The 112994-nt window shown below is 61.1% G+C and carries 114 protein-coding genes, 1 tRNA gene and 1 pseudogene (1 of these 116 running past the window's edge); 85 read left to right on the top strand and 31 right to left on the bottom strand.

The genetic code is table 11. The features are described from left to right. From FF124_RS15180 to FF124_RS15165, 4 genes are all read left to right on the top strand, one after another. A protein-coding gene (locus tag FF124_RS15180) for a caspase family protein (RefSeq protein ID WP_138749336.1) crosses the window boundary here: on the top strand, window positions 1–648 show its final stretch. 1536 nt of this gene lie to the left of the window's left edge; only the last 648 of its 2184 coding nucleotides appear in the window; the start codon falls outside the window, past its left edge; the stop codon is at window positions 646–648. After that, the gene (locus FF124_RS15175) at window positions 645–2744 is read left to right on the top strand and encodes a mechanosensitive ion channel family protein (RefSeq protein WP_138749335.1); all 2100 of its coding nucleotides are present in this window, start codon (window positions 645–647) and stop codon (window positions 2742–2744) included. The genes FF124_RS15180 and FF124_RS15175 overlap by 4 nt, the downstream gene beginning before the upstream one ends. A gap of 97 nt (window positions 2745–2841) precedes the next feature. Further along, window positions 2842–7698, top strand: coding sequence for a CHAT domain-containing protein (locus FF124_RS15170; protein ID WP_138749334.1), 4857 nt, complete (start codon window positions 2842–2844; stop codon window positions 7696–7698). A 50-nt stretch (window positions 7699–7748) separates the two neighbouring features. Then, window positions 7749–8423 (top strand): peptidoglycan-binding domain-containing protein, encoded by a 675-nt coding sequence (locus tag FF124_RS15165; RefSeq protein ID WP_187326965.1) that lies wholly within the window; start codon window positions 7749–7751, stop codon window positions 8421–8423. A gap of 3 nt (window positions 8424–8426) precedes the next feature. Here FF124_RS15165 and FF124_RS15160 read toward each other — a convergent pair whose 3' ends face one another. After that, on the bottom strand, window positions 8427–9158 hold the full coding sequence (locus FF124_RS15160) for a DUF4396 domain-containing protein (RefSeq protein ID WP_138749332.1): 732 nt from the start codon (window positions 9156–9158) through the stop codon (window positions 8427–8429). 192 nt (window positions 9159–9350) lie between these two features. On the opposite strand from FF124_RS15160, the gene FF124_RS15155 reads away from it, so the two are divergent. Beyond that, complete coding sequence (locus FF124_RS15155) at window positions 9351–9842, top strand: BON domain-containing protein (RefSeq protein ID WP_187326964.1); 492 nt, start codon at window positions 9351–9353, stop codon at window positions 9840–9842. 113 nt (window positions 9843–9955) lie between these two features. Here FF124_RS15155 and FF124_RS15150 read toward each other — a convergent pair whose 3' ends face one another. Further along, window positions 9956–10207, bottom strand: a complete 252-nt coding sequence (locus tag FF124_RS15150; protein WP_138749330.1) for a glycine zipper domain-containing protein — start codon at window positions 10205–10207, stop codon at window positions 9956–9958. A 580-nt stretch (window positions 10208–10787) separates the two neighbouring features. On the opposite strand from FF124_RS15150, the gene FF124_RS15145 reads away from it, so the two are divergent. Further along, window positions 10788–12089 carry a Gfo/Idh/MocA family protein gene (locus FF124_RS15145; protein WP_138749329.1) on the top strand — a complete coding sequence of 434 codons (1302 nt, stop codon included), beginning with the start codon at window positions 10788–10790 and terminating at the stop codon, window positions 12087–12089. Window positions 12090–12128: 39 nt separating this feature from the next. Here FF124_RS15145 and FF124_RS15140 read toward each other — a convergent pair whose 3' ends face one another. Together FF124_RS15140 and murB are read right to left on the bottom strand one after the other, a co-directional pair. Continuing rightward, on the bottom strand, window positions 12129–16655 hold the full coding sequence (locus tag FF124_RS15140) for a PAS domain-containing protein (protein ID WP_187326963.1): 4527 nt from the start codon (window positions 16653–16655) through the stop codon (window positions 12129–12131). 253 nt (window positions 16656–16908) lie between these two features. Further along, window positions 16909–18009, bottom strand: coding sequence for a UDP-N-acetylmuramate dehydrogenase (gene murB, locus FF124_RS15135; protein ID WP_210237480.1), 1101 nt, complete (start codon window positions 18007–18009; stop codon window positions 16909–16911). A gap of 153 nt (window positions 18010–18162) precedes the next feature. Between murB and FF124_RS15130 the strand changes: the two genes are divergently transcribed. Further along, the gene (locus FF124_RS15130) at window positions 18163–18528 is read left to right on the top strand and encodes a hypothetical protein (protein ID WP_138749327.1); all 366 of its coding nucleotides are present in this window, start codon (window positions 18163–18165) and stop codon (window positions 18526–18528) included. Further along, window positions 18458–19157 (top strand): annotated as a pseudogene (locus FF124_RS20830) (ABC transporter ATP-binding protein). The gene FF124_RS15130 and the pseudogene FF124_RS20830 overlap by 71 nt, the downstream one beginning before the upstream one ends. Window positions 19158–19359: 202 nt before the next feature. Here FF124_RS20830 and FF124_RS15120 read toward each other — a convergent pair. Beyond that, window positions 19360–20154 (bottom strand): TIM barrel protein, encoded by a 795-nt coding sequence (locus FF124_RS15120; RefSeq protein ID WP_138749325.1) that lies wholly within the window; start codon window positions 20152–20154, stop codon window positions 19360–19362. Between the two features lie 9 nt (window positions 20155–20163). After that, complete coding sequence (locus tag FF124_RS15115) at window positions 20164–21354, bottom strand: TIGR03032 family protein (RefSeq protein ID WP_138749324.1); 1191 nt, start codon at window positions 21352–21354, stop codon at window positions 20164–20166. A 1025-nt stretch (window positions 21355–22379) separates the two neighbouring features. Here FF124_RS15115 and pflB point away from each other — a divergent pair. From pflB to FF124_RS15090, 5 genes are all read left to right on the top strand, one after another. Continuing rightward, window positions 22380–24650, top strand: coding sequence for a formate C-acetyltransferase (pflB, locus tag FF124_RS15110; protein WP_138749323.1), 2271 nt, complete (start codon window positions 22380–22382; stop codon window positions 24648–24650). Between the two features lie 12 nt (window positions 24651–24662). Further along, on the top strand, window positions 24663–25445 hold the full coding sequence (gene pflA, locus FF124_RS15105) for a pyruvate formate-lyase-activating protein (protein ID WP_138749322.1): 783 nt from the start codon (window positions 24663–24665) through the stop codon (window positions 25443–25445). Between the two features lie 153 nt (window positions 25446–25598). Then, on the top strand, window positions 25599–26603 hold the full coding sequence (locus FF124_RS15100) for an ArsR/SmtB family transcription factor (protein WP_138749321.1): 1005 nt from the start codon (window positions 25599–25601) through the stop codon (window positions 26601–26603). 3 nt (window positions 26604–26606) lie between these two features. After that, on the top strand, window positions 26607–27530 hold the full coding sequence (gene metF / locus FF124_RS15095) for a methylenetetrahydrofolate reductase [NAD(P)H] (protein WP_138749320.1): 924 nt from the start codon (window positions 26607–26609) through the stop codon (window positions 27528–27530). A 131-nt stretch (window positions 27531–27661) separates the two neighbouring features. Beyond that, entirely contained in the window at window positions 27662–28960 is a 1299-nt protein-coding gene (locus tag FF124_RS15090; RefSeq protein ID WP_138749319.1) for a tetratricopeptide repeat protein, read from the top strand. A 44-nt stretch (window positions 28961–29004) separates the two neighbouring features. On the opposite strand, the gene FF124_RS15085 is transcribed toward FF124_RS15090, so the two are convergent. Further along, window positions 29005–30888, bottom strand: coding sequence for an ABC-F family ATP-binding cassette domain-containing protein (locus FF124_RS15085; RefSeq protein WP_138749318.1), 1884 nt, complete (start codon window positions 30886–30888; stop codon window positions 29005–29007). A 170-nt stretch (window positions 30889–31058) separates the two neighbouring features. On the opposite strand from FF124_RS15085, the gene FF124_RS15080 reads away from it, so the two are divergent. From FF124_RS15080 to FF124_RS15070, 3 genes are all read left to right on the top strand, one after another. Further along, window positions 31059–31343 carry an ArsR/SmtB family transcription factor gene (locus FF124_RS15080; protein ID WP_210237486.1) on the top strand — a complete coding sequence of 95 codons (285 nt, stop codon included), beginning with the start codon at window positions 31059–31061 and terminating at the stop codon, window positions 31341–31343. Next, window positions 31340–32398, top strand: a complete 1059-nt coding sequence (locus FF124_RS15075) for a permease (protein WP_138749316.1) — start codon at window positions 31340–31342, stop codon at window positions 32396–32398. Before FF124_RS15080 ends, FF124_RS15075 begins: the two co-directional genes overlap by 4 nt. Window positions 32399–32515: 117 nt before the next feature. Beyond that, complete coding sequence (locus FF124_RS15070) at window positions 32516–32752, top strand: thioredoxin family protein (RefSeq protein WP_138749315.1); 237 nt, start codon at window positions 32516–32518, stop codon at window positions 32750–32752. 21 nt (window positions 32753–32773) lie between these two features. On the opposite strand, the gene FF124_RS15065 is transcribed toward FF124_RS15070, so the two are convergent. The 3 genes from FF124_RS15065 to FF124_RS15055 form a co-directional block, all read right to left on the bottom strand. Then, window positions 32774–33286 (bottom strand): DinB family protein, encoded by a 513-nt coding sequence (locus FF124_RS15065; protein ID WP_138749314.1) that lies wholly within the window; start codon window positions 33284–33286, stop codon window positions 32774–32776. A 111-nt stretch (window positions 33287–33397) separates the two neighbouring features. Next, window positions 33398–33751, bottom strand: coding sequence for a ribbon-helix-helix domain-containing protein (locus FF124_RS15060; RefSeq protein ID WP_138749313.1), 354 nt, complete (start codon window positions 33749–33751; stop codon window positions 33398–33400). 78 nt (window positions 33752–33829) lie between these two features. Continuing rightward, window positions 33830–34399: a DJ-1/PfpI family protein gene (locus tag FF124_RS15055; RefSeq protein ID WP_138749312.1), complete on the bottom strand. Its 570-nt coding sequence runs from the start codon at window positions 34397–34399 to the stop codon at window positions 33830–33832. Between the two features lie 155 nt (window positions 34400–34554). On the opposite strand from FF124_RS15055, the gene FF124_RS15050 reads away from it, so the two are divergent. Next, a complete protein-coding gene (locus FF124_RS15050; RefSeq protein ID WP_138749311.1) occupies window positions 34555–35223 on the top strand; it encodes a glutathione S-transferase family protein in 669 nt (222 codons plus the stop codon). A gap of 113 nt (window positions 35224–35336) precedes the next feature. Beyond that, window positions 35337–35759 (top strand): nucleoside-diphosphate kinase, encoded by a 423-nt coding sequence (gene ndk, locus FF124_RS15045; protein WP_024709581.1) that lies wholly within the window; start codon window positions 35337–35339, stop codon window positions 35757–35759. Between the two features lie 329 nt (window positions 35760–36088). On the opposite strand, the gene tyrS is transcribed toward ndk, so the two are convergent. Together tyrS and FF124_RS15035 are read right to left on the bottom strand one after the other, a co-directional pair. Then, complete coding sequence (gene tyrS, locus FF124_RS15040; protein ID WP_138749310.1) at window positions 36089–37342, bottom strand: tyrosine--tRNA ligase; 1254 nt, start codon at window positions 37340–37342, stop codon at window positions 36089–36091. Between the two features lie 86 nt (window positions 37343–37428). Beyond that, the gene (locus FF124_RS15035; protein ID WP_138749309.1) at window positions 37429–37719 is read right to left on the bottom strand and encodes a hypothetical protein; all 291 of its coding nucleotides are present in this window, start codon (window positions 37717–37719) and stop codon (window positions 37429–37431) included. A gap of 36 nt (window positions 37720–37755) precedes the next feature. Here FF124_RS15035 and FF124_RS15030 point away from each other — a divergent pair, with 36 nt between their 5' ends. Then, window positions 37756–38286 (top strand): GNAT family N-acetyltransferase, encoded by a 531-nt coding sequence (locus FF124_RS15030; protein WP_138749308.1) that lies wholly within the window; start codon window positions 37756–37758, stop codon window positions 38284–38286. A gap of 54 nt (window positions 38287–38340) precedes the next feature. Here the strand turns inward: FF124_RS15030 and FF124_RS15025 are convergent, their stop codons facing one another. Further along, window positions 38341–39018, bottom strand: a complete 678-nt coding sequence (locus tag FF124_RS15025) for an alpha/beta hydrolase (RefSeq protein WP_138749307.1) — start codon at window positions 39016–39018, stop codon at window positions 38341–38343. A gap of 207 nt (window positions 39019–39225) precedes the next feature. Between FF124_RS15025 and FF124_RS15020 the strand changes: the two genes are divergently transcribed. The 9 genes from FF124_RS15020 (at window position 39226) to FF124_RS14980 (ending at window position 47715) form a co-directional block, all read left to right on the top strand. After that, window positions 39226–40392, top strand: coding sequence for a cysteine desulfurase family protein (locus FF124_RS15020; protein WP_138749306.1), 1167 nt, complete (start codon window positions 39226–39228; stop codon window positions 40390–40392). A 127-nt stretch (window positions 40393–40519) separates the two neighbouring features. After that, window positions 40520–42007 (top strand): Fe-S cluster assembly protein SufB, encoded by a 1488-nt coding sequence (gene sufB, locus FF124_RS15015; RefSeq protein ID WP_138749305.1) that lies wholly within the window; start codon window positions 40520–40522, stop codon window positions 42005–42007. 281 nt (window positions 42008–42288) lie between these two features. Further along, complete coding sequence (sufC, locus tag FF124_RS15010; RefSeq protein WP_138749304.1) at window positions 42289–43044, top strand: Fe-S cluster assembly ATPase SufC; 756 nt, start codon at window positions 42289–42291, stop codon at window positions 43042–43044. 17 nt (window positions 43045–43061) lie between these two features. Further along, window positions 43062–44333 carry a Fe-S cluster assembly protein SufD gene (gene sufD / locus FF124_RS15005; RefSeq protein WP_138749303.1) on the top strand — a complete coding sequence of 424 codons (1272 nt, stop codon included), beginning with the start codon at window positions 43062–43064 and terminating at the stop codon, window positions 44331–44333. A gap of 89 nt (window positions 44334–44422) precedes the next feature. Further along, window positions 44423–45658 (top strand): cysteine desulfurase, encoded by a 1236-nt coding sequence (locus FF124_RS15000; RefSeq protein ID WP_138749302.1) that lies wholly within the window; start codon window positions 44423–44425, stop codon window positions 45656–45658. A 15-nt stretch (window positions 45659–45673) separates the two neighbouring features. Beyond that, complete coding sequence (locus tag FF124_RS14995) at window positions 45674–46045, top strand: SUF system Fe-S cluster assembly protein (RefSeq protein ID WP_138749301.1); 372 nt, start codon at window positions 45674–45676, stop codon at window positions 46043–46045. Between the two features lie 71 nt (window positions 46046–46116). After that, the gene (gene sufA, locus FF124_RS14990) at window positions 46117–46506 is read left to right on the top strand and encodes a Fe-S cluster assembly scaffold SufA (protein WP_138749300.1); all 390 of its coding nucleotides are present in this window, start codon (window positions 46117–46119) and stop codon (window positions 46504–46506) included. A 148-nt stretch (window positions 46507–46654) separates the two neighbouring features. After that, window positions 46655–47107: an Lrp/AsnC family transcriptional regulator gene (locus tag FF124_RS14985; protein ID WP_138749299.1), complete on the top strand. Its 453-nt coding sequence runs from the start codon at window positions 46655–46657 to the stop codon at window positions 47105–47107. Further along, window positions 47107–47715 carry a LysE family translocator gene (locus FF124_RS14980; protein ID WP_138749298.1) on the top strand — a complete coding sequence of 203 codons (609 nt, stop codon included), beginning with the start codon at window positions 47107–47109 and terminating at the stop codon, window positions 47713–47715. Before FF124_RS14985 ends, FF124_RS14980 begins: the two co-directional genes overlap by 1 nt. A 71-nt stretch (window positions 47716–47786) precedes the next feature. Here FF124_RS14980 and fumC read toward each other — a convergent pair whose 3' ends face one another. Next, window positions 47787–49178, bottom strand: coding sequence for a class II fumarate hydratase (gene fumC / locus FF124_RS14975; protein WP_138749297.1), 1392 nt, complete (start codon window positions 49176–49178; stop codon window positions 47787–47789). A 386-nt stretch (window positions 49179–49564) separates the two neighbouring features. On the opposite strand from fumC, the gene FF124_RS14970 reads away from it, so the two are divergent. After that, window positions 49565–51511, top strand: a complete 1947-nt coding sequence (locus FF124_RS14970) for a L,D-transpeptidase family protein (RefSeq protein ID WP_138749296.1) — start codon at window positions 49565–49567, stop codon at window positions 51509–51511. A gap of 70 nt (window positions 51512–51581) precedes the next feature. Here the strand turns inward: FF124_RS14970 and gph are convergent, their stop codons facing one another. Next, the gene (gph, locus tag FF124_RS14965) at window positions 51582–52256 is read right to left on the bottom strand and encodes a phosphoglycolate phosphatase (RefSeq protein ID WP_138749295.1); all 675 of its coding nucleotides are present in this window, start codon (window positions 52254–52256) and stop codon (window positions 51582–51584) included. A 225-nt stretch (window positions 52257–52481) separates the two neighbouring features. On the opposite strand from gph, the gene rpiA reads away from it, so the two are divergent. From rpiA to gor, 3 genes are all read left to right on the top strand, one after another. Beyond that, window positions 52482–53180, top strand: a complete 699-nt coding sequence (gene rpiA / locus FF124_RS14960; protein WP_138749294.1) for a ribose-5-phosphate isomerase RpiA — start codon at window positions 52482–52484, stop codon at window positions 53178–53180. A gap of 13 nt (window positions 53181–53193) precedes the next feature. Next, the gene (locus FF124_RS14955) at window positions 53194–53727 is read left to right on the top strand and encodes a DUF2059 domain-containing protein (protein ID WP_138749293.1); all 534 of its coding nucleotides are present in this window, start codon (window positions 53194–53196) and stop codon (window positions 53725–53727) included. 169 nt (window positions 53728–53896) lie between these two features. Further along, a complete protein-coding gene (gene gor / locus FF124_RS14950) occupies window positions 53897–55285 on the top strand; it encodes a glutathione-disulfide reductase (RefSeq protein ID WP_138749292.1) in 1389 nt (462 codons plus the stop codon). Between the two features lie 38 nt (window positions 55286–55323). Here gor and FF124_RS20595 read toward each other — a convergent pair whose 3' ends face one another. Next, window positions 55324–55461 (bottom strand): hypothetical protein, encoded by a 138-nt coding sequence (locus tag FF124_RS20595; protein WP_187326961.1) that lies wholly within the window; start codon window positions 55459–55461, stop codon window positions 55324–55326. A gap of 172 nt (window positions 55462–55633) precedes the next feature. On the opposite strand from FF124_RS20595, the gene FF124_RS14945 reads away from it, so the two are divergent. The 9 genes from FF124_RS14945 (at window position 55634) to FF124_RS14905 (ending at window position 66334) form a co-directional block, all read left to right on the top strand. Continuing rightward, complete coding sequence (locus FF124_RS14945) at window positions 55634–56497, top strand: LysR family transcriptional regulator (protein WP_138749291.1); 864 nt, start codon at window positions 55634–55636, stop codon at window positions 56495–56497. A gap of 104 nt (window positions 56498–56601) precedes the next feature. After that, on the top strand, window positions 56602–57981 hold the full coding sequence (locus tag FF124_RS14940; protein ID WP_138749290.1) for a class II 3-deoxy-7-phosphoheptulonate synthase: 1380 nt from the start codon (window positions 56602–56604) through the stop codon (window positions 57979–57981). A gap of 281 nt (window positions 57982–58262) precedes the next feature. Beyond that, complete coding sequence (locus FF124_RS14935) at window positions 58263–59921, top strand: NAD+ synthase (protein WP_138749289.1); 1659 nt, start codon at window positions 58263–58265, stop codon at window positions 59919–59921. Between the two features lie 127 nt (window positions 59922–60048). After that, on the top strand, window positions 60049–60876 hold the full coding sequence (locus tag FF124_RS14930; RefSeq protein WP_138749288.1) for a TolB family protein: 828 nt from the start codon (window positions 60049–60051) through the stop codon (window positions 60874–60876). 107 nt (window positions 60877–60983) lie between these two features. After that, a complete protein-coding gene (locus tag FF124_RS14925) occupies window positions 60984–61814 on the top strand; it encodes a UDP-2,3-diacylglucosamine diphosphatase (protein ID WP_138749287.1) in 831 nt (276 codons plus the stop codon). Between the two features lie 374 nt (window positions 61815–62188). Continuing rightward, window positions 62189–63349, top strand: coding sequence for an ABC transporter permease (locus FF124_RS14920; protein WP_138749286.1), 1161 nt, complete (start codon window positions 62189–62191; stop codon window positions 63347–63349). Between the two features lie 10 nt (window positions 63350–63359). Further along, window positions 63360–64178: an ABC transporter ATP-binding protein gene (locus FF124_RS14915; protein ID WP_425462541.1), complete on the top strand. Its 819-nt coding sequence runs from the start codon at window positions 63360–63362 to the stop codon at window positions 64176–64178. A gap of 9 nt (window positions 64179–64187) precedes the next feature. Next, window positions 64188–65558 (top strand): MlaD family protein, encoded by a 1371-nt coding sequence (locus FF124_RS14910; protein ID WP_138749284.1) that lies wholly within the window; start codon window positions 64188–64190, stop codon window positions 65556–65558. Window positions 65559–65707: 149 nt separating this feature from the next. After that, window positions 65708–66334, top strand: a complete 627-nt coding sequence (locus FF124_RS14905; RefSeq protein WP_138749283.1) for an ABC-type transport auxiliary lipoprotein family protein — start codon at window positions 65708–65710, stop codon at window positions 66332–66334. A gap of 23 nt (window positions 66335–66357) precedes the next feature. Here FF124_RS14905 and FF124_RS14900 read toward each other — a convergent pair whose 3' ends face one another. The 7 genes from FF124_RS14900 to FF124_RS14870 all read right to left on the bottom strand — a co-directional run bounded on the left by FF124_RS14900 (window position 66358) and on the right by FF124_RS14870 (window position 73048). After that, on the bottom strand, window positions 66358–67416 hold the full coding sequence (locus FF124_RS14900) for an NADH:ubiquinone reductase (Na(+)-transporting) subunit F (protein WP_138749282.1): 1059 nt from the start codon (window positions 67414–67416) through the stop codon (window positions 66358–66360). Between the two features lie 85 nt (window positions 67417–67501). Next, window positions 67502–67873 carry a phenol hydroxylase subunit P4 gene (locus tag FF124_RS14895; protein ID WP_138749281.1) on the bottom strand — a complete coding sequence of 124 codons (372 nt, stop codon included), beginning with the start codon at window positions 67871–67873 and terminating at the stop codon, window positions 67502–67504. A 74-nt stretch (window positions 67874–67947) separates the two neighbouring features. Beyond that, window positions 67948–69462, bottom strand: coding sequence for an aromatic/alkene/methane monooxygenase hydroxylase/oxygenase subunit alpha (locus FF124_RS14890; protein ID WP_138749280.1), 1515 nt, complete (start codon window positions 69460–69462; stop codon window positions 67948–67950). Between the two features lie 16 nt (window positions 69463–69478). Beyond that, a complete protein-coding gene (locus FF124_RS14885) occupies window positions 69479–69751 on the bottom strand; it encodes an MmoB/DmpM family protein (RefSeq protein ID WP_138749279.1) in 273 nt (90 codons plus the stop codon). Window positions 69752–69763: 12 nt separating this feature from the next. Next, window positions 69764–70762, bottom strand: a complete 999-nt coding sequence (locus FF124_RS14880) for an aromatic/alkene monooxygenase hydroxylase subunit beta (protein ID WP_138749278.1) — start codon at window positions 70760–70762, stop codon at window positions 69764–69766. Window positions 70763–70806: 44 nt separating this feature from the next. Then, window positions 70807–71202 (bottom strand): phenol hydroxylase subunit, encoded by a 396-nt coding sequence (locus tag FF124_RS14875; RefSeq protein WP_187326960.1) that lies wholly within the window; start codon window positions 71200–71202, stop codon window positions 70807–70809. Between the two features lie 421 nt (window positions 71203–71623). Continuing rightward, complete coding sequence (locus tag FF124_RS14870) at window positions 71624–73048, bottom strand: sensor domain-containing diguanylate cyclase (RefSeq protein WP_138749276.1); 1425 nt, start codon at window positions 73046–73048, stop codon at window positions 71624–71626. A gap of 333 nt (window positions 73049–73381) precedes the next feature. Between FF124_RS14870 and FF124_RS14865 the strand changes: the two genes are divergently transcribed. From FF124_RS14865 to FF124_RS14850, 4 genes are all read left to right on the top strand, one after another. Next, window positions 73382–73882 (top strand): DUF1131 family protein, encoded by a 501-nt coding sequence (locus FF124_RS14865; RefSeq protein WP_187326959.1) that lies wholly within the window; start codon window positions 73382–73384, stop codon window positions 73880–73882. 112 nt (window positions 73883–73994) lie between these two features. Beyond that, complete coding sequence (locus FF124_RS14860) at window positions 73995–74300, top strand: ETC complex I subunit (protein ID WP_138749274.1); 306 nt, start codon at window positions 73995–73997, stop codon at window positions 74298–74300. A 180-nt stretch (window positions 74301–74480) separates the two neighbouring features. Next, window positions 74481–74557: transfer RNA gene (locus FF124_RS14855), tRNA-Arg, on the top strand. 283 nt (window positions 74558–74840) lie between these two features. Continuing rightward, a complete protein-coding gene (locus tag FF124_RS14850) occupies window positions 74841–75680 on the top strand; it encodes a hypothetical protein (RefSeq protein ID WP_138749273.1) in 840 nt (279 codons plus the stop codon). Between the two features lie 22 nt (window positions 75681–75702). Here the strand turns inward: FF124_RS14850 and FF124_RS14845 are convergent, their stop codons facing one another. The 7 genes from FF124_RS14845 to FF124_RS14820 form a co-directional block, all read right to left on the bottom strand. After that, entirely contained in the window at window positions 75703–77511 is a 1809-nt protein-coding gene (locus FF124_RS14845) for a DUF2326 domain-containing protein (RefSeq protein ID WP_138749272.1), read from the bottom strand. Between the two features lie 2 nt (window positions 77512–77513). Then, entirely contained in the window at window positions 77514–77753 is a 240-nt protein-coding gene (locus FF124_RS21060; RefSeq protein ID WP_425462540.1) for an ABC-three component system middle component 8, read from the bottom strand. Continuing rightward, window positions 77728–78696: an ABC-three component system protein gene (locus FF124_RS14840; RefSeq protein ID WP_187326958.1), complete on the bottom strand. Its 969-nt coding sequence runs from the start codon at window positions 78694–78696 to the stop codon at window positions 77728–77730. The genes FF124_RS21060 and FF124_RS14840 overlap by 26 nt, the downstream gene beginning before the upstream one ends. Before the next feature lie 277 nt (window positions 78697–78973). After that, complete coding sequence (locus FF124_RS14835; RefSeq protein ID WP_138749270.1) at window positions 78974–80053, bottom strand: tyrosine-type recombinase/integrase; 1080 nt, start codon at window positions 80051–80053, stop codon at window positions 78974–78976. After that, window positions 80031–80273 carry a hypothetical protein gene (locus FF124_RS14830; RefSeq protein ID WP_052699918.1) on the bottom strand — a complete coding sequence of 81 codons (243 nt, stop codon included), beginning with the start codon at window positions 80271–80273 and terminating at the stop codon, window positions 80031–80033. Before FF124_RS14830 ends, FF124_RS14835 begins: the two co-directional genes overlap by 23 nt. Before the next feature lie 2 nt (window positions 80274–80275). Continuing rightward, a complete protein-coding gene (locus FF124_RS14825) occupies window positions 80276–80818 on the bottom strand; it encodes a hypothetical protein (protein WP_138749269.1) in 543 nt (180 codons plus the stop codon). Between the two features lie 483 nt (window positions 80819–81301). Then, window positions 81302–81922 carry an XRE family transcriptional regulator gene (locus FF124_RS14820; protein ID WP_138749268.1) on the bottom strand — a complete coding sequence of 207 codons (621 nt, stop codon included), beginning with the start codon at window positions 81920–81922 and terminating at the stop codon, window positions 81302–81304. A gap of 506 nt (window positions 81923–82428) precedes the next feature. On the opposite strand from FF124_RS14820, the gene FF124_RS14810 reads away from it, so the two are divergent. The 28 genes from FF124_RS14810 to FF124_RS14680 all read left to right on the top strand — a co-directional run bounded on the left by FF124_RS14810 (window position 82429) and on the right by FF124_RS14680 (window position 101747). After that, window positions 82429–82911 carry a hypothetical protein gene (locus tag FF124_RS14810; RefSeq protein ID WP_138749267.1) on the top strand — a complete coding sequence of 161 codons (483 nt, stop codon included), beginning with the start codon at window positions 82429–82431 and terminating at the stop codon, window positions 82909–82911. Between the two features lies 1 nt (window position 82912). Beyond that, on the top strand, window positions 82913–83482 hold the full coding sequence (locus tag FF124_RS14805) for a hypothetical protein (RefSeq protein WP_138749266.1): 570 nt from the start codon (window positions 82913–82915) through the stop codon (window positions 83480–83482). After that, the gene (locus tag FF124_RS20590; RefSeq protein WP_187326956.1) at window positions 83479–83760 is read left to right on the top strand and encodes a hypothetical protein; all 282 of its coding nucleotides are present in this window, start codon (window positions 83479–83481) and stop codon (window positions 83758–83760) included. Before FF124_RS14805 ends, FF124_RS20590 begins: the two co-directional genes overlap by 4 nt. Before the next feature lie 25 nt (window positions 83761–83785). After that, complete coding sequence (locus tag FF124_RS14800) at window positions 83786–84619, top strand: YdaU family protein (RefSeq protein ID WP_187326955.1); 834 nt, start codon at window positions 83786–83788, stop codon at window positions 84617–84619. Then, on the top strand, window positions 84603–85049 hold the full coding sequence (locus FF124_RS14795; protein WP_138749264.1) for a hypothetical protein: 447 nt from the start codon (window positions 84603–84605) through the stop codon (window positions 85047–85049). The genes FF124_RS14800 and FF124_RS14795 overlap by 17 nt, the downstream gene beginning before the upstream one ends. After that, window positions 85042–85773 carry a hypothetical protein gene (locus tag FF124_RS14790; protein ID WP_138749263.1) on the top strand — a complete coding sequence of 244 codons (732 nt, stop codon included), beginning with the start codon at window positions 85042–85044 and terminating at the stop codon, window positions 85771–85773. Before FF124_RS14795 ends, FF124_RS14790 begins: the two co-directional genes overlap by 8 nt. Before the next feature lie 38 nt (window positions 85774–85811). Continuing rightward, window positions 85812–86405, top strand: a complete 594-nt coding sequence (gene nusG / locus FF124_RS14785) for a transcription termination/antitermination protein NusG (protein WP_187326954.1) — start codon at window positions 85812–85814, stop codon at window positions 86403–86405. Between the two features lie 284 nt (window positions 86406–86689). Continuing rightward, on the top strand, window positions 86690–87124 hold the full coding sequence (locus FF124_RS14780) for an HNH endonuclease (protein ID WP_138749261.1): 435 nt from the start codon (window positions 86690–86692) through the stop codon (window positions 87122–87124). Between the two features lie 138 nt (window positions 87125–87262). Next, window positions 87263–87895, top strand: a complete 633-nt coding sequence (locus FF124_RS14775; protein WP_138749260.1) for a P27 family phage terminase small subunit — start codon at window positions 87263–87265, stop codon at window positions 87893–87895. Beyond that, the gene (locus tag FF124_RS14770; protein WP_138749259.1) at window positions 87861–89627 is read left to right on the top strand and encodes a terminase large subunit; all 1767 of its coding nucleotides are present in this window, start codon (window positions 87861–87863) and stop codon (window positions 89625–89627) included. The genes FF124_RS14775 and FF124_RS14770 overlap by 35 nt, the downstream gene beginning before the upstream one ends. Further along, a complete protein-coding gene (locus FF124_RS14765) occupies window positions 89624–90850 on the top strand; it encodes a phage portal protein (RefSeq protein WP_138749258.1) in 1227 nt (408 codons plus the stop codon). Before FF124_RS14770 ends, FF124_RS14765 begins: the two co-directional genes overlap by 4 nt. Before the next feature lie 2 nt (window positions 90851–90852). Next, window positions 90853–91440, top strand: a complete 588-nt coding sequence (locus FF124_RS14760) for an HK97 family phage prohead protease (RefSeq protein WP_210237479.1) — start codon at window positions 90853–90855, stop codon at window positions 91438–91440. A 55-nt stretch (window positions 91441–91495) separates the two neighbouring features. After that, a complete protein-coding gene (locus FF124_RS14755) occupies window positions 91496–92767 on the top strand; it encodes a phage major capsid protein (protein ID WP_138749256.1) in 1272 nt (423 codons plus the stop codon). A 63-nt stretch (window positions 92768–92830) separates the two neighbouring features. After that, a complete protein-coding gene (locus FF124_RS14750; RefSeq protein ID WP_138749255.1) occupies window positions 92831–93010 on the top strand; it encodes a hypothetical protein in 180 nt (59 codons plus the stop codon). Next, window positions 93007–93585 (top strand): head-tail connector protein, encoded by a 579-nt coding sequence (locus FF124_RS14745; protein WP_138749254.1) that lies wholly within the window; start codon window positions 93007–93009, stop codon window positions 93583–93585. The genes FF124_RS14750 and FF124_RS14745 overlap by 4 nt, the downstream gene beginning before the upstream one ends. Window positions 93586–93596: 11 nt before the next feature. Further along, on the top strand, window positions 93597–93869 hold the full coding sequence (locus FF124_RS14740) for a hypothetical protein (protein ID WP_138749253.1): 273 nt from the start codon (window positions 93597–93599) through the stop codon (window positions 93867–93869). A gap of 3 nt (window positions 93870–93872) precedes the next feature. Beyond that, window positions 93873–94055 (top strand): hypothetical protein, encoded by a 183-nt coding sequence (locus tag FF124_RS14735; RefSeq protein WP_138749252.1) that lies wholly within the window; start codon window positions 93873–93875, stop codon window positions 94053–94055. Next, the gene (locus tag FF124_RS14730; RefSeq protein WP_138749251.1) at window positions 94036–94398 is read left to right on the top strand and encodes a head-tail adaptor protein; all 363 of its coding nucleotides are present in this window, start codon (window positions 94036–94038) and stop codon (window positions 94396–94398) included. Before FF124_RS14735 ends, FF124_RS14730 begins: the two co-directional genes overlap by 20 nt. Beyond that, complete coding sequence (locus FF124_RS14725; RefSeq protein ID WP_138749250.1) at window positions 94398–94829, top strand: HK97-gp10 family putative phage morphogenesis protein; 432 nt, start codon at window positions 94398–94400, stop codon at window positions 94827–94829. The genes FF124_RS14730 and FF124_RS14725 overlap by 1 nt, the downstream gene beginning before the upstream one ends. Then, window positions 94829–95356: a DUF3168 domain-containing protein gene (locus FF124_RS14720; protein ID WP_138749249.1), complete on the top strand. Its 528-nt coding sequence runs from the start codon at window positions 94829–94831 to the stop codon at window positions 95354–95356. The genes FF124_RS14725 and FF124_RS14720 overlap by 1 nt, the downstream gene beginning before the upstream one ends. Window positions 95357–95429: 73 nt before the next feature. Next, the gene (locus tag FF124_RS14715) at window positions 95430–95879 is read left to right on the top strand and encodes a phage tail tube protein (RefSeq protein WP_138749248.1); all 450 of its coding nucleotides are present in this window, start codon (window positions 95430–95432) and stop codon (window positions 95877–95879) included. Continuing rightward, the gene (locus tag FF124_RS14710) at window positions 95879–96205 is read left to right on the top strand and encodes a gene transfer agent family protein (RefSeq protein WP_246072467.1); all 327 of its coding nucleotides are present in this window, start codon (window positions 95879–95881) and stop codon (window positions 96203–96205) included. Before FF124_RS14715 ends, FF124_RS14710 begins: the two co-directional genes overlap by 1 nt. 53 nt (window positions 96206–96258) lie before the next feature. Further along, complete coding sequence (locus tag FF124_RS14705; RefSeq protein WP_138749247.1) at window positions 96259–96450, top strand: hypothetical protein; 192 nt, start codon at window positions 96259–96261, stop codon at window positions 96448–96450. Next, a complete protein-coding gene (locus tag FF124_RS14700; protein ID WP_138749246.1) occupies window positions 96451–99573 on the top strand; it encodes a tape measure protein in 3123 nt (1040 codons plus the stop codon). Continuing rightward, window positions 99573–99920: a phage tail protein gene (locus FF124_RS14695; protein ID WP_138749245.1), complete on the top strand. Its 348-nt coding sequence runs from the start codon at window positions 99573–99575 to the stop codon at window positions 99918–99920. The genes FF124_RS14700 and FF124_RS14695 overlap by 1 nt, the downstream gene beginning before the upstream one ends. Then, window positions 99917–100285 carry a spike base protein, RCAP_Rcc01079 family gene (locus FF124_RS20825; protein WP_246072465.1) on the top strand — a complete coding sequence of 123 codons (369 nt, stop codon included), beginning with the start codon at window positions 99917–99919 and terminating at the stop codon, window positions 100283–100285. Before FF124_RS14695 ends, FF124_RS20825 begins: the two co-directional genes overlap by 4 nt. After that, window positions 100282–101037 (top strand): phage minor tail protein L, encoded by a 756-nt coding sequence (locus tag FF124_RS14685; protein WP_138749244.1) that lies wholly within the window; start codon window positions 100282–100284, stop codon window positions 101035–101037. Before FF124_RS20825 ends, FF124_RS14685 begins: the two co-directional genes overlap by 4 nt. Before the next feature lie 14 nt (window positions 101038–101051). Then, window positions 101052–101747 carry an NlpC/P60 family protein gene (locus tag FF124_RS14680; RefSeq protein ID WP_138749243.1) on the top strand — a complete coding sequence of 232 codons (696 nt, stop codon included), beginning with the start codon at window positions 101052–101054 and terminating at the stop codon, window positions 101745–101747. Here FF124_RS14680 and FF124_RS14675 read toward each other — a convergent pair. Further along, on the bottom strand, window positions 101719–102135 hold the full coding sequence (locus FF124_RS14675) for a hypothetical protein (protein WP_138749242.1): 417 nt from the start codon (window positions 102133–102135) through the stop codon (window positions 101719–101721). The two genes, FF124_RS14680 and FF124_RS14675, sit on opposite strands and share 29 nt — an antisense overlap. A gap of 76 nt (window positions 102136–102211) precedes the next feature. Here FF124_RS14675 and FF124_RS14670 point away from each other — a divergent pair, with 76 nt between their 5' ends. From FF124_RS14670 to FF124_RS21055, 12 genes are all read left to right on the top strand, one after another. Then, the gene (locus tag FF124_RS14670; protein WP_138749241.1) at window positions 102212–102808 is read left to right on the top strand and encodes a tail assembly protein; all 597 of its coding nucleotides are present in this window, start codon (window positions 102212–102214) and stop codon (window positions 102806–102808) included. A gap of 18 nt (window positions 102809–102826) precedes the next feature. After that, the gene (locus FF124_RS14665; protein WP_138749240.1) at window positions 102827–106024 is read left to right on the top strand and encodes a TipJ family phage tail tip protein; all 3198 of its coding nucleotides are present in this window, start codon (window positions 102827–102829) and stop codon (window positions 106022–106024) included. Further along, on the top strand, window positions 106021–106875 hold the full coding sequence (locus FF124_RS14660; protein ID WP_138749239.1) for a hypothetical protein: 855 nt from the start codon (window positions 106021–106023) through the stop codon (window positions 106873–106875). The genes FF124_RS14665 and FF124_RS14660 overlap by 4 nt, the downstream gene beginning before the upstream one ends. After that, on the top strand, window positions 106875–107519 hold the full coding sequence (locus FF124_RS14655) for an XkdW family protein (RefSeq protein WP_138749238.1): 645 nt from the start codon (window positions 106875–106877) through the stop codon (window positions 107517–107519). The genes FF124_RS14660 and FF124_RS14655 overlap by 1 nt, the downstream gene beginning before the upstream one ends. A 4-nt stretch (window positions 107520–107523) precedes the next feature. Further along, entirely contained in the window at window positions 107524–107790 is a 267-nt protein-coding gene (locus FF124_RS14650) for a hypothetical protein (protein WP_138749237.1), read from the top strand. Between the two features lie 3 nt (window positions 107791–107793). Continuing rightward, complete coding sequence (locus FF124_RS14645; protein ID WP_138749236.1) at window positions 107794–108879, top strand: hypothetical protein; 1086 nt, start codon at window positions 107794–107796, stop codon at window positions 108877–108879. Further along, the gene (locus FF124_RS14640) at window positions 108872–109204 is read left to right on the top strand and encodes a hypothetical protein (RefSeq protein WP_138749235.1); all 333 of its coding nucleotides are present in this window, start codon (window positions 108872–108874) and stop codon (window positions 109202–109204) included. The genes FF124_RS14645 and FF124_RS14640 overlap by 8 nt, the downstream gene beginning before the upstream one ends. Window positions 109205–109264: 60 nt before the next feature. Beyond that, window positions 109265–110209: a glycoside hydrolase family protein gene (locus FF124_RS14635; RefSeq protein ID WP_138749234.1), complete on the top strand. Its 945-nt coding sequence runs from the start codon at window positions 109265–109267 to the stop codon at window positions 110207–110209. After that, window positions 110206–110628, top strand: a complete 423-nt coding sequence (locus tag FF124_RS14630) for a hypothetical protein (RefSeq protein WP_138749233.1) — start codon at window positions 110206–110208, stop codon at window positions 110626–110628. The genes FF124_RS14635 and FF124_RS14630 overlap by 4 nt, the downstream gene beginning before the upstream one ends. Before the next feature lie 12 nt (window positions 110629–110640). Beyond that, on the top strand, window positions 110641–110964 hold the full coding sequence (locus tag FF124_RS14625) for an aminoacyltransferase (RefSeq protein ID WP_138749232.1): 324 nt from the start codon (window positions 110641–110643) through the stop codon (window positions 110962–110964). A gap of 427 nt (window positions 110965–111391) precedes the next feature. Beyond that, on the top strand, window positions 111392–112081 hold the full coding sequence (locus tag FF124_RS14620) for a dCTP deaminase domain-containing protein (protein ID WP_187326953.1): 690 nt from the start codon (window positions 111392–111394) through the stop codon (window positions 112079–112081). 44 nt (window positions 112082–112125) lie between these two features. Next, the gene (locus tag FF124_RS21055; protein ID WP_138749230.1) at window positions 112126–112614 is read left to right on the top strand and encodes a dCTP deaminase; all 489 of its coding nucleotides are present in this window, start codon (window positions 112126–112128) and stop codon (window positions 112612–112614) included. Window positions 112615–112994: the final 380 nt, after the last annotated feature.

Here is a 112994-nt window from a genome sequence, read left to right as displayed (position 1 = left end):
GAGGCAAGTCCCTTCAATCCGTCACCCGTTGCCGTGAACGTGGAGCGCAATCAAAGCCCTATCGCGGTGCTCGGCGCGCCCGGTTCGGCCATTGATCCGCGCCGCGAGTGCCAGGCGGCGCTGAGGACCATGGGCGAAGCGGGTTTCAAGCCGCTTGAGGGCATGGACGATCTGAAGCAGTGCGACCTCCTGCGTTTTCGCGCCGCCGGCGCGCGCGACGGCCAGCGCGACGTCAACCGGATCCACATTGACGCGCAATACTGCATCAATGTCGACTACGAGCTGATCGAGGGCGATCAGGCCCTTCGCGATCTCGGCGATCCGATGGTGATGTGCTCCGATTGCCCGGGACCGGTGCCGTATTCGGCCGGTTATGAACGGCTCTACGTTCTTGTCAGCGAGCTTGAGGAGAACGCCGAGGCGTTGAACCTTTCCGGCGTGCTGGACAATTGCGCCGCCGCCGCCGGCACGCGCTCGGCCGCTGCCAATGCGCTGTCCGGCGTTCTGGAAGATGCCGCGGCGAGCGGCCGGACCCGCGGCAGCATGGGGCTTGGCGGCGCGCTCTCCGATCTGTGGGTCGATCGCTATGCCTGGCGGGTTCTGCCGCGCGCTTCCGCCTTTGCCCGAAACGAGGGCGCGACGCCGTGAAGACAGCAAGACCCGTGGTGCGGCTTTCCGCGCTTGCTTTCGCCATCCTTGCGTTGCCGCGCCTTTCTCTTGCCCAGGAGGTCGTCGACGCGCCGGAAAAGCTGTCGCCGATCGAGCGCTTGGGGGCCGTTCTCTCCTTCTTTGCCGACAATGCGACGGCGGCGGCCGAACGGCTTGAAGTGCTGATGCTGGGGCTTGATGATTTCCCCGCCGAGGTTTCCGGTTTCCTGCATGGGCTGAGCGAGGACGGCTTCAGCCTCGGCGCGGTCGTCCTGCGGGTCATCCTCTGTCTCGGCCTCGGCGCGGCCGCCGAAGCCGTGTTCAGGGCGATCTTCCGCCGGCTGAGGGCCGGGTTCGATCCCAAGAGCCTCGCCCAGAGGATCATCCATGTCGCCGTCGACCTTGCCGGACTCCTGATCTTCGCCATGGTCGGCGGCTGGCCGCTTCTGATGAGCGTTCAGGCCGATCCCGGCGCGCAGCTTTTCGTCGTTACCTATCTGACAGCTTTCTTCGCCATCCGCGGCTTCGCGCTGCTTGCCCGAATACCGCTGTCGCCCGGACGCGCCGATCTGAGGATCGTGGCGCTCTCCGATCCGGCCGCCGGCAGGCTCTATTGGCAGTCCGTCGGCATTTTCGCGCTGGCAATCTTCTTTCTCGCCACGACATCGCTCCTGAGGCAGGCCGGCATGCCGGCCGACGAAACGCTGACGCTCTCGCTGTTCTCGCGCTCGGTGGTCACGCTGCTTCTGATCATCGCCTGCCTGACCAACCGTTTCTCCGTGGCGGCGATCCTGGCGACCGATCCGGCCGGGCGCAGCCGCGGGCTCGGCTGGAAGTCGCTGAGCACGGTCTGGCACCTCTTCGCGATCTTCTACATCTGCCTCTCCTGGTTCGGCACGTCGCTGCTCTTGCTGCTCAACCGGCCGCAGGCGGGCGCGCTTTCGGTTCTCAGCTTCATGATCATCCTGGCGCTCGTCATCGGCTGCCTGCTGATGGATGACTGGGCGGCGCGGGCGGATGCGCGCGACCGCGCCCGGCGGCGGGCAGCGCTTGAGGCGGAACCGCAGATGGCGCTGCCGGACGACGTGCCGACCTTCGCGCAGTTCTTTGCCCGGCTGGGGCAGGCCGCCGCCGTGCTTGTGGCGCTGCTGGCGCTCATCCGCCTTTGGAGCGGCCCCTGGCAGGGACTTTCCAACCCGCGCATCACCGCGATCATGCCCTCGCTGACGCAGCTCCTCGTCACGCTGGTGCTGGCCTATGTCGGCTGGCACCTCGTGCTGATCGGCTCGCAGCGCATGCTGTTGAAGGCGGCCTATGCGGAAGGGGCGGGCGAGGCGGAAAAGGCGTTGCGCCGGAGCCGCGTGGCCACCGTCCTGCCGCTGGTACGCAACACCTTGCTGATCACGATCGCGTCGATTGCGGCGATCATCGCGATCTCGGCGCTCGGCATTGACGTGCTGCCGCTTCTGGCCGGCGCCGGCATCGTCGGCATCGCCATCGGCATGGGCAGCCAGACGCTGGTGAAGGACGTCATTTCCGGCATTTTCTTCCTTGTCGATGACGCCTTTCGCGTCGGTGATCTCGTCGATGTCGGCGTCGCCAGCGGCACGGTCGAGCGGGCCGGCATCCGATCGGTCCAGATCCGCCATCCGCTCGGCGCGATCCACACCGTTCCCTTCGGCGAGATCCGCACCATCGCCAACAAGTCGCGCGACTGGGCGGCCATGTGGCTGGAATTCCGCTTGCCGCTCGAGACGGATCTCGAAGGGCTGGAGCCGCGTTTCAGGGCCATGAACGATGCCTTTCTCTCTGACCCCGTTCATGGCCGGAACCTGGTCGCGCCGCTGGAAAATGCCGGCATCGTCATGATCGACGACAGCGCCATGGTGCTGCGCATCGTCTACAAGTGCAAACCCGGCACCCAGTTTGCCCTGCGCCCGCTCGTCTATGATGCCGTGCGGCGCATGTTCCGCGAGGCCGGCATTTCGATTGCGCCGCGCGAGGTGCGGCTCAGGGCGGAACCCGAATTCTCCTTTACGCGGCAACGGGACGTTCCGTCGTCGCTGACCAAGGGGGACAGTGATGAGGGCGCCTGAAATCGCCGGCGCGGTTGTTTCCGAGGTTTTCAACCGTGGAGGCCGGTGGCAAAGTGGGGCCTGACAATTGTCAGATGAGACGGAAGGCGGGGATGGTATGAACAGTCGGGGATCGCAATCGAGATTGGGGCAAGGCCTTGCCGCCGTCATCGTGGCCTTGCTGGCGCTCGCGCCCCTTCTTGCATCTGTCCCGGCATCTGCCCTCGAAATCTACCGCAACGGCGTGCCCTACGACATCAATGTCGCGCTGCCGGACGGCGGGGCATTCGACGCGGACGGCGTCGACCGGCGTTTCGCCCTCGGGCCGGTCGAAGGCAATCTGCGCCTGATCCAGGACCATTATGATGATTGCACGGCGCTCGTCGACGAGCGCATCTCGAACTGGAGGAAATACGGTTTTGACGAGGCCAATCAACGTCTTGTGTCAGAGAGTGAATGCAGCGTCACAATACGCAATTCCGACACTGGCGAGACGGTGAGCTCCTTCTATATCCTGATTGATGATTGCGACTGTTTCTCCGCGCTGCACTTTCGCTACGCCGATGACACGCGCGACGCCTATGAGGCCCATGCGCCGGACGTGATCGCCAGCATCCGCAGCAATAACGGTTTTGCGCCGCCTCCGGGCCATGCCGCACTTGGCAACAACGCCTATGGCCGCGCGGTCCAGGCGCTTTCGGGTCTCTCCTGCGTTTCCGAAGACCTGTTTGCCGAGATGAACGCCAATGAGCGCAACGAGTTCATGGTGACCGCATTTTCCGCCTGGTCGGCAATGACGGTGGATGACATCGCTCATCAGGCCGGGCTCTGGGAGAACGAGGGCTACAGCCTCGATCTTTCCGACGCCAATCTGCAGCGTGTCGCCGAGGCCCTGCCGGGCGCGGTTCAGGCGATGGCGGAGGATGTCGATCGCTACGGCAATCGCTTTTGTCCGTTGGTCGTCGGCATGACGACCCAGAACCTCGCTTACGGCTATGTCGGCCTCAGCGATCTGCGCTTCACCCAGCGTGACTTCAATGCGCTGTTCCACGACTATCTCCGCCTGGCGCAATCGCTGATGCAGCGTCATGGCTGCTATGACGGCGCGCTGGACGGGGCTTTCGGCCCGGCGAGCCGGGCAGCCTGGAACCGCCTGCGCGAGGGGCTCGGCCTTGACCCGCGCGCCGGAGAATTCACCCCCACGGTTTCCGATGTCGCGGCGATCGCCGATATGCCGGTCACGGGCAGGGCTTGCGTGACGGCGGAAAACGTTCTCGCCGCGCATGAAGAAGGCCTCCGGCTTCTCGACTTCCTCTATCCGCCGCACGAGCTTCCGCCGCTTGACCGGCCATGGGTCCGGGAGACCCTCGGCCCGGCCTTTGACAGGATGGCGGCGCGCAACGCGTGGACCGCGCTGGAAGAGGAAACGGCGCTCATGCTTCTTTCCGAGAAGGCGGCCTTTGCGCCGGGCGGCGACCAGCGCGCCAGGGCCGTAGCCGAACTGATGGGAGAGGGCGGCCCGGCATGGGGCGCTCCGGCCTATTTTGCCGCGATGGAGACGGCGGATGCCGGCGTTGCCTTCACGGTCGAGGCGGCGCAGCGGCAGAGCCAGATGCGCGAGGAACAGGTTTTTGCCATGCCGCTCGGCATGTTCACGACGTCGGATTACGGGCTGGTGCTGACCGTCTCCGATCGCGCGGAGACGAGCCGCGTCGCCAATGTCGTTCTCGCGCATCCCGAAGCCTTTGAAGCCCTGACGGTCGTCTCCGGTCCGGCCTTCGAGTATCTCATCGCCGAGCGGATGCTCCAGGGCGCGACCATCCACGGCAAATCCGCCGCCGCCGCGCGCCGCCTGCTGGAAGATGCTGCCTTGAAGGGCGCGCCCTATGCCAAGGCCCATCTGGCGCTGATGCTTGAATATGGCCAGGGCGGCGAGACGGATACCGATCGCGCCCGTCGGCTTTACGAAGAGGCGGCTGCCGCTGGCGAAGGCTTTGCCATGGCGCAGCTCGCAAGGCAGGCTGATGGCGCCACGCCTGAAGCGATTGCCGCCGCGCTTTCCTGGTATCAGGCGCTTGTCGATCTCGCCGGCCGCAAAGCAGAGGACTACGGACCGGATGCCGACTGGGCCTTCTCCCATTCCTGGATTGCCGATTTTCTTGCCAACCGGATGATGGACGGCAGCCCGGCGCTCCTGTCGCCTGCGGGAACGATGATGATCGCGACCGCCGCCGATCAGTCCGCCGCCTTTGCCGCGCGGCTTGCCGAGACCAATCTCTGCGCGGAATGCGGCGCGGTGCTCGATCCGATGGAGGGCGCGAAATGGTTGGCCAAGGCGGCCGAGAAGGGAGACGCTGAAGCGCTCTTCAAGCTGGCGCGGCTTCTCGATGCCTTCCCGGAAATCTCCGAATACAAGGCCGAGGACTTCCTTCGGGTGTTCAAGCAGCGCTATGAGGGGGCGCCTGAGGGTTTCGAGCGCGAAAGCATCAGGCGGGATGCGGTCGCCGGTGCTGTTGCCTATGATATGCGCATGGCGCGCGCCGACGGCGATGGCGCAGCGCCCGTCGATGTGGCGGAGGCGACGCTGGCGCGCGTCTGCGACGATGACTGGCAGAGTTGCGAAACGGTCGCCAAGCAGTTTGCCGCCGGACGCTATGGCGCCGATCTCGTTGCCGTGGGCTTTGACCGGCTGATGGCGCTCGATTCCATCGAGCTTGTCGACGTGCTCGCGGCCTATGGCGATTTTCGCGGTGCTGCCGAGCGGGCGGAGCGGGCGAAGGAGTATGAGCTCGGCGCGTTGACCGGCCCTGCCGACGATCGCGAGGGCAACAATATCCGCAACGCCACGATCCGCAGGCTGGTGGAAAACCGGGCGCCCGGCGACCTGCAATCGCTGCCCGACGGGCTTGTCGGCTTCCTCGGCCTGATGGCGTTCAACGGCGACAAGGCGGCGGCCGATTTTCTCCGCCTGATCCGCGCCGCCGATCCGGAAGCGGAGCCGCCGCTGCCGAACCTTCAGTCGGCTGCCGAGACCTTTGCGGCGGTGCGCGCGCGCGGCGGCACAAGTCTCGGCCTCGTCAATTCCGCCAGGCGTTATGGCGATGCGCTGCAGGCGGTCGGTGATAACGGCCAGGCGCTGGCGATGGAGCTGACGGCGCTTTCCGCCGAACTCCGGCTCGATCGGTTGCGCGAACTCTCCGAGGGGCCGCTGTCGGCCGAACTCACCCGCGTCTGCCATCTCTCCAATGCCAGCGAGCGCGCCTTTGCCCTTGGTTCGGATTCGCTTGCCGTGCTGCTTGCCAAGCAGGCGATCAACCGGCTGCAGGGCGTGCGGGCGGACCTCGCGACCCTGCCGGAGAACCTGCGCGGCTGCTTCCGCGACCTGATCGCCGACAATTATCGCTGGCTCGCCGACCTCTTCATCCAGCAGGACCGACTGAGCGATGCCGAATTCGTCCTCGGCCTGCTGAAGGATTTCGAGGCCTTCCAGTTCACCGATCGTGATCTGGACTTTGCCGGCGATGCCTTCGCGACCTTGCCGCTGACGGAGGCCGAGACGGCGCTTCAGGCGGCCATTGCCGCGCTTCAGCCGCCGAGCATTGCCGATGTGCGCGAGCGCGACGCCCTGCTGTCACGCCAGGAGGCGGGCACCCTGACGGGGGCGGAGCAGGAGCGGCTCAACGTCCTGAACGGCCAGCTTGCCGAAGCCGATGCCGCCTATGAAGCCGGGCTGGAGACGATCTTTGCGGCGCTTGCCGATCTTGAGGAGAGCGAGCCCGCCAGCGAGACGCCGCTTGCCGAACAATCCGTCCAGGCGACCATCCTGTCCGGTCTGGAAACCAATGCGGTGGCGCTGCATTATCTGGTGATGCCGGACCGACTCAACATCCTCCTGACATCGCGCGATGAACAGCTGAGCTACACGATCGACACCTGGAACGGCGAGCCGTTCTCGGAGGCCGCGCTCAATGCGGTGCTCGCCGATCTGCATCTCAAGTTCAACGATTTCTTCAGCGATCCGCGCGCCGAGAGCGAGACGCTCTATGACCTTCTGATCGGGCCGGTGGAGGACGATCTTGCCCGGATTGATCCCGATCTTCTGCTGCTCTCCCAGGACAGGCGGCTTCGCTATATGCCCTATCAGGCGCTTTATGATGGCGCCGAATATCTGGTGGAGCGCTATGATATCGCCAGCCTCACCAGCAGCGAGAGCGAGATCACCGGCGTTGCCGTGGCCGAAACGCCCTTTGCCGGGCTGGGGCTGACCCGCGCGGTCGGCGATTTCTCCGAGCTTCCGGGCGTGGCGCTTGAGTTTGGCGGGCTTTTGAGCGGCGACGAGCGCTACGGCTTCATGGATGGCGCTCTCGCGCTCGACGAGGCCTTCGACCGGTCAGCCCTTGCCGAGGCGCTGACGATCGGCGGGTCTTCGTCGGTCGGGGCGGGGACGGTGCATGTCGCCTCGCATTTCGTGCTCGGCACCAGCGAGGATGATTCCTACCTTCTGCTGGGCACGGGCGAGCATCTGCCGGTGAGCGAGATCAAGGGAACGTCCGGCGATTTCGATTTCTCCAATGTCGACCTTCTGACCTGGTCGGCCTGCGAGACGGGCCGGGCCAATCCGGGCTCGGACGGACGCGAGATCGAAAGCCTCGCCAAGATCACCGGCGAGCGCGGCGCCAAGGCAACGCTGGCGACCCTCTGGCCGGTGCTCGATATCTCGACGCCGCTGATCATGCAGCGCTTCTATGAACTGCGCGAATTCGGCGGTCTCTCCAAGGCCGAGGCGCTGGCAACAGCCCAGCGTGAATTCATCCAGCGCCGGATCGGCGATCGCGATGTGCTTAACAGGGAAAGCGTCGTCTTCCAGACCGCTGGCCGCCTCGGCCTTCCCGCCGATCCGGGGTCGCCGATCACCTATGATTTCGATCACCCGATCTTCTGGGCGCCTTTCATGCTGATGGGGAACTGGCGATGAGAATTAAAAAATCCGCACAAGCCTCTGTTTTTTTGTCTGTTCTCTTGTCGGTGTCATCCGTTTTCGCGCAACAGGATACGGCCGAGACGATCAGCGGCACCTGTTATGCGCTTTCCTTCGAGCGGGGCGAGAACGACGTCCGCAATCTGATGCTCAGGCTTGATCCGTCGGACAACGAAGACAGCGCCCCCTATCTGATGACGCTCAGCCTCAGCTATTGGGATGTGCCGAACGAGCGGTTCGGCACGATTGCCGGCTGTTCCGGCGGCGACAAGATCCACTGCAGCATCGATTGCGACGGCGGCAATGCCTATCTGACGCTCGCCGATGGCGGCGTTCTCAATCTGGAAAGCGAGCGTCTGCGTCTCGAGGACAATGAGCTGATCGACAGCGCGCTGGCCAATGTCATGGATGCCGACGGTGGCGAATTGCGCGGCAATTTCGTGCTGACGCCCGTTGACGACGAGGCCTGCATTGCCGAGCCGGAGGCGATCTTCGCCGAACTTGAGATCGGCGACATGCTGCCGAGGGTGACGGCGCTGGAAGCCTCGCTCAACCGGTTGGGCCTGTTCCTCGCCTATCCGGACCCGGTCTTTGACGAAAAGACGAGGGAAGCAGTGGTCGCCTTCCAGATGCAATATGGCTTTGCGCCGACAGGCGTCGTCGACCAGGCGACCGATCAGGCGCTCAACACGATCGTGCGCTCGACCATCGGCGGCTGCTGAACCTTACATCTTCTCCTTGATGCCTCTTGAAACGAGCCACCAGTTGACCGGATAGGCCGTCGCGAAACCGGCCCACATGGCGATCTGCATCATGAACCAGAATTCGACCGTGGGCACCTCAAGCTTGACCCCGAGGAGATGGCGGAACAGGTAGAACTGGGCAAAGGCCATGAAGCCATACATGCCCACCTGCCAGGAGGTCAGCGACAGGAAGTCGGCCTTGACCGCCTGAACGAGGCCCTGGGCGGGCGTCAGGTCGCGCATCGGCTTGATCGTGAAATACTGGGAGATGACGCCGAAGGAAAAGGCGAAGATGAAGTCGAGGATCCACACGGCGAACATCTTCTCGGCAAAGATCGTCTGCCAGCCGAACCAGACGGCGACAGAGGGAACCAGGAAGGCAAGCCATTCCGCCACAAGGTCGCCGAGCGCGCAGCCCGAGCCGCAATGGACAGCGCCCTTGCCGACCATGACGGCAAACGGCGTCTCGGCCATGTTTGGCGGCGTCTCGTCGTTTTCCATGGCGTGGTGATGGGCCGCGCGGGTGGCAAGCCGGCCATAGCGGAAATAGGCCCACAGCGCCGCAACCGAGCCGAACAGCGCGACAAGGGGCCAGACCACATTCATGATCCACATATGCTGCGGGTTCCTGGAGACATCGATTGCGATGATGATCGCACACCCGAGGCCGGCGAGGAGGGAAATGATGGCGAGCAGATGAAGCCATACGGGCATGTTTCATCTCCTTTGGCATTTGACGCGGTGAAAATCCGCGCGCTTTGAATGAACGTGCTTATGTCTAAAACCTCCGGGCCGAACTTGTTCCGGGACGCCTGGCAGACCCATTCGGCTGACTTCGCTCAAAAGGGAGAACATTTCCCGTTCCCAGCCGTTTCTTCCGCACAGACATCTGAAAGGAGAAACGCCATGGCTGGTTCAAAGACGAAGCCGCATGAAACGCCGCGCGAGGAGGACTATCGCGACTACGAGGATCGCAATCTCGATGACGGCTGGCCGTATTCGGACGAGGAAAACAGGCCGGGCGCGCGCAATGCGCCCTATGGCGCCAATCCCGCCAATCTCGACCGGCGCGAAACGCCGGGCGCCCAGGTCTCCGAGGATACCGCCGTCCACACCGCCCAGCGTCTGGCGCCTGAGCCGGAAGATACGACGGTTGACGATGACGGCCTGTCGGATGCCATCACCCGGCTGATCGATGAAGACGAGCGCTTCAACGCTGATCTCGTCACCGTGACGGTGCGCGACGGCGTGGCGATGCTGAGCGGCGAGGTGGAGACCGAGCCGGAGCGGCTGAAGCTCGAAACCCTGGTGCTCTCGGTCAAGGGCGTGCGTGATGTCGAGAACGAGGTGGTTCTGATCGGCGTCGATAGCCACGTGCCGCCGGATTTCGATGAGTAGCCGAACACCATTCGCCAAGTGCGAAAGAAGAAGTCGCCTCACTGAGGCGGCTCAGACTGCTGTAGTCAGCCAAAAGAAAGGCCGGCAATGAAACCGGCCTTTCTGCATACAGGTCACTTCGGGCAGGCGGCCACATAGCGTTCGCCATTGGCATCGCGATAGTAGCAACGGCCCGGCTCGTTTGCGCGGCCGATCAGTGCGCCGGCGGCAGCACCCACGGCACCGCCAAGTGTCGCGCCGCCGACATCGCCCGTGACGGCGGTGCCGACGGCAGCGCCGGACAGTCCGCCAACTGTTGCACCCTGCTCGGTCGCCGAGCATGCGCCCAGTGCGCCCAGTGCGATAGCGAAGAGCAGTCGTTTCATGATTTTTCGCTCCAGTTGCGAGTTTCGTCGTGACCGGCCGGCCTCACGCCGAAGAACCGAAGACGTGCCTTCCGGTCGCCCGATGGCGGCAAAGCCCCGGCTCGGCATGGCGGCTGCACTTGGGCCAACCAGACGGGGCCGCGATTGTTCCATACTTTTCTCCGCTGAGTTTCGGACTGCGTGAACTGACGACCCGGATGCCCGGAACGCGCCGCACCACCAAAGGCTGATCGGGCACGATTGATTCTGATCTGCTAGTCTGGCAGAATTCATTTTCCAGCATTGTCGCCTCTCGATTCTCCCTGATCCGCCGGTGTTCCGGCCCGGCCGAGAAACACAACCCGGCGCCGGTAAGCGGTGTGATCTGGAGGGGTATGCGTGCTGAAAGCGTTTGGGAGGTCGCAGCGTATGGCAATGCGTCTGCGGCGGGAGCACTGGAGCGCCGTGCGTTCATTCGGACGTACAAAGGACGCTCCAGCTATTGAATCTGCGCATCGTGCTTTGCGAAAGTCGATTGCGATTTTCGGGCCGATGCGCCAGGGCCGGCGGCAGTTTGCCGGCCGGTCAGAAGGGCAGGATCATGAAATACGCCATCGTCGGAACCGGGTCGCGGCACAAGATGTTTCGCGGCGCCGTTGCCGAAACCTATGCCGATCGCAACGCGCTTGTCGGGCTTTGCGACATCAATGAAAAGCGGCTTGCGCTTTCGGCAAACGCCGTACCGGCCTCCGGCAACGGCGTCGCCACCTATCGGGCGGAAGATTTTCCGCAGATGCTGAGCGAGCAGAAGCCGGATACGGTGATCGTCACCGTTCCCGACTATCTGCACCACGACTATATCGTTGAGGCGATGCGGGCCGGCAGCGACGTCATGACCGAGAAGCCGATGACGATCGACCTAGAGAAGCTGAAGGCGATCCTCGACGCGCAGAAGGAAACCGGCCGCAAGGTGACGGTCACCTTCAACTACCGCTACACGCCGGCCCGCACGCAGCTGAAGGACATCCTGATGTCCGGCGCGATCGGGGACGTCACCGCCGTCAGCTTCCGCTGGTATCTCGACCGCGTCCACGGCGCCGATTATTTCCGCCGCTGGCATCGCTACAAGGATCAGTCCGGCGGCCTGCTTGTGCACAAGTCGACGCATCATTTCGATCTCGTCAACTGGTGGCTCGGCTCCTCGCCGGTTTCCGTCTCCGCCCATGGCACGCGCTCCTTCTACCGGGCAGAAACGGCCGATGCGCTGGGGCTCAATCCGCGCGGTCCCCGCTGTCACAGCTGTCAAAGCGCCGGAAGCTGCGACTTCCGGCTGGACCTTGAAGCCGACCCGGCGCTGAAGGCGCTCTATCTCGATGCCGAGGACGAGGACGGTTATCTGCGCGACCGCTGTGTCTTCGACGACGACATCACCATCGAGGATACGATGCAGGTGCAGGCGGTCTATGGCACGGGCGCAAGCCTCAATTACACGCTCTGCGCCTATTCGCCCTGGGAAGGACTGGAAGTGAAGTTCTACGGCACAAAGGGCGAGCTCTCGCACCGCCATGTAGAGGTTCACGGCGTCTTCGGCGGCAAGCGGGAGAAGGCCGCCGGTTCGGAATCGATGACGACCACGCTGCACCTGGCCGGCCAACAGCCGCGGCAACTCGACGTCTGGGAAGGCGAGGGTGATCATGGCGGCGCCGACCCGGTCATGCTTGGCTATCTCTTCGATCCCGATGCCGGCGAAGACCGTTACGGCCGTTCGTCTTCCCATATCGACGGGGCCTGGTCGATCCTGACGGGCATTGCCGCCAATCGCTCGATCGAGACGGGTGAGACCGTGCACATCGACGAGTTTCTCGCCGAACATGGGATCGACCTGCCGCAAAAGGAATGGTGACCGTGTGAACAGGCGTCCAGCTGTACGACCGACAGGATCTCAGCCGGACGCGTCCTCAAGCGAGAGATCCAGTCTTTGCAGGAGATCGGCAAGCGGTTCCGGTTCGTGGATATGGAAGCCCTGGGCGAAATCGACGCCGTAATCTCGCAGTCTGGTCCGGGTCGGCTCGTCGCCGACATATTCTGCAATCGTCTTGAGCCCCAGTACGCGCGCGACCTCGACGAAGCACTTGATCGTCACCTCGTTCAGCGGGTCGCTCAAGAGTTCGCGGATGAACTGGCCGTCGATCTTCAGATAGTCGAGCGCGAAATGCTTGAGGTAACCGAAGGAGGACGAGCCGGCGCCGAAATCGTCGAGCGCTATCGCTATCCCGCGCCGGCGCAAATCCTCGAGGAAGGAGGCGGCTTCCTCCATATTGGTGACGACGGCGGTCTCGGTGATCTCGATGCACAGGCTGTGGCAGATGGGACCTCCGGCCGCGTCGAGGAGGTCGAGCGCCTCCTTGTGAAAGGCAAGGTCGCCGAGCGACTGGCCGGAGAGGTTGACGCACAGCCGCGCCCGACCGCCGGCAAGGCCCGACGCGTCGATCTGCTCCAGCGCCTTGTCGAGCACCCAGCGATCGATACGGGAGATGAGGTTGAAACGCTCGGCTGCCGGCAGGAAAGCGCCGGGAAGAACGATCTCTCCGTCGTCATCGACCAGACGGAGCAGCAGCTCGATGTGGCGAACGGAGGGCTCACCGCTCATTGGCGCGATCGACTGGGCGTAGAGTACGAAGGCTTCCTCCTGCAATGCCTGTTCGATGCGGGCGGCCCAGCGCGTTTCGCCTGAGCGGAGCCTGAGTACTTCGTCGCTCTCTTCCCACACATGAACCCGGTTGCGGCCGCTTTCCTTGGCCACATAGCAGGAGGTGTCGGCCGCCTGCAAAACTGCCGGGACGCTTGTCGATCGGCTATCGACGGGAACGAGGCCGATACTGGCGCCAACCCTGAAATGCTTGTCGTCGTGGACGAAGCGGAACGCGCCCATCCGGTCGCAGATCGTCTGGGCGATGCGCTGTCCGTCCTCAGGGCTGCAATGTTCGAGCAGCACGGCAAATTCATCGCCGCCGAGACGGGCAAGGGTGTCGCGTTTGCGCAGGCAGTCCTGCATCAGCACGGCGACCTTTTTCAGCAGCGTATCGCCGACCGTGTGGCCGCAGGTGTCGTTGACGATCTTGAACTGGTCGAGATCGATATAGAGAAGGACGTTGGGCGTGCCGATCTCCTGCGCCGTCTCGAAGACCCTCTGCAGTCGCCGGTCGAATTCGGCGCGGTTGATCAGGCCGGTCAGGGGGTCGTGGCTGGCGCGGTAGGTCATCTCGCGCGAGAGCCGCCTTTGCTCGCTGACATCGTGGAACACCAGCACCGCACCGAGAACCTCGCCCTCGGAACTGCGGATCGGCGCCGCCGAATCCTCGATGCTGTATTCCAGTCCGCGCCGGCCAACGAGAAGCGTGTTTTCTGCCAGACCCACGACCTGACCATGCTCAAGACAGGCGACGATCGGGTCCGGCGCGGTTTCGCGCGTCTCCTCGTTGACGATTGCGAACACCCGATCGGAGGGCTCCCCCGCCGCCTCGTCGACGCTCCAGCCGGTCATGCGTTCGGCCACGGGATTGAGCCATCTTATCCTGCCCGCCGCGTCCGTGGTGATCACCGCGTCGCCAATGGAATTGAGCGTCACCCGCATCAGTTCGTGCTGTTCGGCGAGATCGAGCGTCATCTGCCGCCGTGTGGTCACATCCCAGGCCGCGCCGATGATGCGGTTCGGGCGACCGGACTTGTCGCTCACCAGATTGGCGGCGATGTGGAGATGGCGATACGCGCCATCGGGTAGGATGACGCGATATTCCTCGTCGAGATGATCACCGGTTTCGATGGTTCGGTAAACGGCCTTTTCCACCCGCTCGCGGTCTTCAGGGTGTACGGCGCGCCTCCAGATATCCCCGATATCGTCCCCGCCCGAAGCATCGAGGCCATAAAGCCGATACATAAGCGGATCCCAGTGGGCGACCCGGCGGTCGATTTCCATCTCCCATATGCCGATCCCGCCGCTGTCGGTGGCGATCGCCATGCGCTCGCTCATCAGCAGGCGCTCTTCCTCGGCGCGCTTGCGGGCGGTGATGTCGGTATGGGTCCCGATCATCCGTATCGGCGAACCGTCCTCGGCGCGCTGGACGACGCGGCCGCGGTCGAGAATCCAGATCCAGCGCCCGTCCTTGTGACGCATGCGGAACTCTTCCTCGAAATTGGGCGCATCGCCGCGAATATGGGCGACATCGGCCGTCCGCGCCCGTTCCATATCGTCGGGATGGATGAAGCTCAGCCATTCCTCGCCGCTATCGGAAATCTCGTCCCGCCGATAGCCGATCAACGCGCACCAGATGTCCGAATAATAGGTCTTTCCGGTCGCCAGATTGGCATCCCATACCCCGATCCGCCCGTTCTCGGTGGCGATCGCCATGCGTTCGTTGAGTTTTTCGAGTTCGACACGCTGGTCAACCTGCGCCGAGATGTCCTGGAATGCGCCGATCAGGCGGACGGGTGCGCCTTCGTCATCGAACTCTGCCGAACCGGCGGCGCGAACCCATATGCGATGTCCGTCGGCGCGGATGAGCGGCAGTTCAACATCCCATGGCGTACCGTTCTCAATGCTCTCTTCGACGGCAGATGTAATGACGGCGCGCGCCTCGGGCGCATAAAACGCAATCGCCTCTTCCATTGTCGGGCTGTATTCCGGGTGTACGCCGTGAATCCGGCAGGTTACCGCCGACCAGTAGATTCTCTCGTTCACGAGGTCGACTTCCCAGCCTCCGATCCCTGCAATTTGACCGGTTCGCTCCAGAAATATCCGGCTTTTTCTGAGTTCGTCTTCTTCCTCTTTCTGGCGCGTTATGTCCTGCAGGCTGCCAAACATCCATTCCGGCTTGCCATCGTCGGTCCATGTCAGCACCTGGCCACGGGCAGCGACCCACACCCAGTCACCGTTTTTGTGGCGTAGCCGCAGCTCACAGTCATAGCTTTCGGCCTCGCCACCGAGGTGCCTGGCCAGTTGAGTTTCATGTTCGGCCCGGTCGTCAGGGTGGACGCGGTCCCGCCATGTGCGCATGTCGGTCGGCTCGAGCTCGGCCTGTTCATAGCCGACGATCTCGGCCCAGAGATGATTGAGCCTCAGTTCGCCGGTTTGCACGTTCCATTCCCATGTACCGGAGCGCGTCGCCTCGATGATCTGCTGCAGGCGCCTGCGCTCCTCGATCAGCGCATTCTCCGCCTTGCGACGCTGCGTCACATCCTCGATCGTGGAGATGATGCGCAGCGGGTTGCCCGCACTGTCGCGTTCGAGAATGGCGGAGAGCAGGACGTCGAGTACCTGGCCGGAGCGCGTGACCATCTGGTAGCGGACGTTTTCGCAGTGCCCTTCGAAAAGGAACGCCGGCAGGACCTCGGTGCGCGATATCCGCGCCGATTCCGGCGTCAGAAAATCGGAGAGCTTGCGGCCGATGACCTCCTCGCGATTATACTTCATGACATCGAGCCAGCGGTCGCTGACGCTCAGAAGCGTGCCGGTCGGGTCGGTGGAGTGCAGCATGGCCGGCGTCGCGCGGTAAAGCCGTTCGATCCGTTTTTCCGCAGCTTCGAGTTCGCGCTGTGCTATGACCACCTCGCTGATATCGCGGATGATCTCCGTGGCGCCGGTCAAGGCGCCGTCTTCGGAAATCACCGGACCGAGGGAGACCGAGACGGGCAACCGGCGGCCGTTGCGATGAAGTCGCTCGGTCCTCAGGTTGCGGGTGGCGTTACCATCGGCCAGACGGGCCGAAAGGTCCGTCTGCGCGTCGAGATGTTCAGGCGCGACGATCAGCGAAAGCGGGCTGCCGAGCGCCTCTTTGGCGCTATAGCCGAACAGGCGTTCGGCCGCCTCGTTCCAGTGACGGATCGTGCCGGCGGTGTCCATGGTCAGGATCGCATCCGGGCTGTTTTCGAGAATCGAGCGCGCCTCCGCCTCGATGCCGAGCAGTTCGTGCTCGTGAAGCGCGATCAGCCGGGCTTCCAGCGCCTTTGCCGCCGCTCGGGCGAGATGGCTCAATATCTCTTTCTGGTGTTGGCTGAGCGCCTTCGGTTTCTGGTCCACGACGCAAAGCGTGCCGACTCGTTCGCCATCGGAAAGCTGAAGCGGAACGCCAGCATAGAAGCGGATCCTGAGACCATCGGTGACCAGCGGATTTTCGGCGAAGCGCCGATCCTGCGTGGCGTCTTCGATTTCCATCAGCTGTTCGCCCTCAAGGGCGTGGGTGCAGAAGGAAATGCTGCGTTCGGTCTCGCTCACGCCTTCAAGGCCGTAATTGGCCTTGAACCATTGCGTATCCTCATTCAGCAGCGTGATGAGCGAGATCGGCGTGCCGCAGACCAGCGCCGCAGCCTCGGTCAGCGCATCCAGCTCGGCGGCCGGAGCCGTGTCGAGCCGCCTCAGTCGTTCATAAGCGGACAGATGATCGACGCCCGTCTCTGTTGCTCGATCGGTCATCTTTTGCGTGACCTCCATTTTCAGGCGGCCGGTTCGTGCCGGCGCATGCCGTCTTTCTTGACCCTGCCTGCAATACTAGGGCGTTTTGGTCGCTTTAACGACCCGTCGCGGGTTACGGATCGCCTATTGGGATGGGATCAATCTCGGCCTGTCGAAGAGCGATTTAGGTAAAAGACATATTTATCAATAGGATATCGTCAAATAGTGATGCGCCGTATGAGTGCCGAAAATTCACGATGGGCGCGCGCATTGCCTAGAGTTCGATCGGTTCCTGAACGAGATCGACGCCAAAGCGGGCCTTCACCCTCTCCCGGACAAGCGCGGAAAACCGGGCGACATCGCGGCTTGTTGCGCCGCCGTGATTGACGAGGACAAGGGCGTGCCCGTCGAAAGTGCCGACAGGACCGAGGCGTTCGCCCTTCAGGCCGCATTGCTCGATCAGCCATCCGGCGGAGAGTTTCACGCTGCCGTCGGGCTGGGGATAGTGCGGAGCGTCCGCCAGCTTCGCGGCCTCTTCGCCGCTGACGACCGGATTGTGGAAGAACGAGCCGGCATTGCCGAGCCTGCGCCAGTCGGGAAGCTTTGATCCCCGGAGTGAAAGCACGCGCGCCATGACGTCTGCCGGATCGTCGCCGACGGAAAAACGCTCGAGGCCGGCATAGGCAGTGGTCGGCGTCCAGATGCGGGGCAGTGCCAGCGTGACCGACAAGATGACATGCCGCCCCGGCTCGGCCTTGAACCGGCTCTGCCGGTAGGCGAAACCGCAGGCCTCGGCATCGAAAGTCGCGATCGTGCGGGTTTGCGTGTCGAAAGCGGAAAGCTCATGAAAGACATCGGAAAGCTGGACGCCATAGGCGCCGATATTCTGCACGGGCGCGGCGCCGACCGTGCCGGGTATGCCGGCGAGGTTCTCCAGGCCTGGTATGCCCTGTTCGACGGTCCAGGCGACGAAATCATGCCAGTTCTCGCCGGCGCCTGCGGTGACCAGATTGTGCGTTTCGGTCTGCCCCGAAAGCCGGCGCCCCTCGATCCGCATCAGGCCGACCAGCGCCTCCACGGTTTCGCTCAGCACCACATTGCTGCCGCCGCCAAGGATCCTGAACGGCATGCCGCGAACGTCTGCCTCATCGAGAAGGGCCGACAGAGCGTCCACATGCGTGATCCGGGTGGCGAGCCGGGCGGCGGACTTGAGGCCCAGCGTGTTTTCGCGCGTCAGGTCGAAATCGGCAATCAGCTCCATCAGGCATTCGGTCCGCTTGGGTTCGGCGAGGTCATGCCCGTCAATAGTCCGGGCGATGCGCGCGCGCAAGCGCGAGCTGTTCTGCTTTGCGGCAAAGGACGCTGGTTTCGTCATGACAAATAACAAAAAAATGCGTTCCTCCCCCCAAAAACAATGGGGGCTCTTGATCCGGGCCCGGTCACTACTCCTCGTTCCAATCGCATGAGATGGGCGCGGGGAATGCAATCGGACGAAGACTCTTTCGCATACAATGACGGTGGATAGACGATGTCGAAACTGAAGATGCTGTTGTGCGTGGCGCCGCTGGTGCTTCTTGCGGCCTGTACCGAGGCGCTGGATTACGATGCCGAGGACGACGCCTATACCACCGGTGCCAATACGCCTTCGACCAACGCCAGCGCGAAGTCCTCGTTCCTTCAGTGCCCGATGTCGTGCACCACCAAGAAGGGCGGCAAGGTCAACGTTCAGGTTGCCTCCACCTGTGACGCCGCCCGCAGCTATTACAACGCGTACAAGCGCGCCGTGAACAAGTACGGCGCCTCAGGCGCCGAGCCTCACTGGGATGCCTATGAGCAGACGGCCGAACTGGCGAACGAGATGTACGTCTCATTTGGCTGCGCGCCCGATTATTGAGGTAGGAAATTGCCGGCCCGGATCGCGCTTTCGCGCTCCGGTCTTCTCAAGGGCAGATCTGCTGATGTCTGATATGCTGGTCGATGTAGGCGGTGTCGGCAAAAGCGTCACCTCGTCATCGCAGACGATCGAAATCCTCAAGGCCGTGGATCTCACGCTGCGGCCGGGAAAGCGTTTGTGCATTATCGGGGCCTCGGGATCAGGAAAATCTTCCCTGCTTGAAATTCTGGGGACACTCTCGACCCCAAAACAAGGGACGGGTGCTGATATCGGGTCGGGAGGTGGTCGCCATTGGCGATGCGGAGCGAACGCGGCTCCGGCGCGAGGCGATCGGCTTCGTGTTCCAGGACTTCAACCTGATCGATCATGTGAGTGCGGCGGACAATGTGGCCTTGCCCCTGAGATACCGGGGGGTTGGCCACAGGGCAGTGCTGAGGCGCGCGAAGGAGGCGCTCGACAAGTTCGGGCTTTCCGCGCGCGCCGGCCTGCGTTGCAGCCGGCTTTCGGGCGGCGAGAAACAGCGCGTCGCCTTTCCCGCGCGCTCGTCACCAAGCCGAAGCTCATTCTTTCCGACGAGCCGACCGGCAATCTCGACGAAGAGACGGGCCGCCATATTCTCAAGCTTCTGATGGACAGCGTCGATGCCGATTGCGGGCTGATCATGTCACCCACAATCTCGACCATGCGCGCCGGTTTGACCGCGTCCTGAGGCTTTCCGGCGGGTGTTGTCACGATGTCAGTCTTTGAGCTGCTTCTTGCCCGCCTGCGGGCCTTCCGCTTCGCCCGGCTGTTCTTCGCCGTGGTGACGCTGTCGATGACGCTCTATTGCGGCTAATGCCCTTCTTCAAAAGCCTCCGACAGCCTGTCGCGCGCCCTGATGACCGGATCGCTTCCCGACACGAGAGGCTGGTATTCCAGCCCGATGCGTCCCCTGTAACCGGCCTCGATCAGCTTTCTCAGGCGGTCGACAAGGTCGATCCTGCCCGATCCCGGCTCGTTGCGCCCGGGGTGATCGGCCACATGGATATGCACCACCTTTTCGAGGTTGCCGGCGAGGACCGTCTCGATCGGCTCGTCCATGACGGCGGCGTGATAGAGGTCGTAGAGAAGGCCGATCTCGTCGCGGTTGACCGCCTCGACGATCTCGAAACCCTCCGACGTTGAGTGGAGAAAGTAGCCGGGATGATCGACGGTCGTGTTCAGCGGCTCGATCCCGAGCCGGACGCCGCTGCCGATCAGGATGTTCGCCGCTTCCGAAAAGGTCTCGATCAGCGAGGCCTTCTGGTCCTCCCTCGAAATCTGCGGCAGATCATTGCCGGTCTGGGCAATCAGCACCGGCGCGGCCAGCCGGCTGGCGACCTCGGCAGAACGCTTCAGGCCTTCGAGCCATTCGGCCCTGTTGGCCGGATCGGTGATCGCGATCAGAGGTTCGGCGACGAGGCCCGAAACCGCCATGCCGCAGGCCTTGGCGGTGCGGGTGATGGCTTCGATGTCCTTGTTCGACCAGAGCCAGAATTCGAAGGCCGTAAAGCCGGCGGTCGCCGCGCGTTCGATGCGCGACGGGAAGGCGTCGCCGGGTTCGGCGAACAGCCATTCGAGGCAGGGCGAGAATTCGAGCTGCGGCATAGGGTGTCCTCATGTCGCCGGGTGCCAGCCGCGTTCCGACAGCGGCCGGTCCGGGGCCTCGATGGTGATGAAGCTTGCAAGTTCGGGTCCGAAGGTCGGCAGCGCCATCGGGCAGGTGACGCCCGGCAGGACGCTGACGTCGAAGAGCTCCTTGATGCCGCCTTCGATCCTCAGCCATTCGACGATGTCGCCGTTTTCCGTGTTGACGATCTGCAGTCCGCACCAGGCTTCGGCGCGGCGTTTTTCCAGTTCGTCCTGAAGGTTGAGGCCGGAAAAGACGCCTTCGCGGCGGGCAAGCGACAGTCCGACGACGGCATGACCGTCGTGGAAGGAGAGGCCGCGCAGGAAGCCCGGGCAGAAGGCGACGCGTTCGCGGGTCCGGCTTTGAAGGTCGAGGCGGGTCAGGTAGCCATTGCCGGAATCGAGGAACCAGAGCGCGTTCTTGTAGAGGCGCGGCGAATGCGGCATCGAAACGCCTTCGGTGACGATCTCGTCGGTCTCGACATTGACGACGACGCCCCCGTCGCGGCGCTCGTTGCGCCAGCCATCGACAATATCGGTGGTGGAGACCGAGGTGACGAAGCGCGGCACGCCGTTTTCCATGGCAAGGCCGTTCAGGTGGCAGCGGTCCTCCGGCGCCAGTCGGGAGATGAAGGGCGGCCGCCAGACCGGCTTGAAGGAGTGCACGACGCTGTCGGTCGCCAGGCAGGAATATTTTGTGTTGACGAACAGCAGGCGTCCCGCCGCATCGATGCCGAGTTCATGGACGTCGACATCGGCGACGGTCTGGCCGCGGCGCGGAACGTAGAGCCTGTCGAAGGCATCATTGGCGCGCTCGTTCGGGCCGAGCACGTTCTCGAACCGCCATATCTGGGCAAGACCCGCCAGAAGCAGGCGCTGGCTGTCGCCGATCAGCCCCATGGCGCGGACGAAATTGCGCTGGTGCAGAGACAGCGCGCCGTTGGGCAGCACCCCGACAAGGAACAACTGCCCGGTCTGGTATGAGGTGAAGGCGAGAGAGCAGTTGTGCAGCGATAGCCACTGGGCAAAGCCGCGCGAACAGGTGACCTGCGAGCGGATTTCCTCCGGCGGCGCGGGTGCTGCGCCCGGCGCGTCCGAGGGGGGCGGGGCACTGTCGGAAGCGGCCGGCGCGGGGCCCTGTGCGCTCTCAAGGTTTGGTTCGCTGGGTGTGTCGGTCATGTGGGTTTTCCGGCGCCTGCTTTTCTTGTTTTATCCGCGCTTCGACCTTGCCGGCCAGCCACACGGTGCCGGCCACTAGACATGAGGACAGGCGTCGGAGCAAGACGGGTTTGCCCGCAAACGGCGGTCTGCGGCGCCTGGCGTCCCGTTCCGGCGCAATCGACGGGCAAAATCCCGGAAAAAGTCTGCTCCAGCGCGTCGTTTCGCAGCCTGTCTGCATGGGACTGATCCTGCCGCCTGCGACCACGGCAAAGGGCATAGGGTCGGCAATTCCAGATTCCATTCTGGTGCAGCATCCTTTGTAAGTATAAAGGCACATAAACCGGAGCGAGTCGTCCGGTTTTCATGGCACGGGTCGAGTGCTGACGAAGGCGCACTTGATTCGGCTACAGATCGGTTTATTCTCCGGGATAAGGGCGCAGGATGCCGATTGCGGGTTGCTGCGAGCGTCTTGCCCGTAGCGCCTCGCCCCGAACCTTTGCTTGTGGCGGAGTGGAATTCGCGTTCAGGCTGTCGGTAAGTAGATGGGTACGCTTGACGCGACCCGGAAAATCCGGTTTTCGCTGCCGATTTGGCTTAAGTTGACTGATATCAATGTCCGGCTGCCTTGATTATGTTTATATTATCGGTTCGGAATTGTAATTCGTCATTTGTACTTGAAAAATAAGTAAAAATGTCAATTTCTTGTGGACTTTATACGCCTTTGGTACCATATAGAGGTCGTCAAAACGAAGAGCGTTGACCGTTGGCGTCAACAATCGACGCGATCTTTCGCAGGTTCATGCCCAAGACCAGCGCCAGGCGCCAAAGTCAGCCATCGGAAGCGATCGGAGATCGCTAGAATTGGTGGAATGAAATGTCCCGCAACTGCCTGCCCAAGAATGGCCGTTTTGGTCGGAAAGATTCTGACCGACATTTTGCCGGATAATTCGTTCGCCGAACCCAGCGCCTTTTGCCGGACATCCTCCTCGGTCCCGGCGCTGGAACCCTGAAATGTTCCTCTTATTATGGTGAGGGCTGAAACCATGGATATGTATGCCAAACACACGAACGTACACGCCGACCCGTGGAGCGGGTTCAGCGATGGTGCATGGCGCACCGCGATCGACGTTCGCAACTTCATTCAGGAAAACTACACGCCTTATGAGGGCGATGCGTCCTTCCTCGCCCCGGCCACCGAGCGCACCAAGCAGCTCTGGGACGAGCTGAGCGACCTCTTGAAGCAGGAGCGCGACAAGGGCGGCGTTCTTGACATTTCGGCAGACAAGCCCTCGTCGATTACCGCGCATGATGCCGGCTATATCAACAAGGACCTCGAAATCATCGTCGGCCTGCAGACCGATGCGCCGCTGAAGCGCGCGATCATGCCGAATGGCGGCCTGCGCATGGTTGAAGGCAGCCTGCAGACCTATGGCTACAAGGTGGACGAAACCGTTCACGATGTGTGGACGAAGTACCGCAAGAGCCATAACCAGGGCGTGTTCGACGTCTACAGCCCGGACATTCTCGCCTGCCGCAAATCGGGCGTGATCACCGGTCTTCCCGACGCCTACGGCCGTGGCCGCATCATCGGCGACTATCGCCGCGTTGCCCTTTACGGCACGGACTTCCTGCGCGCTGAAAAGCAGAAGGAATTCCACGAGCTCGACGACGCTGTCTTCAACGACAGCAATATGCGTCTGCGCGAGGAAATGTCGGAGCAGTTCCGTGCGCTCGACGAGCTGCGTGAAATGGCCGCCAAATATGGCGTCGACATTTCCAAGCCCGCCCGCAACGCCCGCGAAGCTGTCCAGGCCGTTTATTTCGGTTATCTGGCTGCCGTGAAGGAGCAGAACGGCGCTGCCATGTCGATCGGTCGCATTTCGACCTTCCTCGACATCTATATCGAGCGTGATATCGAAGCCGGTTACATCTCGGAAGACGATGCCCAGGAAATGATCGACGACATGATCATGAAGCTGCGCATCGTTCGCTTCCTGCGCACGCCGGAATATGACGAACTGTTCTCGGGCGACCCCGTATGGGTGACCGAGGCGATCGGCGGCATGGGCGAAGACGGCCGTACGCTGGTTTCGAAGAACAGCTTCCGTTTCCTCAACACGCTGTTCAATCTGGGACCCGCGCCGGAGCCGAACCTCACGGTTCTGTGGAGCCCGAGCCTGCCGGAAGGCTTCAAGCACTTCTGCGCCAAGGTTTCGGCCGACACCTGCGCCATCCAGTACGAGAACGACGAGCTGATGCGTCCGAAATGGGGCGACGACTACGGCATTGCCTGCTGCGTCTCGTCGATGCGGATCGGCAAGCAGATGCAGTTCTTCGGCGCGCGCGCCAACCTCGCCAAGGCTCTGCTTTATGCGATCAATGGCGGCGTTGACGAAATGAAGCTGAAGGGCAAGAAGGTTGCCGAAGGTCTCGAACCGATCACCGGCGACGTTCTGGAATATGACGAAGTCGTCGAAAAGTTCGACAAGGCCATGGACTGGCTTGCAAAGACCTACGTCAAGGCTCTGAACGCCATTCACTACATGCACGACAAATATGCGTATGAACGCATTGAGATGGCCCTGCATGATCGTGATATCCTTCGGACCATGGCCTGCGGCATTGCCGGTCTGTCGATTGCGGCTGACGCGCTTTCGGCAATCAAATATGCCAAGGTCGAAGTCATTCGCGACGAAACCGGCCTTGCCGTTGACTACAAGATCACCGGCGATTTCCCGGCCTTCGGCAACAATGACGACCGTGTCGACTCGATTGCCTCGTGGCTCGTCGAGACCTTCATGAACAAGGTCAAGGCACAGCCTTACTTCTACCGTGACTCGATGCCGACGCAGTCGATCCTGACGATCACGTCGAACGTCGTTTACGGCAAGAAGACCGGTAATACGCCGGATGGCCGCCGCGCTGGCGAACCCTTCGCACCGGGTGCAAACCCGATGAACGGTCGCGACAAGAAGGGCTTTGTGGCCGCAGGCGCTTCGCTTGCCAAACTGCCCTATGACGCTGCCCTCGACGGGATCAGCTGGACGGCTTCGGCAACGCCCGGCAGCCTTGGCCATACCGACGAGGACCGCATCAAGAACCTGTCGAATTGCCTCGACGGTTACACGGCGGCCGGCGGTTTCCACGTCAATGTCAACCTCCTCAACAAGGAGACCCTGATTGACGCCATGGACCATCCGGAGAAGTATCCGCAGCTGACGATCCGTGTTTCGGGTTATGCTGTGAACTTCATCAAGCTGACGAAGGAACAGCAGCTTGACGTCATCAACCGGACTTTCCACACCTCGATGTAAACGAGAAGAAGAATGCACAAGCGCGTTTCCGCACCAACGAAGCCAACCGGTGTCCATATCGACATCGACCACGGATTTCTCCACTCGGTCGAAACCGGCGGGGCGGTGGACGGTCCGGGAATGCGCTTCATATTCTTCATGGCCGGTTGCCAGTTCCGGTGTCTCTACTGCCATAACCCGGATACCTGGAAGCTCCACAATGGCCGCAGGGTCGATGTGGACGACATGCTCAAGGAAGTCCGCCCCTATGCGGGCTTCCTGAAATTCGCCGGCGGCGTCACCTTTTCCGGCGGCGAGCCCATGATGCAGGCCGGTTTCATCGGCAATGTCATGAGCCACATCAAGAAGGAAATGGGCCTGCATATCGCGCTTGATACGCAGGGCTATCTCCACACCGGTGTGGAAGACGAATGGTTCGAAAATGTCGATCTCGTCCTGCTCGACATCAAGCATATCGACCCGGAGAAGTATCACGCCATCACGGCGCAGTACCTGCAGCCGACGCTCGATTTCGCCGAGCGGCTGAAGCGGCTGAAGCAGAAGATGTGGATGCGCTATGTGCTGGTGCCGGGCCTGACGGACGATACGGACGACGTCAACCGCATGGCCGATTATGTCGCCACGCTGGGCGATATCGTCGAACGCGTCGAGGTTCTGCCGTTCCACCAGATGGGCATCTCCAAATGGGATGCGCTGGGCAAGGAATACACGCTGCGCGACACGCCGACGCCGACGACGGATGAGACCGAAGCCGCGCGGGATATCTTCCGCGCGCGCGGTCTCTATACCGCCTGAGCAATATGGGCGGGAACGCCCTTCGCATTGGGAGAGTTTCAAAGGCCGCCTCTGGGTGGCCTTTTTTGCATTGTGATAATTCAACCCTCAGACTTGCATTTGGTCCGTATTTGATATAAAGATATCTTTATATCTTGATGAAGGCGGAGCGAAATGACGAAGCTCGATCTCGACAGTCTGGTCGATGTCCTGAAGGCGGTTGGCGAACCGACCCGGCTCAGGCTGATTGCGCTGTTGGCGTCCGGGGACCTCACGGTCTCCGACCTGACGGACATTCTCGGCCAGTCCCAGCCGCGCATTTCCCGTCACCTGAAGCTTCTGGGCGAGGCCGGACTGATCGACCGTTACCAGGAAGGGGCCTGGGCCTATTTCCGCCTGAAGGAGGAGGGCGCTCCGGCGCGTCTCGTTCGCGAATTGCTGAAGAGCGCATCGGAAAGCGATTCTGCGCTTACCCGTGATGCCGCGCGCCTTGCCGCGGTCAAGCAGGCGCGATCGGAAAAGGCGCTTGCCTATTTCGCCGAACATGCCGGTGAATGGGACGAGATGCGGCGCTTGCACATTTCCGAGGCGGAGATCGAGGAATGTCTGGTCAGGCTGATCGGCGAGAAACGCGTCGAAAGCGTGCTCGATCTTGGAACGGGCACGGGCCGCATGCTTTTGCTCCTCAAGGACCTTTACCGCCGCGCCGTCGGGATCGACGCCAGCCGCGACATGCTTGCCGTCGCCCGCGCCAATCTGGACGCCGAAGGTGTGACGAAGGCGGCGGTGCGTCTCGGCGATATCCTGAACCTGCCGCTCGAGAGCGAGGATTTCGATCTGGTGATCATCCACCAGGTGCTGCATTTCCTCGAACATCCGGAACGCGCGATCGCCGAGGCCGCGCGGGTGATGCGACCGGGCGGACGTCTTGTCGTCATCGATTTCGCCCCGCATGATCTTGAATATCTGCGCGCCGACCACGCCCATCTCAGGCTCGGTTTCTCCCATCAGGCGATGTCCGACTGGATGAAGGCGGCCGGCCTCGATGTCGAGAAGGTCGTCGATCTGCCCTTTTCCGGCGCCGAGGGGCGCTCGCTCACAGTTACCGTCTGGCTTGGCCGCGACCGCCGCATCCTGATGGCCGCGGAAGCCGAAACACATTATGCGAGGAACGTCTGAACCATGTCCGACAGCAACGAGACGCGCGGGCGCCAGCGCCAGATCCATTTTTCCTTCGAGTTCTTTCCGCCGAAAAGCGTCGATGCGGAAGCCAGTTGGTGGCGTTCCGTCGAGGAACTCTCTGCCTATGACCCCGGTTTTGTGTCGGTGACCTATGGCGCCGGCGCAACCAGCCAGACGCCGACCTATGCCGCCGTCAAGCGGCTCGTGGATGAGACCCGGCTTGCGACAGCCTCGCATCTGACTGTTGTGAAGGCCAGCAAGGGGGAGGTGGATGATGTGATCCGCCGTTTCCGCGATGCCGGCATCCGCCGTTTCGTGGCGCTCAGAGGCGACCCGCCCGGCGGCATCGGCACGGCCTACAGCCCGCATCCGGGCGGCTACGCCAATGCGGCCGCGCTCGTCTCGGCGCTCAAGGCCATCGATCAGGATTTCGATATTTCGGTTTCCGCCTATCCGGAAAAGCATCCCGAAAGCGCGGACCGAACGGCCGATATCGCTATGCTCAAGGCCAAGGCGGATAACGGCGCCGACCGGGCGCTGACGCAGTTCTTCTTCGACAATGATGTGTTCGAGGACTACCTGAACGAGGTGCGCCGCGCCGGAATCACCATTCCCGTCGTGCCCGGCATCATGCCGATCCAGAACCTTGCCCAACTGAAGCGCTTTGCCGCCATGTGCGGGGCAAGCGTGCCGGCCTTTGTCGAGCGCCGGTTTGAGGGGCTGGATGACGATCCGGAAGGGCGCTTCGAGGCGGCGGCCGACCTTGCCGCCGAACAGGTGCAGGATCTTGTCGCGCGCGGCGTCGGCGATTTCCACTTCTACACCATGAACAAATCGAAGCTGATGGCCGCCGTTCTGGATCGCCTCGGCATCAGGCCCGGTCGCGCGCTGGCCGATGCCGTCCCGGAGCGGCTGCGCGCCTGACCGGCCTAACAAGTAAAATCCGGATTATGAAAGTAATAATCAGAAATATCTAATATAAATCTGGAATCTTTATTTAATATTTCATTTTGTTATGCTGCTGCGGTGGTTACCTCGGAGGCTGCAGCGAGACAATGGATTATCAGAGCAACCTGGTTACCGGAATACCCTCTGCTGTCTCGGTAAAACAGCAATTGTCGTCGTTCTGGGAAGGTTATAACCGCGCCTACCACTATGCCAATTACGGCGAGGCGCTGGCGTTCGCCCGCGCGGCCGCCGGCGTCCAGCCGGACAATCCCGTGATCTGGTCGAACATTGCGGTCTGCCATCTGCGGCTCGGAGCGTTTGATGATGCGATCGAGGCCGCCGAGCGATCATTGTCGTTTGATCCCCGGAACTTCGTGGCCTTTGACGCCCTGTCCCATGCCTGGGGAGAAAAGAAGGACGACCGGAAGACGGGCGAATATGGCTGCCGGGCGCTGGAGATCAGGGACGAGATCTTCGGAGGCGCGCCGACGGAGGCCCGTCTCGCCGTCCGTCCGCCCCCGCCGTCAGCGGCCACGCGCGAACGCAACGTCATCGCATTCTCGCTTTACGGCGACCGGCCGCGCTATTGTGAAACGGCGGTGATGAACGCGCGGGCGCGCGGGAGCGTCTATCCCGACTGGACATGCCGCTTCTATGTCGACAAGTCGGTTCCCAGTGTCACCATAAGGCAGTTGAGAGAGGCCGGCGCCGAGGTCATCTTCGCCGATCAGAAGATGAGGCGCTGGCCCGGTCCCATGTGGCGCTTCGCAGCCCTTGACGATGAAGGCGTGCACCGCGTGATCTTTCGCGATGCGGATTCCCTCATCAGCGCGCGGGAAGCCGAGACCGTCAGGGAGTGGGTGGAGAGCGGTCGCCAGTTTCACGGCATTCGCGACTGGTTCACCCATACGGAATTGCTTCTCGCGGGGCTGTGGGGCGCGACGGCCGGCGCCTTGCCGCCGATGCGACTTCTGGTCAAGCGCTTCCTGCAGGCGCCGGTCGGTTCGCGCCATTTTGCCGATCAGCATTTCCTGCGACAGTTCGTCTGGCCCTATGCGCGGCGGGATATCCTGCAGCATGACCGGCTCTTCGGCTTCATGAGCCCGCGGCCATTGCCGGGTGTCGATGATCTGAATACCCGCCATATCGGCGCCAATCTTTCCAGCGGCGGCATCAGCCGACAGGTGGATCTTGCCGATGGCGTTGCCGTGCGGTGGGAACTGCGCGAGAGCGTGCCTACGCCGGAGGGGGAAGCGCCCGGTTATCGCGTCGTCTGCAGCTATTCCACGGTCGTGCAGAATGGCATGCTGATCGAGCACCTGCCGAAACCCTGGCTGGATCGGATGACGAAGGACATGCGCATTGTCTTCTTTCACCCCAAAACAGGTCAGCCCTCAGGCCCGTAGCCGAAGGTCGCGGCGCTCAGGCATGGCCGGGTCGGAGCGAATGCTCAGTCGGCCATGGCCTCTTCATACTGTGCAGAGAGCGAAAGCCATTCTTCCTCGATCTTGGCAAGCTCTGCCGCCGCGTTGGCGCGGGCCTGGATCATCACCTTGGCCTTTTCCGGCGCCTTTTCATAAAGCTTGGGATCGGCGAGGTCGGCGTCGAGCCTGGCGATGATCTGTTCGATCTTCGCTGTCTTCTTCTCGGCCGTATCGATCTTCTTCTTCAAGGGCGCAAGGGCGGCGCGGCGTTCGGCGGCGCTCTTGCGCTGGACGGATTTCGACCGCGCCTCGGCATTTGGCGTTTCTGCCTTCTGCGCCTTCCTGCCGCCGGAGATGATCAGGTCGCGGTAATCCTCCAGATCGCCGTCATAGGCCTTGACCGTGCCGTCATGGACGAGCCAGAGCCGGTCGACCGTCGCCTCGATCAGGTGTCGGTCATGCGAGATCAGGATCACGGCGCCGGGATAGTCGTTCAGCGCCCGCACGAGCGCATTGCGGCTGTCGATGTCGAGGTGGTTGGTCGGCTCGTCGAGGATCAGCAGGTTCGGCGCGTGGAAGGCAGCAAGGCCCATCAGAAGCCGCGCCTTCTCGCCGCCGGAAAGGTCACGCGCCGGCGTATCCATCTTTTCCGTCGCCAGGCCCATCTGCGCCACGCGGGCGCGCACCTTCGGCTCGGTCGCGCCCGGCATCAGCTTGCGCACATGGGCAACGGCACTTTCATCCGGCACGAGATCGTCGATCTGGTGCTGGGCGAAGAAGCCGGTCGAAAGATGCGGCGCGAGTTTCAGCGTGCCCGATTCCGGCTTCAGCCGGCCGGAGATGAACTTGGCGAAGGTCGACTTGCCGTTGCCGTTGGCGCCGAGCAGCGCGATCCGGTCGTCATTGTCGATCCTCAGATTGATGTCGCTGAGGATCGGCTGGCCGGGCGTGTAGCCGACGGCCCCGTCCTCGATGGCGATGATCGGGGAGGCGGGCTGCTTTTCCGGCTCCGGGAAGGAAAAGCCCTGGACGTGATCCTCGATCACGGCGGCAACCGTGCCCATCTTTTCGAGCGCCTTGACCCGGCTTTGCGCCTGGCGGGCCTTCGAGGCCTTGGCCTTGAACCGGTCGATGAAACTTTGCAGGTGCTTGCGCTGCGCCTCGTTCTTGGCGCGCGCCTTCATCTGCAACTCGTCGGCCTCCGCCTTCTGCCGCTCGAACTGGTCGTAGGAGCCGCGATAGAAGGTGAGCTTCCTCTGGTCGAGATGGATGATGGCGTTCGCGGCCGTGTTCAAGAGGTCGCGGTCGTGCGAGATGATGATGACGCTGTAGGGGTAGCGACGGATATAGTCCTCCAGCCACAGCGTGCCCTCAAGGTCGAGATAGTTTGTCGGCTCGTCGAGCAGCAACAGATCGGGCTCGGAGAAGAGCACGGCTGCCAGGGCGACGCGCATCCGCCAGCCGCCCGAGAACGACGATGCCGGACGCTTCTGCGCCGCTTCGTCAAAGCCGAGTCCGGAGAGGATGCTGGCTGCCCGCGCTTCCGCCGAATGGGCGTCGATATCGACCAGCCGTGTCTGGATTTCGGCAATCCGGTGCGCGTCGGTCGCGGTTTCCGCCTCTGCCATCAGTGCGGCGCGTTCCTTATCGGCGGCCAGCACGATGTCGATCAGCGGATCTTCCGTGCCTGGCGCCTCCTGCGCCACCTGGCCGATGCGCGCCTTCTTCGGCAGCGAGACCGTGCCGGTCTCCGGCGAAAGCGCGCCGGTCAGCACGCGGAACAGCGTCGATTTGCCCGCGCCATTGCGCCCGACCAGCCCCGCCTTCATGCCATCGGGAATGGAGACGGAAGCGTTTTCGATGAGCAGGCGGCCGGCAATGCGGACGGAAAGGTCGGATATGGAGATCATGGCAGGGGTTTTGTCCGAAACCGTGCGGTTTTGCAAGAGAGGAGACGCGATGGCGTTCTGCCGCTCGATGCCCGGGCCTGCAGCGATTGACCGGGATCAAGGCATATCTACGCAAATGCGTTTATGCGCATAGGCGATAGTCATTTCGACAGGAGGAAGATGCGGTGGTCATTGATGTTCTCTCGGCGCTTGCAGAACCCACGCGGCTTTCGGCGATGCGCATGCTCGCTGGCGGCGGAGAACATTGCGTCTGCGCCCTGATGCGCCACTGCGGGGCAAGCCAGTCGCGCATGTCGCGGCATATGGCGGTGCTGAAGGCGGCTGGCCTGGTTGTCGATCGTCGCGACGCGCAATGGGTCCGCTACCGCCTCAGTCCGGCGCTTGATGCCGAAACCTTGGCTTTGCTTCATGCCGCGGTGGCTTGCGCGAAGGCAAATGAGAGGAGGGCGGCATGAGCATATCCGTTGAAAAACCAGCGTCCTCAGGGCCGCATTGGTTTTGGCATGCGGCGGTGGTCGCGGCGCTTATCGTCTGGTGGAGCGTCTACCGGGTGCTCCAGCCTTTCGCCGAATTCCTTGTGTCGCTCCTGCCGGTCGAGCGGTCCAGCCATACCGGGGAGGCCCTGGCATTCTTTTTCTATGATGTTCCCAAGGTGCTGATGCTGCTGGCGCTGATCGTCTTTGCGATGGGCGTTGTCCGCAGCTTCTTCAGCCCGGAAAAGACGCGCGCGCTCCTGGCCGGCCGGGCGGAGGGGGTCGGCAATGGCCTTGCCGCCGGGCTTGGCGTGCTCACCCCGTTCTGTTCCTGTTCGGCGGTCCCGCTCTTCATCGGGTTCGTTTCGGCGGGCGTTCCGCTCGGCGTGACATTTTCCTTCCTGATTGCAGCGCCCATGGTCAATGAAGTGGCGCTCGTTCTGCTCTTCGGCCTCGTCGGCTGGCCGGTGGCGCTCACCTATCTCGGCTTCGGGCTCGCGATCGCCATCGTCGCCGGCTATGTCATAGGCAGGCTGCACCTGGAAGGCTGGCTGCAGGGCTGGGTGCGCGAGCTCCATATTGGCGGGAACGCCGCCGACGCGCTCGATGACGACCGTATGACCATGACGGAGCGATACCGGCTCGGCCTCGCCGCCCTGAAGGACATCGTCGGCAGGGTGTGGCTGTGGATCCTGCTCGGCATCGCCATGGGCGCACTGATCCACGGTTACGTGCCGGAGCGGCTGATGACCGATATCATGGGCGCGGATGCCTGGTGGAGCGTTCCCGCCGCCGTGCTGGTGGGCATCCCGATGTACACGAACGCCGCCGGGGTGGTGCCGATTGTCGAGGCCCTGCTGGGCAAGGGCGCGGCGCTGGGCACCGTGCTTGCCTTCATGATGTCCGTAATCGCGCTGAGCCTGCCGGAGATGATCATCCTGCGCCAAGTGCTGACGCTTCGTCTGATTGCCGTGTTCATCGGCGTTGTCGCCACCGGCATCCTGCTGGTCGGGTTTCTTTTCAACATACTGTTCTAGAGCGTCCTTTGTGCGTCCATTCGGACGCACAAAGGACGCTCTAGCATATTGAATCTACGCATCATGCTTTCCGAAAATCAATTCCGGTTTTCGGGCCGATGCGCTGGGGAGGCAATGATGGTTTCGGTAAAAATCTATGGTCCCGGCTGCAAGCGTTGCGAGGCAACGGCGAAGCTGGTGGAAGAGGCGGCGGCTCTGAGGCACGTCGCGGTGAGCCTGGAAAAGGTCACCGATCCAAGGGAGATCGCCATGGCCGGCGTTATGTCGACGCCCGGCGTCGCCATCGACGGCAGGCTCGTTCACGCCGGCGGTCTGCCCGACAGGAAAAAGGTCGAGGGCTGGTTCGCCGCTTGAGCGCGCGAGCCGTCCGCGCCCTCAGGCGAACGGACGTCCGCCTTCGCTTCTCAGGAAATAACTGAGGTCGATCGCCAGCGATGGCTGGCCGAGCATGGTCAGCATGGCGTGCGCCTGGCCGCGATGATGGGTCTGGTGGTTGAAGAAATGCGCGAGCGTCTTCTCGAACCGGTCGGTGTGGCTTTCCGGCGGATCGCCGCGCTGATAGGAAAACGTGCCGGCGATCCGGGCCTCGTCCATGCCGTCGATGAAGGCGATGATCTTGCGGTCCTCACGTGCGCGGTCTTCCCGCAGCGTTTCGAAATCATCGTGCAGGATGGTGTCGAGTTTGACCGGACCCGTATCCCCGCCCTCAAACCGGGTCATCCAGACCCGATCGGCGTAAAGCACATGGTTGAGCGTAGCGTGGACCGAGCGGAAGAAGGCGCCGAGATCGCGCTTGCGTTCGTCGTCGGAAAGGCCCGCCGCCGCGTCATAGACCAAGGCATTGGCCCAGGCGTTATAGGCGGCGAACATGCGGTAGTGCTGCAACATTGGGTCTGCTCTTGCGTGGCGATGAACGGAGGACCCGATCATAGTGCAAGCCTGGTTGTTCGCATCATGAAAACATGCGATGGCGGATATCAGCCGGCCTGATGGATCGTCTCATGCCACGGCGCGGCGGCGTTCTTTTTCGCGCTCAAGGATTGAAAGCGCGTCGAGCCTGGCGATCGGCAGCCCGCTCGGAATCTCGCCGGAAAGCTGAAGCGCGAGGTAGCGCCCGCAACAAACCCTCAGGAACGAGGTGAAATTGCCGCTGTCGTGACCAGCCTCGAGGGCTTCGTGATAGAGTTTTGCGATCAATTGCGTGGTGGCCAGCCCGTCGCGGCCGCCGATTTCGGCAAGCACGTTCCAGAAGAAATTTTCCAGCCTGACGCTCGTTACCATGCCGTCGATACGGATCGAGCGCGTGGCGCTCTCCCAAAGCGACGGATCAGCCTCGATGAACAGTCTGCACATGGTTTCCTCCCTGTTCTCCCGTTGGCCAGTATAGGCCGGCGCGCGTCAAAGGGATAGCGTCGCGCCGGCCTGGGCATTTCAGGCGTCGAGAAGCTTCATGAACTGTGCAAGCCAGGCCGGGTGGGCCGGCCATGCCGGAGCGGTGACGAGGTTGCCGTCCGTCACGGCTTCTGTGACGGCGATGTCGGCATAGGCGCCGCCGGCAAGCTTCACCTCGGGCGCGCAGGCCGGGTAGGCGGAGCATTGACGGCCCTTCAGCACATCGGCGGCGGCGAGGATCTGCGCGCCATGGCAGATCGCGGCGACCGGCTTGTTCGCCTCGAAGAAATGCTTCACCAGGTCGAGAACCCGCTGGTCAAGCCTCAGATATTCCGGCGCCCGCCCGCCAGGGATCACAAGCGCGTCATAGGCCGCAGGGTCGGTCGCCTCGAAATCCGCAGTCAGGGCGAAACGATGGCCGGGCTTTTCCGAATAGGTCTGGTCGCCCTCGAAATCGTGGATCGCGGTCGGGACCGTATCGCCAGCCTTCTTGCCCGGGCAGACCGCATCAACCGTGTGGCCGACCGCGAGCAGGGTCTGGAACGGCACCATGGTCTCGTAGTCCTCGGTAAAGTCGCCGGTGATCATCAGGATCTTCTTCGCTGCCATTTCTTCCTCCTTAAAAATGACGAGGCTCAATTCTAGCAGCATTGGCCGGCGCACAGGTATTATGCACATACTACGCTGGCCATGGTTGCCTGCGCGTCTCTTGAAACTTTTTGCAGTGCGGCACATTCTGCCTAGCAACAACAAGGAGTCATGCCATGAGCCGAATCCTCTATTCGCTTCGCGGCGCCGATGGGACGGCGCCCTTTTCGCCGCATTGCTGGAAGGTTGTTCTGGCGTTGAGACACAAGGGACTGGATTTCGAGGAGAAGCCGGTCGGCTTTACCGAAATCCCGAAGCTCGAGAACGGGTTCTCCAAGATCGTGCCGATCCTGCGGGACGGCGACCGGCTGATTTCAGACAGTTTCGCGATCGCCATCTACCTGGAGCAGGCCTATCCGGACCGGCCGTCACTGTTTTCGGGAAAGGGCGGGATGGCGATGGCGCGCTTTGTCGAGGCCTGGGCACTTTCGACGCTGCATCCGGCCGTGACGCGCATTGCTGTCAAACATATTCACGACATGCTCTCGCCGGTGGATCAGGCCTATTTCCGGGAAAGCCGCGAGGCCCGCCTCGGCGCGACGCTGGAGGAAGTGGTGACGGGGCGAGAGGCGGAGATCGCGGCCTTTCCCGAAAAGTGCACGCCGATCCGCAACATGCTGAAATTCCAACCTTTTATTGGTGGAAACGAGCCGCTTTTCGCCGATTATATCGTCTTCTGCGCCTTCCAGTGGGCGGCGCTGACCGGCAATACCGGCCTGCTTGACCCGAATGACCCGGTGGCACACTGGTTCGAGCGGTGCCTCGAATTCGTCGAGAAAGGCTGAAATTGCCATGCGTTCCGGCAGATTCCGCTCCCGGACATGCTTCCATTTTGCGTCAAACACCTCTATACACCGGCCAAATTTCCCGAAACGAAATTTGCCAGAGGACGAATGATATGGCGATTGAACGCACTTTTTCGATGATCAAGCCCGATGCCACCAAGCGCAACCTGACCGGCGCCATCACCAAGGTATTCGAGGAAAACGGCCTCCGCGTCGTCGCCTCGAAGCGCGTGTGGATGGCAAAGCGCGATGCGGAAGCCTTCTATGCCGAGCACAAGGAGCGCCCGTTCTTCGGTGAGCTCGTCGAATTCATGTGCTCCGGCCCGACCGTCGTTCAGGTTCTGGAAGGCGAAAACGCCGTTCTGAAGAACCGCGAGATCATGGGCGCGACCAACCCGGAAAAGGCCGACGAAGGCACGATCCGCAAGACCTTCGCGCTGTCCATGGGCGAGAATTCGGTCCACGGCTCCGACGCTCCGGAAACCGCAGCGCGCGAAATCGCCTTCTGGTTCTCCGAAACCGAGATCGTCGGCTGAGGCTGATTGATTTTGGATGTCTTAGAAGCCCGCCGCTCTGGCGGGCTTTTTCGTTGGGAAAGCCCTGGAAACGCAGGTTGGAACCTCTTCGGGCCGTCCCCACGGGGTCATGCTCGGACTTGATCCGAGCATCCAGGCGACTTGGCGACTGAATTGGTCAAGACTCTTGGCGAGCTTTTACCGCGCGGCCTGGATCCTCGTTTCAAGCACGAGGATGACGCAGGGTGTGAGGACAGGCCCGTCTATAATCGGTCCGGACGCAACCCTTGCAGAAGCGCGGGCAGTGAGGCCCATCTTCGCGGCGGGCCCTTTGCTTTCCGATGCCGCCCTCAGGCAGGCTTGACGAGGATGTGCTTCTTTTTGCCGAGCGAGAGCTTGATCACGCCGTCTTCGGTGACGGCGTCTGCGTCAACGGCCATGCGCTCGTCGGAGACGCCCTTGTCGTTGAGCTTCACCGCGCCGCCCTTGATATGGCGACGGGCCTCGCCGTTGGAGCCGGCAAGACCTGCCTGCACCAGAAGCGTGAGGATGCCGATCCCGGCGTCGATGTCCGCCTTGCCGACTTCGATGGTCGGGAGGTTTTCGGCAAGCGCGCCTTCCTCGAAGGTCTTGCGCGCCGTCTCCGCCGCCTCGTCAGCGGCAGCGCGACCGTGCAGCATGGCCGTCACCTCGGTGGCGAGGATCTTCTTCACCTCGTTGATCTCAGAACCGCCAAGCGCTGAAAGCCGCGCAACCTCGTCCATCGGCAGCGTCGTGTAGAGCTTCAGGAAGCGGCCGACATCGGCGTCTTCCGTATTGCGCCAGAACTGCCAGAAATCATAGGCTGAAAGCATGTCCGGATTGAGCCAGACGGCACCGTTTGCCGATTTGCCCATCTTGGCGCCCGATGATGTCGTCAAAAGCGGCGCCGTCAGGGCGTAAAGCTGCGGCGTTTCCATGCGGTGGCCGAGATCGATGCCGTTGACGATATTGCCCCACTGGTCGGAGCCGCCCATCTGCAGCCGGCAGCCGGTCTGCCGGTAGAGCTCGACGAAGTCATAGGCCTGCAGGATCATGTAGTTGAATTCGAGGAAGGACAGCGACTGCTCGCGGTCAAGCCGCGTCTTCACGCTCTCGAAGGAGAGCATGCGGTTGACCGAAAAGTGGCGGCCGACATCGCGCAGGAATTCGAGGTAGTTGATACCGCGCAGCCAGTCGGCATTGTTGATCATAAGGGCCGGACTTTCGGCCCGGTCGTAGTCGATGTAGTTGGCGAAGACCCGCTGGATGGAGGCGATATTTTCCTCGATCATGTCGACTGTCATCAGCTTGCGCGCCTCGTCCTTGAAGGACGGGTCGCCGACCATGCCCGTGCCGCCGCCCATCAGCGAGATCGGCCGGTGGCCGGTCTTCTGGAACCAGTGCAGCATCATGATCTGGATCAGCGAACCGGCATGGAGCGATGGCGCCGTCGGGTCGAAGCCGATATAGGCCGTCACCTGCTCCTTGGCCAGAAGGTCATCAAGGCCGGTCTCATCGGAAATCTGATGGACGAAACCGCGCTCGGTGAGCGTGTGCAGGAACTCGGATTTGAACTTCGACATGGATCTATCTTCGATTGCTGAATTGCGGACGCGCGGGCTTTAGCACGGTTTTTTGTGTTTGTGCACCTGTTTGCGAACGGTCGCTCTCAAACGAGAGGCAGCAAGACCACGGTGATGAGCGGGTAGATCGCATAGACGATTGAAAAGTACCCGACCATCACGAAGCCAAACAGGTTCAGCAATATCGTAAGCACGAGCAGCAGCCTGTTTTCGCGCAGGAAAACAAGGTTGAGAACCTGAAGGACGATCATGATAATCGGAGACAGGTACATAGCATTTTCGATGGTGACGAGGTGCCATTCGTGAAAGATGTAAGGAAGCAACGCATTGATGATGATCCAGCTTATAAACAACCTGTATTTATGAACATATCTCATCGCCACTTGCCCTGAGAGGTTTCGAACGGAGTGATCATGTCACAGCCCATGGCGGACGCGCCAGTCACTGAAAGCGAACGCCTTTCATTCTCCGTTTTCGCTCCGGATGACGCGGCCTTGCTGGCAGGCCTTCATTCAGACCCGGAAGGAGAACGTTATCTGTTTCGCGACGGTATGGTGTGGAGCGAGGCCTATGCCACATCCGAGATTGCCAAATGGCGCCAGACATTTGCCGACAAGGGCTACAGCAAGTTCAAGCTGACCCGGAATTCGGATGGCGCCTTTCTCGGGCGCGCCGGCTTCGGCTTCGAAGAAACACATGGCGTTGCCGAGCTTGGCTATACGATCATCCGCGCCGAATGGGGCAAGGGCTATGCGACGGAAGCGGCTGCACGGCTCGCCCGGTGGTTTTTCGAAGAGGACCTGGACGACCGCTTTATCGCCTTCGCCGTGCCGGAAAACACGGCCTCGGTTGCTGTTCTGCGGAAAATCGGAATGCGCGAGATTGCGCCGCTGACCATCAAAGGAATTGTCTGTACCAGCTTCGAGATGGTTGCCGCTCGTTGAGATGCGAACGGCCGGGAAAGGCCAGGCCGCTTCACGCATCTACTTTATTGCGGCTTACCGAATACGCTTCGGCGCGGGCTCCGGCACCAGTTCGCCATCGAGGCGGCGGTCGAGATAGTCCTCGCATTCGGCGAGCAGGTCCTCGTTCTTGCCGGAGAAGAAGTGGTTCGCGCCCGTCACCGTCTTCTGGGTGATCAGGATGCCCTTCTGGGTCTTCAGCTTTTCCACCAGGCCGTTGACGTCGCGTGGCGGCGCCACCTTGTCGGCATCGCCATGGATGATGAGGCCGGAGGAGGGGCAGGGAGCGAGGAAGGAGAAGTCGTAGATGTTCGGCTGCGGCGCGATCGACATGAAGCCCTCGATTTCCGGACGGCGCATCAAAAGCTGCATGCCGATCCACGAGCCGAAGGAATAGCCGGCGACCCAGCAGGTCTTCGAATCAGGATGCAGGCTCTGCACCCAGTCGAGCGCCGCCGCCGCATCCGAAAGCTCGCCCGAGCCGTGGTCGAATTCGCCCTGGCTGCGGCCGATGCCGCGGAAGTTGAAGCGCAGCGTGGTGAAGCCGCGCTTCTGGAACATGTAGAAGAGCTCGTAGACGATCGGGTTGTTCATCGTCCCGCCAAAACGCGGATGCGGATGCAGAACGATGGCGATCGGGGCGTTCTTCTCCTTGGACGGCTGGTAGCGGCCTTCAAGGCGACCGGCCGGACCGTTGAAAATCACTTCAGGCATTGGCTCTCCGGAAAAATCGGTTCAAACTTTCCGTACCGCTTGCGCAAGTCCCGTTGACTTGACTAATTGGCTCAGCTTTCCTACAAGCAGTTTAGAATTGTTCGAAAATAGAAGTCATTTCGTTCTGCGCTCAAATAGGGCAAGCCGCGTAAGGATTTCAAGGAAAATGCGTCGCAGGCCGCCATTGCCTGCCGAATTAGGGGCGATATGAGCACTGAGAGGATCTATCTCGACTGGAATGCGACCGCGAAGCTTCTGCCGGAAGCGCGCGACGCGCTGCTCGAGGGGCTGGATCTTGCCGGCAATCCGTCATCTGTTCATCGCGAGGGCCGCGCCGCCCGCGCCGCGATCGAGAAGGCCCGTCGCCAGGTGGCCGAACTGGTCGGCGCCGATCCCGCCCATGTCGTCTTCACCGCTGGCGCGACCGAGGCGGCGAATACCGTTCTGACGCCGGATTTCCGCATGGGGCGGAGCCCGGTTCGCCTCGGCGGACTTTATGTCTCGGCCATCGAACATCCGGCTGTCCATGAGGGCGGTCGGTTCCCTGCGGACATGCGCACGGAAATCCCGGTCAGTTCCGATGGCGTCGTCAGGCTGGATGCGCTGGAAGACTTGCTTCGTAGACATGACGCCGATGCGGGCCTGCCGATGGTCGCAATCATGCTGGCAAACAGCGAGACCGGCATTCTTCAGCCCGTCGCCGAAGCGGCGAAGATCGTGCATGCTCATGGCGGCCTTCTGGTGGTCGATGCCGTGCAGGCGGTCGGCCGCATACCCGTCTCGCTCGAGGCGCTGGAAGCGGATTTCCTGATCGTCTCCGCCCACAAGATCGGCGGGCCGAAAGGGGCGGGCGCGTTGGTCTCCCGCGGCGAAACGCTGATGCCAACGCCGCTCATACGCGGTGGCGGGCACGAGAAGGGCCACCGTTCGGGCACGGAGAATATTCCCGGTATCGCCGGGTTTGGCGCAGCGGCCGCCTTTGCCGCCAGCGATCTCTCCGAGCGTAATGCGAGGATCGCCGCGCTTCGCGACCGGCTGGAGGCCGGCATGCGGACTGCCGCGCCGGACGTCATCATCCATGGCGACAGTGGCGACCGCGTGCCCAACACCACCGCCTTCACCCTGCCGGGGCTGAAGGCGGAAACCGGGCAGATTGCCTTCGATCTGGAAGGCATCGCGCTTTCGGCGGGCTCCGCCTGTTCGTCGGGCAAGGTTGGCGAAAGCCATGTGCTGAAAGCGATGGGGCGCGATCCGCGTCTCGGCGCGCTGCGTATCTCGCTTGGCTGGGACACGACCGAGGCCGACATCGACCGGGCGATTGCGGCATTCGCGAAGATTGCCGGGCGCCGCAAACAGGCAGGCGCCGCCGCCTGAAGATTTGACAAAACGCAAGCGAAACGGGGTGCAAATCCCGTTCGCTTTGACTACATAAGGCGGTATAGCCGCTTTGGTACACGTTAAACCGCCGGGCCTTGAACCCGGTCATGAGTGGAGTGAACATATGGTTGCCGTTAAGGAAACCGTCGATCAGGTCGCCGAGATCGACGTCGATCAGTATAAATACGGTTTCGAAACGATGATTGAGGTGGACAAGGCGCCCAAGGGCCTGTCCGAAGACATCATCCGTTTCATTTCCCACAAGAAGAACGAGCCGGACTGGATGCTGGAATGGCGTCTGCAGGCCTATCGCCGCTGGCTCACCATGGAAGAGCCGAGCTGGGCGCGGGTGAACTACCCGAAAATCGATTTCAACGATCTCTATTATTATGCCGCGCCGAAATCGGTCACCGGACCGAAGACGCTGGACGAAGTCGATCCAGAACTGCTGGCGACCTATGAGAAGCTCGGCATTCCGCTGCAGGAACAGGAAATCCTTGCCGGCGTGCAGGAGAAGCAGCACCAGCCGAAAAGCCGTGTTGCCGTCGACGCCGTGTTCGACTCGGTCTCGGTCGTTACCACCTTCAAGAAGGAACTCGCCAAGGCCGGCGTGATCTTCATGTCGATCTCCGAGGCGATGCGCGAATATCCGGATCTGGTGAAGAAATATCTGGGCTCGGTCGTTCCCCAGGGCGACAATTTCTACGCCGCGCTGAACTCGGCCGTCTTTACCGATGGGTCCTTCGTCTTCGTTCCCAAGGGCGTTCGCTGCCCGATGGAGCTTTCGACCTATTTCCGCATCAACGAGAAGAACACCGGCCAGTTCGAGCGCACGCTGATCATCGCCGAGGAGGGGGCCTACGTCTCCTATCTGGAAGGCTGCACGGCGCCGCAACGCGATGAGAACCAGCTTCACGCCGCCGTTGTCGAGCTGATCGCGCTGGATGATGCGGAGATCAAGTATTCCACCGTCCAGAACTGGTTCCCGGGCGACAAGGAAGGCAAGGGCGGCATCTACAACTTCGTCACCAAGCGCGGCGATTGCCGGGGCGACAATTCCAAGATCTCCTGGACGCAGGTCGAGACCGGCTCGGCGATCACCTGGAAATACCCGTCCTGCATCCTGCGCGGCGACAATTCGCGCGGCGAGTTCTACTCGATTGCCGTTTCCAACGGCCATCAGCAGATCGACAGCGGCACCAAGATGATCCATCTCGGCAAGAACACCTCGAGCCGCATCATCTCCAAGGGCATTTCGGCGGGCTTTTCCAACAACACCTATCGCGGCCAGGTTTCGGCCCACCGCAAGGCCGAAAACGCGCGCAACTTCACCCAGTGCGACAGCCTGCTGATCGGCGACAAATGCGGCGCCCATACGGTGCCCTATATCGAGGCCGGCAATGCATCCGCCCGCTTCGAGCACGAGGCCACCACCTCGAAGATTTCCGAGGACCAGCTGTTCTACTGCATGCAGCGCGGCATTCCAGAAGAAGAGGCGATCGCGCTGATCGTCAACGGGTTCGTGCGCGAGGTCATCCAGGAACTGCCGATGGAATTTGCCGTCGAGGCGCAGAAGCTGATCGGGATTTCGCTGGAAGGAAGCGTTGGCTAACTGAGCCGATCGGTGGTTTGTCACGCTCCTTGCCGTTGACCGCTTACCTTGCCCCACATGCGGCGTCATCCTCGGGCTCGACCCGAGGATCCATGGGTAACAGCGTTGAGCCGCAGAGTTGGTGGCGAGAAAAGATTGGATCCTCGGGCCGAGCACGAGGATGACTCAGAATTAGATGGAGCAGCGGCAGTGACGCCGCGCCCTTGAGAAGATTGACAGCGACCGCCTCCGGTCTTGCCGGGATGTAGGACAGAGCCGTCGCCTTGTGAAGGAAACGAAAAATGCTTGAAATCAAGAACCTGCACGCACGCATCGCCGAGGACGGCACGGAGATCATCAAGGGTCTGAACCTGACCATTGCCGATGGCGAGGTTGCCGCGATCATGGGGCCGAACGGCTCCGGCAAATCGACGCTCTCCTATATCCTGGCCGGTCGCGAGGACTACGAAGTGACCGAGGGCGAGGTCATCTATAACGGCGAAAACATTCTGGAACTCGATGCCGCCGAGCGCGCCGCCAAGGGGCTGTTTCTCGCCTTCCAGTATCCGGTCGAAATTCCGGGCGTTGCCACCATGCAGTTCCTCAAGGTGGCGATCAACGAGCAGCGCAAGGCGCGCGGCGAGGCGGAGCTTTCGACGCCCGACTTCATTCGCAAGGTGCGCGAAGGCGCGGCCGAACTGAAGATCGATTTCGAGATGCTGAAGCGGCCGCTGAATGTCGGCTTTTCCGGCGGCGAGAAGAAGCGCGCCGAAATCCTGCAGATGGCGCTGCTGGAGCCGAAGCTCTGCGTCATGGACGAAACGGATTCGGGTCTCGACATCGACGCGCTGAAGATCGTTGCCGACGGCGTCAATGCGCTCAGAGCGCCGGATCGCTCGGTCATGGTCATCACCCACTACCAGCGCCTGCTGGACTATATCGTGCCGGATACGGTTCACGTGCTCTACAAGGGCCAGATCATCAAGTCCGGCGGCAAGGAGCTTGCCCACGAACTCGAAGCCAATGGCTACGCCGATATCATCGGCGAAGCGGCCTGAGGCCGGGAGACGACGCCATGAACATGCAAAAACAGATCAAGCTGACAGCGGCGGAAGAGGCGCTTGTGGCTTCCTTCGGCCGGCTTTCGGGCTCGCTGCCCGGCAATGCCGAGGTGACGATGGAGCGCGACCGGCTTGCCGGCGATCTCCGCTCCAACGGCCTGCCGACACGGCGCGTCGAGGCCTGGCATTACACCGATCTGCGCAACCTTCTGCGCAGCGTGCCGGAGGAAGCGGGGGAGGCCGTCAACGCGCGTCCGCCGCTTCTGGCCGAAAGCACGATGCTTTCGCTGGTGCAGGGCCGCGCGGGCCGTCTGCCGCAGGTCGACGGGCTTTCCGGCACCACGACAGCCGAAGCGCTGACCAACGGCGACAACTCGGTGCGACTGGAGCTTGCCTATGCGCAGGATGCCATCGGCCGGATCAACGGCGCGCTGATGAGCGACGGCTATATCATCGACATTACCGAAGGGACCGCACTCGAGACGCCGGTCGAACTGCAGGCCGTCCACAGCGGCGGGCAGGTGCATTCGCGCAACCGCGTCACCTTCGGCGCGGAGACGAAGGGCACATTCGTCGAGCGCCACGTCGCGCCGGGCGCTGCCGCGGCGCTCGTCAGCACGCTCACATCGCTTGTCCTCGGCAGGGATGCGGAGATCACCTATGTCGTGCTGCAGCAGCAGGGCGCGGATGATACCCATCTCGGCAAGCTCAGGATCGAACTCGGCGAGAACGCCAGGCTCAAGCTTCTGATCGTCAATGCCGGCGGCAGGCTGGTGCGCCACGAGATCGATTGCGACGTGAAGGGCGAGGGCGCCGACCTGATGCTGCGCGGCGTCAACCTGCTCGGCGGCGAGAGCCATACCGACATCACCTTCGATCTCGGCCACAATGTGCCGAATACGACCTCGACGGAAACGGTCCGCAATGTCGTCTTCGACAAGGCGCGCGGCGTGTTCCAGGGGCTGATCCGGGTGGCGCCCGATGCGCAGAAGGTCGACGCCAAGATGAGCTGCAACACGCTGCTGATGAGCGATTTCGGTTCGTTCTCGGCCAAGCCGGAGCTCGAGATCTTCGCCGACGATGTTCAGTGCGGCCATGGCGCGACGGTGACGGATATCGATCCGAACCATCTCTACTACATGATGGCGCGCGGTATTCCGCGAAAAGTCGCCGAGGGCCTGCTGATCAATGCCTTCGTCGCCGAGGTTGTCGAGGAACTGGAGAACGAGCAGCTTTCCGAGGCCGTCGAGGCGATCATCAGCGACTGGCTCGATCGGCACGAATAGGGGCGCTGCCCGCTGAGTTTGCCGTCCCGCTTCGCGGGGCGGCGGTTCCGGTTTCTGAAGCGCGGAAGCCACAGACGGAGTTTTGGGCTATGGATGCTCAGGTTAAAGGTTATGACGTCGAAAAGATAAGGCAGGATTTTCCGATCCTCTCCCGCGAGGTCTACGGAAAGCCGCTGGTCTATCTCGACAATGGCGCCTCGGCGCAGAAGCCGCAGGTCGTCATCGACACGATTTCCAACGCCTATGCGCATGAATATGCCAATGTGCACCGTGGCCTGCATTTTCTCTCCAATGCGGCAACCGATGCCTATGAGGCCGCGCGCGAAAAGGTGCGCGCCTTCCTCAATGCCGGTTCGGTCAACGAGATCGTCTTCACCCGGAACACCACCGAGGCGATCAACACGGTCGCCTATGGCTGGGCGATGGAGCATCTCGGCGAGGGCGACGAGATCGTCATTTCGATCATGGAGCACCACTCCAACATCGTGCCCTGGCATTTCCTGCGCGAGCGCAAGGGCGTGAAGCTGGTCTGGGCGCCGGTGGATGAGGATGGCGAATTTCTGATCGACGAATTCGAGAAATGCCTGACCGAACGCACGAAACTGGTCGCCATCACCCAGATGTCGAACGCGCTCGGCACCATTGTCGACGTCAGACAAGTGACCCGGCTTGCGCATGAGCGCGACATACCGGTGCTGGTCGACGGGTCGCAGGGCGCCGTTCACCTGCCGGTCGATGTGCGCGATATCGATTGTGACTGGTATGTGATGACCGGCCACAAGCTTTATGGCCCCTCGGGCATCGGCGTGCTCTACGGCAAGTTCGACCGGCTGTCGGACATGCGTCCGTTCCAGGGCGGCGGCGAGATGATCTCCGATGTGTTCGAGGACCGCGTTACCTATGCCGAGCCGCCGCATCGCTTCGAGGCCGGTACGCCGCCGATCGTGCAGGCTATTGGACTGGGCGCTGCCCTTGACTATATGCAAGGCGTGGGCCGCGCGGCGATAGCCGCGCACGAGGCGGATTTGACGGCTTACGCGCGCGAGCAGCTTTCACATGTGAACGCGCTGAGGGTGATTGGCAATGCCAAGCGGAAGGGCAGCATCTTTTCCTTCGCCATCGAAGGCGTGCATGCCCACGATATCTCGACGATCATCGACCGGCGCGGGGTCGCGGTGCGCGCCGGCACCCATTGCGCCCAGCCGCTTCTGACACGGTTTGGCGTGACATCGACCTGCCGGGCCTCGTTCGGCCTTTACAATACCCGCGCGGAAGTGGACGCCCTTGTCGAGGCGCTCGATTACGCGCGAACCTTCTTTGCCTGAGCCCAGGAGAATGGCATGAGTGTTGAAGAAAATGCAGAAACGGCATCGGCGGAGACCGGCTCCTCCATTCCTCCCGAGGAACTGGCACGGCTCTCCGACGACATCGTTTCCGCGCTGAAGACGGTCTATGACCCGGAAATCCCGGCCGATATTTTCGAACTCGGCCTGATCTACAAGATCGATGTCGATGACGATCGCATGGTGAAGATCGACATGACGCTGACGGCGCCCGGCTGCCCGGTGGCTGGCGAAATGCCGGCCTGGGTGGAAAACGCAGTCAGCACCGTCGAGGGCGTTTCCGGCGTCGAGGTGGAAATGACCTTCGACCCGCCATGGACGCCGGACCGCATGTCCGAGGAAGCAAAGATCGCCGTCGGCTGGTATTGACGCCGGCCGATTGTCCTGATGCAATCAATCCGAACGCTGGGCCTTGAACCCGGATGTTGATGGAGAATGAAATGGGCTTTCAAGTCATCACGCTGACCGAAGCGGCAGCAAACCGCGTCAACGAGATCGTCGCCAATTCCGGGCCGGATGCGCGCGGTATCCGCGTCTCGATCAAGAAGGGCGGCTGCGCGGGCATGGAATATGCCGTGGATCTGGTCACCGCCGAAAAGATCGCCGACAAGGACGACCATGTAGCGCTCAACGGCGCAACCGTGTGGGTCGACCCCGCAGCCTCGCTCTACCTGCTCGGCACGGTCATGGATTTCGAAGTGACGAAATTGCGCACCGGCTTCGTGTTCAAGAACCCGAACGAGACATCGGCCTGCGGCTGCGGCGAATCCGTCGAGCTCAAGGCCGCAGACCTCGCCGAGCTGGCGAAGGCGCGCGAAGCCGCGCACTGAGCCGGTTGCGCTGCGTCTGCTGTAAATTTTAAGGAAGTTTCGTTGAGGACCGCAAATTATGCGGTCCTTTTTGCTGTTTGCATGAGATTTTGTTGCAGGCACACCTTCGTCATGGCAACGCTTACGCCATTGAAGAGACGAGGTCGCCATGGATCGGACGGATCGCAGCATCATCAATCTGCTTGGCGCGGACGCGCGGCGCTCGCTCGCTGATATCGGCGCGGCCGTCGGTCTTTCGCCGTCAGCCGTCAACGAGCGCGTACGCAAACTTCAGGCGACTGGCGTGATCCGGCGCTTCACCGTCGAGGTCAGTCACCGGGCGCTGGATGAAAGCGTGCTGGTGTTTGCGCAGGTTCTGCTTGCGCCCGAAGCCGATGAGGACGCCTTCCGCAGGGCCATGGCGCGTCATCCCGATGTGCTGGAATGCCACCATGTCTCGGGCCGCTGGTCTTATCTTCTGAAACTGCGGTTTGCCGTTCTCGGCGACGTCGAGCCGTTCCTCGGCGAATTGAAACGGGATGGTCATATGGCCGCGAGCGAGACGTCGATTGCGCTCTCCACCGTCCGCGAGCGCTCTTTCCGGGATGATGGAGGCCTTTGATGATTTTTGCGTTGTTTTTCAAGTCGCTCCTCGTCGGCCTTGCCATTGCCGCACCCGTCGGGCCGATCGGGGCGCTCTGCATCAACCGCTCGCTCACCCGCGGTTTCTGGGCTGGCGTCGCCGGTGGGCTGGGGACGGCCCTGGCGGACGCTTCCTATGGCGCTGCCGCGGCGCTGGGCTTTGCTGCATTCTCTGCCGCGCTCGCGACCATCTCGACGCCGCTGGCGCTGTTCGGCGGCGCCTTCCTGATCTTTCTCGGTTGGCGCGAAATGCGCAAGACCGGCGCGGATCCTGCGCCTGACAAGGCGGGCAGAGGCGACCTGGCGCGCACCATTGCTCTGACCATCGCCAACCCGGCAACGATCCTCTCCTTCGTCGCCATCTTTGCCGGTTTCGGCCTTGCCGATGCCGGCGGCGGCATTGCACCGGCGATTGTGGTCGCAGGCGTATTCGCCGGATCGCTTCTCTGGTGGATATTTCTGAGCGGCCTCGTCGCCGTCATCCGTCATCGGCTGCCGAGGGAATTCGCCCGCTGGGTGGCGCGTATTTCCGGCGGCATCCTGATCGGTTTCGGACTGGTGGCGATTTCGACGGCATTCCCGCACTGAGGTTTCGTCTCTGGAAACCAAAAGACCCGGCCATCGGGCCGGGTCCATGGTCATTTTCAGTCGATCGAAGCCTATTTCGGCGAAATCATCAGTTCCGGCCGGACGATCTCGTCATATTCCTCGCCGGTCACAAGACCGGTGGCGAGGGCTTCCTCGCGCAGCGTGGTGTTGTTCTTGTGCGCGGTCTTGGCGATCTTGGCGGCATTGTCGTAGCCGATCTTCGGGGCAAGGGCCGTGACCAGCATCAGCGAACGCTCGACGCCGGCCTTGATGTTGTCTTCGCGCGCCTTGATGCCGACGACGCAATGGTCCGTGAAGGAACGGGCGGCATCGCCCAGAAGCTGGACCGACTGCAGGAAGTTGTAAGCCATCATCGGATTATAGACGTTGAGCTCGAACTGGCCCTGGCTGCCAGCAAAGGTGATGGCCGCCTGATTGCCGGCGATATGGGCGCAGACCTGGGTCATCGCCTCGTTCTGGGTCGGGTTGACCTTGCCGGGCATGATCGAGGAGCCGGGCTCGTTTTCCGGCAGCGCCAGTTCGCCGAGGCCCGAGCGGGGACCGGAGGCGAGATAGCGGATGTCGTTGGCGATCTTGAAGCAGGCCATGGCCGCCGCGTTGATCGCGCCGTGGGCAAAGACCATCGCGTCATGGGCGGCCAGCACCTCGAACTTGTTCGGCGCGGTGATGAAGGGCAGGCCGGTGATCTCGGCGACTTCCTCCGCCACTTTCTCGGCAAAGCCGATCGGCGCGTTGAGGCCCGTGCCGACGGCCGTGCCGCCCTGCGCCAGCTGATAGAGCCCCGGCAGCGTCAGTTCGATGCGCGCGATGGCGGAAGCGACCTGGGCGGTGTAGCCGGAAAATTCCTGGCCGAGCGTCAGCGGCGTCGCGTCCTGCGTGTGCGTGCGGCCGATCTTGATGATGTCCTTGAATTCCTGTTCCTTGGCGGCGAGCGCCTCCTGCAGGTGCTTCAGGTTCGGCAGGAGGTGGTGAACGATTTGCTCGGCGCAGGCGATGTGCATGGCCGTCGGATAGGTGTCGTTGGACGACTGGCTCATATTGCAGTGGTCATTGGGATGAACGGGCTTTTTCGAGCCCATCTCGCCGCCGAGCATTTCGATCGCGCGGTTGGAGATCACCTCATTGGCGTTCATGTTCGACTGCGTGCCGGAGCCGGTCTGCCAGACGACCAGCGGAAAATGGTCGTTGAGCTTGCCGTCGATCACTTCCTGCGCGGCATCGACGATCGCATTGCCGATTTCGGGCGAAAGACGATCCAGCGCCATATTGGCTCTGGCGGCGGCCTGCTTGACGATGCCGAGCGCGCGGACGACGGAAAGCGGCTGCTTTTCCCAGCCGATCTTGAAGTTGCCCAGAGAACGTTGGGCCTGCGCGCCCCAGTAGCGGTCTGCAGCCACTTCGATCGGGCCGAATGTATCGGTTTCGGTGCGGGTATCAGTCATGTTTTCTCCACCTCAGTGCATCGGCCCGCGGAAGGGGCACACTTGAAAGACGTCATGCCGGAAAAGCGTGGCTATGCAATCGCGCGGTCAAGGCCGATCTGTCAACAAGGCGCTTCAGTTTATTCGATTTAGGTCGGTTTCCGGCGGTCGAGGCCCCGGGGTAGGGCGGCTCCCGGGGGAGCGATGTCGCTTAAGGCGCTGTTAAGCCTGTGCTGATAATGCTCAAATCAGGCGACCCCGATCCGGAACCCTAAGAGGGGTTGTGTTGTTTTTCATCAACACAGCCGCGCCGGTCTTTCCCGATAGCACAATTGTTATTGGAGGGGCCTGTACATTGCAGGTAAGGTGGTCTCAATTCTTGGTATTATGTCAAACGGGGTGAAAAATTGCGCAACAAGCTTCTAGTTCGCGTCTCATCGGTGGCCGTAGCGGCCGCGGTTTCGGCAGCCTTCGTGCCGTCATCCGCCAACGCCCTGACACTGATGGATATTCTGCGCGGCCGAAACAAGGAGGCTGACAGGCCGCCGGTCGTCGAACAGCAGCCGCAGCAGCAACAGCAGGTTCAGCGCACTTATTCGGCCCCGAAGGTCGCGCCTCCGAAATATTACACCTACAAGCCTGATTCGATGCGCTTCATCGCGATCAGCGAAATTCGCGACCCGGTCGTGACCGGCTCGATCTCGTCTGCTGATGCGGCTTCGCCCGCCGGTGACGCACCCAATACCGAAGTCGCCTCGCTCGAACAGGACACGATGAGCGATGCGGTTTCCGCCGAAACCATGGTCGCGATCGACGACAATGATCCGCGTCGTTTTCTGACAGACGCACGGGTGAAAGCCGTGGACGACGTTGCGGCCGCCATCGAGGACTATTATGCAAATGGCGGCGAGCTGATCTGGGTTTCCGATAACGCGATCACGCCGAAGGCCGAAACCGCGCTCGACACGCTAGCCGACGCCGATGCCTGGGGCCTTGATTCGTCCGACTACAGCGTCGATCGCCCCGATCTGGCGCTGGCCGAGGACGAGGCCGCCCGTGAGGCCGAACTGATGCGCTTCGAACTGGCGCTCTCGGCCAAGGTGCTGACCTATATGCAGGACGCCAAGCGCGGCCGCGTCGATCCGAACCGGATTTCGGAATTCCACGATCTGCAGCGCAATCCCGTTGACCTTGAAGAGGCGATCGATGCGCTTGGCAAGGCCGAGAACGTCGCCGGGCTGATGGAAAGCTACAATCCGCAGAGCGACCGCTTCGAGGAGTTGAAAACGGCGCTGAAAGAGCTGCGCGCCGACCATGAATATGTCGAGCCGATCGTGTTCCGCGGCGGCAACTACATTCATCCCGGTGAGACCGACGAGGACGTGCCAAACCTGGTGAAGGCGATCAAGCGCAAGAGCTCGAAGGCCTTCGTCCAGGAGCATTCCGGCGTGTTCGACGCCTATGACGGCGGAACCGAATATACGCCGGAACTGGTCGAACTGGTGCGCGACTTCCAGGATGTCCAGGGCCTTTATGTCGACGGCGTGGTGGGTCCGAAAACGATCGCCGCCTTCGACGTCGAGACCAATGACGACAGGGCCGAGAAGGTGGTCGCCGCCATGGAACGCCTGCGCTGGCTGCCGGAGGATTTCGGCCCGCGCTATGTGTTCATCAACCAGCCGGCCTACCGCGCCTATTATCACGACGACAACGGCGAAAACTTTGACATGCGCGTCGTGGTCGGCAATCCGCGCAACCAGACCTATTTCTTCCGCGACGAAATCGAGACCGTCGAGTTCAACCCCTATTGGGGCATCCCGCGTTCGATCGTCGTCAACGAGTACCTGCCGAAGCTGCGCGCCAACCCCTCCTATTTCGACCAGATCGGCTATGAGGTGAGCTATAACGGCCGCCGCGTTTCGTCTTCCTCGGTTAACTGGGCCGCCGCGCCGATGGTCGATGTGCGCCAGCCGCCGGGCGAGCGCAACGCGCTTGGCCAGCTGAAGATCCTGTTCCCCAACGACCATGCGATCTACATGCACGACACGCCGCAGAAGAGCTATTTCGAGCGCGACCAGCGTGCACTCAGCCATGGCTGCGTGCGACTTGCCGAGCCGAACAAGATGGCGGCCGCCGTTCTCGGCGTTCCCGAATCGGATATCGAGGCGAATATCGCGACGGGCGAGAACATGCCGGTCGACGTGCCGGAGAAGTTCCCGGTCTATGTCAGCTACTTCACGGCCTGGCCGGATTCCACCGGCGACATCCAGTACTATGATGACGTCTACGAGCGCGACATGTACCTGAACCGCGCCTTCGAGGCGGAAAGCCAGGCCCGCAAGGCCAATAGCTGACCGGTTCCAAAGTTCGACAGACTCGAAAAAGGCGCGCCCGGGCTTCCGGCGCGCCTTTTTTACGTAATGCTCAGCGGCCGAGAACCTCTTCGACGAGGGCCGCCGTCAGTTCATCGAAATGGCCGATCATGCGGTTTGCGCCGAGGGTTTCCACCGGTCTGTCGGCATAGCCGAAGGTAACGGCCACGCAGGCCACGTCAGCGCCTCTGGCGGCGTCAATGTCATTGGAGCTGTCGCCGACCAACACCGCGTTTTGCGGGCGCATGCCGGCGCGCTCGATCGTGCTGAGAACATGGCGCGGATCGGGCTTTCGGTATTCGAAACTGTCGCCGCCGGTGATGACCTCGAAATAGTCGGCAAGTTCGAGGCTTGTCAGAAGCGGCATGGTCAGCGGCATGCGCTTGTTTGTGCAGACGGCAAGCGTGAAGCCCTCGCCCTTCAGCCGTTCCAGCGCCGCGCGCGTGCCGGGATAGGGGCGGCTCTTGCCGGGCATGCCGTCGCGGTAATGGGTGGTGAAGCGGTCGAAACAGGCTTCGAACGTCTCGTCGTCGAGCGGAACATCGCGCAACGCGAAGGCGCGCTCGATCATCACCTTCACGCCCTTGCCGACGAGCTGGTGCAATTGGGAGATGTCGAAGGGCGGCAGCTCTTCCGGGGCGATGGCATGGTTGAGACTTTCGATGAGGTCGGGCGCGGTGTCGACAAGCGTTCCGTCCAGATCGAAGATGACAAGCGGAGATGACATTCGGTTTCCTTCCACGGTGATGCGCTGCTGCCGATGTTCGGGAGGCGAAAGTCGGCGGCGCGCCAATCGGCACGAAGTTTGCGCTCGATTGTGGTTTGCAATATTCGTGTCTTTGCTGCGATGCTATCCATTTGAGCCGAAGCCGGGGCATCTTGCAAAAGGACTTTTGTTTAGTGCCTGTGGCGTGTAAACACCTTAGCGTATATCAGAAGGAGCATGTGACGCATGGACGCGCGTCAATTGAAGATCAAGGCAGCTGAAACGGCGCTTGAATATGTCGAGGACGGAATGCGTCTCGGCATCGGAACCGGCAGTACCGCGCGTGAATTCATCGCGTTGCTCGGCGAGAAAGTGGCAAACGGCTTCAACGTCATCGGCGTACCGACGTCGGAGGCAACGGCCCGCCACTGCCTCGAACTCGGGATCGAGCTGAAGTCGCTCGACGAATCGCCCGAACTGGACCTGACCATCGACGGCGCCGACGAGATCGACCCGGCGCTGAACCTGATCAAGGGCGGCGGCGGCGCGCTTCTGCGCGAAAAGATCGTCGCTTCGGCCTCCAAGGCGATGATCGTGATTGCCGACGAGACCAAGGTGGTCGATGAGCTCGGCGCCTTTCCGCTGCCGATCGAAGTCATGCCCTTCGGACTTGCCGCCACGCGCATCGCCATCGAAAGGGCGGCTTCGCGCCTCAATCTTTCCGGATCGCTCGATCTGCGCCGCTCGGGCGATGGCCCGTTCATGACGGATGGCGGGCATTATATCCTCGATGCATCATTTGGCCGCATTCCCGATGCAGAGGCTCTTTCAGTGGCGCTCAATATCATCCCGGGCGTTGTGGAGCACGGGCTGTTTATCGATATAGCGACGCTTGCCGTCGTTGCATCCGGCGGTGGCGTGCGTACACTCAAAGCAACCGAGTAGACAGGAGTCCTTTATGAGATTTCACACCAAGATCGGCCGTTCCGTGGCCGTTGCCGCCACGGTAATGGGACTTGGCGCCTTTTCCGTTGCTGCGGCGCAGGATGTATCGCCCGAACACCTCGCGGCTGCCAAGGCCGCGCTCAACGCGCTCGGCATCAACTCGCAATTCGACGAGATTCTGCCGAATCAGGCCGATCTCGTTCAGTCGCAGATGACGCAGGTCTATCCGAACTATCATTCTCTGATTGATGAAGTCGTCACGGATACGGCGATCGCGCTCGCTCCGCGCCGCGCGGATCTCGAAAACGAGGGCGCGCAGATCTACGCCAATATCTTCACCCAGGAGGAACTCGAAGAGTTGGCAGCGTTCTACAGCTCCGATCTCGGCCAGAAGTTCATCCAGTACGGGCCGATCGCCGCGCGCGAACTGAGCCAGGCCGGCGATATCTGGGCACGCGGCATAGCCCGCGACCTCAATCAGCAGGCCCAGGAGGAGCTGAACGCGCGTATCGCGGAACAGACGGGCTCGGCTCCGGCCGCCCAGTAAGGCGTAGCGACTGGCTTTCAGTCAAAAGGGGCGTGCCGGAAGGCGCGCCCCTTGGCGTTTGCGCCTCATGTGCGCCCTTGCTTCGTCTTCGCCCTTTTTTTTCTGACGCAAATTGCCATATTCAGGCCCGACCTCTTCCAAAACTTTGACTGCCACAAGGAGCCTCCCCATGTCCGATTACGATTTTGAACTTTTTGTTATCGGCGGAGGATCGGGTGGCGTGCGCGCCGCGCGGCTGGCGGCAGGGCTTGGCAAGCGCGTCGCGATCGCCGAGGAATACCGCTTCGGCGGTACCTGCGTCATTCGCGGCTGCGTACCGAAGAAGCTCTTTGTCTATGCCTCGCAGTTTCCGGAACATTTCGAAGACGCGGAAGGCTATGGCTGGCATGTCGGCGAACGGCGCTTTTCCTGGCCGGACCTGATTGCCGCCAAGGACAAGGAGATCACGCGTCTCGAAGGGCTCTACCGCAAGGGACTTGAAAATGCCGGCGCGGAAATCCTGGAGAGCCGGGCGGAGATCATCGGGCCGCATCGCCTGCGGCTCAGTGCGTCGGGCCAGGAAGTGACGGCGGAGAAAATTCTGATCGCCGTCGGCGGCGCGCCCAATCCGCATCCGGAGATGCCGGGGTCCGAACTCTGTATTTCCTCCAACGAGGCTTTCCACCTCGATGAACTGCCGAAATCGATCGCGATCACCGGCGGCGGCTATATCGCCGTGGAGTTCGCCAATATCTTCAACGGTCTCGGCGTGGAAACGACGCTGATCTATCGCGGTCCGGAAATCCTGCGCGGCTTTGATATGGATATGCGCACCAATCTGCGTGAGGCGATGGAAAAGAAAGGGATCCGCGTTGTCTGCCGCGACACGATTGTCGATGTCGCTCAGGCGGCTGACGGAAGGCTCAAAGCCCAGACCCACAATGGCCACGTCTTCAATGTCGACAAGGTGATGATGGCGCTTGGACGTCTGCCAAATACGAAGGGGCTGGGCCTCGAAACGATCGGCGTCAAGACCGACGCCAAGGGTGCGATCATCGTCGACGATTATTCGCGCACCAATGTCGACCATGTCTACGCGCTTGGCGATGTGACCGACCGGGTGCAGCTCACGCCGGTCGCCATTCACGAGGCGATGTGCTTCATCGAGACCGAATACAAGAACAACCCGACCAAGCCGGATCATGACCTGATCGCGACCGCCGTGTTCTCGCAGCCGGAAATCGGCACGGTCGGTCTTCCGGAAGACGTTGCGGCCGAGCGCTATGAAGAGCTCGAAGTCTATCTGGCGAAGTTCCGGCCGATGAAGGCGACACTGTCCGGCCGCGACGAGAAGACGGTGATGAAGCTGATCGTCAACGCCGCCGACCGAAAGGTCGTTGGCGCCCATATCCTCGGCCATGAGGCCGGCGAGATGGCGCAGCTTATCGGCGTGGCGCTGAAGGGCGGCTGCACAAAGGATGATTTCGACCGGACCATGGCGGTCCATCCGACAGCGACCGAAGAACTCGTAACCATGTACAGCCCGACCTACCGGGTGAAGAACGGCGAGCGGGTCTGACGGCAGGCAGCCCGGCGCTTCAGACGGCGCCGGACGTCTTATCTCCGGCGCATGAGGCGGCTGATCAGCGCGGCCGCCCACTGGTGTCCCCGCCAGTCCTCGCCCTCCAGCGGGTCGGCAAGCGAGGGGCGCGGCTTGAATTTCGTGCGGCGCGCAATGGAAAGCCAGTCAATCATATCGATTCTCCCGTCGTTTCGGCACCTATTTCGGTGCTTCCAAGACCTAGGCGGTTGCGGACGCCGGCTGTAGAAGCGCGGATGAACTGTCTGTTTCAGCCGTGAACGGTTCACCCTCTTTGCCGCTGGTGTAGACTGGGCCGGCATTCACGAATTTCGGGAACAGACATCGATGGCGGATCCGAACTGGGATGATCTCCAGCTTTTTCATGTGGTCGCCGAACTCGGCGGCCTGAGCGCCGCGGCGCAGCGCACCGGCCTGTCCGCGCCCACCATTGGCCGGCGCATGCTGGCGTTGGAGCGCACGCTCGGGCGTTCGCTGTTCCTGAGGTCCCAGCGCGGCTATCGGCTGGCCCATGATGGCGAGGTGCTGTTCGAGCGCGTCAGCGGCATGCAGGCGGTGGCCGATGCGATTGCCGACTGGCATGGCGAGGCCTTCGCCATGCCCTGGGTGTCGATTGCCGTCGACAGCTGGCTTGCGGGCTTTGCAGCCGATCATGTGCTTCGGATCAAGGGGCCGGAGGATGGCTTTCGCATCTGCCTTGCCGCGGCCGCGCCGTCGCTGGCGCTTGCCTTTCGCGAGGCCGATGTCGCGGTTCTTGGCGCACGGCCCGACAGCGGCAATCTGGCGGTCCGCCGCGCTGGATCCATGGCCTATGCGGTCTATCGCCGTAATGACCTTTCGGGGGATGATCTGCCTTGGGTTTCCATGGGAACCGGGGCTGCCGTCTCGGCCTCGGACCGATGGGTCTTCGAGAACCGGGAATCGGCGATCACCACCTGGACGGAGGATCGCGACCTTCTCGTCCGGCTTGTCGTTGCCGGCGCGGGGCAGGGGGTCCTGCCCGTTCATCTCGGCGACGCAAACCCCGCGCTTGAACGCGTCGGCGGCATCATAGACGAACTCACCCATCCGCTCTTCATCGTTGCCAATGACGATGACCGACACCGTCCCGAAGTGCGGACCGTGATCGAGCGCCTGGCCGCCTTCATCCGGGAAAACGACGCGCTGCTTGCCGGTCGGACGGGTGGTTGACGCGCGGGTATACAAAAAAGCGAGAAACGTCTATAAGCGCGCCAAAATCGGGAGTGAGGCATGTCCGGCTGATCGCAGCCGGACGGCAAGGACAGGTGAAAGACATGGATAATGCAACGAACTGGACACCGGGTAGCTGGCGCAAGAAGCCCATTCTTCAGGTGCCGGATTATCCTGATGCAGAAAAGCTCGCCGAGGCTGAAGCAGCGCTCGCGACCTATCCGCCGCTGGTATTTGCCGGCGAGGCGCGGCGTCTGAAGCGCGCGCTCGGCGAAGTGGCCGAGGGCCGTGGTTTCCTGCTGCAGGGCGGCGACTGCGCCGAAAGCTTTGCCGAGCATGGCGCCGACACGATCCGCGACTTCTTCCGCGCCTTCCTGCAGATGGCCGTCGTGCTGACTTTCGGCGCGCAGCAGCCCGTCGTCAAGGTCGGCCGCATTGCCGGCCAGTTCGCCAAGCCGCGTTCCTCGCCGAACGAAACGATCAACGGCGTGACCCTGCCGAGCTATCGCGGCGACATCATCAACGGCATCGATTTTACCGAGGAAGCACGCGTTCCCGACCCGCAGCGCCAGCTGATGGCCTATCGCCAGTCGGCCGCGACGCTGAACCTGCTGCGCGCCTTTTCCATGGGCGGATACGCCAATCTGGAAAACGTGCATCAGTGGATGCTGGGCTTCGTCAAGGATTCACCCCAGGGCGAACGCTACCAGAAGCTCGCCGACCGGCTTTCCGAAACCATGTCCTTCATGCGCGCCATCGGCATTACGGCAGCGGAAAACCATGCGCTGAGCGAGACCGATTTCTTCACCAGCCATGAAGCGCTTCTGCTCGGCTATGAGGAAGCGCTGACGCGCGTCGATTCGACATCCGGCGACTGGTACGCAACCTCCGGCCACATGATCTGGGTCGGCGACAGGACCCGCCAGGCCGATCATGCCCATATCGAATATGTGCGCGGCATCAAGAACCCGCTCGGCCTCAAATGCGGTCCCTCGCTTGCCGAAGACGATCTTCTGCGCCTGATCGATACGCTGAACCCGGAAAACGAAGCCGGACGCCTGACGCTGATCTGCCGTTTCGGCCATGACAAGGTCGCCGATCACCTGCCGCGCCTCATCCGCGCCGTCGAGCGGGAAGGCAAGAAGGTCGTCTGGTCGTGCGATCCGATGCATGGCAACACGATCACGCTCAATTCCTACAAGACGCGGCCCTTCGAACGGATCCTGTCGGAAGTCGAAAGCTTCTTCCAGATTCACCGCGCCGAGGGCTCCTATCCGGGCGGTATCCACGTCGAGATGACAGGCAAGAACGTGACGGAGTGCACCGGCGGCGCCTGGGCGCTGACGGGCGAAGACCTGCACGACCGCTACCACACCCATTGCGACCCGCGTCTCAACGCCGACCAGGCGCTGGAACTCGCCTTCCTGCTCGCCGAGCGCATGAAGACGGCCTATGAGGAAAAGAAGCTCGCGATCAACGAGTAAGGTCGTCCGCAACGCGCTGACAGCGTTCACCAAGCAATCTCCCCCCTTGAGGGGGAGATGTCGCGGAAGCGACAGAGAGGGGTAAAGGGCGTAAGCCCTCCAGCCGGATTTGCCGAGAGGGTTCACCCCCTCTCTGCCCCTGTCGGGGCATCTCTCCCTCAAGGGGAGAGATTTGTTTGAGGCCATCTTCCGGGTCTTATTCAGGCCGCCGCCTTTTTCCGATTTGATTTTTCCCCCAAAACATGGTGTCCATCCCTGCAGACCTGAAAGGTGGAATTGCCATGGACAGCCTCAAAATCGCTCTCGCCCAGCTCAACCCGACGGTCGGCGATATCGCCGGCAATCTTGAGAAGCTGCGCGCCGCGCGCAAGAAGGCCGCACAGGCCGGCGCTGATCTGGTGCTCTCGACCGAGCTCTTCATTTCCGGCTATCAGCCCGAAGACCTGGTGATGAAGCCTGCCTTTCTCGCCGCCTGTCAGAAGGCGGTCGAGGCGCTTGCCGCCGATACCGCCGACGGCGGACCGGGCGTGATCGTCGGCTATCCGCGCAAGGGCGAGGCCGGACGGCACAATTCGGTCGCCGTGCTGGACGGCGGCGAGATCATCGCCATTCGCGACAAGGTCGACCTGCCGAACTATGGCGAGTTTGACGAGAAGCGCGTCTTCGTGCCGGGCGAAATGCCGGGGCCGGTGAATTTCCGCGGCGTCAGGATCGGCATCCCGATCTGCGAGGATATCTGGGGCGATCTCGGCGTGTGCGAAACGCTGGCGGAAAGCGGCGCGGAGCTTCTGCTTTCGCCCAACGGCTCGCCCTATTATCGCGGCAAGGTGGACGTCCGCCATCAGGTGGTGCTGAAACAGGTGATCGAGACCGGCCTGCCGCTGGTCTATCTCAACACGCTCGGAGGCCAGGACGAACTGGTGTTCGACGGCGGCAGTTTCGGCTTCAACGCCGACAGGACACTCGCCTTCCAGATGCCGCAATTCGTCGAGGATGTCGCGATTTCCGAATGGGCGCGCGGCGCGGATGGCTGGCGCATCGTCGGCGGCAAGGTGGCCGCGTTGCCGATCGGCGAGGCCTCCGATTACCGCGCCTGCGTGCTCGGCTTTGCCGACTATGTGAACAAGAACGGCTTCAAGAGCGTGGTGCTTGGCCTTTCCGGCGGGATCGATTCGGCGATCTGTGCCGCGATTGCCGTCGACGCGCTGGGCGCTGAGCGCGTGCACTGCGTGATGCTGCCCTATCGCTACACCTCCGAGGAATCGCTCTCCGATGCCGCGGCCTGCGCCAAGGCGCTCGGCTGCCGCTATGATGTCGTCGCGATCGAGGAGCCGGTCACCGGTTTCCTTTCCGCTCTGGAGACCATGTTCGAGGGCACCGAGGAAGGGATCACCGAGGAGAACCTGCAGAGCCGCACGCGCGGCACGATTCTGATGGCGATCTCGAACAAGTTCGGCGCCATGGTGGTGACCACAGGCAACAAATCGGAAATGTCGGTCGGTTATGCGACGCTCTACGGCGACATGAACGGCGGCTTCAATCCGATCAAGGATCTCTACAAGATGCAGGTCTACGCCGTTGCCGCCTGGCGCAACACAGAGCGGCCGGAAGGCATGTACGGGCCGGAAAAGAATGCCATTCCGCAGAACATCATCGACAAGACGCCGTCAGCCGAGCTTCGCCCGAACCAGACGGATCAGGATTCGCTGCCGCCTTATCCGGTGCTGGACGACATTCTGGAATGCCTCGTCGAGCGCGAGATGTCGGTGGAGGCGATCGTTGCCCGTGGGCATGACGCGGAAACGGTGCACCGGATCGAGCATCTGCTCTACATCGCCGAATACAAGCGACGTCAGTCCGCGCCCGGCGTGAAGATCACGCGCAAGAATTTCGGGCGCGACCGGCGCTATCCGATCACCAACCGTTTTCGCGATCGCTAGAGCGCCGTGCGTCCATTCGGACGCATAAAGGACGCGCTAGCCTATCGAATCTGCGCATCGTGCCTTCCGAAAATCGCTTCCGGTTTTCGGGTCGATGCGCTTGAAGCGCCAGGCCGGGGAGGGGCATATGCGAAGCTCAGTCGAGATTTATGATTTTGCCACGGGCGAACAGCGCGTCGTGTTCCAGTCGGACGACCTGATCGAAGCACCCAACTGGTCGCCGGACGGGCGCTTTCTGATGGTCAACAGCGACGGGCTGATGTACCGCCTGCCTCTGGAAGGCGCGCCGCGCCTCGAGACAATCGACACCGGCTTTGCCGAACAGTGCAACAATGACCACGGCATTTCGCCGGACGGCAAGACGATCGCGATCTCCGACAAGTGCGAATTCGGCAAATCGGCGATCTATACGCTGCCGGCGGAAGGCGGCAGGCCGAAGCTGGTGACGCCCAAACTGCCGTCCTACTGGCACGGCTGGTCGCCCGACGGCGCGCGCTTTGCCTATTGCGGGATCCGCGATGACGTCTTCGATATCTATACGATCGCAGCCGATGGCGGCGAGGAGACGCGCCTGACCCACGGTGAAGGCCGCAATGACGGGCCGGACTACAGTTTCGACGGCGAATGGATCTATTTCAACTCGTCGCGCACCGGGTTGATGCAGATCTGGCGCATCCATCCCGATGGCACCGGGCTTCAGCAGGTCACGTCGGACAATGCCGGCAACTGGTTTGCCCATCCCTCGCCGAAGAATGATCGGGTGATCCTGATCTCCTATGAGCCGGATGTTTTCGACCATCCGCGCGACAAGGATGTCCGGGTGCGCGTGATGGATCCCGATGGCGGTAATTTGACGACGCTTTTCGCGCTCTTCGGCGGCCAGGGCACGATGAACTCGCCCAACTGGGCGCCTGACGGCGAGGCCTTCGCCTATGTTCGCTATTTTCCGGTCTGAACCGCCGCGTCGCGCCGGCCTGTCATCAAGCTGAAATACGACTCGTGTTTTAAGGGTGCCATCCATGGATGCACAGAGGCCGCCGGGGGCTATGGCGGGTTGAGGCGATGGAACCCAGACAGTTCAGAACGCTTTTCATTTCCGACCTTCATTTGGGGTCGAAGGCCGCCAAGGCGGATTTCCTGCTTGATTTCATGCGCCACCACGAGGCCGAGACGATCGTGCTCGTTGGCGACATCATTGACGGCTGGCGGCTGAAGCGCAGCTGGTACTGGCCGCAACCCTTCAACGACGTGATCCAGAAAATGCTGCGCAAGGCCCGCAAGGGCACGCGCATCGTCTATATTCCGGGCAATCACGACGAGTTCCTGCGGGATTTTCCCGGCACCCATTTCGGCGGCGTCGAAGTTGCCGAGCGGATGATTTTCGAGGCCGCCGACGGCAAGAAATACCTCGTCATCCACGGTGACGAATTCGATGTCGTCGTTCGCCATGCGCGCATCGTCGCCTATCTCGGCGATTGGGCCTATGACGCGGCGATCGCCATCAATCAGGTACTGGCGGCCGTGCGCCGCAAGCTCGGCATGCCCTACTGGTCGTTCTCAGCCTGGGCCAAGCTGCAGGTCAAGCATGCGGTCAACTTCATCGGCGAATTCCAGCGCGTGGTCGTGGACGAGGCGCGCAGGAACGAGGTCGACGGGGTTATCTGCGGCCATATCCACCACGCGGTGATGGAGGACATGGACGGCATCCGCTACATCAACACCGGCGACTGGGTGGAAAGCTGCACGGCCGTTGCCGAGCATTTCGACGGCACGTTCGAGCTGATCAACTGGCAGAAGATCGAGGGCGTGGTCGAGGACGATCCGCAGGAGACGGATGCCGAGGACATCGCGCCGCTGATCATGGCCGCCAAAACCAAGGGTCGCGCGGCCTGACAGACCGGGCTCCGCCTCGTTTTCGCCGGGTCCGCAACGCATGCGGCGGGCGAATAATCGGAGTGTCGGGCAACCGGTGTCCTTGATCCGCAGGCTTTGCATGTTCGCGCTTCTAACCTATTAAATCTACGCACCGTGCTTTCTGAACATCGATTCCGATTTTCGGGCCGATGCGCTAGGTCCTTCAAAAGACTTGCAATCTCTTTCCCGTCATGAAAAGCCTAACAAAGGTCATGATCGCGGCCGATCGTCACGATCTCGGGTGATCCTGTTTGTGGTGGTTTGACCCGATCTCCCGGCATCATGGCGAACGAGGCATTTTGCGCCCGGACCGATGCGGCGTCGAACCGGCGCAGAACACTGGATAATTGCATTTGCAGAACGCGGACGAAACGAAAGCCTCCCTGACGGTTACGCCCGGCGACGGCGGAGCGGACACGACCCTTCGACTTGAAGGGTTCTGGACGGTTCGCAATGCGCGCCCGCTGAGCGGCGAGATCGACCAGCTTCGCGGACGGCTGAAGGGGCAGGGCGGCAAGGCTGTCGTCAACCTCTCGGGGCTGGAGCGGCTTGACACTGCCGGCGCCTGGTTGGTGCGCGAGGTACAGGCCGAATGCCGCAATGCCGGGTTTGAGACCGAAGTCACCGGAATGGACGCGCGTGTTTCCGACCTTATGGAGGCGATCCCGGAAACCTTGCCGGAGCCGGAAAAAACGGAAACGCCGCGCCAGAGCCTGCCGGAGATCATTCTCGATCCGCTCGGCAAGTCGGCCGCCATGGGGGCGCGTGACGTCTACCGCGGTGTGGGCTATTTCGGCGCGCTGTTTCTCGGCCTGAAGGCGCTGCTTTCGAAGGGCGGCGGCGTCAACATGGCGGCCATCACGGCGCAGCTCGACCATATGGGCGTGCGGGCCGTGCCGATCATCGCGTTGATGTCGTTCCTCGTCGGCGCCATCATTGCCCAGCAGGGCGCGTTCCAGCTCAGCTATTTCGGCGCTGAACTCTTCGTCGTCGACCTTGTCGGCATCCTGCAGCTGCGCGAAATCGGCGTGCTTTTGACCGCGATCATGATTGCCGGACGTTCCGGCAGCGCGATCACGGCCGAGATCGGGGCCATGCGCATGCGCGAGGAGATCGACGCGCTGAGGGTGATGGGCTTCGATCCGGTATCGGTGCTGGTGTTCCCGCGCATGGTGGCGCTGCTGATCGCGCTGCCGCTTCTGACCATTCTCGCCAATTTCGCGGCTCTTTCGGGGGCTGTCGTGGTGCTCGATCTCTATTCCGGCATCACGCTTGAGACCTTCATGCAGCGTTTTCACGAGGCCGTCGACATGGCGGATGTGATCTCGGGCATGCTGAAGGCCCCGGTCATGGCACTGATCATCGCCATCATCGCGGCCCTTGAAGGCATGAAGGTCGGCGGCAGCGCTGAATCGCTCGGCCAGAAGGTCACGGCCTCGGTGGTGAAGTCGATCTTCGTGGTGATTCTCGCCGATGGCATCTTCGCCATTTTCTACGCAGCGATCGATTATTGAGGAGCGGGCGGTGAGCGGCGAGATCGATAACAGAACCGAGGAAGACCGCGAAACCATTTTGAGCGTGCGCGGTCTGACCGTGGGTTTCGGTGGGCCGACCGTGCTCGAAAACCTGGATCTTGATGTCTATCGCGGCGAGATCCTCGGCTTTGTCGGCGGCTCGGGCACCGGCAAGTCGGTGCTGATGCGCACCGTGCTGCGACTGAACGCGCGTCAGGCCGGGACAATCTCGATCTTCGGCAGGGATTTCGACAATCTGAGTTATGAGGACAGGCTGGCCGTCGATATGCGCGTCGGCGTCCTGTTCCAGCAGGGCGCTCTGTTTTCCGGCCTCACCGTTCTTGAAAACGTGCAGGTACCGATGCGCGAGTATCTCGATCTGCCCAAGGCTATGATGGACGATCTCGCCCGGCTGAAGATCGAGCTGGTGGGCTTAAGGCCCGAGGCGGCGGAGCGTTATCCGGCGGAGCTTTCCGGCGGCATGATCAAGCGCGCGGCGCTTGCCCGGGCGCTGGCGCTCGACCCGGACCTGGTGTTTCTGGACGAGCCGACCTCGGGTCTCGACCCGATCGGCGCGGCCGAGTTCGACGAACTGATCGGCCGGCTGCGTGACACGCTCGGTCTTACGGTCTATATGGTGACTCACGACCTCGACAGCCTGCACGCCGTATGTGACAGGATTGCGGTGCTCGGAAAGAAGAAGGTGCTGGTCGAGGGAACGCTCGATAAGATGCTCGCCTTCGATGACCCTTGGGTCCAGAGTTATTTCAGGGGCAAGAGGTCCCGCGCTATTTTCGAAAACGCCGCAGATGGCCAACAACAGCGTTGACGGGCAGGCATGGAAACCAAAGCAAACTATACCATTGTCGGTTTTTTCGTACTGCTGGTGCTGGCCTCGGCCGCCGGCTTCGTCTTCTGGCTGCAGGAATATGGCCGGCAGGGACCGATCGCGGAGCTGATCGTGCGCATTCCAGGCTCGGCCAACGGGCTGTCCGTCGGTTCCGCCGTCCGCTTCAACGGTATCCAGGTCGGCTCGATCAAGGCCCTGGAAATTGACCCGGAGGACCCGCGCTTCACCATTGCCCGCACCACGGTGAAGGCAGACACTCCGGTTCACGACAGCACCACGGCCAAGCTCGAACTGCAGGGCCTGACGGGGACCGGCTATATCGAACTGGCCGCCAACGGCCAGGATGGCCCGAACATCCTTCAGGAGGCGCTGAAGAACGACAAGCCTGCCGAACTGACGGCGGACAAGTCGAGCCTTTCCAACCTGCTGACGACCGCCGACAGGATCATGAAACGGATCGATTCGACGGCGAGCGATGTTCAGACCCTGGTCGAGGACATATCCCCGACGCTGACCAAGACGGTGAGCAATGTCGAGACGTTCACCGGCGCGCTTGCCGACAATTCCGACGAAATCGGCGATTTCCTCGAGACCGTCGGCAAATTGTCGCGCACCGTCGACAGCCTCTCCGGCAGGCTTGAGACCACGGTCGATTCGCTCGACAAGGTGATCAAGGCTGTCAATCCCGACGAGGTTGCGAGCATCATCAACAATGCCAACACGATCACCGCAAATGTCGCCGTCGCCTCGAAAGACCTCGACAACGTGATCGCCAAGTTCGCCGAGGCGGTGGAAAGCTACAGCACCTTTGGCGATCAGGCCTTTGATGTGTTCAAGAAGGTCGACACGATCGTTTCGGCGATCGATGCCGAGAAGGTCGGAACTTCGGTTGACGACCTTTCCGTGGTCATGGCCGACGCCAAGGAGGCGGTCGCATCGATCCGCGATGTCGCCGACAGCGTCAATTCCAAGACGCAGAACATCGACACGGCGATCGACAATATCAGCGAGCTTTCCGTCAAGCTCAATGAAGCGTCTTCGCGCGTCAATGACGTGCTGGTGAAGGTCGATAATCTTCTGGGGTCCGACAATGTCGAATCGCTGTCCGATCAGGCCCGCCAGACCCTGACAGCAGTGCAGGAGGCAGCCGAAACGCTGAATGCCCGCATCGGTCCGATCACGGCCAACCTCGAGAACTTCTCGGGCTCCGGGCTGCGCGATGTCCGCGCGTTGGTTTCCGATACCCGCCGGACGGTCGACAGTCTCAACCGCACGATCAATTCCATCAGCAACGATCCGCAGCAATTCATCTTTGGTTCGGACAATATGAAGACCTATGACGGTCGCAACCGCTACTGAGGTTCAAAGCCTGGTTGCAGCGACCTGAAGGACGTGCGCGGAAAGCGCAGCGAGGCGCGAGAAAGTCGCTTGCAGGACCTTTGCAATCCGGCCCTGATGCCTTACTTCATTGAATTGAATGGATTAGTAGTCCCAGGAAGGACGCAAGCATGTTTTTTGCCGCGAGAGAGAAAGCCGGAGCGCTGATACGACCGCTTGTCGCGCTTGGTCTCCTAGCGGCCGGCCTCAGCGGCTGCGCGCTTCGTCCGCCAAGCGACACCTTCGACCTGACGGCAAAAGCCGCGACCGAGGTGACGAGCAACCGTGCGCGCACGGCCCGGCTCCAGCTTCTGGTACCAACGCCCTCGGCCATCCAGGTGCTCGACAATCGCGGCATCGTGGTCAGGCTTTCCGGTTCCGAGCTTCGTTATCTGGCAAATGCCCAGTGGAGCGATCTTCTGCCGGCCGTGGTTCAGGCGCGGCTCGTTGCGGGGCTGGAGAACACCGGCCTCTTCGGCGGCGTTGGCATGCCGGGGCAGGGGCTTGCGATCGACTATCAGGTGGTCGTGGAAATCCGCGAATTCGCGATCGACGCGGCGGGGCCGGGTACGGCGGATGTCGAACTCTCGGTCAAGCTGCTCGATGACCGCACCGGCGTCGTCAGGGCGCAGCGCCTGTTTGAAAGCAGCGTCGGCGTCAACTCGTCTGCGTCGAGCGGCGTTCTCGTCGCCGCCCTCGACAAGGCATTTGCCGATGTCCAGGCTGAAATGGTCAGCTGGATCGCCGCAACGCTCTGATTTCCGCCTCTCGTTTCGCGCTCTCAGATGCGGCGGAAGACCGGGCTTTTGATCTTGTCCTCGTCGGCCGCCGTCAGGAACTTCTCGGTGAAAATGCCTTCCTCGAAAAGGAAGCCGCGCATGAGCGTGCGGATTGTCGCCTCGATCATCGGCGGCGGACCGCAGAGATATGCGGTCATGTCGGCAAAACCGTCGGGAAAGGCGCGCTGCAGCGCCTCGTGGATAAAGCCGGTTTCCCCGGCCCAGCCGTCGTTGGGGTCGGGTTCGGACAGTGCCGGAATGTAATGGAAATTGGCGTGTTCGGCGGCGAGCCGTTCGAACAGGTCGCGGTAGTAAAGATCCTTCAGTCCGCGCGCGCCCTGAAACAGGTAGACAGGCTCGTCCCACCCATTTTCGAGAAGATCGAGCACCATGGATTTCGGGCTCGAAAGCCCGCTGCCGCCGCCGACGAAGATCTGCGTCCCGCCCCGTGATCGACGCGTGAAGAACTGGCCGTAAGGACCTGTAAAGGAAAGGTGATCGCCCTCTTTCAGGGACTCGTGCAGAAGCGGCGTCGCCTTTCCGCCCGGCACCTTGCGCACGTTGAGCTCGATCATCGCGCCGTCCTTCGGGCTTGAGGCGATCGAGAAGGCGCGCGGTCCTTCCACCCCCGGCACGGTCAGATTGATATACTGGCCAGGCTGGAAGCGGATCGGGTCGCCGTCGATCGTGAGCCAGATGCCCTTGATGTCGGGGGTGAGATCGGCAATCTTGGTCACCGTCGCGCTGAAATCGCGGATCGGAATGTGTTCGGCGTCCTCGTCCTCGTCGATCTCCGCCTCGATCACCACGTCTTCCGTCAGCCGCGCGCAGCAGGCAAGCGTCTTGCCGTCCTCGCGCTCGAAATCCATGAGCGCGAAGGAGGAGGCGTCGGCATGGTCGACCTCACCCTCCAGCACGTCGACCTTGCAGGTTCCGCAAAGCCCGTGGCCACAGGCATGCGGCAACCAGATGCCCTGCCTGAGACAGGCATCGAGAATGGTCTGGTCCTCGCGGACCTCGATGGTTTCGCCGATCGGCTCGACGGTCAGTCTGAAGGCCATGGGGCGCCTCCCTCAAATTCTTCGGGAGAACACCCCGGTTTCGCCGGAAGTGCTCTCCATGCGCGATTGCCTTTGAACGACCGTCCTAGACGGTCGCAACGCCGCCGACGCCGGAAAGGCCCGGCGTCCAGAAACGGATCAGCGACTTGTGGCCGATCCCGTTGTCTGCGAGCGATTTTTCCGGGTCGGGATGGGCCTCCTTGCCGTCGATCGTCCAGCGCACCGCGCTCCAGTCGATCTTCTCGAAATCGGGATGCATGCCGTAATAGGTCGGCAGGATCTGGCTGAGGATCGCGCCGAAAGGCATGGCAGGCGGCAGCGGGAAGGCGATTGCCGCGCAGAACATCAGGTGTTCTTCCCAGTGGATATAGACAAGCTGGTTGCCGTGGAAATTCTCCAGCCGGTCGCGAATTTCGACCTTCTCGGCATAATCGGGATCAAGAGCGACAACGCCCATGGTTTCCTCCATCGAAAAAGAAATGAAGCCGGGCCCGGCGCGTGCGGCGTGCCGGGCGGTTGCGGCGTGCCGGCCTATTCGGCCGCCACCCTGGCACGTTCGTTCTGCCACTCCTCCCAGAGCTTCTGGTCGGGGGAGACAGACTGGTCCATGTTGTCGGCGCCGACATTGATGTTGTACCACTTCAGCACATCGCCGAGATCGGCTCCGCCGCAATGGCCCTGGAAGATCTGGTGCACGGGCAGCCAGGCCTGGGCGTATTTCTCCGGCTCATGGTCAAAGATGTCCTTGCAGCCGTCCGAGCAGAAGTGGTAGCGCTCGCCCTTGTAGGTGCTCTCGCGGAACGAGATCGTGTTCGGGTCGCCTGGTTCTGTATAGCCCATGGGGATCTGGCAGCAGTTGCAGAGCTGCGGCAGGGCATTGTTGTAGAAGCGCTTGCCGTCCGCCTCCATCTTCCGCCACTGCTCGTAACGCGGGCGATAATACTTGTCGAAGCTGTCCGGATATTTCTCCGAAAGCCAGCCCATCTCCTCCGCGTCCGGCAGCCAGGTGTGAAAGGCTGCGGCCTGGGTGTAGTTGTAGAAGATCGACCAGTTCTGGTGCGAGAGGTGATCGGCTTCCGCGGTCGCCTGCTCGTGATATTTGGGCGGACGCAGGCCGTAGCGGGCGAGATCCTCGAACAGCGCGCCGCCTGCCTGGACGAAATAGATTTCCCAGGCCTCCTTCCACGACATGATGCGCTTGGGCAGCATGTAGTCCATCATCATGGCGACGAGGCTCAGCACCTTGTAGCCGCGCCAGAACCACTTATCGACCCAGCGCTGGACGATCGGCAGGTTGTCGGGGTGCTGTTCCAGCAGGAACTTGATCACCTCGATGCCGAGCGTCATGTGCCGGCTTTCGTCCGACTGGGCGGAAAAGCCGAAGGTCACCGTCGCCATGTCGCCATTATAGGCCGCGCCGGACATGAAGGGGACGAAGAGAAGATTGGTCAGCACATATTCAAAGGCGAAGCCGATCGCGATCATGAATTCGAACGGTCCGGCGGTGCGGGCATCGTCGAAGAAGGACTTCGGCACGGACAGGTACCAGACCCGGTCATGCATGTGCGGGAATTCGTGCAGGCCGTCGAAGAACTTGTTGTAGTGCGAGATCGTGTGGATCTGCGTCTGGGCGTGGCGCAGCTCGTCGAGCGACTGCATCTGCGCGGCGATGCGCGGGCCGACGCCCGGCAGCTGCCGGCCGGCATGGGCGAAGCCGCGATGAGCCTGGTATTCGAGCGGCGAGACGCCGGTCAGGAACAGCTTCACGGCATTCAGATAGCGCGCCTCAGAAAGGCCGAGCTGGCCGTTGTTCTGAGCGAAGCTGTCGAGAACGGCGTAGAGCTTGCGCTCTTTTTCCGACTGGAATTTCCAGTAGGCGTCCATGGTGAGGCGGAAGGGATCCTGCCACTTGTCCCAGTCGCGGATCTTGATTCCCTCGAAGGTCGCTTCGGGGAAGACCTTGTCCATCGGCTGATAGGTGGTCTGCCAGTCGAGGCCGCGGGTGAGAAGCGCATAGCGCTGCTTGAGGCCGAGTTTCTTTGCCATTGTGGTGTTCCCCTTCTCAACGGTTCCAGGAGAGGGCGAAATAATCGTCGTCCTCGTCCAGATTGCCGGCCATGGAAATCATGGTCAGGTGAATTTCCTGCGGATCCCATTCGCGCCCGATCTTTTCAGAAACGGTGGAGGCGCGGATGATGAGGTCGCCGGCGCGGTCGAGCTTCAGCGCGCCGGGCATGGAGAGCGTTTCCACGCCCGGATTGTCCTGCCGGATTGCGTCCGCGATCATCCGGCCGTCATTGGTATCCTGAAGCGTGATCGATACGAGCTGTGCCATGTGGGGTCTCCTTCAGGCGGCAAGGCCGAGGCGACCAGCGCGGCCGTCGAGCTCGGAAACGAGATCGGCAAGCGCCGGCTTTCCGGCGTCGCCCAGAACATGCGCGGCGAGCGGTGCCAGCGCCTCGGCGGTGCGGTCGCGCCAGAAGCGATACCACTCCCCGAGAAGGTGCGTGTTGGCATCGCTCTCCTCGGCGGCCCGTCGGATCACCGCGTCGGCCCAGCGGCTTTGATCGGCAAACCACTCGACCATGAACTCGGTGACCATCGAGACGGCGGTACCGCCGTGCTTCTGGCCTTCCTCGTCGAACACAGTATAGACCAGCGGATAGACGAGGCCGTCGATGGCGAGATATTGCGCCACGAACAGCTCGAACCAGTCCTTGGCCACCAGCGTGTCCTCGACCAGGCGGCGCGTGCCCTGCCAGTAGGGGGCGCTTAGCCATTTCTCCTTGGCCGCGTCGAGCGCCTCGCCCGTGCCGCCGGCCATGTCCATGCCGATCTGTCCGATCAGCTGGGCGATGCCGAGCTGGTCGCCGGCCGCAAACATCGACGGCGCCGTCACCGCCGTGCCGTAACCGCGATCGCAAATTTGCGTGGCATTCATATTGGCGCCCCAGGCGACATGCCTGAGCGGCAGGAGATAATCCTCCACCTTCTGCCGCCATTCCGGCTCGATCCTGTCGAGCAGGCGGCGCTTTTCGACGAAGTCGATATTGTGCTGGGCCGCCTCGCGCATGCCGGAGCGGGAGATGTTGTAGGTGGCGTAGTAGAACTGGCGCGGATCGCGCAGCGCGTACCAGTCGGCCATGACGATGGCCGTGCGACGCGGATCGTAGAGCTCCATGTCCGGCTCCCAGAAGGGCCGGTAGTGGAAATGCGCCGTAGCCTGGACATCGAGCATGCCTTCTTCGTAGCGGCTTGCCGGACGGTCCTCGCCGAAGCGGCGGGCAATATGGCTGAAGGTCTGGCGGCGCGGCGTCAGCTTCAATGTCTTCAGATCGATGGACAAGGGTTCTCCTCCCCGTTTGCCTGATTTTTCGAATGCGTTTGCGCTCAGCCGCGGCCAGCGGGCGCGGCTCGGTAGAGCCCTGCAGTGCGGGCCTTTATGGCTTCGAGCGAAACGATCTCGCCGTTTTCGTCCGGCAGGATTTCCGCCTCGCAACGCTCGCAGAACTCGGCAAAGGCCGCGTCGGGCATCACCAGTTCCACGCTCAGCGTCTCGTCGTTCAGGATGAATTCGAACTCGACGAAGCGGTCGAGCTGCCGGCCGAGCACGCGGACGAAAGCCTTGCCGAGGCGCGGGCCCGATCCGCTGATAAGGCTTCGCTCGCCCTCTGCGACGACGAAGGTATCGAGCGCTGTAAGCGAGCCGCAGCCCCCTTTCGCGCAGGCGCCGCATCCCGTGCAACCGCCGCCGGCGACCGCGAATGAAAGATCCGTGTCTGTCATGTTTCCTCCCATGCGATGACGCCGTCCTCAACAGCTGGCTGTGCTTCTCAAGCGAAAGCCCGCATCGCAGGAAAATAAGAGCGCATCGCGCCCGATCAGTCAACAAAAATATCGTTATTATTTTTTTATATCGTTTTATAGGTATCGATATCGCTATTAATTTTGAATGTCGCTAGGTGGGAGCAGCCTCGATGACACCGTTTTGCCGGACGAGCACTGTGTGAATGGAGGAGAAGCGGCCAGAAAACATGACCGGCCCGGCATCTGTTTCAGGCCTGGCCCGACCTGCAGCGACGACACGGTTCTCCATCGCGAAAAACGATAGATATCAGTGGATTAATAGATATATCCGGAAAAATTGGATCAGGCGGGCGCCGGCATATGCGACACCCGCTCCGGCCGCCGTCGGAGACCGGCCGGTTTATCCGTCGGAGCCGGTCTTGCGCTGGAGGGCGTAGTATTCGCGTTTCTGACGATACATTTCGGCATCCGCGCGCCGAACGGCGGATTCGATCGTCTCGCCCGTCTCGCAGATCGCAATCCCGGCGGAAATGCTGATCGGCGCATCGGCGTAGAACTGGTTGTTGACCTTCAGCACCTTGTGGATTTCCTCGAGCGCCACCTCGGCCGCATCGAAATCCGAACCAGGCATCAGCACGGCGAATTCGTCGCCGCCGATGCGGGCGGCGCAGTTGGGCTGGCAGACCGATTCGTTGAGCACCTCGCCAAGCCTGCGCAGCAGGCTGTCGCCGGCGTCATGGCCCAGCGCGTCATTGGCGTCCTTCAACCCGTTGAGATCGATGATCAGCACGCCGATGGGACGGAAGTTCTTGCGCTCAAGCCGGTTGATCTCCTCGGTGTAGAAGGAGCGGTTGTAGAGCTTGGTCAGAACATCGTGACGGCCGAGATATTCGAGATAGGCTTCCGCCTTCTTGCGCGCGGTGATGTCGGTCAGCGAGACGAGGACCAGCGACCAGTCCTCCTCGTGACCGGGAAAGACGGAAAACTGCAGAAGGACATAGCGTTCGGAACCGTCCAGCGCGTAATTCATCACCTCGTGGGTGTGCAGCAGCCGGCCCTCCCACAGGTCGATCAGCTGTTCGCGGAAATGGTCCTGAACGTCATCGCGGAACACTGCGTGCTGGTTCTGCAGCAGCACCTGCCGGTTCGGTGCGCGGAACATGTCGAGCGTTGCCTGGTTGACGTCGATGACCCGGATTTCGCTCAGGCACTGGCGCACGAATTCCGGGTGCACATCCATGAACACCCTGAGATCGACGATATGGCGGGCGCGCAGATCGTCAAGCATGACCCGGATGCGGGAGAAATCTTCGACCCACAGCGACACCGGCGAATGCTCGAACAGGCCCTTGGCGTAAAGCGACTGGTGGCGCTCGCGCCGATGCGCGTCCTCGCGTTCGGTCACATCCTCGGTCGCCAGGAGAACGTAGTCGAGTGTTTCCTCGTGGCCGGGCATGACCTGACCGCGCAGCTGGACGTCGAGCCTCTTGCCGGACAGCGTGTAGTTGACCGTGTAGCTGGTGAAAGTCTTCTTGCCCTCGAAGAGCTGGGCAAGTTCATCGATATGGGTTTCCAGCATGTCATCGCGAAAGACCGAGGTGATATTCTCGACAAGGTGGCTTGTGTCGCGCGCTTCGAAAAGTTCGAGCGTCTTGCGGTTCACCTTCAGCACGCGGATCGCACTGGCGCATTCGGCGACGCGGGACATGTCGGCGCGCAGAAACGAGACGATATCTGTAACGCCCTCGGCGCGCCATGCGTCGAACAGGGCCTTGACCGCGCTGAAATCCTCGACCCACATGGCAATCGGGGCGAGCTCGAACATCTCATTTTCGAGACAACTATTGTCCAAGGTTCCGCTCATTCTTTTTCAATCGGGCCTTTCTCAGGCGACCAGACAATCTTCTGCGCAGGCAAGGCGCTTTCCGCGTCAAATTGTCAAGGCGTCGATCCTATAGCGATTTCCCCGATCTGCAAAGCGGGAGGGGCGCGCGCCCCCTGGTGATGCCGGCCTTGCGCGGCATCCGCCGTTTTGATGCAGGCATCGCAAAAACAATTCCCGTATTGATTACAGAAGCGTATGATCGGTTTCAATAGAGGGAATTCATATTTGAAGAGCAGAGCAAACCTCCGGACGGCTTTGGTCGCGGTCTTTGTCTTGACCGCAGCCTTGGCGGATGCGGGCGATGCGCCGATCATCGTGACCGAATCGGGGGTTGGCGGTATTGATGGTCGCACGCCCTTTGCCGCAGACGCCGTGGGCCTGGCCTTGCCGGGCTTTGACGTGCGGGCCGAGAAGCACGAAGGCGAGGGCGGTTTCTATTCCGTCTTCATTGCCGCCAGTGCAGGCGTCGATACCATCACGCTTTACGGCGGGGAGACGGTGGTGCGGGCGGATATTGCCGCGCCGGATGCGGTGACCGAGGCCGGCGCGCGCATCGGCGACCTTTTCTCCGACGTTTTTTCCGGCGATGACGAGCGCTATTGCGAACCGGGAATGGAGGTGTTTTCCGGCAAGGCGGTCTGCCTTGCGCCGGGCAGCGCGCAGATCGCCTTGGTCTTCGGCGGATCGTGGGACGGGCCGGACGGCACGTTGCCGGACGCTGCCAAGCTCGCCCGATGGCCTCTTGAAATAATCATCTGGAACGCCGAATTCTGAAGACGCAGGATCGGCAAGACTTGATTTTTATTGCCTGGCGTCGAAAATTACGTCAGAAGGTTTTTCAAATTCGATGCGCCGGGCGGCGCAAGAACAATCGGAGCAGTTTACGATGTCGGCGAAGATCTATCGTCCCGCCAGAACGGCAATGCAGCAGGGCCAGGCCAAGACCCACCAGTGGGTGCTGGAGTTCGACCAGCAGGCGCCGCGCACGATCGATCCCCTGTTCGGCTACACGTCCTCCTCCGATATGCTGCAGCAGGTCAAGCTGCGTTTCGACAGCCAGCAGGAAGCCGAAGACTATGCGCGCCGCCACGGGATTGCCTATCGCGTGATCCAGCCGAAGGAATCCAAGGAGAAGGTCGTTTCCTATTCCGACAATTTCAAGCCGGACCGCGTTCAGCCCTGGACGCATTGACGCGGCTGCCCGGCAGGCTGCATGCGTCGCCGGACCTCTGGCCCGCCGCCGTCTCTTGCGTCAGCGATGCTGATCGCGAAGAACTGAGCCGCGCCAAGGCCTGCTTCCCGCCGAATGCTCTGCCGCAGCTTGTCATTTGCGCCAGGATCAGGCATTCATGCCGCGCGCCGACCCGCAAACGGCCCCTTAGCTCAGCTGGATAGAGCACCGGCCTTCTAAGCCGACGGTCGCAGGTTCGAATCCTGCAGGGGTCGCCAATCTTTTCAAGGGTTTAGGGCATAACTTAAGCGCGATATATAGTCGGTTTACAAGCTGGTTTACAGATTTCGTTTCGCTTGTGTTCTTTTTGTTGGTGTAGCCGCGATCACGTGGGGCCTCTCGTGACAGTGCAGTTAGCCGATGATGCTAAACGAAAATGACGCGAGATGGCGAAACTTTGTAGGATATGCTATTTATTGAGTTTAGCCCTTTCCATTTTGATCGGGGTCGATATGACCAGACCCGCAAGGGCAAACGGTGGGCATGCTGCGGGATTTGATAATGCCTAAATCGGTTGCCTCGAAAAGGTCGACGTGGGTCGCACCAGTGGTGCTGATAGTCGTGTTGGGATTTGCGATTGCTATTTGCGTTTGGTTTCTCAACTGGCTTCAAACACCATTAACTGGCAGTGATTTTCATCAGGTTTGCGGGCAGTTGCCTGAGGGCAGCCTGGCGGCCGATTGTATAGCTTTGCGATCGACGATCGCCACCGAAAGGGCCGCTGTTTCTGCCGAACGGGCGCTATGGGTGTCCTTCGGTTCGATGTTGGTCGGTGTAGCCAGTATATTCGGCCTACTCTTTGTTTGGCTGCAAGGGCGGGGAGCTATCGAGCTGGCAGCTGAAGCGAATCGCATCACTTTAGAAAATGGCCAAGCACAGGCCCGTGCCTATGTTGTGATACAGTCAGTTGAATGTCAGCTCAACCAGCAGGGGCATCTGGTTACCCGAGTAGGATTTCATAATTCTGGGCTTTCTCCCGCACGAGGTGTCCGTTGGCTGTTTCAAGCAAAGCTCAACATTGTACCCGAGGGCCAAGAGCCGCTTTGCCTTGAAATGGGTGCTGAGCCGAATTTGGAAAAATCGCATTGGCGGCAGGATATCTCCGCTGGAGTTTCCTGGGTGTCAAGGCCACACGGTTTGCTCGTTTCAGAGAAATCCGATGTCATCGATACCATAAATGATGCTGTTTTCATCGCAGCAACAATCAAAATCATGGCCGACTATGCGGATGTGTTCGGTGTCAGGCACGATGAGGTTGCCTGCTTTCAAGGTAGGATTGCCTTAGCTGATCAACCTTACTCGAACCTCGATCGTGCACATGACAGCGCCTGCGATGTATAGAGCTAACTTGCTAAGGCCCTAACTAGAATGCAGGGCCACGGAAAAGTCGTCCGTCATTTCCTGTGTCGTCAAGTCGAAGCACTATTTCTGCATCGTCAAACGGTATTGGCCGTCCCAGCTCATCTGTAGGTAGGTCAGATGAGATAGCCGTCAAAATGTACTGAAGTCCACCTTCGCTAATTTCCCGGCGAACTAGGTCAAGGAATGCGCGTTTCTTTCGAGTATCCAGACCTTCAAGAACGCCATCATGATATGTGAACTGGAAGAACCGCTCGCCTCTGTTTGTTCGAAGCAGTGCGAGGTCGAAGAGCGCACAAAGGAGCTTTCTGTAGCTGGTGCCGTCTCCCTGAGCAGAGGTCTCCCCGCGTCGTCCATCTAGGCCAAGGCCAATCTCGTACTCTAGATTTCCAGATGTATTGACCCGAAATGAAAATATGCCCTCCAAAGAGAGAACAGCTCGACAGTACTTATCGAACAGCGCCTGGAAACGCATCAAGCGACTAGAAGAGGCGGAAACCATGTCATTGATTTTATCCACCATTGCATCGCGCTCGCGTTTCTTTTCACGCAGCTTCCGTGCAGCACGGCCGAGTTCCTCGAGCATATCGACGTCGGATTGGTGGCGATCACGGCGTCGGCGCAATTTTGCGAGGCTGTTCTGCAGAGCCTTAAACTTCTCTATAGTGTCATCGCTATCGATAATCACGAGCCGGTTTCTGCGTTCTTCGTCAAGTTTGGAACGCTCCGCACGAATTTCCTCTAGCTGAGTGTTGATTTCTTCCAGGCGCTTTTTCAGGGCGGCCTTCCGTTCCCTAGTGATTCTAGCCCGGAATGACAAAAGAGCCTCGTAACTCTGCCTAAGTTGCCCCGGGAATACGAGTTCGGCCTCTCCAAAAACGTCGTCTATACGATCAAGGTCGAGCCTGTCGCTATGCTCCAACGCCCTACTGATCTGCTCGGCGTCATAACGGGCATTGTAGGCGATCTGGTTGAGTTCAGAGATGCGGGCTTCGATGCCTTCTACCAGCTCCTTTATCAATCGTTGTTCCGTCTCGTCGAACTGGAACCTGTCAAGCTGATCTTCGGTTTCCGTGATCGAACCTTCCAGTGCGGCCAGCTCCGCGCGCACTTTCGGTAGATCTGCATCGCGGAGGTCAACGCGAACCTCAAGACGAGAATGTTCCTTTTCGAGTTCTTGCACTTCCGTATCGAGATTGTACTTTGAGACCAACAAGCCGTGATCGTATCCAAAAAGCTGCCCCACGAACGGCTTCCAATCGCGATCCTTGCCTACGGAGAATTTTTGGAGCTGCAGCTCGTCCTGCCAGTCGTTCTGAGAACGAAGAAAATAAGTGATTGCTTTCCTATATGAATACTCGCCGAGAATAGTCATGGCGAACCATCCATCGAGAATTTGTCGGGCGCGCTCCAGAGTAACCCCGACATGTGACCAAGAGCGCTGAGGATCATCCACGTCGTGCCCGAGCCGCTCTTCTGACCGAATCAGATCAATAATAGTTGGTTCAGCTACTGAGCGCCTGATGCCGACGAAATCATTGGACGCTAAACGCAGCTCCATGAGGAAAACCAATTCCTGGAAGCGATCGACATGTTTTGTAAATAGGCTTCCTTTTCCAGGGTTAGATAGGAAGAGGAAATCTATTACTTCGATTAGCTTAGTCTTCCCGAGATTGTGCGAGTCGCGGCTGTTGTCCTTTGGGCGTCGAACATCACCGAATATAACATTTAATATATCAGATTGTTCGCCTGCATTGAAATCAATGGGCCGAAAGACGTCGGGTTGATTGGAGGTAATGCGCTCAATTTGCATGGCTAAACAACTACATACTCAAAGCTATCGGTTTTCTCACGGTATTCAACGCGTCCTAGCAAGAAAATCACCTCCATAGCTGGAAGGAACGCGAGTTCGGCGTCGGGGCCGGCACGTCGGACTACGAAGTTGCGTAGTTCATCGAAGGTCACTGTGCGCCGGCGGAGCAACTCACCGAGCACGAGCGTGATAACCCGCAATGTGCACGTGTTAGGATCAATATGCTTTTTTGCCCGCAGCATCGACTTCAGCCTCCGACTTTTTTCCAATGTCACAGTTTACGTACATGTAGTGAGTAAGGATCGAAACGAGCTTACGACGACCACGGAGGGCAGGATTCGATTTTTGAACACGTTCTATGATGAAGAGTAAAACATGATCAAAAGTATCGAATCTGGCGCGTTCTACTATTATCTTTTGTTTAAGCTCATCGGCGGAATCGTAGTATCGCTCGGCAAAAGATTGGTTCCTTGGATTTCTTAAGAATGCCTCGAGTCTCTCAAAGTGAGGCATCGAATCTACGCGGATCACTTGAGTGTAGTAGTCTTCGCTTAGGCCATTCAGCGTGTTTTTTTTCTTGATAGGGATTTTTTCAAAATCAGTTGCGCTGTCGAATGCAGACTGTGGGTCGTCCGAGACGTAGTTGTTAAAGGCTTTGACCACCGCTGCCATCTCGCCATCATCAAAATGAAAGGGCAGCGTGTCTGATCTGTTTGGCAGGCTTTCGCGAAGGTCACGCATGGTGTCCAACGCCATCTTTAGCCGCTCGGTCCCGACGATGTGGGCTGAGGTCAGTCCAAGCCTCTCGAGTTCGGCGATGAACTTTTTCTCGGTCCCTCCAGTTAGACGCCGGTTTGTGAAAACGACATAATGATCGCAAAGGCCTTCTTCGATCAGCTTGGATATTTTAGAGTGTTCATCCTTCAGTAACCGTTCGAACTCTTTGTCTGAGCAAGACCGACCGTCGACTGAAGTATGTTTCGCCTGCGCGACAACATGCCCTACAAGTGGTTCGGATTCGCTTGGAAAGGTATTCGCTGTTCCGAAGAATTTTCCGTCTCTCCCGCCGTCCCTGCCAGGCGCGAACGTTGTGAAACCTTCACCAAGCCAGGAAATGCATATACGGCCACAGAGCTCTTCAAACTCTGAATACGACAGTTCATGTAGACGGTAGCTTCTTGGCAACAGAGTCATTTTTCGGGCGGCCCTTCACGCCTCGTTCGAAATGGTCGAGGTCAATTTTAGCCTGTTATCGAAGGGTTGCCCACATTTTACAACCCTCACAGGCGCTGTTTGGCTTTCGCGAATGTGTTTTCTGCGCGTCTTCTCTAAATCTCAGTTCGCCCTTGAAGCGGCGCAGCCGGCGGGTGCGCTCTTCCCAAAAACACTATCGCACGCAGCCCGCCTTTGCTGCCGAACTGGCCATTGCCTGAAAGTGTAGGTCACGAGGTGTTAACAAGTTCTACTTGATGAGAGCCGTGCTATTTTTCTCCATCCTTAGTATTACCGCATCGCTCGCCTGTTGGTCATCGGCAAGATAGTGCTTCTCGAGCACCGACCGGACCTCCGAGATTGTGTGGCCGGAAATGCTGGCGATTTGTTCGACGGTGGAGCCTTCCCGGCGGCGGGCGGTGATGAAGGTGCCGCGCAGGTCGTGGAAGGTGACGCCCTCGATGCCGAGGCGGGCCATTTCCTTTCGCCATGAGGTTTGGAAGCCGTCTTGCGTCCAGGGACGGCCGCGACTGTTTGTCAGGATGCTGGCTGAGCGGACCTTGCGATCTTCAGCGGCTTGTTTGAGCTGGTCGATCAGGGCTTTCAGGTCCCTGTGCAGTCTGACCTTGACGCGTTTGCCGGTTTTGCCCTGTCTCAGCGACAGGTGGGTGCCGTCGTATTGCGGCCATTTCAGCGCGAGGATATCGCCCTGGCGCTGGCCGGTGTAGACGGCTACCTCCATGGCCGCGACGATGTGCGGCTTTCCCTCTTTGCGAACCTTGTCGATCATGGCGTCGGTCCAGATGAATTCCCGTCTTGAGCCGCGATAGAGCCGGTCTATGCCGGTGCAGGGGTTCTTTTCGATGTACTCGTGCTTGATCGCATAGGAAAAAACCTTGGAGAGCGCGAACAGGAGCTTGTCCGCCTTCCGAGGGTTTTTCGCAAATGATCGGTGCCAGTCCCTGATATCGCGTTTCATGCCGCGCTGCTGGGTGAGGCGCGCGGGCAGGCGGGGCCAGCGCTGCCGAATGAGTCGGAACGCATACAGGTAATCGCGCTGGGTTGACGCGGACAGCGCAAGAAAGTCGGGATTCGGCTTCTTCTCCGAGCCGGTGAACAGGTCGATCAGGCCTTCGAGTGTCAGGACGCCATCGGTCGATGCGGTCAGCATGTGCTGCCGATATTCGGCGATGAAGGCGTCCTTTTCTGTTTTTGGATCCGCGTGGATGCGCGGGCCGCCGCGCCATGCGTAGTAATAATAAACGATCTTTCCTCTGGCCAGTTTCTTCCTGACCTTGTGCACGCCTTTAAGCTCTGTCACGACGTGCATCCTTCTCCCTCCACGCGAAATAGTCATCCAGACTATTCAGATTTTCCGGCTGAGACCGGTCGACCAGATCGTCTTCCGAATTATTCCCGTTATCTCCGTTGATGACAACCGTGCCATCGGGGCGAACGCTGACGGTGCGGACATCAATGCCGGCGGCTTTGACGGCCATGATGGCGCGCTTAACGGCGTCCAGTGTGAATGGAATGGTTCGGCGTCCCATGGCTATCTTTTCCTCCATGCGTCAAAGTCTTTGACCATCTCGCGCCAGCGCGCGGCGGCTTCGTTGCTTGTGTTCAGCTCGGTTCGGCTTGAAATGGCGAGGACCGAGCGCACGCGCGCGGCGACGCGATCATCTGTCAGCGGGCGGGCGAGGGCGTGTCGGGCTTCCATGAACGCCTTGAAGGCCGGTTCGCTGCATTTCATGGCGCATTCGGCGGCATAGTTCTTTGCCGGCCTGCCTCCTCGTGCCTCCAGCTCCATCTGCAAGCGTTCGATTTCAGTCCGACGCCTTCGATCGAGCTTGGCCGCTGCGTCAATCATGCGGATCAGGTCGGCCGGTATCTCGACATGCTTGAGCAGCAATTCACGGTTGGACGCTGGGCAGGCCTGGAAAACGGTGCTGATACTCTCCGCGTCAGAGGCATCCATGCCGTCAATTTCGATGTGAAGACCTTCTCTGTCAGTGGCGATCTGCCGTATCGGCGTGGCGCTAGTGACAAGCTCTCGGATGCGAGCGAGGCGTAGTTGAGCTGGTGGTCGGTTCATCTCTATTGCCTAGATGCCGGCGGTTGCGGCCAGCGCAGCTTCATAAGCAGAAAGCTGCCTAGCGGCGAATGCGAGTAGGAGTATGCTCAACACCGCAACGGCGATGATTCCTGAACGCCGCAAGTACGCACAATCCGTGCTGGTCATTGGGTGCCCTTTCTGAACGATGAGCCGGTGCTCGATCACTCTGCCGTTTTCCACGCTACTCTCCTTCCGCCGTCTGAGCGCTGCTCCCGGAAATGATGAGCGGTGTTGCAGTGCTCATGGTTCGAGAGCGCCCCCTTTGGTCGGAAGAATAGTGCGGGGAATGTACCGCTGTCAATAAAAAGGGCGGGGAATGTACCGCATTATGTTTTGCCGTGCGGGACATGGCCGGCCGTTCGTCGGGCGGGTAGGCAAAATAAAACCCGCTCTGGGCGGGGCGTTGTGTGTTGTGATTTGAAGGGCGCGGGGCTTCTAACGCTGGGATGTCATCATTCTGCTCTACGCAGGAAAATCAAATACCGTGCGCTTCACGCGCCCGATGACATTCAGTGGTCCGCGCGGGAAGATGATCTCGTGAGACTTGTTGCTTGACTGCGGTTCCAGTCGGTCTGGATCCTTCCGGTACCGCTTGTACGTTGCTTCGCCATCCTCTGTGCAAACAACATAAAAGCCACCGTCTATAATGTTCTTGTCTGAGCGGTTGACGAAGATGATCGAGCCGGGTGGGGAGTAGTCGTCCATGGAGTCGCCTTCTACACGAAGGGCAATCCAGTCCCCGCCCTGCAGTCCCTGGGCGGGAATATGCTCACATTCGTCGTAGCTTGTGTTTCCGTTTGGTTCGGCCAATTGCCCGGCGCTGACAAATGATAATAGCGGCACCATCGTTATATTCTGCTCGGGCTCGCCGTTTCCGTAAGCGAGCCAGCCGGGGCTGACGCCTAGTGCGTTGGCTACAGCCTGAAGGGAATCCAGTCTGGGTAGGGCGGCTTTCTTGCCTCCCCACTGTCTGATCAGATCAGGGCCGTTGCCGCTTTCCAGGGAGATGGCGCGCATCGATGTCCCGCGCTTTTCGGCGATCTGTCTGATGCGTTTCAAAATCTGATCTGTCAAATCTGGCATGCGGTAAATATCCCACACACTTGAGGAATGTCATAGCGGGACATGTAACTTGACAATGAGGTACATGCCCCGCATATTTCGCGCCATGGATACGATGGCGAGCTTCTTTTCTTTGGTAGAGCGGTTTTGTGAAGCGGAGCGGATCGCAGAGGCGACGCTTTCGTCAAGACTCTTCAATGACGGGAAGCGAATTGCTGCACTCAGAAGCGGCAGAGACATCGGCGTTTTGCGCCTCGCGCGCGCCGTCGCTTGGCTCTCGGAGCATTGGCCTGACCGTGCAGAGTGGCCGAACGGGACAGCAAGGCCTGAAAAGCCGCAGGGAGATGCTGCGCGATGAGCAGTTTCTTTGCCTTTCCTCTGGCCGGCCACCGGCATTCATGCATCCCCTCGCCAGTCTTTGAATTTCATGCGCTCCGACACAACGACGGTGCCTTTTTGATAGCACCACGATCGGTCGGCCGCCGTGAATGCTTCCCCCAATATAATTCTCACAACGAGGTGCAGTGATGCAGCGTTTGCTGGCGCAGAAGGCTGTCGATGGCCTGCGCGAGGCTTCCCGCCGTTCGGTCGTGCAGGGCGGCGGGCCGGAGCGATTTCAATATGTGACGCGGGTGACGCAGGGGCAGCTTTCCAAATGCTGGACCCATGACCCCAGCCGGAAGACCCAGCATGTGATGGCGATCGACATTGCCGTCGAGGCCGACATGGAGGCCGGCGCGCCGGTGATCGTCGGCGAGATGGCACGGATTCTCGGTTATCGGCTCGTGCGCGATGACGGGGCCGACAGCGCCGGCGGCGGGCTGGGCATAGCCGATATCGGCGCGTTTCAGGATGCTTTTCACGCGCTGTCGCAGTCCATGATCCAGGCCGTTGCCGACGGCAAGGTCGATCCGCGCGAAGCGGCGGACATCCTCGAAAAATACGCGAACTTCATGCGGGTTGCCCACGCCGTGGAGAGCAAGACGCATGGCTGCGAAGGCGAGGTCTGACATGACCAACGAAACGCAAAACACGCGATACGCCAGCCGCTGCCGGATCACTTCGGTGTGCGGCTTTTCCTTTTGCAGCCGCTGCGGCGGCAATGATTACGACGACAGGCCCTTTGCCTGCGTCGACCTGACAACGACGGAAGGCTCTGAAGCGATGGCGACACGAAAGACGAAAACGGCAACGACGGCGGCCAAGCGGGCGGAACCGCCGCCGCAGATGCAGCGCGAGGACCGACGCATCGTCGCCGACAAGATTGCCGATGTCTATGACGACGAGGGCTATATCGCGCCGTGGACGGATGAACGCGTGGCGCAGGATCTTGGCGTGCCGCGCGCATGGGTCGCGGAGGTCCGTGATTTCATGTTCGGGCCTGCCAACGAAAACCCGCAGCTCGCCGAATACCGGCGCGTCCACTCCGAATGGAAGGCTGACTACGAAAAACTCCGCTCCGAGCTGGCGGCCCAAAAGGCGGAAAGCAAGCGGCTCCATAACACGGCGCTCGATCTGCAGCGCCGTGCCGAGGAAATCGGCGTTCAGCAGAACCGGATCGTTCGGGAGTGCAAGCTGTGAGCGCGGTGAGGATTACCCGGATTCGTTGCCCGCATTGTGCGGGGCAGGGCTATCTGGCCGGCGATCGTCGTCGTTGCCCGGTGTGCTGCGGCAATGAACGGATCTCGGCCGACGATGCCCGTGCCTATGCCATCGCGCAACGGCGCATGTCGGACGCCAATGGCACCGGCGAACTGTCCTGGCCACAGAAGCGGAAATGCGCGGCGATTGCCGAGGGCATCTATGAGCTGCTGCAGGAACTGCCGCCCTGGCGCGCGCACAGGAGGGCAACGGGATGACCACACGCATGAGGGAGGCTTTGCCATGAGCGAGATGCCGTATGTCCGCTTCTATATGTCTGACTGGCTTTCTGCCACACGCGGCATGAAGGCGGCTGAGATGGGCGTATACTTCACGCTGCTGGCGCTGATGTATGAGCGCGGCGAACCGCTGACCGAGAACCACGAGCGGCTGGCGCGGCAGTGCGGCTGCACGAAAAAGGTGTTTTCCCAGTACCTCGATGTGTTCCTGGATGACGGCAAAATCATCCGGTCGGAGAGCGGTCTCTGGAACCGCCGCGTAGAAAAAGAATTTCAATTTCGCGAAAAAAGTTCGGAAGACAAAAAACAGGCTGCGAAAAAACGCTGGGAAAAAGGCAACGAAAACAATGAGGCGAGCATGCAGGCGCATAGCACCTGCAATGCAGCTGCAATGCTAAAGCCAGAAGCCAGAGTTAAGAAAGAAAGTGTTCCTAAAGGAACACAAAAGAAATCGCCCAAATCGGTTCTCTGCGACGTGCTTTCGCCGGAGGTTGCCGATGCCGTCATCGAACATCGCAAGGCACTGCGGAAAAACCTGACCGTCCGGGCAGCCGAACTGCTCGCACGCCGGTTTGCGCTGATGCCGGATCCGGACGCTGCGGCCGAAACCATGATCGGCCGCGGCTGGCAGGGCTTCGAGCCGGGCTGGATGCAGGAGCGGCAGCAGGGCGCGCCCCGGGCATCGCCCTCCAAGCCGACACGCGGCGACGAAATCAGGGATCACAATCAGCGCGCTCGGGACAGTTTGCGCAAACGGATGGGACAGGACGATGGCAGCGAAGATCGTAAAATTATCGACATCAGCCGGGGAGATTGGAAGGTTGCGCAAGGCTCTTGAGCCGGCGAACGAACGGCAGTCGGATATCATGCTCGATGCGCTGATGGACCGTGGCTTTGCGATCCCCGACAGCGTCAACGCCGACAAAGCCGGGCAGTTCTATGCCGAGGCGATGCGGGGCAAGCCAATCGGCGCGCTTCGCCGGGTGTTCGAGAACCTGCGGCTCGGCCGATATCCGAAATTCCAGTCGTTTCTGCCCAAGCCTGCCGAGCTTTCGGCGCTTGTCGATGCGGCGGCGAAGCATGACCGGGACCTGCTCAGGATCGAGCACGAACAGGCGGAAGCGGCGAAAGAGCGGGAGGCGGAACGGGCGCGGCGGTACCTGACCCCGGAAGAGCGCGAGCGCCGCCGACGCAGGGCAAGAGCCGTGCGGGAGATGATCGGCACTGCGACCGAAGCGCGGAAGGTGGAGGAAAGCGAGGATGACTGAGGCTGAGAACCGCAAGGCCGTGCGCCGCGCCTTCCTGAAGTTCTACCGGCAATGGCCCACCTTCGGCGACGATAGCGACGAACGGGCGTTTGCCGAATGGCAGGCGCTGCAGCCGGAAGAGCGGCAGGCTGCCGATGCCATGCTGCCGGGGTTTCTGGCGTTCGAAGCGATGAACGGCCGCACGGTAAAGTTCGCTGCCAGCACCTATCTGCGCGAAAAGCGCTGGACGGCTGTTCCGGAGGGCATGGAGGGCGCGGGCGGTTCGGTGATTGCCGCGACCTTCGGCAAGGCCTGGATGGCGGAACGCTTTGCCCGGCTTGGCGAACCGTGCGCCCGGCTGCCGGCGCTGACGCGGTTTCAGGAACTGGAGATCGCCGAAGGCCGGGCAGACCGCAAGGCGTTGTGGCGTGAGCGGATGGCCAAGATGGGCTGGACGTCTGTCAACGCCATGAACGATCAGGCCGTCCGCTTTCCCGGCAAAGGCATGCGGGTTTCCGGCGAGATCGCGCTGCTTGGCGCTGACTTCGAGGCAGTGCGGGTCGGCGGCGATCAGTGGGCGGCATGGGAGGCTGAGCATGCGGCGCGCGGCTGGCCGTTTCTGCCGGAGATGGGGCGGGTGGAATGGGTCTATTTCCCGCCTCTTGGGGCCGGAACGCCGGGCGAAGCGCTGGAGACGTTTTTCGGCAAACTGGACAGGGCGAAACAGCTGGAGGCGGCGCAATGACTGAGGCTTGGCATATCGGAGATCGCTTCAAGGGGCATTTGCCCGAGGCCTTTGACCAGCGCATGCGCCGGATCCGGATTGCGCATCGTCCGGCATTGGCGGTGAAGGCCGGGGCGGACGCGCCCTGGATTGTTGCTCGTGTGCATACCGGTCGGGAAATCGATGTGGAAAAAGCGCTGACGGAAGCGGATATCGAGGCGATCGTGCCGGTGCGCAAGGGCAAGGAAAGGCGGCGTCGCAACCGGGTTATTCCACCGCGCGATGAGGTGTTGATGACCGGCTATGTGCTGCTGCGCTGCCGGTATTCGGTCGAGGCGATCAGCGGTCTCTTGAGCTTCGAGCATGTGATTGACGTGCTCGGCGGGTGGGAGAGACCGTTCATGGTCAACCACGAAAAAGTCAGGGATATCATGCAGAAAGCGCATGATGGCCGCTTTGATTATGAACGCGTTTCTCAGGTGAAGGTTGCTGCGGGCGACAAGGTTCGGATTGCGGAAGGTTTGTTTGCAGGGCTGGTTGCCGAGGTCATGACCCCGAACAGCAAGGGCAAGGGCGACGTGGTGGTCGAGGTCGATATGTTCGGTCAGAAGACGCCGACAAATTTACCTCTTGCCATTCTCGAAAAGTTGTGATTCTAATCTGGACAACGGATGACCGGTTCTCAGTGCGGCATTGCTAGCGCGCCCGGTTACCAGCCCTCACGATAGCCGATCGGCAGATGCGATTGAGGGCTAGTGCGTAAGCTATGTCTTCTCCCCATTCGAACAGAGAGTTTGGTACGCATAGGCGTATACTTTAGTTGCATATTTACTTGTATGCACGCGATGCGGTATTATGGATGAAAAGCGGACGGGTGTGTTGCATCCTCATGAAGGGCGGATCGTGAAAGCGATCCGCCTTTTTGTGTTTAGGGCAGATGGTCAAATCCCCGAAATCCTTCAGGCCTGCCGGTGCGCCGACGCGACAGCAACAGCGGCAACGGGCCGATGACCGGCGCGGAAGCGCTGCCAATCGCGGCTATAACCGGCGGTGGTCGAAGGCGCGCGATACGTTTCTGGCGCATCGTCCCTTGTGTCTCGGATGCGAAGCGGTGGGCAAGGTGACGGCCGCCCGCGTTGTCGATCACGTCGATCCGCACCACGGCGATCCGGAGAAGTTCTGGAACACGGCCATGTGGCAACCGTGCTGCAAATGGCACCACGACCATGTGAAGCAGCGGCTCGAGGTCATGTACGAGCGCGGTCAGATCGGCATCGAAAGCCTCTGGCTGAACAGCGATCGCGCCAGGGCGATCACCCTGGGCCTGATGGCTGGGCTTGCCGAAGAGGCAGGGGGTGGGTCTGGTTCTTGAAGGCTGATGGCGTGGACCGGCGGCCTAATGAGGAAAATTCCGGCGCGATATTTTTGGCGATAACTTTTTTTTCTGTACCGGTGAGGGCCGGGCTTTCCGGCCTTCGCCCGTGCATGTCTGAAGGATGGCGATCTCACCATGGGCAGGCGCAAAGACAATCCGCTCGAGCAGGCGGCGAAGGGGTTTCCTGGTCGCCGCAAGGGCAAAGTCGAGAAAGAGATCGAGGCGGTTGTGACATCGGTCGATGATGATGCCGCGCGAAGCGGCGACCCGTTTCCCTTGCCGGCGCTGTTTCGGAAACAGCCGGCCTATTGGAAGCATGCCATCGGGCTCTGGCGTGAGCTTTCGGTGGTTCTCGCGGCGACCGGGCGACGCAAGCCCGCCTATCGGGCAGCACTCACGCGCTATTGCATCTGGACCCAGCTTTACATGACCACGGCCGAACAACTGCGGCGCGATCTGCCGCGCGGCGGCACGACGGTGAAGGTCAAGAAAGGCGATGGCAACGAGGTCTATCGCACGCATCCGGGGCTTGAGTTCATGGCGAAAGCCGAAACGCAGCTTCGGTTGCTCGACAGCGAGTTCGGCCTGACGCCGATGCGCGATCAGGACTTGATGAAACTCGAAACCTTCAATGCAGGGCAGGGCAGGTTGCCGTTCGATCAGCCGTCCGGCGGCGGTCGGGAACGTGGCGACGACGCGGCCGACCCGGATCCCATGGGGATTATGAACGACGATGGACGCCTCCCTCCCGGTATCAAGCCCAACTGAACCGCTGCCAGACTGGATCACCTGCCACGCCGATGACGAAACCTATGAATGGGCGCGCTCCGGATGGCAGCGCGCCGCCACCATTCCGGGTGCATGGTTCGATGCCGACAAGGCCGATCGCATTGTCGAGCGCTGGCCGCGCATCTTCAGGCTGACCGATGACCGGTTCGCCGGCATCGCGTTCAAGCTTTTGCCCTGGCAGGAAATTACAGTTCGACTGCTGGTCGGCTGGAAAAAGCCGGTCGAGATCATCGATCCGGAAACGCATTCGCAGACGATCGCCTATGTCAGGATCTTCCGCCGGCTCGATCTCTGGATCCCGCGTAAGAACGGCAAGTCGGAATTTCTCGCCGCGCTGGCGGTGCTGTTCTTCGTACTTGAGAAGATCCAGGGTGCGCAGGCTTACGTGTTTGCCCGTGATGAGGACCAGGCGCTCATCCCGTTCAACAAGATGGTGCAGATCATCGAAGCGGCGGATGGGCTGAAGGAAGACAGGCACGGCAACGAGCGGATCACCATCAACGCCCGGAGCATCTATCTTCGGGAAACGTCGTCTCTCTGCCAGCTTCTGACGGGGTCGACAAAGGGCAAACACGGCAAATCGCCCACAGTGACGGTCGGGGACGAAATCCACGAGTGGAAATCGACCGAGATTGCCGACACGCTTCGGCAGGGTACTGGCGCCCGGCTTCAGCCGATCGAGCTTTTTGCCTCGACGGCAGGGCGGCGCGAGAACCGCGTCGGCTATGAGTGGTTTCAGGAATCCCTGTCGATCATGCGCGGCGAGATCGATGATCCGTCCACGCTGGTTGTCTATTTCGGGATCGACGATGAAGACGACTGGACCGAGGAGACGATCTGGCGAAAGGCCAATCCCAGCCTTGGCCTGACGCCAACGCTCGATTATCTGCGCACCGAGTTTCGCAAAGCCAAAGGCCGGCCGGCGCAGGAAGCAATCTTTCAGTGCTACCACCTCAACCGCTGGGTCGATCAGATCGGCGGCTGGCTGCCGCGTTCGAAATGGCAGGCGTGCACGGCTGACGCCAAGTCCTGGCCGCGTCTTTGGGAAGAAAACAAGGGCCGTCGCGCGTTCCTGGCCTTCGACGTGTCGTCGGTGAACGACCTGACCGCGCTTGTTGCGATCCTGCCGCCCGATGCCGACAACGACAAATGGGTTGTCATTCCTCGGTTCTGGGTGCCGGAAGAAACTCTTGAGCGGCGTGCGCAGGAAGACAAGCGCGTCAACTGGAATGCCTGGGTGAAGTCGGGCGCACTGGAGACGACGCCGGGTGATTTTGTCGATCTCAATTTCCTGATGCGGGCGATATTCGATGCCGGCGCTCATTTTGCGGTCGAGCGGATCGGCTACGACCCGTGGGGCACGAGCAAGCTGATCGGGGATCTTCAGCACGAGGGGCTCGATGCCGAGCTGCTGGTGGATATGCGCCAGACGACGGCCAACCTCAGTGCTCCGACAAAGGAATTCGAGCGGCTCGTGTTTGCCCAGGATATCGAGCACGGCGGCCATCCGGTTCTCGGCTGGATGGCAGGGCATTGTTCGGTACGCTTCGACGTGAACCTCAACTACGTGCCGGACAAGAAGCACTCACTCGACAAAATCGACGGTGTTGTCGCCACGGTCATGGGGATCGGGCTTGCGATGACGGATGAAGAACCGGAGCCGGCTTCCCCCTGGGATGATCCGGACTACACGCTGGTGAAGCAATCATGAGACTATTCGGTCGAAAGGCCAGACATGACGTTCGCGCGGCGAATATCGAAGACCCGACCGTCAAGGTCAGCGCTGCAAACTTCCTTGAGTTCTTCGGCATCAAGTCGGGGAACCTGCCTTCGGTGTCTGTCGAAAGCGCGATGCGGGTGCCCGCCTTTTCGGCGGCCGTCACCTTCCTGTCGGGCAGTCTTGCGAACCTGCCGCTGCATGCGTTCCGATCCGGCAAGGACGGCGCGACGCAGATGCAGGGTGGCATTCAGACGCTTCTGAACGAAGCGCCGAACCCGCAATGGACCAGCTACAGCTGGCGGGAATATTGCTGGTCTCAGGTGTTCACCTCCGGGCGTTCGCTCTCGTGGATCGAACGGGCCGGGCGCTCGGTGGTTGCCATCTGGCCGATGGAGCCGGGCAAGGTGACCATCCGGAGAACCGGCGGGCGTATCAGCTATTCCTATGAGGGCAAAAGCTATGATGCGCAGGACGTGATCGACATCGCCTTCTTGAGAAAAGCGGACATGATCTCGTCTTATGCGCCGGTCGCCACAGGACGGAACGCGATCCAGCTCGCGCTCGCGATGAACGAATACGGTTCGAACTTCTTTGCCAATGGCGGCATTCCGCCGCTTGCTCTGACAGGACCGATGCCGACTGGCGCGGCGGCCATGAAACGGGCGAAAGAGGACATCGACCGTGCCATCGATTATGCGCGCGAGTTCGGCGACAGCTTCTTTTCCATTCCGCCGGGATATGAGCTCAAACAGGTCGGTTTCGATCCGGCCAAGGGGCAGATGACCGAAGCGCGCCGGTTCCAGATTGAGGAAATCGCCCGGCTGTTCAACCTGCCGCCTCTCTTTTTGCAGGATCTGACCCATGCCACGCTGAACAATTCCGAGCAGCAGGACCTGCACCTGGTGAAGCATGTGATTGCCCAATGGGCGCGCAACTTCGAACAGGAAATCAATCTCAAACTGTTCGGCCCGAGGCGGACCACGCGCTATGCGGAACATAATCTCGATGCGCTGATGCGCGGCGATTTCAAGAGCCGCATCGAAGGTCTGGCGCGCGGTGTCCAGTCGGGCATCCTGACGCCGAACGAAGCGCGCGAGAAGGAAAACCGGCCGAACAAGCCGAACGGGGACACGCTCTATATTCAGGGTGCGACCGTCCCGCTCGGCACGGTCTCCAGGAGCCCGGCGCCGGGCGAACCAACCACCGGAGAATGACCATGACGCTGCTTAAGCGAGCGGTCGCCCGCCGTCCCGAGATCCGGGCGGACGGCGACACGAAGACGGCTGTCGGTTATGCGGCGCTGTTTAACAGTGACGCCGATATCGGCGGCCTATTTGTCGAGCGCATCGCCCCGGGAGCCTTTGCCGAAACCCTGAGGAAATCCGATGTGCGGGCGCTGATCGACCATGATCCCGGTCGCGTCATCGGCCGGAGTTCGGCGAACACGCTGCGCCTCACCGAGGATGACAAGGGGCTTCGCGTCGAAATCGATCTGCCGGACACGACGGACGGGCGCGACCTCGCGGTCCTGCTGGAGCGCGGCGATATCTCCGGCATGTCGTTCGGCTTTTATGTCGTCAAACAGGAATGGGACGAAACGGTCGAGCCGTGGAAACGGACGATCATTGCGGCCGATCTCATGGAAGTGAGCGCCGTGGCTTTTCCCGCTTACGACGACACCCAGCTTGCAATGCGCGATCTCGAAGCAGCGAAACGAGATCGCGCCCGAACCAATTTTCATGCGGCCGCGCGACGGTTGCGGATGAAAGCCACCCTCGATCTCAGATCGCGGAGTAAGGCGTAAGGCGGGCCGCCAAGCGCCGAATAACCTCTCTGAAAATCAGGAATGGAGCACAGACATGATCCAGCGGATCAAAGAGCTGCGGCAGCGGCAGGAAACCATTGCCGAAGAGGCCCGCGAACGTCTCAACCAGATCAACGACAACACCGATGAAGCCCGAGCGGCGGAACTGGAAACCGCGCACGATACGGCTATGGCCGAATATGACAGGCTCGAAAAGCAGATCCAGCGCGAGGAACGCCAGCTCGAAATCGAGAAAAGCGCGGAAGAGCGCCGCGCCCGCAACCGCCCGACCGGAGATGACACCGAGACGCGCGGTGCAGGCGGCGATGATCCGACGCCGGAATACCGCGAGGTGTTCTCCCGTGTGATCTGCGGCACGGCGATCGTGGATCTGACGCCCGAGGAACGCAACGTCCTGAAGACCGGCGCCGCGCGGTTCGAAAACCGCGCCCAGACCACCGGCAGCAATGCCGCCGGCGGCTATACGGTTCCGACCGAACTCCACGGCGAGATCATCAAGGTGATGAAGATGTGGGGGCCGATGTACGATGAAGACGTGGCCACGGTCATGAACACGGCAAGCGGCAATCCGATCCAGGTGCCGACCGTCGATGATACCGACAACGAAGCGGATCCGCATACCGAGGGTGAAGAGCTGCCCGACGATGGCAGCGGCGATGTCGAGTTCGGGCAGAAGCTTCTGAATGCCTATGTCTACAACACGCCTTTCGTCCGCTGGTCTTTCGAGCTCGACACGGACGGCATCGCCAACATGGAATCCTTCCTCGGCTTTCTGATCGGCGAACGCCTCGGCCGTATCGCCAACCGCCAGCTGACCATCGGCACGGGGACAAATGCCCCGAACGGCATTCTGACGGCATCCGGGCAGGGACTGATTGCAGCGGCCGCCGGTAGTCTGAAATTCGATGAGATCATGGAGCTGGAGCATTCGGTTGATCCTGCCTACCGGACCAGTCCGAAAGTCCGCTACATGTTCAACGACAACACGCTTTTGGCCATTCGCAAGCTGAAGGATGGTGACGGCAACTATCTCTGGCAGAAGGGCGATGTCCAGGCAGGGATCCCGGCCAACTTTAACGGCCGCAAATACTCGATCAATCAGGCGATGCCGGATATCGGCGCCGGCGCGAAACCCATGCTGTTCGGCGACTTCTCCCGGTATTTCGTCCGCAAGGTCGGTGCGCCTGTCGTCGGCGTGATGCGCGAGCGCTTCTGGCCCGACATGGGCATTGCGGGCCTGATCCGCTTCGACGGCGAGCTGGGTGACGTCAATGCCGTGAAGCACCTGAAAATGAAGGCTTCCTGATCGCGAGGCTGAAACGGCAGGCGCAGCGAAGCGCCTGCCCATTTTCTCCGAGGGAGACCATCCATGGAAATCAAGATGCTGGCCGGCTATGCCGGGCCTGACTATATCCTTGCGCCCGGAGAGCGTCGGCGTTTCCCCAAAGATCAGGCCGTAAGGCTGATCGATGCCGGATTGGCGGTTCCGGTGACCGAGGCGAACCCGAGCAAGGCCGTCAAAGGCCCGGCGCCGGAGATCCGCCAATGAGCCGGTTGGGTTGGACCGAGCCGGTTGTCATTGCGCCAGCGGAAGATGAGGCGATCACCCTGGAGGCTGCGAAAGAGCAGCTTACGGTCGATTTTGACGACGATGACGGTTCTATCAGTCGGTTGATCGCTGCCGCCCGCGATCATGTCGAACAGGTCGCCGGACTGGTTGTTGTGCGGAAAACCGTCACGCTTCACTGTCATGGCTTCGAAGACTTCGCCCGCTTGCCGGTCGGGCCGGTCAAAGAGGTCAAAGCCGTGCGTTACATTGATCCGGCTGGCGGTGAAACCACCCTTGACGCCGCCGCCTATGAAACGCGGCTCGATGGGCTTCGCGCTTCCATTGTCGCAGCGCCTAGAAGAGGGTGGCCTGCCATCATGCCGGGATCACGCATCGCGGTGGATCTTGTCGTCGGCTTTGACGAAGCGCCGGCCGCCGTCTGTCAGGCCATGCTGCTTCTGATCGGGACCTGGTACCGCAATCGCGAACAGGTGATCACCGGCACGATCACGGCCGAGCTGCCGGATAGCTCCGGCTTCTGGTCTTTGCTCAGCAACTACCGGCTCAATGCCTGAAAGGAAACGCTATGAGCTTTGAGCGCGAAACGTTCGAAGGCAACCTTGGCACGTTCGGCTTCAAGGGCAGGGTGCTCGATCTCAACGCGGGCGATGTGCCGCTCGGATCCGAGGTGAAAGCGATCGTCCTTCTGTCGGCGGGTGATGTTGCCTATCGCCCGGCCGGCGAGGAAGAGGGTGTGATTCCGTTTGTCGGCATGGCGGCCGGCTTCATCCCCCCGCATGTTCCGGGGTTGGTAATAGCTTCGGGTACGTCCGCGACCGTCGCGACGATCGAGGATTGATCGATGGTTCGGATTGTTTTCGACAAGCCGTTTCGCTGGTCGCCGCCGGAAAGGCCAAAGATCACGATCGCCTATCGCGCGGGCGGCGAATACAACGTCCGGGCTGCTTGCGCCGATGATGCAGTGAGCGCTGGCGCTGCCCGGCGAAGAGACGCGGAGGCCGAACATGGCACGACCGGCGACTAGCGGCGGACAATTGCGGTCCAGGCTGCATTTCCAGAAGCGGATCGTCGCCGATGACGGCTATGGCAACGAAGTCGCCGGACCTTTCGAGACCGTGTTTACCCGCCGTGCGCAGATGATCGCGCGCAATGGCACCGAAACCGTGATGGCCGCACGCCTCCAGGGCGTCCAGCCCTACACGGTGCGCATCCGATACAGTGCCGAAGCGGCGGCGGTCACGGCAGACTGGCGCATCATGGATGCCCGCAAGCCGGGCAGGGTGTTCGCGATCACGGCGCCGCCGGTCAATGTCGATGACGAAAACAGGTGGATCGAGATGATGGTTTCGGAAGGCGAGCCGAGCTGATGGCTCGACGCTCGACCATTCTCGGCCGCGCCGCCCTTGAGCGGAAATTGAAGCGGATGCCGGTTGTTGCCAAAAAACTGATCCGGCGCGCGATGGAGCAGTCGGCCGACGAAATCGTCGCCTTGATGAGAAGTCTTGCGCCGGTCGACAGCGGCGCGCTTCGCGATAGCATCGGCTGGACTTGGGGGCGTGCGCCATCCGGCTCGATCATTGCGGCCACGGTGAAATCCTCGCTCGGCTCCGAACTGACCATCACGATCTATGCCGGCGATGATGAAGCGTTCTGGGCGCGGTGGGTCGAATTCGGCCGACAGGACATGCCGGCTCAACCCTATTTCTATGTGTCCTATCGGGCCAAGCGTCGCCGCGTGAAATCACGGATATCCCGCTCGCTCACAAAGGCGGCAAAACAGGTCGCGGCAGGTGGCTGATGGATCCAAACTATGAACTGACCAGGGTGGTCATCAACAGGTTGAAGCGCGACGTTTCGGTTTCCGGTTTCGTTGCTGCGCGCGTCTTCGATCGCGTGCCTGCGGAGCCAAAGCCGGCCTTTCCCTATATCTCCATGGGACCGAGCGACAGCCTGCAGGACGATGCCGAGTGCATCATGGGAGAGGAAATCAGCTTCCAGATCGACTGCTGGTCGGAAGGTGACGGTGAAGCCTATGGATCGGCCGAGGTGAAAAAGCTCGCCGGCGCCGTGAAGCGTTGTCTGCACGGTGCTGAAGTCACGGTCATCGATCGAGAACCGTTTGAGCGCTACCGCGCGGAAGACAGCGCTTCGGGCATAAGGCTCTATCCCTCGGTGGTGATGGACTTCTGTTCCGGCCTTTCTCTCAGCCCTATTGAAACGGGAAACGTGACGATCGACCATCGCATCACCCGGATCCTCCGCGAGCCGAACGGCATAACCAACCATGCCGCCCTGTCGTTCACGGCCTTTGTCGAGATCGACTGAACCCACCCCGACAATCTGAAATCTGCAATCGCCATCCGTCGTCTGCGGTGGCGGAACACTGGAGCTATGGAAAATGGCAGAAGCAAAAACCACGACCTTCGGCAAACTTCTGATCAAGCTGGGTGACGGCGCCGATCCGGAAGTCTTCGCCCAGCCTTGCGGGATGACGTCGAAGTCGCTGACCTTTTCGAAGAATACCGGCGAAACGCTGGTGGTCGACTGTGACGATGAAGATCAGGTGACCTGGCTGGAGCGCAACGCCGAAAGCCTCTCGGCCTCGGTCTCCGGCGACGGCGTTCTGGCTGCAACGTCGATCCAGCCCTGGTGGGAGGCGTTCGCCAGTACCGAGGCGATCAACTGCGAGCTTTCCATCCAGTACTCGACCGGCACCATGAAATGGACAGGGCCCTTCCATCTGACCAGCTTCGAGATCAGCGGCGAGAAGAGCGGGGATCCGAAGGTAAAGTCGGCCATTCAGATGGATTCGGCCGGCGCCATCGAAAACGAGTGGGTCGCGGCCTGATGCGTGATGCCCGGATCGAACAGCCCTTTGGCGATGGGATCTATCCCTTCCGCCTTGGCTACGGACAGATCACCGAACTGCAGGAAAAGTGCGATTGCGGCCCGATGCGGCTGCTTTCGCGCTTGCAGTCCGGCGAATGGAAGATCGAGGACGTCTTCGAGACCGTGCGCATCGGTCTGATCGGCGGCGGGATGGAGCCGAAAGAGGCGCTGAAACTTGCCGGCCGGTATGTGAAGGATCGGCCGCCGCTCGAAAATCACCCGCTCGCCCTGGCAATCGTGTTCGCCGGTCTGGCCGGCGCCCCGGATGAAACCGTGGGGGAGTGAAAAGCGCTGGCGCTGAAGGACGTCTTGACGATCTTCCGAACGGCAAGATCCGCATGGCGAAAATCTACGGTGCTGGCGCGGCTATGGGCTTTTCCCCGCAACAGGTCGACGCCATGAGCGTCTGGCAGTTCTCGGCAGCGCTCGACGGCTACATCAAGGCCAATTCGGCAGAAGAGAACGATCAGACAAAGCTGTCGGACGGACAGGCCGAAGAGATATGGGCCTGGCTTCAGGAGCAGAAATAAATGGCCGCCACGGACCTTGAACAGCTTGTCGTGCAGCTTTCCGCTGACTTCAACAAATACGAAAAGCGCCTCGCCAAGGCCAACGGCATCACCAACAAACACCTGAATGCGATCCAGAAGAAGGCGGTTGCCATGGATCGCCGTCTTGAGGGCTTTGGGGCGAACGCGTTTAAGGGGCTGCTCTATTCCACGACGGCTCTCACCTCGGCGCTGTCGGTGCGTGAAGTGGCCCGCTATGCCGATGCCTGGACGGAAGCGAAGAACGCCCTCGCTGTTGCCGGCGTTGTCGGCCAGGATCAGGTTCGAACGCTTGATACGCTCTATCAGAGCGCTCAGAAGAATGCCGCGCCGATCACGGCGCTTGCCGATCTGTTCGGCAAGGCCGCACAGGCCAATGACAATCTTCAGCAGTCGCAGGAACGGCTGCTCAAGTTCACCGACGGGATTGCCACCGCGCTGAAGGTCGAGGGCAAGTCAGCGGCCGAAGCCTCCGGCGCCCTGACGCAGCTCGGGCAGTTGCTCGGCTCGGCCCGTGTCCAGGCCGAGGAATTCAATTCGATCAACGAGGGCGCACGGCCTATTCTGATCGCGGTCGCCAATGGTCTCGATGAAGCTGGCGGCTCGGTTTCCAAGCTGAAGCAGCTGGTCAATGACGGCAAGGTCTCGGGCAGGGAATTCTTCGACGCCTTCATGAAGGGCTTTCCGACCATCGAGACGATGGCCGATAACGCCACGCAGACGATCGCGCAGGGCGTTACGAAGGTGAACAACGCGCTCACCAAATATATCGGCGAGACGGATAGTAGCCTTGGCGCATCCCAGCGGCTGATCTCCGGGCTCAATGCCCTGGCTGACAATTTCGACCAGACGGCGGACACGGTTCTGGCACTTGCAGGCGTGATTGCCGGCGCGCTGGTCGGCCGTTCGATTGCGGGCATGCTGGTCAAGCTCGGCCTTGCCGGCACGGCGCTTACGAAGTTTGCCGCTGCCATGCGCTCGGCCATGGCCGCCGGCAGTCTGTCCACCGCCCTTGGCGGCATGAGTGCGGCGGCCGGGCCGCTTGGCCTGCTGATCGGCGGAACGCTGGTCGGGGCGCTGGCGCTTTATTCCCGGCATTCGCAGGAAGCCGAAGCCCGGACGGAAGCCGTCAATGCCGAACTGGAGCGGCTGGGCCTTGTTGCCGAGGAAGCCGCGCCGAAGCTTGAGGGCGTGACGGAAGCGGCTGAAGGGCTCACCGATGGCGAGATTTATCGCAAGGTGAAGATGCTCGCCGACGAATATGACCGCCTCAGCAATATGGGCGAGGGCTTTCTCGGCTGGTTCCGCGACGATGACGCCCTTGGCGGTATTGTCGACAAGGCAAAGGCACTGACGCACCAGTTTGAACGCGGCTCGGTCGATCTGAATGCCGTCTTCGGTATTCATGACATGGCGCGCGATCTTGAGCGCGGTCGCGTCGGGTTCCAGGACGTCATCAACAAGATGCGGGAGATCCGGGCAACCGAGGTTTCTCAGCCGGTTGCGGATCTGGCCTATCAGGTCGAAAAGACGGCACAGAAGCTCCAGCATGTTGATGGGGCAAAGGCCGCCAGCGAGGTGAATGAGCTGAAGCGCGAGCTTGAAGAAGCCCGCGACAGTCTGCTCGACTTCAGTCAGGCGATGCCGATCTCGCTCGATCAGCGCGAGGCGATTGCTGACATCATTGATGATTTCGACGGAACGAAGGAAGGAGCGGCCGAGGCGCGAAGAGCGCTCGAAACCATGGCCGATGCCAATCCCGATGCGGCTGGCTATGTAGCCAAGCTGGCGCCGATCTTCGGCATGCTGCAGAAGCTTGTCGATAAATCGCGCGAGTTCATGACGATGCTCGATGCCGTCAATGTCAGCACCTCAGGGGGGCTGAGCGACAGCCAGGTGTCGGCGTATGAACAAGGCGGTGACGCCCGCCGCGAAGGCGAAGCGATGTTGCAGATCGGCAAAGACTATGCCGACGAAATCGAACGACAGAACGGGCTGTCCAAAGACCAGCTTGCGCTTGAACGCGAGAAGGCGCGGATCCGGAAAGGGATTGAGGGCGAGGGCGGCTTTCTGCCGGACAACGAGATTGCCCGCCTGGCGCAAAGCTCGCTGGCAGCCAATGCCCGCCGAAGCAGTAGCGGCGGCGGAGGCGGAGGCGGCGACAACGGCTTTGACAATGCTGTTCAGTCGATCCGGGAGCGCACCGCCGCGCTGATGGCCGAGAGGAATGCCCAAACCGCGCTGAACCCGCTGGTCGAGGATTATGGCTTTGCCCTTGAGAAGGCACGGGCTACGCAGGATCTGCTGACGGCCGCCGAAACGGCGGGCTTGAGCGTCGATGCGGATCTTCGGCAAACGATCGAGGATCTAGCGAAGGGTTATGCGGAAGCGGCGGCCGAAGCCGAGAAGGCGGCACGCAAGAACGAGGATCTTCGCCAGTCGGTCGATGACTTCAAGGCCACTGCCAAGGACGTGACCGGCGGCTTTGTCTCGGATCTCGTGAGCGGCGTGAATGCCGCCGATGCCCTCGCCAATGCCCTCGGTCGCGTTGGCGACAAGCTTCTGGATCTTGCGCTGAACGACCTCTTCAATACAGGCGAGCCGGGGCTTGGCAGTTTCTTCACCGCTATTCTCGGCGGCATCGGAAAGGCGGATGGCGGCGCTGTTCATGCGGCGACCGGCGGACGCATCGATGCCACCGGCGGCGGGCGCCTTTCCGGCCCCGGCGGAACGCGCGGTGACAAGATCCCGGCATGGCTCTCCGATGGTGAGTATGTGATCAATGCCAGGGCCGCGGGAAAATACGCGCCCCTGCTTGAGGCGATCAACAATGGCGACGGCCTGAAACTTGCCGATGGCGGCATTGTCCGCCATGCGGCTTTGCCACGCCTGCCGATGAAGGCGCTGCGGTCTGTTCAGTCGCGCGGTGCTGATACAAGCTCGGTGAGCATCGGCGATATCAACGTGACCGTCCCGGATACCACCGATCCGAAGGATGCTGCGGCCATGGGCCGGGAGTTCCGCAAGCAGATCGATGCGGCCATTGACGCGCGGATACAGGAGAACCGTCGCGGACGCGGCATGCTGGCTGGAGGGCCATTCTGATGGCAGACAGGTTCGAACCGCCGAAATGCCCCTCGGTCCAAAGCACGCGGGAAACGGAATTCCGCGTGCTCGAAAGCAGTTTCGGTGAGGGCTATAGCCAAAGATCGGGGGCAGGCCTCAATGCGGAAGGGCTGACATTCAACGCGGTCTGGTCGTCGCTCTCGATCTCGCAGGCCGATCAGATCGAGGCCTTCTTTCGTGGCCTGCGCGGCTTCCATGCCTTTGAATGGAAAGCGCCGCGCGACAAAGCGGCCCGGCTTTATCGCTGCAAGAGCTGGACGCGAGGCTTCCTCGGTAGCGGCCGTGACACGATCACAGCCAAGATCGAAAGGGTGTATGACCTATGAGCACGCTCAAAGTCTATGATGCCACCGGCGTCCAGCGACCGATCTCGGCAGAAACCAATGGCGATGGCGCGCTTAGTCCGCGTCATGGTCTGTCGGACGAAGCCACGGCGCTGATCGAGGCCATTCGGACGGCTGCCGAGATCATCACGCCGGCCCGGCAGCATGCCGCTGTCACGCCCTCCGACGACAATGCCCTGGTCGGCGTGCAATCGCTCTATGTCGGGTTTGGCGGGGCTGTCGCGGTTGAGCTGAGTGGCGTCACCGTGATCTATCACTGCCAGAGCGGCACGCTTCTGCCGGTTGCCGCTCACAAGGTGCTGGCGACGGGCACGACGGCCTCCGAGATCGTGGCGCTGGTCAAATGACGGGATCGCATTATGGCACGATGCTGGTTGTCGAGCAGGCGGGAAACGGCCTGTCGCAGACAGCGCAGGGGCTGGTGAGCGATGATATCATCCACCTCTATGAACTTGATGCCTCCGTCATCGGCGGCGGCATTTATCGCTTTACGTCATCGGCCTTCGAAGAAGCCCCGGCGTCTTTCGGCGGCAATATCTATGCGCCGACGCCGATCGAGACCGATGGCTGGGAGATGTCCTCGCAAGGCACCATGCCGCGTCCGACGCTGAAGGTCGCCAATGTCTCGGGCGTGTTGTCGGCGGTGGTCAACGAGTTTGGCGATCTGGTCGGGGCGACCTTCCGGCGCATCCGCACCTTCCGGCGGTTTCTCGACGGCATGGAGGATGCGGATCCGGACGCGCATTTTCCGATCGATGTCTACCGGATCGAGCAGAAGACCAACCAGAACCGGGTCTATATTGAGTGGGTTTTGGCCGCCGCCATCGATCAACAGGGCAGAAAGCTGCCCGGCCGGCAGGTGATCCAGAGCGCCTGTACGCATACCTATCGCCGCTTCGATCCGGAAACCGGTTCGTTCGACTATTCGAGCGCAACATGCCCTTATGCGGGCTCTGCCTGTTTTGACGCGAAGGGCAATGGGGTTTCGGCGTCTGAGGATCGCTGCAGCAAGCTTTTGCAATCGGGCTGCGTCAAGCGCTTCGACCACGGCGATCTGCCGACCCGAGCCTTTCCCGGCGTTGGCCGGGCAAACACATAGAAAGAAGCACAATCATGTTTGGTGATGATGTCGCCCGGGAGGCCCGGGCGCATGCGCTTGCGGCGTGGCCGGAAGAGGTTTGCGGCGTGGTATCCGGTGGTCGCTATATTCGCGTCGAAAACATCGCGGCAGATCGCGAAAACGGCTTCGAGATGCCGGCCGAGACCTGGCTGAAGTTCGAGCCGGAAGCGGTCATTCACAGTCACAATGCCAAAGTCCATCCGCACTGGCCGTCAAAAGCCGATATGGACAGTCAGATCGCGGCGCATATTCCCTTCGGGATAGTGACCTGCGACGGCGAGGTGACGACGCCCATTCTCTGGTGGGGTGATCATTGTCTGGATGCGCCGCTGACCGGGCGGTCCTTCGTACCGGGCGTGTTCGACTGCTACGGGCTGGTGCGGAGCTGGTACTGGCAGGAACGCGGCATTCGTCTTCCGGACTTCGCCCGCTCGAAGAGCTGGTGGGATGAAGGCGAGAACCTGCTTGCCGACCATTTCGAACAGGCGGGCTTCCGGGCGATCGATGCTTCGGAAGTCCGACCCGGCGATGTGTTCTTCATGCGGCTTGTGTCGAAGGTGCCGTGCCATTCCGGCATTCTGCTGGAAGATGGCCTTTGCCTGCATCATCTCGATGGACGGCTGTCACGGCGTGAACCGATCGGTCCGTGGTTGAAGCGAGTTACGCATTGGCTTTCTTGGTCTTACTAGACTTTTCTTCTTTTTCGACATCGATTTCTTCGAACTTAATGTCGCAGCCTTTTTTGTTCGAGGCGGATTGGATTGCCTCCATTTCACCCTTCAGCCTTGAGACATTGGCGGCCGATTCTCCATCTCCTCCTACGAAGAATATGGCTGGCCAGAAAACTACCATGCCTACAGTCATCGCGACGGCATCCTTTGTAGCTTTGTCGTTCTGAATCCCTATCGCTTCTGCCGATCGCTCTGAAACTCTTGCGGCTTCTTCTTTGAGTTGTGAACATGAGTACTGCATGTAGGGCGTCTCAGAGACGTATGCAGCAGAGATTTGGTTTGGGTTTTTAGCGCACGAAGATGCCCCCACAGCGAGTGCGGCTAGAATTATAACGGTCTTTTTCAACAGAACCTCTCCAAAAGTAAGCGCTATCAATTTCGCGTTTACGTAGCAACTTGTCAATATCCAGAGCTTCCAGCACATGCGACGAAATATCCACCTGCACGGCGATCTCGCACGGCAGTTCGCGCCAGTCTACCAACTCGATGTCGCGAGTGCGGGCGAGGCGGGGCAGGCGCTCGCCGCCGTCGTGCCAGGCTTCCGGCAATATGCGGTGGATCGGAACTTTCGCGTTCTGCGGGGTGATCCGGAGACCGGCATGGCGCTCGGGCCGGATGATCTCGACTTTCATCTCGGGCATGCGGATCTGCATATCGTTCCGGTCATCGCCGGTGCGGGCAATCGCGGGCTTGGCAAGATCATCGCCGGGGTCTTCCTGATCGGGGCGGCCTTCATGTTCCCGGGCGCGATCACCGGCATCGGCATTGGCGGCTCGACCATCGGCGGGGCGATGAAGGGGCTGGGCGTGGCGCTTGCCATGGGCGGGCTTGGTCAGATGCTGTCGCCGGCGCCGAAGATCAGTTCGGATAGCGGCGAGGATCAGTCCTCCTATCTCTTCAGCGGCGGCGCCAATGTCACGACCGAAGGCGGTCCCGTGCCGCTGGTTTATGGTCAAAAATTCCGCGTCAAGCCGGTGCTGATCGCCGCCGGGCTTTCCACCGAAGACGTGGCCATCTGAGTTACCGGATACAATCTCATGCACGATATGCGCATCTCCGGCCGTGGCGGCGGCAAGGGCGGCAAGAGCGGCGGCTCGGGCGGTTACAGCGAGGCGGCGAACACGCTGCGCTCCAAACAGACGCTGCGGCTTCTGTTCCTGGTGAGCGAAGGCGTCACCGGCGGACTGAAGGACGGGGCGAAGTCGATCTTCTTCGATGACGTGCCGGTTCAGAATAGCGACGGCACGTTCAACTTCGAAGGCGGTTCGTTCGAAACCCGCAATGGCTTTCCCGACCAGGCGGCCTTGTCCGGCTTTCCGGCCGTCGAGAACGAACAGGGCGTCGGCGTCGAGATCAAAAAGGATCTGTCGGCAACGCGGGCGATCACCAATCTTGCGGCAACGGCCGTGCGCGTCTCCATCCAGGTGCCGCAACTGATCTTCACCGATCCCGACAATGGCAATGTCAAGGAGAATGCCGTCGATATCGCCATCGATCGCCGCACCGAAGACGGCACATGGAGCCAAGTCCGCAGCGATACGATCTCGGGCAAATGCACCTCGCCCTATGTCCGGGCCTACCGGATCCCGCTTGAGGGGGCCGGGCCCTGGTATATCCGCGTGCGGCGGCTCTCCGACGATGCCAATGGCACGACCTCGAACAACCAGACCTACTGGTCGTCCTATACGGTGATCGAAGACTACCGGCTGACCTATCCCGATAGCGCCGTGATGGGCGTGACGCTCGATGCGGCTGAGTTCGGCGGCGGCGCCATTCCGACGGTCTCGGTCGATTGGGCCGGGATCGAGATTGCCGTGCCGTCGAACTATGATCCGGAGGCGCGGTCCTATGCTGGCGTCTGGGACGGGACATTCAAACGCGCTGTCACGGATAACCCGGCCTGGATCTTTCACGACCTTGTGGTCAATGACCGCTATGGCCTCGGCCAGTATGTTGATGTTGGGCAGGTGTCCAAATGGGCGCTCTACGAGATTGCGCAATACTGCGACGAATTGGTCGATGATGGGTTCGGGGGCACCGAACCGCGCTATACCTTCAATGGCGCCATCACCTCGCGCGATGAGGCGATCAATGTGCTGACGGCCTTTGCCGGCGTCTTCCGAGGCATGGTCTATTGGGGGACGGGTGCTGTCACGGCGGTCTGTGACAAGCCTGCCGATCCCGTCAAGCTGGTAACGCCCGCCAATGTGGTCGACGGCACGTTCAGCTATCAGGGATCGGCGCTCTCGGCCCGCCACACGCAAGTGCTGGTCCGCTGGTTTGATCCGGCCAACAACTATATGCCGGCCATCGAAATTGTCGAGGATGCCGATGCGGTGGCGCGGTATGGCTCGCGTCAGACCGAGATCCAGGCGATCGGATGCTGCTCGCGCGGGCAGGCGCATCGTTACGGGGCATGGCTGCTCGATACAGAACAGAATTCGACCGAGGTCGTGACCTATCGGGCCGGGCTCGATCATGCCGATGTCGCCCCGGGCGACGTGGTGCTGGTCGCCGATCCCTCCTATGCCGGCGTGCGCTATGGCGGGCGTGTGAAGGCGACGTCCGATGATCTGGCCTCGGTCAAGCTCGATGCGCCGGTGACATTGACAGACGGTGATGCCTATACGCTGACCGTGGTCATGCCGGATGGCACGCTTGCCGATCGGGCGGTAACGTCCGGGGCAGGGGAAGTAGAAACGCTTGCCCTGTCCTCGGCCCTGCCGGATCGCCCGGTTGCGGGCGCGATGTGGATCCTGACCGGTTCCGATGCAGCGCCGCGTCCGTTCCGGGTGCTGTCGATCACGGAAAACGACAAGCATCAGTTCGATGTCTCGGCGCTGATCTACGACGCGACCAAATGGGATCGCGTCGAGAAGGGGCTAGAGCTCGAACCGCCATCCTTCTCGACCTATCCGACCGGGCCGCTTCTGGCGCCTTCGGACGTGACGGTCGCGGAATATCTCTATCTTGCCGGCGGCGTGTCCGCCCGTGGCGCCGTTACCATCGGCTGGAGCGCGCCGAATGATACGAGGGCCACGCTCTATGAGGTCCAGTATCAGGGGCAGGGCGGGATATGGCTTGCGGTCGGGGCCACGGAAAGCGTCTCGATCGACCTGCAGGATCTCGATCCGGGGATCTACAGTTTTAGGGTTCGCTCGGTCTTCGCGGCGCTCAATCAACGCTCGCCCTGGGCAACGCTGGATGCGGTCTATCTCGCAAGCGTGTTGTCGCCGCCGGCCAATGTCGAGCGCTTCAACATTGCAGTGATTGGCGATGTCGCCACGCTCACCTGGGCGCCGGTTCAGGCGCTCAATCTGTCGCATTACGTGATCCGCTATTCGCCGGAGCTGACGGGCGTGTCCTGGCGCTCATCCGGCGCCCAGCTCGATCATGTCGATGCGACCAGCGTGCAGATCCCGACGCGGCCGGGCACCTATCTGATCAAGGCGGTGACCCGGCAGGGGGTGGAAAGCCCGCTTGCGACCATGATCCAGACCACGGTTGGCGCCACGCCGATGAATGCGGTCGAGCGCTTTGTCGAACAGCCGGACTGGTCGGGACGTTTTGACGGCTGCCGGGCGGGGGAGCCGGGCTTGCGGCTTGCAGAGCGGCAAGACGGTGGGCTGTTGCCCTCCGGCTCTTACGTCTCGGCGCGCACGATCGATCTTGGCTCGGTCTATACCTCCCGGGTGACGCCGCTTCTGTCGGTCTATGGGCAGGATGTCGATGACACCATGGTCAAATGGCCGGTGCTCAGTGCGCTCGACGGCATTGTCGGGGCGGATGCGTCGAAGTGGAATGCGGTCATGGAGATGCGCACCACGGATGACGATCCGGATGATGCCGGCGCCCGCTGGTCGGACTGGCGGGAAGCGGCAACCGGCGATGTGGCGGCGCGGGCCTATCAGATGCGGCTTTTGCTCTCTTCGGTCGATGACAACATCACGCCGATCGTCGCACGGGCCGAACTGACGGTCGATATGCCCGACAGGATCCTGAGCGGCAACAATCTTGCCGTGCCTGCGCAGGGAAGACGGATCGGCTTTGCCCCGCCTTACTTCGGCCTGACCGGGCTTTCGGTCTCGGCTCAGGGGCTTCGCTTCGGCGACTTCTACGAGATCGCAAACAAGGATGAGAGCGGCTTTGACATCGTGTTCAAGGACCAGTCCGGCACGCCGGTCGAACGCAGTTTCGACTATGTGGCCGCCGGCTACGGAAAGGTGCATGCATGACGCAGTATAACAACGTGACGATCGATCCGACCGTCACCAATGGCTCGCAGCTTGCGGCCAATATCAACAGCTTTCGGGCGGCAAGCCTTACCATGCATAGCGGCGTCGAACGCCCGGCCTATGCCACAGGCGGCACGATGTGGATCAGCACCGCCTCCAAGCCGTGGAAGCTCTTTGTCTTCGACGGGGCGGCCGATGTCGCGATCGGGGAGGTGGATCCGGACGGGCACGGGTTTTTGAGCGCCGGCGGTACCGGCTTCACCAATGACCTGATGACAGCGGGCGATGCGGCGGATGCGAGGAACAAGCTGGGCGCCTATGCCAGAAACGGAGGCACGCTCACCGGCTTTGTCCGGGTGCTCTTCGATGGCGCGACGCTGGCCTCGTTCCAGGCAAGCGGCCAGAACGATGCCCGGATCGAATTCCGCTCCAACAATGGCACAAACAGCTATGTCGAGGTCGGCCAGCGTAGCAATGGCGATGGCTTCATCTGGTCGCGGGGACGGGAATATAGCTTCGGCAGTGACGGCCGGTTCTCGAACGGAAGCTGGAACATCTACACCGACGGCAATATCGGGGGCTCTGTATGGGGCAATTGGGGCAGCAACGATGCCTTTACCGCCATCTCCAACCGGATCGAGAGCCGGGCATCGGCCTATGCCAACAGCCGGGCCGCCGCCGGCGCCCGCGTCCAGCATGACAGCGGCACATACGAGATCGGCACGGTGCAGACGACCGGCAACACGGTCGACTGCCCGGATGGCATGTTCATCACCGGCCTGCGTTGCCAGAACTATGACTGGGCTGTGCGCGAGATCTATGTCCGGGCCAAATATGCGAGGAACCAGTAATGGCGACGATACTCACGCCCGACAGCGCCAATGCGCTTAACCCGGATCTCGATCACGATACGCTCGGCTTTCTTCTGTCGCTGGCCTATCCCGGCTCTGAACCGGGAAAAGTCTTCCGGACCGGTCATATTGTCGATGACGACACCGGCGAGCGCGTTGGTTCGGCCGTGATCCTCGACTGGCAGGTCGAGGCACCCTTTCCGACGCCGAATGATCTCCACGCCATACTCGATGCGCATCGCGATGAAGTTGATGCCTTTGTCGATGAGCGCAAAGCCCATGGCCTGCGCCACGCCGTCGATGCCGAACGGGATCGCCGGATTGCGGCGGGCTTCGTGTTCAACGGCGTTGTCTATCAATCCCGGGCGGAAGACCGGGAGAACATTGCCGGCGCGGCAACGGCCGCTCTCGGCGCCATGATCGATGGTGCTGAGGCCGGCGACTATCGCTGGCATGGTGGCGACAGCGACTTTGTCTGGATCGCCGCCGACAACAGCACGCACAAAATGGATGCCGTGACCCTCTATGCGCTTGGCCAGGCGGCCCTTGCCCACAAACAGGCGCATATCTTTGCCGCCCGGACGCTGAAGGATCTGTCGCCGATCCCGGCTGACTTTGCCGCCGACATCCACTGGCCGGAGTAGCACTATGCCGTCACTGACAATTGGAACAAGCCTCGCGGCCACGCCGCCGCCGGGGCGCGGGCGCTGGTGGGCGTCCGCCGCCTTTCCGGCAACGGATAGAGAGACGGGCCTGACGCTCGGCCCGGCCGCCATTCTGGATTTTGGCGGCAATCGCTATGCGACGATCGAAGGCTGGTGGGAAGTGCCGGCCCATGCAGCGGGTGATGCCGACGGGATCGGCCTGCCGCCGGCCGCCATTCTTGATTTTTCCACTGACAGATATGCGAGGTGAGCCATGCGGAATGCAGGCTTTGCGGAGATGATCGACTTTACCCGACCCGGCTCGGCGACCTATGTCGATGCCGACGGCGTAATCAGGATCGCGGCGGCGAACGTGCCGCGCTTTGACCACACCAACGGGCGGCGGCAATTGCTGCTCGAAGGTCCGGCGACCAACAAGGTGCTGTGCAATAACGCCAACCCGACCGATCTGACCGGGATCGGAGGGTCGGCCGCACCGGCTGTGCTTTCGGTCGTTGACGATACCGCTGCCCTTTCCGCCGCAGGGCTTTCCGAGGTCTGCGCCACCGGCAAAGTCTACAAGCTCGACAATTCCGCCGGAACCGAGGTTGCCTTTGCTGTGGCGGCGGGAAGCGCGGACAACACCGCCGTCCACTCGATCTCGGCTTATCTGCGCGTGGATGCCGGAGAAGCCTATCTGCGGATCAGCGAAGTGGCCAACGGCACGAGGGTCTCCAACACGGCCTATGAGAGGATTACCCTGGACGGACATCCGGCCGTTGCCAATGCGACCTTCAGCGTCCGGGCGGATCCCGGCGCGGTGGTCTACTTCATCCTGCCCCAGTTCGAGCAGTCCGCGGTGACAAGCTCTCCCATCGTCACAAACGGCGGCAGCGCCGTAACCCGGCCGGCCGACAAGGCGCGGCTGAGCGATGCCGTTGCAGCACTCCTGCAGCGCGACAAGGCCTCCATTCTGGTCCGGTTCGAAGCTCTGACCGGCTTTGTCGGCCGCATCGTCGGCGGGGCAAGCTACTATCCCCTGCTTGGCTATTCCGGAACCGATCTCGAGGTCGACCAGACCGCTGTTCTCGCCTCCGGCCTCTCCCAGCCATCGCCGCGTGCCGGCGCTGCCTTCGCGTTCGACAGGGAGAACGACACGATCGGCGGCTCCTACAATGGCAATGCCGTGGTGACGGCAAGCCGGGAGCTTCTGTGCGACACGGCCAGGATCTATCTCGGCCGCGACGAGAACGCGACGACGGCCGACCGCTTTGCCGCCGGCTGGTACGATCAACTGGTGATCTGGCCGTTCCGGATGACCGATGCGGCGCTAGAAGGAAAGGCGATGGCCCATGCGTGATGTGTTTTTGAAGTTCGAAGACCATGCCGAGGCTTTGGCCGCTCTCAATGCAGCCGGGGTGATGGAGCCGCTCGGCTACCGCGATACCGGCCTGCCCACGGGCATGCTGGCGCTCAAGCCCGTGGGCGCGGCCTGCGACGGTCTCGTCTATGCCCCGACCGGCGAGACCGTGACCGACGGCGATGGCATCGCCTATCCGGAGATGGCGGCTGTCGCCGGCTATCACGTCAATCTCCGTCTGGCCGATGGCGTGGCGCTGCCGGCGGAACTGGCGGCCTTCCAGGTCGCGCCGGAGCCGGCAACGCCGGCCGAACGCTTTGCCTGATCGATTGCCGGCCTGATGCAATGCCGGACTGACCGGCGAACAATCCACGGGAAAATGAAAATGGAAATCACCACGGTCTCCGAACCGGGGGCAGCCTTCGTGCGCGGGCACGAGGGCGCGCCCACCGTTGCCTATCTCGATCCGACCGGCACGCCGACGCTCTTTGCCGGCTTCACCATGAACTCGCCCTATTGCCGGCTGGAACTGGCAAAGATCGGGATCACGCGGATCGTCCCCGGCAAGACGACAATCTCGGTTGAGGACGGCGACCGCATCTTCCGCGCCGTGCTCAATCAGGGCTACGCGAAAGAAGTTGTCGCCAACTCGCCGGCGGATCGCACGCAGTATCAGCTCGATGCCGCAACCAGCGCTGCTTATAATCTTGGCGGCCGCGTGGTCAGCAAATGGCGCTTCGGCAAGCTCTGGCGCGCCGGCAAGCTGAAGGCGGCGGCCGATTATCTCGCCACGCATTACAACACTTCCAAGGGCAAGCGACTGCCCGGCCTTGTCCGCCGGCGCAGGGAAGAGGCGCTGCTGTTCGAACAGGGCATCTATACCGGTGTGGATGCCGCCGCGCCCGAAGGCGTTCCGCGAAAGGCTACGGGCACTGAACCGGAAACCGGCGATCCCGTCGTGCGCGATGTCCAGACCATGCTGACGAAACGCGGCTTCGATCCGGGCGCGATCGATGGCTGGTTCGGCGACAAGACAAAGGCGGCGGTGCTGGCCTATCAGATGGCGCATCCGCATCTGAAGAACGACGGTATCATCGGCCCGGCGACCATTGCCCAGCTTCGCCGGGACATGAAGGCCGTGAAGGATGCCGCGCAAAAGTCCGGGGCCTCGGCCGCCGCCACCGGCGCGCTCGCCTGGGCCTCCGGCCTGCCGGTCGGCTGGATCGCCGGGGGCGTTGCGGTTGCTGCCGCGTTGTGGTTCGCCTGGCGCTACCGCGATTTGATCGCGCGCCGGATCAACACGCTGACCGGTCATGAGGTGTGGGTATGATCGGCACGATCCTGACATGGCTTGCGAAGCTGGGGGCGGGCGGTCTTCTCGACCGCGCCGCAGCCCTGATCGAACAGCGGGCCGAACAGGCAAAAGACCGGGAGAAGATAGAGGCCGAACTGACGGCGGAATATCTTCGGCAGGTGGTTGCCGAAACCCGCGAGATGGCGGCGCTCAACAAGGCGAAGTTTGCCGTGCCGTGGTTCTGGCTGTTCGCCGGTTTCTTTCTGGTGCCGCTTGCCGTCTGGTGGGCGGCGATCTGCCTTTACAACATGCTCTGGTGCCCGGACTGCATCTATGCGCAGCCCTGGACGATCGCAGCCTTTCCCGCCCCGCTCGATGCCTGGGCGGGCAACATGATCCAGTGGGTCTTCTATGTCGGCTCGGGCGTTGCCGGGCTGCGCGCAATCATCAAATAACGAGGGCAGGGCATGACGGTCGATCTCGCGCGTCATCTGGGAGAGGTTCAGGGCAAGCTCGATGCCCTGATCCGCAAGGTGGACGAAAACCGCAGCGGTAATGATGAAATCCACGACCGGCTGAACACGGTCGAGCACCAGAACGAACGTCTGCTCGAGCAGAACAGGGCCCTGTCACAGCGCATCGGCGAAACCGAGGAGTTCGTCGCCGAATACCAGAAGATCAAGCAGATCGGCCGAGGCTATATCCTCGGCGCCGCCATGGCCGGGACCGGGTTCGGGGTGTGGCTCTCCGATGGGTTGATGCAGGTGCTTAAGGCGTTGAAGGGTGGGTGAAGATTTGGTCGAGGCATATTGGGGGCAAAGGCGCTACGCTGTTTCGGGTGGCAATATGAATGACAGCATTAGGCCTCCCTTTAGGTCGTTCAGTTGATTATAGCTTCTCCGGAAGCTTTCACGCATGTAGTAAACGCAAGACCAGTAGCTTTGGGCGGCAAGCGGAGTGTTGGCGTCGGGGACTAGGTACAGGACAACCGACTTTCGCTAAGCAGTCGATCTGACCTAGCCGAACGTCAACTTCGAGCCCATTGTGACCAACGCTGCAGGGTGCATGAACGTCCGTTTTAGGTTTTCTAATTCGAGGCAAATCACCACCGCTGACACTGAAAATGACCATCAACGCATCGACAATAGGTGTGATATACACTGGACTCGTATCGTTCCGGCGATTTGGCTATCATCGAGTATTTCAAAAAGAGGTAAAATGACTATCGTATCATTGCAGAACCGGATAACAACGGATTTATCAGAGTTTGAAGCGCTGAAATCATCGGACTCGAGTAAAATTTACTGCCAAGCCGAAAAAATAGAGCAATTCAATATTATTCTTACTCTGGGCGATCAATGGGCGAGCAATGTCTCTCGATCTGATCCTGCGATGTTTATGATAGAATCTGGTGAAATTTCAATTCAGCCGCAAACGTCAGTGGTGGTTGAAGTTCAGGAGAAAATTCATGTTCCATACAACGTGGTCGGGATAATAAGCCAAAAAGGTTCTGCATTTTTGGAGGACGGCCTTATAGTTGCAGCGGGCAAAGTCGATCCGAGTTTCTCAGGTCATCTTCAGCTCCTCATTTTCAATTCAACTAGGTTAACTAAAAAAATAAAGCAGGGAGAGGAACTTGCAAACCTAATGTTTATTCGAACAGACAGCACTATAAAAGCATCTTTATTTCAACATCAACAGTCAGCGAAGTTCAAAGAACGTGGGAGATTTTCGAGGATTATTCGATTCTTTAGTAGAGACCCAAAGTATACATTAAATTTAATCATAACTATATTGACATCTGGAGTTGTCGCTGTCGCTACTATTTATTTTGCAAACAGAACTCCAATATTAAACGATAGAGTTGATATTAAGACTGAGATAGACGCGGAAGGTTCGTCAAAGTGATTATTGTGGGAGAGAATCTCAGGGCGCTTATACTCGGAAATACAATGTGCCCTTTGGAATTGTACGATGGTTCATCAATATTACTCAAGTTAGGTGGTACTGTTTTCGTTCCCTCAAAACAAGAGGGGCGAGTCATTCGTTACGGGCTACACGAGGTTGATGATTTCTATAAAGAAAAAAAACTTGAAGAAGGAGAACTCTTGCTCAGACCAAGTGAATGTGTACTTGCGTGCTCAACGGACCGAATTCATATGCCTGCCGGGTACATGGGATTCATACAAACAAAAGGGACTCTCGCTAGGCTATTCGTAATAACCCATTGCACAGACCCTCAAATTGACTCTGGGTTTAATGGCAAAATAACGTTTGAAATCGTCAATCTATCGCCATTCGAAATAGTCTTACCGGTGGGGTCACCGGTAGCTCAACTTTTTGTTTCAAGAGTCAGCACTGAGAACTTCCCACCGTACAGTGGAAAGTACCGTGACAGCGATATTCCAACACTTCCACGCCCTTTTTCTGCAAGTCAATAGATGCTGCTTTTGTTTGAGCGGCTGGCGGCGGTCATTGATTGATTCCGCCTTTTGCTACGGCTATGCAAGCTTCGCTTGTAGGGGCGCATAGGGCCGCATCCAGTTGTAGCGATTTACGTCATGGCGCAGCAATGCAATTCAGTTTTTAGAAATTGATTAGGCCGGTGAAGCGAACACTTCACCGGCCTTTTTCTCTGCCCGGGTCCCGGGCGGCCTGCAGCCCGCAAGGCTGCAAACGACGGGCATCAGTCGCCAAACCTAGGCGGTGTGGACGGATTGCCGCAGTTTGAAGAAATGGGATTCCCCGGCTGAGCGTTGTCTGATTCATGGGATGTCGACTGATTGGAGGTCGACATGAGCACGAAGATGACAGAGGACGA

Origin of the sequence: Martelella lutilitoris (assembly GCF_005924265.1) — a bacterium.
Taxonomy (GTDB): domain Bacteria; phylum Pseudomonadota; class Alphaproteobacteria; order Rhizobiales; family Rhizobiaceae; genus Martelella; species Martelella lutilitoris.
The sequence above is the reverse complement of the archived record's forward strand: the minus strand, read 5'-3'. Positions and strand labels throughout refer to the sequence as shown.

What these genes read in the sequence shown, in the direction of transcription:
- FF124_RS15170 (WP_138749334.1), top strand. Translation starts at nt 2,842, where the DNA reads ATGAACAGTCGGGGATCGCAATCGAGATTGGGGCAAGGCCTTGCCGCC.
- FF124_RS15160 (WP_138749332.1), bottom strand. Translation starts at nt 9,158, where the DNA reads ATGCCCGTATGGCTTCATCTGCTCGCCATCATTTCCCTCCTCGCCGGC.
- FF124_RS15155 (WP_187326964.1), top strand. Translation starts at nt 9,351, where the DNA reads ATGGCTGGTTCAAAGACGAAGCCGCATGAAACGCCGCGCGAGGAGGAC.
- FF124_RS15150 (WP_138749330.1), bottom strand. Translation starts at nt 10,207, where the DNA reads ATGAAACGACTGCTCTTCGCTATCGCACTGGGCGCACTGGGCGCATGC.
- FF124_RS15145 (WP_138749329.1), top strand. Translation starts at nt 10,788, where the DNA reads ATGAAATACGCCATCGTCGGAACCGGGTCGCGGCACAAGATGTTTCGC.
- FF124_RS15140 (WP_187326963.1), bottom strand. Translation starts at nt 16,655, where the DNA reads ATGACCGATCGAGCAACAGAGACGGGCGTCGATCATCTGTCCGCTTAT.
- murB (WP_210237480.1), bottom strand. Translation starts at nt 18,009, where the DNA reads ATGACGAAACCAGCGTCCTTTGCCGCAAAGCAGAACAGCTCGCGCTTG.
- FF124_RS15130 (WP_138749327.1), top strand. Translation starts at nt 18,163, where the DNA reads ATGTCGAAACTGAAGATGCTGTTGTGCGTGGCGCCGCTGGTGCTTCTT.
- FF124_RS15120 (WP_138749325.1), bottom strand. Translation starts at nt 20,154, where the DNA reads ATGCCGCAGCTCGAATTCTCGCCCTGCCTCGAATGGCTGTTCGCCGAA.
- FF124_RS15115 (WP_138749324.1), bottom strand. Translation starts at nt 21,354, where the DNA reads ATGACCGACACACCCAGCGAACCAAACCTTGAGAGCGCACAGGGCCCC.
- pflB (WP_138749323.1), top strand. Translation starts at nt 22,380, where the DNA reads ATGGATATGTATGCCAAACACACGAACGTACACGCCGACCCGTGGAGC.
- pflA (WP_138749322.1), top strand. Translation starts at nt 24,663, where the DNA reads ATGCACAAGCGCGTTTCCGCACCAACGAAGCCAACCGGTGTCCATATC.
- FF124_RS15100 (WP_138749321.1), top strand. Translation starts at nt 25,599, where the DNA reads ATGACGAAGCTCGATCTCGACAGTCTGGTCGATGTCCTGAAGGCGGTT.
- metF (WP_138749320.1), top strand. Translation starts at nt 26,607, where the DNA reads ATGTCCGACAGCAACGAGACGCGCGGGCGCCAGCGCCAGATCCATTTT.
- FF124_RS15090 (WP_138749319.1), top strand. Translation starts at nt 27,662, where the DNA reads ATGGATTATCAGAGCAACCTGGTTACCGGAATACCCTCTGCTGTCTCG.
- FF124_RS15085 (WP_138749318.1), bottom strand. Translation starts at nt 30,888, where the DNA reads ATGATCTCCATATCCGACCTTTCCGTCCGCATTGCCGGCCGCCTGCTC.
- FF124_RS15075 (WP_138749316.1), top strand. Translation starts at nt 31,340, where the DNA reads ATGAGCATATCCGTTGAAAAACCAGCGTCCTCAGGGCCGCATTGGTTT.
- FF124_RS15070 (WP_138749315.1), top strand. Translation starts at nt 32,516, where the DNA reads ATGGTTTCGGTAAAAATCTATGGTCCCGGCTGCAAGCGTTGCGAGGCA.
- FF124_RS15065 (WP_138749314.1), bottom strand. Translation starts at nt 33,286, where the DNA reads ATGTTGCAGCACTACCGCATGTTCGCCGCCTATAACGCCTGGGCCAAT.
- FF124_RS15060 (WP_138749313.1), bottom strand. Translation starts at nt 33,751, where the DNA reads ATGTGCAGACTGTTCATCGAGGCTGATCCGTCGCTTTGGGAGAGCGCC.
- FF124_RS15055 (WP_138749312.1), bottom strand. Translation starts at nt 34,399, where the DNA reads ATGGCAGCGAAGAAGATCCTGATGATCACCGGCGACTTTACCGAGGAC.
- FF124_RS15050 (WP_138749311.1), top strand. Translation starts at nt 34,555, where the DNA reads ATGAGCCGAATCCTCTATTCGCTTCGCGGCGCCGATGGGACGGCGCCC.
- ndk (WP_024709581.1), top strand. Translation starts at nt 35,337, where the DNA reads ATGGCGATTGAACGCACTTTTTCGATGATCAAGCCCGATGCCACCAAG.
- tyrS (WP_138749310.1), bottom strand. Translation starts at nt 37,342, where the DNA reads ATGTCGAAGTTCAAATCCGAGTTCCTGCACACGCTCACCGAGCGCGGT.
- FF124_RS15035 (WP_138749309.1), bottom strand. Translation starts at nt 37,719, where the DNA reads ATGAGATATGTTCATAAATACAGGTTGTTTATAAGCTGGATCATCATC.
- FF124_RS15030 (WP_138749308.1), top strand. Translation starts at nt 37,756, where the DNA reads ATGTCACAGCCCATGGCGGACGCGCCAGTCACTGAAAGCGAACGCCTT.
- FF124_RS15025 (WP_138749307.1), bottom strand. Translation starts at nt 39,018, where the DNA reads ATGCCTGAAGTGATTTTCAACGGTCCGGCCGGTCGCCTTGAAGGCCGC.
- FF124_RS15020 (WP_138749306.1), top strand. Translation starts at nt 39,226, where the DNA reads ATGAGCACTGAGAGGATCTATCTCGACTGGAATGCGACCGCGAAGCTT.
- sufB (WP_138749305.1), top strand. Translation starts at nt 40,520, where the DNA reads ATGGTTGCCGTTAAGGAAACCGTCGATCAGGTCGCCGAGATCGACGTC.
- sufC (WP_138749304.1), top strand. Translation starts at nt 42,289, where the DNA reads ATGCTTGAAATCAAGAACCTGCACGCACGCATCGCCGAGGACGGCACG.
- sufD (WP_138749303.1), top strand. Translation starts at nt 43,062, where the DNA reads ATGAACATGCAAAAACAGATCAAGCTGACAGCGGCGGAAGAGGCGCTT.
- FF124_RS15000 (WP_138749302.1), top strand. Translation starts at nt 44,423, where the DNA reads ATGGATGCTCAGGTTAAAGGTTATGACGTCGAAAAGATAAGGCAGGAT.
- FF124_RS14995 (WP_138749301.1), top strand. Translation starts at nt 45,674, where the DNA reads ATGAGTGTTGAAGAAAATGCAGAAACGGCATCGGCGGAGACCGGCTCC.
- sufA (WP_138749300.1), top strand. Translation starts at nt 46,117, where the DNA reads ATGGGCTTTCAAGTCATCACGCTGACCGAAGCGGCAGCAAACCGCGTC.
- FF124_RS14985 (WP_138749299.1), top strand. Translation starts at nt 46,655, where the DNA reads ATGGATCGGACGGATCGCAGCATCATCAATCTGCTTGGCGCGGACGCG.
- FF124_RS14980 (WP_138749298.1), top strand. Translation starts at nt 47,107, where the DNA reads ATGATTTTTGCGTTGTTTTTCAAGTCGCTCCTCGTCGGCCTTGCCATT.
- fumC (WP_138749297.1), bottom strand. Translation starts at nt 49,178, where the DNA reads ATGACTGATACCCGCACCGAAACCGATACATTCGGCCCGATCGAAGTG.
- gph (WP_138749295.1), bottom strand. Translation starts at nt 52,256, where the DNA reads ATGTCATCTCCGCTTGTCATCTTCGATCTGGACGGAACGCTTGTCGAC.
- rpiA (WP_138749294.1), top strand. Translation starts at nt 52,482, where the DNA reads ATGGACGCGCGTCAATTGAAGATCAAGGCAGCTGAAACGGCGCTTGAA.
- FF124_RS14955 (WP_138749293.1), top strand. Translation starts at nt 53,194, where the DNA reads ATGAGATTTCACACCAAGATCGGCCGTTCCGTGGCCGTTGCCGCCACG.
- gor (WP_138749292.1), top strand. Translation starts at nt 53,897, where the DNA reads ATGTCCGATTACGATTTTGAACTTTTTGTTATCGGCGGAGGATCGGGT.
- FF124_RS20595 (WP_187326961.1), bottom strand. Translation starts at nt 55,461, where the DNA reads ATGATTGACTGGCTTTCCATTGCGCGCCGCACGAAATTCAAGCCGCGC.
- FF124_RS14945 (WP_138749291.1), top strand. Translation starts at nt 55,634, where the DNA reads ATGGCGGATCCGAACTGGGATGATCTCCAGCTTTTTCATGTGGTCGCC.
- FF124_RS14940 (WP_138749290.1), top strand. Translation starts at nt 56,602, where the DNA reads ATGGATAATGCAACGAACTGGACACCGGGTAGCTGGCGCAAGAAGCCC.
- FF124_RS14935 (WP_138749289.1), top strand. Translation starts at nt 58,263, where the DNA reads ATGGACAGCCTCAAAATCGCTCTCGCCCAGCTCAACCCGACGGTCGGC.
- FF124_RS14930 (WP_138749288.1), top strand. Translation starts at nt 60,049, where the DNA reads ATGCGAAGCTCAGTCGAGATTTATGATTTTGCCACGGGCGAACAGCGC.
- FF124_RS14925 (WP_138749287.1), top strand. Translation starts at nt 60,984, where the DNA reads ATGGAACCCAGACAGTTCAGAACGCTTTTCATTTCCGACCTTCATTTG.
- FF124_RS14910 (WP_138749284.1), top strand. Translation starts at nt 64,188, where the DNA reads ATGGAAACCAAAGCAAACTATACCATTGTCGGTTTTTTCGTACTGCTG.
- FF124_RS14905 (WP_138749283.1), top strand. Translation starts at nt 65,708, where the DNA reads ATGTTTTTTGCCGCGAGAGAGAAAGCCGGAGCGCTGATACGACCGCTT.
- FF124_RS14900 (WP_138749282.1), bottom strand. Translation starts at nt 67,416, where the DNA reads ATGGCCTTCAGACTGACCGTCGAGCCGATCGGCGAAACCATCGAGGTC.
- FF124_RS14895 (WP_138749281.1), bottom strand. Translation starts at nt 67,873, where the DNA reads ATGGGCGTTGTCGCTCTTGATCCCGATTATGCCGAGAAGGTCGAAATT.
- FF124_RS14890 (WP_138749280.1), bottom strand. Translation starts at nt 69,462, where the DNA reads ATGGCAAAGAAACTCGGCCTCAAGCAGCGCTATGCGCTTCTCACCCGC.
- FF124_RS14885 (WP_138749279.1), bottom strand. Translation starts at nt 69,751, where the DNA reads ATGGCACAGCTCGTATCGATCACGCTTCAGGATACCAATGACGGCCGG.
- FF124_RS14875 (WP_187326960.1), bottom strand. Translation starts at nt 71,202, where the DNA reads ATGACAGACACGGATCTTTCATTCGCGGTCGCCGGCGGCGGTTGCACG.
- FF124_RS14870 (WP_138749276.1), bottom strand. Translation starts at nt 73,048, where the DNA reads ATGTTCGAGCTCGCCCCGATTGCCATGTGGGTCGAGGATTTCAGCGCG.
- FF124_RS14860 (WP_138749274.1), top strand. Translation starts at nt 73,995, where the DNA reads ATGTCGGCGAAGATCTATCGTCCCGCCAGAACGGCAATGCAGCAGGGC.
- FF124_RS14850 (WP_138749273.1), top strand. Translation starts at nt 74,841, where the DNA reads ATGCCTAAATCGGTTGCCTCGAAAAGGTCGACGTGGGTCGCACCAGTG.
- FF124_RS14845 (WP_138749272.1), bottom strand. Translation starts at nt 77,511, where the DNA reads ATGCAAATTGAGCGCATTACCTCCAATCAACCCGACGTCTTTCGGCCC.
- FF124_RS21060 (WP_425462540.1), bottom strand. Translation starts at nt 77,753, where the DNA reads ATGCTGCGGGCAAAAAAGCATATTGATCCTAACACGTGCACATTGCGG.
- FF124_RS14835 (WP_138749270.1), bottom strand. Translation starts at nt 80,053, where the DNA reads ATGCACGTCGTGACAGAGCTTAAAGGCGTGCACAAGGTCAGGAAGAAA.
- FF124_RS14830 (WP_052699918.1), bottom strand. Translation starts at nt 80,273, where the DNA reads ATGGGACGCCGAACCATTCCATTCACACTGGACGCCGTTAAGCGCGCC.
- FF124_RS14825 (WP_138749269.1), bottom strand. Translation starts at nt 80,818, where the DNA reads ATGAACCGACCACCAGCTCAACTACGCCTCGCTCGCATCCGAGAGCTT.
- FF124_RS14820 (WP_138749268.1), bottom strand. Translation starts at nt 81,922, where the DNA reads ATGCCAGATTTGACAGATCAGATTTTGAAACGCATCAGACAGATCGCC.
- FF124_RS14810 (WP_138749267.1), top strand. Translation starts at nt 82,429, where the DNA reads ATGCAGCGTTTGCTGGCGCAGAAGGCTGTCGATGGCCTGCGCGAGGCT.
- FF124_RS14805 (WP_138749266.1), top strand. Translation starts at nt 82,913, where the DNA reads ATGACCAACGAAACGCAAAACACGCGATACGCCAGCCGCTGCCGGATC.
- FF124_RS14800 (WP_187326955.1), top strand. Translation starts at nt 83,786, where the DNA reads ATGAGCGAGATGCCGTATGTCCGCTTCTATATGTCTGACTGGCTTTCT.
- FF124_RS14790 (WP_138749263.1), top strand. Translation starts at nt 85,042, where the DNA reads ATGACTGAGGCTGAGAACCGCAAGGCCGTGCGCCGCGCCTTCCTGAAG.
- FF124_RS14780 (WP_138749261.1), top strand. Translation starts at nt 86,690, where the DNA reads ATGGTCAAATCCCCGAAATCCTTCAGGCCTGCCGGTGCGCCGACGCGA.
- FF124_RS14775 (WP_138749260.1), top strand. Translation starts at nt 87,263, where the DNA reads ATGGGCAGGCGCAAAGACAATCCGCTCGAGCAGGCGGCGAAGGGGTTT.
- FF124_RS14770 (WP_138749259.1), top strand. Translation starts at nt 87,861, where the DNA reads ATGGACGCCTCCCTCCCGGTATCAAGCCCAACTGAACCGCTGCCAGAC.
- FF124_RS14765 (WP_138749258.1), top strand. Translation starts at nt 89,624, where the DNA reads ATGAGACTATTCGGTCGAAAGGCCAGACATGACGTTCGCGCGGCGAAT.
- FF124_RS14760 (WP_210237479.1), top strand. Translation starts at nt 90,853, where the DNA reads ATGACGCTGCTTAAGCGAGCGGTCGCCCGCCGTCCCGAGATCCGGGCG.
- FF124_RS14755 (WP_138749256.1), top strand. Translation starts at nt 91,496, where the DNA reads ATGATCCAGCGGATCAAAGAGCTGCGGCAGCGGCAGGAAACCATTGCC.
- FF124_RS14750 (WP_138749255.1), top strand. Translation starts at nt 92,831, where the DNA reads ATGGAAATCAAGATGCTGGCCGGCTATGCCGGGCCTGACTATATCCTT.
- FF124_RS14745 (WP_138749254.1), top strand. Translation starts at nt 93,007, where the DNA reads ATGAGCCGGTTGGGTTGGACCGAGCCGGTTGTCATTGCGCCAGCGGAA.
- FF124_RS14740 (WP_138749253.1), top strand. Translation starts at nt 93,597, where the DNA reads ATGAGCTTTGAGCGCGAAACGTTCGAAGGCAACCTTGGCACGTTCGGC.
- FF124_RS14735 (WP_138749252.1), top strand. Translation starts at nt 93,873, where the DNA reads ATGGTTCGGATTGTTTTCGACAAGCCGTTTCGCTGGTCGCCGCCGGAA.
- FF124_RS14730 (WP_138749251.1), top strand. Translation starts at nt 94,036, where the DNA reads ATGGCACGACCGGCGACTAGCGGCGGACAATTGCGGTCCAGGCTGCAT.
- FF124_RS14725 (WP_138749250.1), top strand. Translation starts at nt 94,398, where the DNA reads ATGGCTCGACGCTCGACCATTCTCGGCCGCGCCGCCCTTGAGCGGAAA.
- FF124_RS14720 (WP_138749249.1), top strand. Translation starts at nt 94,829, where the DNA reads ATGGATCCAAACTATGAACTGACCAGGGTGGTCATCAACAGGTTGAAG.
- FF124_RS14715 (WP_138749248.1), top strand. Translation starts at nt 95,430, where the DNA reads ATGGCAGAAGCAAAAACCACGACCTTCGGCAAACTTCTGATCAAGCTG.
- FF124_RS14710 (WP_246072467.1), top strand. Translation starts at nt 95,879, where the DNA reads ATGCGTGATGCCCGGATCGAACAGCCCTTTGGCGATGGGATCTATCCC.
- FF124_RS14705 (WP_138749247.1), top strand. Translation starts at nt 96,259, where the DNA reads ATGGCGAAAATCTACGGTGCTGGCGCGGCTATGGGCTTTTCCCCGCAA.
- FF124_RS14700 (WP_138749246.1), top strand. Translation starts at nt 96,451, where the DNA reads ATGGCCGCCACGGACCTTGAACAGCTTGTCGTGCAGCTTTCCGCTGAC.
- FF124_RS14695 (WP_138749245.1), top strand. Translation starts at nt 99,573, where the DNA reads ATGGCAGACAGGTTCGAACCGCCGAAATGCCCCTCGGTCCAAAGCACG.
- FF124_RS20825 (WP_246072465.1), top strand. Translation starts at nt 99,917, where the DNA reads ATGAGCACGCTCAAAGTCTATGATGCCACCGGCGTCCAGCGACCGATC.
- FF124_RS14685 (WP_138749244.1), top strand. Translation starts at nt 100,282, where the DNA reads ATGACGGGATCGCATTATGGCACGATGCTGGTTGTCGAGCAGGCGGGA.
- FF124_RS14680 (WP_138749243.1), top strand. Translation starts at nt 101,052, where the DNA reads ATGTTTGGTGATGATGTCGCCCGGGAGGCCCGGGCGCATGCGCTTGCG.
- FF124_RS14670 (WP_138749241.1), top strand. Translation starts at nt 102,212, where the DNA reads ATGCGACGAAATATCCACCTGCACGGCGATCTCGCACGGCAGTTCGCG.
- FF124_RS14665 (WP_138749240.1), top strand. Translation starts at nt 102,827, where the DNA reads ATGCACGATATGCGCATCTCCGGCCGTGGCGGCGGCAAGGGCGGCAAG.
- FF124_RS14660 (WP_138749239.1), top strand. Translation starts at nt 106,021, where the DNA reads ATGACGCAGTATAACAACGTGACGATCGATCCGACCGTCACCAATGGC.
- FF124_RS14655 (WP_138749238.1), top strand. Translation starts at nt 106,875, where the DNA reads ATGGCGACGATACTCACGCCCGACAGCGCCAATGCGCTTAACCCGGAT.
- FF124_RS14650 (WP_138749237.1), top strand. Translation starts at nt 107,524, where the DNA reads ATGCCGTCACTGACAATTGGAACAAGCCTCGCGGCCACGCCGCCGCCG.
- FF124_RS14645 (WP_138749236.1), top strand. Translation starts at nt 107,794, where the DNA reads ATGCGGAATGCAGGCTTTGCGGAGATGATCGACTTTACCCGACCCGGC.
- FF124_RS14640 (WP_138749235.1), top strand. Translation starts at nt 108,872, where the DNA reads ATGCGTGATGTGTTTTTGAAGTTCGAAGACCATGCCGAGGCTTTGGCC.
- FF124_RS14635 (WP_138749234.1), top strand. Translation starts at nt 109,265, where the DNA reads ATGGAAATCACCACGGTCTCCGAACCGGGGGCAGCCTTCGTGCGCGGG.
- FF124_RS14630 (WP_138749233.1), top strand. Translation starts at nt 110,206, where the DNA reads ATGATCGGCACGATCCTGACATGGCTTGCGAAGCTGGGGGCGGGCGGT.
- FF124_RS14625 (WP_138749232.1), top strand. Translation starts at nt 110,641, where the DNA reads ATGACGGTCGATCTCGCGCGTCATCTGGGAGAGGTTCAGGGCAAGCTC.
- FF124_RS14620 (WP_187326953.1), top strand. Translation starts at nt 111,392, where the DNA reads ATGACTATCGTATCATTGCAGAACCGGATAACAACGGATTTATCAGAG.
- FF124_RS21055 (WP_138749230.1), top strand. Translation starts at nt 112,126, where the DNA reads ATGTGCCCTTTGGAATTGTACGATGGTTCATCAATATTACTCAAGTTA.